Origin of the sequence: Bradyrhizobium tropiciagri (assembly GCF_018130545.1) — a bacterium.
Taxonomy (GTDB): domain Bacteria; phylum Pseudomonadota; class Alphaproteobacteria; order Rhizobiales; family Xanthobacteraceae; genus Bradyrhizobium; species Bradyrhizobium tropiciagri_A.
In genome coordinates, this window is record NZ_JAFCKF010000006.1 from 452,579 (window position 1) to 564,640 (window position 112,062).

The window sequence follows — 112,062 nt, forward strand, 5'->3', positions numbered from 1 at the left end:
CGGGAGGCGTCGGCGGATGCGGCGCGGCGGCCGGCGGTGCCGGATGTGCGGGCGCGCCCGGCGCCGGCCTTGGCTTCGGCTTTCCGTCAGGTCCGAGTTCTTCCTTCTGCTGCGCCTGTGCGACGACCAGCGGCGAAGTTTGTGCGTGCGACGCTGAGGTTGCGAATTGCATCACCGTCAGCGCAGTCGTGGCGAGCAGCACGAGACGAAGCTTTGTCATGGTATTGGAGTCCCCGGGCGGAAAGTCTGGGCAGGAGGGAGAGTGAGAGCCGAACAATTCGGCGACACGATGAATTGCCAGCCGTTAGGCCGGATTGTGGCGAGCACCGAATCATCGGCGAAGTTTATTTCGACATTATAACGGGTTGCATGTGGCTTTGTTCACTGGACATTCAGAAGAAACGCTCCGACACATTCGCAATCGATGTGGAACTGAGGCGCGCGCGTGATCGATCGCGCGACGGGTCGATCTGTCGCAGGTTGCATGCCGGGTGGTTCAGGCAGTTCCCGCGCCGCTGATTCGCCGCGCAATCCGCCCGGCCGCTATTCGGGCGTGTGGCAGACCGCCTCGATATTGTGCCCGTCGGGATCGAGCACGAACGCGCCGTAATATGTCGGGTGATAATGCGCGCGAATGCCGGGCGCGCCGTTGTCGCGGCCGCCGGCCGCAAGCGCGGCCTTGTAGAAGGCGTCGACGGTGGCGCGGTCCTTGGCGGTGATCGCGACATGCACCGGCTTGTTCATCGCGCCTTCGCCGCCGATCCAGAAATCCGGCTTGCCGTTGGCGCCGAAGCCCGCCGCCGGCGCGTGCCCGGTCACCTCGGCGGGCACTTCCATGATCAGGCCGTAGCCGAGCGGCGCCAGCGCCGCCTGGTAGAACGCCTTCGCACGTTCGTAGTCAGAGACCGAAAAGCCGATATGGTCGATCATCGCGAGCCTCCGTTGTTGTGATGCATTCGCATCCGCGCTCTGGCTTCACCTCATCTTGAAACGGGGAGGTGAGGGCCGCGGCCGCGAGCTCATCTCACTCTCGCACCAGCAGAGTGTTGCTGCGGGTCCGGCCCTGATCGACGTAGCCGCGCGTGTGCATGTCGGCGATGCAGTCGTCGGTCCATTCGTCCTTCGACAGATGCTCGATCACCACCGCGCGGGGCCACAATGCTTCCGGCGCGTCGCGGAAGAAGCCGGTCAGCACGCGGTCCTCGAAGCCCTCGACGTCGATCTTCAGCGCGTCGACCGTAGCAGTGCCGGCCTCGTCGAGAATGCGTTGCAGCCGCAGCGACGGCACCTTGTATGCCTTACCGGTGGGCGTACCGGTGACGATGTGGCTGGCGCCGAGATTGTCGCCGTCGGTCTCGATCATCAGCTCGCCGTCGGTCGGGCCAGCGGCCGCCGCAACCAGCCGCACCTGCGGGTAGTTGGAGGCCTGCGTGTTGAACTTGAGCCGCGCATGCGTCACCGGATGCGGCTCGATCGCGATCACCTTGCCATCGGGGCCGACATTGCGCGCCAGCGCCAGCGCATAGGTGCCGACATTGGCGCCGAGATCGACGAAGGTGCCGCCGGCGCCGACATGCCGACGCAGAAAGGCGAGCTCTTCGAGATTGTAATCGGGATTGAACAGCGCGCCGCGCTCGGTCGCGCTGGCCTGGTGATAGAAGCGAAACGACGCGCCCTGATAGCTCACGTCGAGCGGCCCCGAGCCGAACAGATCGACCAGCCGCGACAGCCAGGGCCGGAACGCGCCGCGCTTCAATCCCGAGCCGTGCGCCAGCCGGATGATGGCGGCCTGCGCCGCATTGGGCGCAAAGGCGCCGAACGGCGCCGGCGAAATGTCGTTGCTGGGGATCAAGCCTGGTCCTCGTCAAAAGCGCGGCATGCATAACCGGTTTTGACCGGAGCGCCAACGGCTCGTTCGGGCGTCCTTGCCACCGATTTGCCCGGCGGCGCAAGCCCTTGCGCCCTCCGTGAGAGGAGGGCGGAACGAAGAGCAAGACTCGGACAAAATCATGTCGCGAGAATACAGAAGTATGACTCACAAGCCGCAACATATTCGGTGTCGTCCCGGCGAAGGCCGGGACCCATACGCCGCAGCAGTCGTTGGGAGCGAGGCTCGTCATTCCAGCGTCGTTCAACAATCACGTTTAGTGGTTATGGGTCCCGGCCTTCGCCGGGACGACGGCGAATGTGTGGCAACTGCGCGCCACCATCTCACCCCGCTGGCGCTTGATCCCGCTTCAGGCGGCGCGAGCGCGCGGCCTTGTGCAGCACGCGGGCGAGTTGCTCGGCGGAATAGGGCTTATGCAGCAGCTCGAAGCCGCCGCTGCCCTGCTGCGACAGCACCTGGCTGTAGCCGGAGGCGAGCACGATCGGCAGATCGAGGCCCTGCCGGCGGATCTCTTCCGCGAGCTCGATGCCGCTCATGCCGGGCATCACGACATCGGTGAACACCAGGTCGAAGCGGTTGGGGTCGACCGCGAGCTCCTCCAGCGCGTGGGTGGCGTTTTCGACCAGCACGCAGGTGCAGCCGAGCTGGGTCAGCGTGTCGGCGGCGAATTTTCCGACCTCGGCATTGTCCTCGACGATCAGCACCGACGCACTGGTCGGATCGACCGAAGGCGCATCCTCCGTGAGCGGCGATTGCGCGCTGGGTCCGCCGACGACGCGCGGCAGATACAGTGTGAACGTCGAGCCCTTGCCGACTTCGCTGGTCACGGTGACCTCGCCGCCGGACTGCTTGGCGAAGCCGAACACCTGCGACAGGCCGAGGCCGGTGCCGTGGCCGACCTCCTTGGTGGTGTAGAACGGCTCGAAGATGCGGCCGAACAGCTCCTGCGGAATGCCGACGCCGGTATCGGCCACCGTGATAGCGACATGGCCGTGCGAGTTCGGTGGAGTGCTCGTCGCGGATGGCAGCTCGTCCACGACGCGGACCGCGATCGTGAGCCGGCCGACGCCGTCCATGGCGTCGCGGGCATTCACCGCCATGTTGAGGATGGCGGTCTCGAACTGGCCGGCATCGGCATTGACGAGGCAGGTCTCGTCCGGCACCTGCGCGGTGATTTCGACCCGTGAGCCGATCAGGGTGGTGATCATCTCGCTCAGGGTGCGGACGTTCTGGCAGGCGTCGAACACTTCGGGCTTGAGGGTCTGCCGGCGCGCGAATGCCAGCAGCTGGTTTGTCAGCTTGGCGGCGCGGTTCACGGTGTTGGAGATCGCATCGATGTAGCGCAGCCGCCGCGGCTCCGGCAGGTCCGGCCGCCGCAGCATGTCGACCGAGGCGCGGATCACGGTGAGCAGATTGTTGAAGTCGTGCGCGACGCCGCCGGTGAGTTGCCCGAGTGCCTCCAGCCGCTGTCCATGGCGCAGCGCCTCCTCGGCCTCGATGCGTCGGTTGGCCTCTTCCTCCAGACGCTGGGTGCGCCGATAGGCGAGCGCGAGCAGGCCGAACAGCAGGGCGGTGGCCGGGATGCCGAAGATCAGGTGCTGGGCCATGGTCGAGACCCAGCGCGAGCGGATCGCCGCAGTTTCGAGGCCGGCACTGACATAAACCGGGTATTCGGCCAGCCGCTCATAGCGCATGCGCCGCTCGATGCCGTCGGCCGGGGACAGGATCGTCATGGTCCCGGCCTGCGGGTGGGCGACGAGCTGCTGCCCGAGCGGTCCGCTGGGCTCGAACCTGACGGGGTGGTCGATGACGGGGAAGTGCGCCAGCACCGCGCCGTCGGTCCGGATCAGCGCCAGGAAGCTGCCCGGTTCGCGGCCGATCTTGGCGTAGAAATTCTCGAAATATTCCGGAAGTACGGATGCCTGGATCACGCCGCCGAAGCTGCCGTCCTCGTTGTTGCGGCGCCGGCCGACGCTGAAGAACCGCGCGCCCAGATAGGGCGGCCGCGGCGTCAGCACTTCGCCGATAAAGGTGCCGATGTCGCCTTGGACGTGGATCCGGAAATAGTCCCGATCCGAGAAATCGATGTCGGGAGCCGGCTCCACCAGGCTGTTGACGAGGGCACGGCCGTTGGCATCGAACACCCAGACCGATTTTACCTGGGGCAGCGCCTCGGCGACCGCGCGGAGCCGCTGATGCAGGGTCTTCTCGTGCGCGGTGATGTCGGCATCGCTCATGCCGCGGATCACCTCGGTGACCTCGGCGAGGCTGCGGTCGATGGTCTCGAACACCTTGAGCGCGTGCTCATGGGCGATGTCGAGCGTGCGCTGTATCTCCTGGTCGGCGGCGTCGCTGGTCGAGATCCAGGACATCGCCGAGGCAAACATGAACAGCGCCAGCGGAAGGGCCAGCGAGGCGGCCATCATCCATTGCAGCAGTCTCAGCGAATTGCGGTGTGCGGTTTGCACGGGCGCTCCGGCTCCGCAGCGACATTAACGCAAACCGTTGCGCCGGAGGAAGCGAAACCCCGTCCTGGCGCGTGGTGCAGGGGCTGCTTCGTCATGCCGCGGCCGCTCAAGGTTACCGGAGGCCAACCGGGATCGATCAAGTGGTCGCCACCTCACATCCGTGGCGGCGCCGGGCGGGCGCTGCTCGGCGCCATCACGACCTCGTTAGCCCTTTGCCGCCAGTCAAGCGCAAAATCGGCCGGGATGGCGCGTCCGGGTGCTGTTTTTAGGAGTTCTAAAACCTCTCACGGGCAAATGCTTGACCCTGTGACTACCTGCTGAAAAACAGGCCGCATGACAGGCGATCCAAACTCCTCCCAGGACAATCCAAGGGATATCCGGCTCGGACATGCGGATCGCGGCTTTGTCGGCAAGATCATCAGGCTCGATGCGCTCGTGACGGGCTCATCGCTCTCTGCGCAGGAGCTGGAGCAGCGCCTGGTCGAGATGGGATTTGTGGAAGGCGCGCGCGTGGAAATCCTGCATGAAGGCACGATCCGGCGGGATCCGATCGCGGTGCGCGTCGACAACATCACGATCGCGCTGCGCCGGAGCGAAGCCATGGCCGTGATCGTCGAATGACCACAGCATCCCTGCGCCTGGCGCTGGTCGGCGCGCCGAACACCGGCAAGACGTCGCTGTTCAACCGGTTGACCGGCAGCAGCCAGAAAGTCGCCAACTATCCCGGCGTCACGGTCGAGCGCAAATCCGGCGGCTTCGTCACGCCGGAGGGCCGCAGCGTCACCGTGCTCGACCTGCCCGGCACCTATTCGCTGCGCGGCCGCAGCCCGGACGAGGAAATCACCCGCGACATCGTGCTCGGCCGCTTCGACGGCGAGGCGGTGCCTGATCTCGTGCTCTGCGTCGCAGACGCCACCAATCTGCGGTTGACCTTGCGGCTGGTGCTCGAGCTGAAGCGCGTCGGCCGGCCGATGATGCTCGTGCTCAACATGATCGACATCGCCAAGCGCCGCGGTGTCACGATCGATCTTGATCGGATGTCGCAGGAGCTGGGGCTGCCGATCGTGACCTCGGTCGCGGTGCGCAAGGGTGGCGTCGACGAGTTGTTGAAGCGGACCGACGAATTCCTGGCGCGGTCGCATGAGGCGGCGGCCAGCGAGTGGACGACGCCGACGATCGCCGATCTCAAGGCGGCGCAGCGTGAGGCGGACCGGATCATCGCGGTAGCGGTGACGCTGCCGACCAAGCCGGACACGCTGACCAACCGGATCGATTCGGTGGTGCTGCATCCGGTCTTGGGCCTCGTGGTCCTGGCCGTGATCCTGTTCGTGATGTTCCAGGCGGTATTCACCTGGGCGCAGCCGGCGATGGAGCTGCTGTCGGACGGCTTCTCCGCGCTGGGGCAACTGATCCACGACGTCTTGCCCGAGAGCTGGACCCTGTTGCAGAGCTTCCTGCAGAACGGCCTGATCTCCGGCGTCGGCAGCGTCATCGTGTTCCTGCCGCAGATCATCATCATCTTCCTGTTCATCCTGCTGCTGGAAGATTTCGGCTACATGGCGCGCGCCGCGTTCCTGATGGACCGCATCATGGGCGGCGCCGGGCTGCATGGCCGCGCCTTCATTCCGCTGCTGTCGAGTTTCGCCTGCGCCATTCCCGGCATCATGGCGACGCGGGTGATCGACAATCCACGCGACCGCCTGACCACGATCCTGATCGCGCCGCTGATGACCTGCTCGGCGCGCATTCCGGTCTACACGCTGATCATCTCGGCCTTCGTTCCGGCGACCACGGTGTGGGGCTTCGTCAATCTGCAAGGGCTCGTGATGTTCGGGCTCTATGCCGCAGGGATCACCAGCGCGCTGACGGTCTCGGCGATCGCAAAATTCTTCCTGTGGCGCGACCATGCGCCGGCGCCGTTCATGCTGGAATTGCCCGACTACAAGGTGCCGCGGCTGAAGAGCATCGCGATCGGCGTGTTCAACCGCGCCAAGATGTTCCTGTATCGCGCGGGCACCACGATCCTCTCGATGATGGTGCTGATCTGGTTCCTGGCTTCGTTCCCGCAGGCGCCGGCCGGCGCCGAGGGGCCGGCGATCAATTACAGCTTCGCGGCGATGATCGGCCATGCGCTGGAGCCGCTGCTGCGGCCGATCGGCTTCAACTGGCAGATCGCGGTGGCGCTGATCCCGGGCATGGCGGCGCGCGAGGTCGCGGTCGCCGCACTCGGTACCGTCTATTCGATCGAGGGCGGCAAGGAAGCGGCGGATGCGATCGGCCAGGTGCTGGCGCAGAAATGGACGCTGGCGACCGCACTGTCGATGCTGGTCTGGTACATCTTCGCCCCGCAATGCGCCTCGACGCTCGCAGTGATCCGCCGCGAGACCGGCGGCGCGAAATGGATGGTGGTGACTTTCCTCTACATGCTCGTGCTGGCCTATGCTGCGAGTTTCCTGACCTTCAATCTGGCGCAGGCGCTGGGCCTCCATTAAACGCAGTATTGCGTTCCGTCATACGGGCCAGAGGTCGCAATGGTTACAATCGGTCGAACGAGGAAGTAGAGTTCATCCGAAGCGCATCACGCGCTGCCCTGCGAGACCACGCAATGTCGACGTTCGGCCTGGAGCGGGTATTTTCGCCGCGAAGCATCGCGGTGGTCGGCGGCAGCCCACGCCCGTCGTCGCTCGGCGCGGCGGTGTTGCGGAACATCAGGGCGAGCGGCTTCGCCGGCAAGCTCGGCGTCGTCAACCGGCACTATGCCGAGGTCGACGGCGAGCCGACCGTTCGCGACCTGACGTCGCTGCCGTTCGTGCCTGACCTCGTTGTCATCAGCGCGGCTGCGGCGGCGGTCCCGGAGATCGTCGCGGAGGCAGGTCACGCCGGTGTCGCCGGTGCGGCGATCCTGTCGGCCGGGCTCGGTCACGGCGCGGGCTCGCTCGCGGAGACCGCGGGGCAGACCGCGCGGCGATACGGCATGCGCTTGATCGGTCCGAATTGCCTCGGCGTCATGGTGCCGCGCGCCAAGCTCAATGCGAGTTTCGCCTCGCATCAGCCGTCGGACGGACATGTCGCCCTGATCTCGCAGTCCGGCGCGGTCGCGTCGGCGATGATCGAATGGGCGGCGGAGCGGCGGCTCGGCTTCTCCGGCATCGCGTCGATCGGCGACCAGCTCGACGTCGACGTCGCCGACCTGCTGGATTATTTCGCGCTCGATGATCATACCAGCGCGATCCTGATCTACCTCGAAGCGGTCAAGGATGCGCGCAAGTTCATGTCGGCGGCGCGCGCCGCCGCGCGCATGAAGCCGGTCATCGTCGTCAAATCAGGGCGGATGGCGCAGGGCGCGAAGGCGGCTGCGACCCACACCGGCGCGCTGGCCGGCTCGGATGCGGTCTATGACGCGGCGTTCCGCCGCGCCGGCATATTGCGGGTCTACGATCTGCGCCAGCTGTTCGATTGCGCCGAGCTGCTCGGCCGCGGCTTCGTGCCGCGCGGCAACCGGCTGGCGATCCTGACCAATGGCGGCGGCCTCGGCATTCTCGCGACCGACCGGCTGGCTGAGCTCGGCGGCATTCCAGCGACGCTGACGACGGAGACCATTGAACGGCTCGACAAGATGTTGCCGTCGGGCTGGTCCTGCGCCAATCCGGTCGACATCGCCGGCGATGCCGATGCCGCCCGCTACGTGGTGGCGCTCAACGCGCTGCTCGATGACACTAACAGCGACGCGGTGCTGGTCGCCAACGTCGAAACCGCGGTGGCGCCAGCCGTGGGCATCGCCGAAGCGGTGGCGCAATGCGTGCGCGACCGCCGGACCAAGCGAAGCGTGGTCGCCACACTGGTGCTTGCAGCCTGGGTCGGCGCAGACGAGCGCACCGGCGCGATCTTCGAGGCGGCACGGATTCCGCATTTCCCGACCGAGGACGATGCGGTTCGTGCCTTCATGTATCTGGTGCGCTACCGCGAGGCCTCCACCGCGCTCGCCGCAACCCCGCCCGGCGTCGCCTCAGTGTTCACGCCGGAGACGGCAGCGGCGCGGCACGTGGTCGTGAAGGCGTTGTCGGAGGGACGCGCCTGGCTCGATCCGGCCGAGATCGTCGCGCTGTTCGAAGCCTATCGCATTCCGATCGTGACCACGCTCGTCGCCGACAGTGCAGAGGACGCCGCCGCGAAGGCCGCTCCGTTCCTCGCCGAGGGGCACGCGATCGTGGTCAGGGTGTTTTCGCGCGATATCAGGCACGCCTCCGATGTAGGCGGCGTCATTCGCGACCTGCGGACCAAAGACAGCGTCATCGAGGCCGTCAGGACCGTCATGGAACGCGCACGCAGCGCGCGGCCGGATGCCGCCTTACAGGGCGTGACGATCCAGCCGATGATCGTGCGGCGCGCGGCGCGCGAATTGATCCTCGGCATCGCCGACGATCCGACCTTCGGCCCGGTGATCGTGTTCGGCCGTGGCGGTCCAGCAGTCGAGGTGATCAACGACAAGGTGCTTGCGCTGCCGCCGCTCGACATGAATCTCGCCCGCGAGCTGATCGGACGCACCCGCGTCTCGCGGCTGCTCGGCGGCTATGGCGATGTGGCGGCCGTCCCGGCTGACGTGGTGCCGCTCACTTTGGTCAAGCTGGCGCAGATGGCCGCCGACATTCCCGAGGTCGCCGAGCTCGATATCAATCCGATGCTGGCCGACGAGAGCGGCGTGCTGGCGCTCGATGCGCGGGTGGCGATCCGCAAGCCGACGCGACTGTTCGCCGGCCACACAAGGCTCGCGGTCAGACCCTATCCGTCGCAATGGGAAGGCGAGCTTGCGCTGCGCGACGGCTCGCATGTCACGGTGCGTCCGATGCGCCCCGAGGACGAGCCGATGGTCGCCGATTTCTTCAAGCGCGTGACCGCAGAAGATCTCAGGCTGCGCTTCTTCCACGCGATGAAGGAGTTCTCGCATGCCTTCATCGCGCGCTTGACCCAGCTCGACTATGCGCGCGCGATGGCCTTCGTGGCGCTCGATCCGGTGACCGGCGAGATGATGGGCGCGGTCCGGCTGCACTCGGATTCGCTGTACCAGAACGCCGAATACGCGATCCTGCTGCAGTCCGATCTGAAGGGCAAAGGCCTTGGCTGGGCGCTGATGCAGCTCCTGATCCACTATGCGCGGTCGGAGGGATTGAAGCGCCTGTCGGGCCAGGTCTTGACCGAGAACACCACGATGATCGGGATGTGCCGCGATCTCGGCTTCACCGTCACGATGGATCCGGAGGATCACAGCATCGTCGACGTCGTGCTCGACCTCGATCGGCCCGGCGTCGATGCGGTCGGTGCGGATATCCTGATCCGGCCGGCGGCTGGCCGCTGATACCAGCGCCAGCCGCGGCTGTGTCAGATCAGATCTGGCGTTCGACCATCTTGAACTTGAGCTCGGCGATCGCCTCCGAGGGATTGAGACCCTTGGGGCACGCCTTGGCGCAGTTCATGATGGTGTGGCAGCGATAGAGCCGGAACGGATCCTCGAGATTGTCGAGCCGCTCGCCGGTCGCTTCATCGCGGGAGTCGGTGACCCAGCGCGTCGCCTGCAGCAGCGCAGCGGGACCGAGGAAGCGTTCGCTGTTCCACCAGTAGCTCGGGCAGGAGGTCGAGCAGCAGGCGCACAGGATGCATTCGTAGAGACCATCGAGCTTCTCGCGATCCTCGTGGCTCTGCCTCCACTCCTTCTGCGGCGTCGGCGTCGTGGTCTTCAGCCACGGCTCGATCGAGGCGTACTGGGCGTAGAAATTGGTCAGGTCGGGGACCAGGTCCTTGACCACCGGCTGGTGCGGCAGCGGATTGACCTTCACCGCGCCGCCGGCGCCGACATCGTGCATCGACTTGGTGCAGGCCAGCGTGTTCTGGCCGTCGATGTTCATCGCGCAGGAGCCGCAGACGCCTTCGCGGCAGGAGCGGCGGAAGGTCAGCGTCGGGTCGATGTGATTCTTGATCCAGATCAGACCGTCCAGCACCATCGGACCGCAATCATGGGTGTCGACATAGTAGGTGTCGACGCTCGGATTCTTGCCGTCGTCCGGGTTCCAGCGATACACCCGGAATTCGCGGGTCTCGGTGGCGCCAGCCGGCTTCGGCCAGGTCTTGCCGCCGGAAATCTTCGAATTCTTCGGAAGTGCGAATTCAACCATGCTTGCTCGCCTTCGTTCTCAGTAGACCCGCGCCTTCGGCGGGATGTACTGGACATCATTGGTCATCGTGTAATCGTGGACGGGACGATAATCGATCGTGGTCTTGCCGGCCGGATCGATCCAGGTCAGCGTGTGCTTCATCCAGTTCTTGTCGTCGCGCGCCGAGAAGTCCTCGCGCGCATGCGCGCCACGGCTTTCGGTGCGGTTCGCGGCCGAATCCATCGTCACGACCGCCTGCACGATCAGATTGTCGAATTCCAGCGTCTCGACCAGGTCGGAATTCCACACCAGCGAGCGGTCCGAGACCGAGATGTCGCCGACGCCGCCATAGACCTTGTGGATCAGGTTCTGGCCTTCCTGCAGTACATCGCCGGTGCGGAACACCGCGCAATTGTTCTGCATCACATGCTGCATGCTGTCGCGCAGCTTCGCGGTCGGCGTGCCGCCGGAAGCGTGACGGAAGTGGTCGAGCCGGCCGAGCGCGAGGTCGGACGAATCCTTCGGCAGTTCCGGCTGCTTGGCGTTCGCCGTCAGCTTGTCGGCAAGGCGCAGCGCGGCGGCGCGGCCGAACACCACGAGGTCGATCAGCGAGTTGGAGCCGAGGCGGTTGGCGCCGTGCACCGAGACGCAGGCCGCTTCGCCGATCGCCATCAGGCCCGGCACCACCGAATTGTCGTCGCCGTTGCGCTTGGTCAGCACCTCGGCGTGATAGTTCGTGGCAATGCCGCCCATGTTGTAGTGCACGGTCGGCACGATCGGGATCGGCTCGCGGGTGACGTCGACATTGGCGAAGATCCTCGCCGATTCGGAGATGCCCGGCAGCCGCTCATGCAGCACCTTCGGATCGAGGTGATCGAGGTGCAGGAAGATGTGATCCTTCTTCTTGCCGACGCCGCGGCCTTCGCGGATTTCGATCGTCATCGCGCGCGAGACGACGTCGCGCGAAGCGAGGTCCTTCGCCGACGGCGCGTAGCGCTCCATGAAGCGCTCGCCTTCGGAGTTGACGAGATAGCCGCCTTCGCCGCGGGCGCCCTCGGTGACGAGACAGCCCGAGCCGTAGATGCCGGTCGGATGGAACTGGACGAACTCCATGTCCTGCAACGGCAGGCCGGCGCGCAGCACCATGCCGCCGCCATCGCCGGTGCAGGTGTGCGCCGAGGTGCACGACGCGTAGGCCCGGCCATAGCCGCCGGTCGCCAGGATCGTGGTCTGGGCGCGGAAGCGATGCAGCGTGCCGTCATCGAGCTTGAGCGCGATCACGCCGCGGCAGACGCCCTGGTCGTCCATGATCAGGTCGATGGCGAAGAATTCGATGAAGAACTCGGCCGAGTGACGCAGCGACTGGCCATACATCGTGTGCAGCATGGCGTGGCCGGTGCGGTCGGCGGCGGCGCAGGTGCGCTGCGCCTGGCCCTTGCCGTAGTCCATGGTCATGCCGCCGAACGGACGCTGATAGATCTTGCCGTCCTCGGTGCGCGAAAACGGCACGCCCCAATGCTCGAGCTCGTAGACCGCGTCGGGCGCGTTGCGCACCATGTATTCGATCGCGTCCTGGTCGCCGAGCCAGTCCGACCCCTTCACGGTGTCGTACATGTGCCAGCGCCAGTCGTCCGGATGCATGTTGCCGAGCGAGGCCGAGATGCCGCCCTGCGCCGCAACGGTGTGCGAGCGGGTCGGGAACACCTTGGTGATGCAGGCGGTGCGCAGGCCCGCTTCCGAGCAGCCGACCACGGCGCGCAGGCCGGCGCCGCCGGCGCCGACCACGACGACGTCGTAGGTGTGGTCCTGAATCGGGTAGGCCTTGCCGTTCGTGGCCGGGCCGCCGTTGGTGGCCTTGCCGTTTCCTTCACCGGCCATGGGTCAAACTCCCGACGACAATTTGAGGATTGCGTAGATCGAGGCCAATGCGACCGCGACGCAGAAGAAGTTGTTCGCCATCACACTGGCGATCTTCAGCTTCTCGTTATGGATGTAGTCTTCGATCACGACCTGCATGCCGATCTTCATGTGCCAGACACTGGCGACGATGAAGAGCAGCAGGATGATGGCGATCGGAATCGAGCCGAGGATCTGCGCCGCGCCGGCATGATTGCGGCCGATCAGCATGATCACCACGACGATTACGGGGATGATCAGCAGCGTCATCGCCACCGCGGTGAGGCGCTGACGCCAGAAGTCCGAGGTGCCGGTATGGGCGGAGCCGAGGCCGCGAACGCGCTCCAGCGGCGTGCGCATCGAAGAGGGGCCGCTCATCGTCCACCTCCCACCGCGTAGGCAATGATCCAGACCAGCACCGTCAGCGCGATGCCGGCGACCAGCGCGCCCCAGGTCAGGGCCTCGCGCTCATTGGCCTTGAAGCCGTAGCCGAGATCCCAGAAGAAATGCCGGATGCCGCTGCACAGATGGTGCATCAGTGCCCATGTGTAGCCGAACACGATCAGCTTGCCGATCGCGCTGCCGGTGAAGGCCTGGACATTGGCGTAGGCGGTGGGGCCGGAGGCGGCGGCGATCAGCCACCAGGCCAGCAGCAGGGTGCCGAAATATAGTGCTATGCCGGTGGCGCGGTGGACGATGGACAGCGCCATCGTCAGCGTCCACCGGTAGGTCTGCATGTGGGGTGAAAGCGGTCGTTCGATCCTGGCGGTCATCGGCGGGCTTTATGATGTGAGGGACCGCGCCCGGCCCATCGGGGAACGCGGTAGAGGAGTTCTATTTACGGAGTCGCACCCCGCCGCGCAACGGCCAAATAGCCTTCGGTCGAACCGAAGTTCATTGCTAGAGTTGCCGAATTCTGGTTGATCCGCAGTGTGGTATACCAGATGCAAGGTCGAGTGAACTAAGAAGTGAATCAATGTTCGCGGATGCCTGAGGTGCCCCCTCGTGGGGTCCGGAAGGCGTCGATCTTGCCCCATTGTTCCACCAGATAATCGACGAATGCCCTGATCTTAGGCGATGCCAGGCGCGCCGGCTGAAGCATCAACTGCAGCGGCGTCGGCGCTGGTTCATGGCCGATCAGCAGGCGTTGCAGCCGGCCGCTTAAGAGATCGGACTGCACCTGCCACGACGGCGCGCGGACAATGCCGGCGCCATCCCGCGCTGCAGCAAGCAGCGCGTCGAGGCTATTCATCCAGAGCCGACCGGATATGCGGAATTTGCGACCCGTCTTTGTGCCGTCGGCAAAGCGCCACTCCGCACTGCCCGGCGAATCGGAAAACACCAGGCAGTCATGTGTCGCGAGATCGCCCGGCGTTCGCGGCTCGCCGCGCCGGGCCAGATAGTCCGGTGACGCGCACACGATCATCTGCAGATCGGTCAGCTTGCGGGTGATGAGCTGCGAGTCGCGCAGCCGGCCGATCCGAATAGCGAGATGAATGTCCTCCTCGATCATGTCGACAGCGCGATCGATCAACAGCAGGTCGACGGACAGTGCCGGATAGCGGCGCAGAAACTCGACCAGCAATGGTGCGATCACCAGCCGTCCGATCAGGCTCGGCGAGCTCAGCCGAATCCGCCCCGAAGGTTGATGCGGATCACGCGCCAGTGCGGCCTCGATCTCCCCGACCTCGCCGAGGATCGATTTCGCGCGCTCGTAGAGAATTCGGCCGTCATCGGTCAGCGCGAGCTGGCGGGTGGTGCGCAGCAAGAGGCGGGTGCCGAAATGCTCCCCGAGCGCGCTGATCTGGCGGCTCACCGAGGTCAGCGAGCTCGGCAGCGAGCGTGCCGCTGCCGACAGGCTGCCGGTCTCGACCGCCCGGACAAAGGCTGCCATCGCCGCAAGCTGGTCCAAGCCCGATCCTTCCGCATTTCGCAAGAGAGCCTGCGCAAGAGCATAGATACTCCCGAATTCCAAAAGGCGCTATTGGTCTCCGCGAACAGTCTCAAGACGGGCGCCGAGGCATTCGCTGCGGTGGCCGCGACACACTGTGCGAAGGACATGATGACCGGCCTTGATCCCAGGGAATTGCTTGAGCTTGCGCTGCTGCTGATCGCGGTCGGCGCGCTGTCCGGCTTTCTTGCCGGGTTGTTCGGCATCGGCGGCGGCGCGATCCTGGTGCCGGTGTTCTACGAATGCTTTCGCCTCGCCGGCGTGCCGCTTGAGGTCCGGATGCCGCTGTGCATCGGCACCTCGCTCGCGATCATCATCCCGACCTCGCTGAGCTCGTTTCGCGCCCATTATCGCCGCGGCGCCGTCGACATGGAGATCCTGAAGCGCTGGTGGCTGCCGATCGTGATCGGCGTCGCCGCCGGCAGTGTCACCGCGCGCTTCGCGCCGGAGCGGTTGTTCAAGATCGTGTTCGTGATGGTGGCCTGGTCGGCTGCCGCGCGGCTGTTGTTGGCGCGCGAGACCTGGAAATTCGGCGACGAGGTGCCGAAGGGATTTTTGATGCAGGTCTACGGCTTCTTCGTCGGCCTGCTGTCAACATTGATGGGCATCGGCGGCGGCCTGTTCGCCAATCTGTTGATGACCTTCTATGGCCGGCCGATCCATCAGGCGGTGGCGACCTCCTCGGCGCTCGCGGTGCTGATCTCGATCCCGGGTGCGTTGGGTTACATCTATGCCGGCTGGCCCGCGGCCGCGCGCTTTCCCGAGGTCGCCGCTCTGCAATTGCCGTTCGCGCTCGGCTACGTCTCGCTGATCGGCGCGCTGCTGGTGATGCCGACCACGCTCGTCACCGCGCCGCTCGGCGTCAAGGTCGCGCACGCGCTGTCGAAGCGCGCGCTGGAGGTGGCGTTCGGGGCCTATCTCTTCATCGTCGGCGGACGGTTCGTGATCAGCCTCGTCGGCGGACATTAGCCGGAGGGCTACGACACCTGGCCTACAAGCGAGGCCTTCAATCGGATCATGCTATTGCCCCAGTACCGCAGGTCGCCCTGGCTCTCAAAGTGGCCCGCACTTGCCAATGCCTGAATCCGGGCGGCGATCGTCTCGCTGCTGATCGCTAGCCCGATGTCCGCGCACTCCACAAATGCCCTGCCTACAATCATCATCATCTTCCGCCATTGTGGCTCCATGGCAGAGAAGATGATCTGGTCGAGTTTGGTGACCGATACGGACAGGCTTGGCGAAACCTCATCCCAAGTGAGCGTGCTGCTGATCCGTGGAGGTTTCGGTCGCGGCGCCAGATCTGGATGCTCCGCATAGATGTCAGACAGTTTCTCGTAGACGGTTTGGCAGGCCTTGGTCAGATGCTCCAACAAGGCGCCGCAATCGACCTTGTCGATTCCCTTCGTGGCGATGACTGTGCGTTCGAGTGCCCGGCCCACTTTCAGGAGATGTTTCTTTAATTCGGCCGCCCGCTCTCGATCCATGCAAAAGGCCTCGTGACTACGCCTTGTAAATGTCCTTATAGGTATCGCGTAGCCCGGATGAAGCGAAGCGCAATCCGGGATTCTTCAAAACGATCGACCGCTCCCGGATTTCGTTTCACTCCATCCGGGCTACGAAGCCGAGCTACTTCGCGTAGATATCCTTATACGTATCCCGCAAGATATTCTTCTGCACCTTGCCCATTGCGTTGCGCGGCAATTCGTCGACCACGAAGACGCGCTTGGGCATCTTGAACTTGGCGAGCCGGCCATCGAGCGCCTTCAGCACCGAGGCTTCGCTGACATCGGCGCCCTTGCTGCAGACGAGGACTGCGGTGACGCCTTCGCCGAAATCGGCATGCGGCACGCCGATCACGGCTGATTCGACCACGCCGGGCATGGCATCGATCTCGCTCTCGATCTCCTTCGGGTAGACATTGAAGCCGCCGGAAATCACGAGATCCTTGCCGCGGCCGAGGATGTGGACGTAGCCCTTGTCGTCGATCTTGCCGAGGTCGCCGGTGATGAAGAAGCCGTCGCCGCGGAATTCGGCCTTGGTCTTCTCCGGCATCCGCCAGTAGCCCTGGAACACGTTGGGGCCCTTGACCTCGATCATGCCGATCGTCTCGCGCGCGAGCTCCTTGCCGGTCTCGGGATCGGTGACCCGCACCGTCACGCCGGGCAGCGCGAAGCCGACTGCACCGGGCACCCGGTCGCCGTCATAGGGGTTCGAGGTGTTCATGTTGGTTTCGGTCATGCCGTAGCGCTCCAGCACGGCGTGGCCGGTGCGATCCGACCATTCGCGGTGGGTGTCGGCGAGCAGCGGCGCGGAGCCCGAGATGAACAGCCGCATGTGCTTGGTCGCGTCCTTGTTCAGGCCGGGGTTCTGCAACAGGCGGGTGTAGAAGGTCGGCACGCCCATCATCACGGTGGCGCGGGCCATCAGCTTGATGATCACGTCCGGATCGAACTTCGGCAGGAAGATCATCGAGGCACGCGCGAACAGCGTGACGTTGCTCGCCACGAACAGGCCGTGGGTGTGATAGATCGGCAGCGCGTGGATCAGCACGTCCTTGTCGGTGAAGCGCCAGTAGTCGACCAGCGAGTACGAGTTCGACGCCAGATTGTCGTGAGACAGCATCGCGCCCTTGGAGCGGCCGGTGGTGCCGGAGGTGTAGAGGATCGCGGCGAGATCGTTGTTTGCCCGCGGGACGGTCGTGAATTCCTTCGCAGCCTTGTCGGCGGCCTCGGTCAGCGAGCCCTTTCCGCTGGGATCGAGGGTTTCGACCTTGGCGCCCACCTTGGCGGCGATCGCCTTGATGCCCTCCAGCTTGGAGGGATCGCAGACCACCAGCGCCGGCTCGGCATCTGATATGAAGTATTCGAGCTCGTTCAGCGTATAGGCGGTGTTGAGCGGCAAATAGACACCGCCAGCGCGCACGGTGGCGAGATACAGCACCAGCGCCGAGACCGATTTCTCGGTTTGCGCCGCGACGCGGTCGCCCGGCTTGACGCCGCGCTCAACCAGCACATTCGCGATCTGGCCCGCCCGCGCGATCAAATCGCCATAGGTGATGCGGCTGCCGTCGAGCTGCTCGATCGCGAGCCGGTTGGGGTCGTCGAGGCCGTCGAACAGGCGGGAAAACAGGTTGGCGTTGGTGGTCGTGTTCATGCAACATCCCCTAAGGGGCGAAAGGGCCGGAAGGTTCTGGCTGGATTAGCAAAAACGCCCTTCGAAAAGCAACGGAGACAGTTTGCATGACAAATAATGGGAAACGCGTGGCCTGGGTCACCGGCGGCGGCACCGGAATCGGTGAATCCGGGGCGGAATTCCTGGCGGCGGACGGCTGGACGGTGGTGGTCTCCGGCCGCCGCAAGGAAGAGCTCGACCGCGTGGTGGCCAACATCGCCAAAAAGGGCGGCAAGGCCGAAGCGATCGCGCTCGACGTCAGCAGCAAGGCCGACGTCAACAAGGCCGCCGAGGCGATCGTCGCCAAACACGGCCGCATCGACCTCCTGGTCAACAGCGCCGGCATCAACGTGCCGAAGCGCAGCTGGGCCGACATGGAACTGGAAGGCTGGGACAAGCTGGTCGAGGTCAACCTCAACGGCGTGCTGTATTGCATGCGCGCGGTGCTGCCGACGATGCGCAAGCAGCAGGACGGCTGCATCATCAACGTCGCCTCCTGGGCGGGCCGCCACGTCTCCAAGATGCCCGGCCCGGCCTACACCACCACCAAGCACGCAGTGCTGGCGCTGACCCATTCCTTCAACATGGACGAATGCGTCAACGGCCTGCGCGCCTGCTGTCTGTCGCCGGGCGAGGTGGCTACCCCGATCCTGAAGCAGCGGCCGGTGGTGCCGAGCGAGGCCGAGCAGGCCAGGATGCTGCAGCCCGAGGATTGCGGCCGCACCATCGCCTTCGTCGCCAGCATGCCGGCGCGGGTCTGCATGAACGAGATCCTGATCAGCCCGACCCACAACCGCGGCTTTATTCAGACGCCGGCGAACCGGGATTAAATTTAGCCCTCTCAACGGGTCGTCCCTGCGAAAGCAGGGACCCATAACCACCGCTATTGGTTGTCAGCAAAGGCTGGAGCTACAGCCTTCGCAAAACAGCCATTTGTGGTTATGGGTCCCGGCTCGCGCTTCGCTTGGCCGGGACGACGGTGTGCCATGAATCCGCGGTCCGGATTAGCCACCACACCAGATCATTCGCTGATCTCGTTCAGCTCTTTCCCGGAATGCTCCGGCACGAACAGGAAGACGCCGATCGCCATCGCGATCATCAGCACGGGGATGCAGAGGAACGCCAGCGCGAACGAGCCGGTGTGCTGCTGGAGCGCGATCGAGACGAAGGGAAACAGCACGAAGCCGACGAAATAGGCGATCGCCCAGACCACGCCGTTGGCAGCGCCGCGGATCCGGGTCGGGAAGATTTCCGCGGTCAGTGTCGTGCTCGGACCCCAGAAGCCGAGGAAGCCGAGGCACCAGAGCAGCCCGAACGTCCACAGCAGCACGCGGTCCTCGGAATAGACCCAGAGCGTCATGAAGATCGCGCCCTCGATCAGGGTGATGATGAAGGTGCGACGGCGGCCGATCTTGTCGATCAGCCAGCCGACCAGACAGAGGCCGACGAAGCCGCACAGGCCGTAGAACACGTAGAACAGGCTGTATTCGGTGGTCGACCAATGCTTCTCGGTCGAGAGGTACAGCGGCATCCAGGCGCCGACCGTGCCGTAGATGCAGGTCGAGGCGCAGGCCACGAACAACGCGACCAATGTCGAGGGCAGCACGTCGGGCATGAACACCTGGCGGACGCCGACCGATTTGGCTTTGCCGAACCAGTTACGGTCATCGTCGTTGACCGTGCCGCCGCGCGCCAGCGTCTCCGCGATGCGCCGCTTGCGGTCCTGCGACCGCACCCAATAGGGCGATTCCGGGCAGGTGGAGCGGATATAGATCGCGAGCAGTGCGATCACGCCGGGCACCATCACGGCGATGCGCCAGCCATAGTTGGCGGCGATCAGCCCGGTGATCGCGCCTGCGGAGGTCGCGCCGAGGCACCAGGCCGAGCGGGTGATGCTGATGACGCGGCCGCGCAGCCGCGCCGGCCAGGTCTCCGCCACCAGCATCGAGCCCAGCGACCATTCGCCGTTGAGCGCGAAGAACAGCAGTGAGCGCGCGATCACGAACACTGCGAAGGTCGGCGATAACGCCGCGACCGGCATCAACAGTGAGAACAGCGCGATATTGACCGCGAGCAGCGTGCGGCGGCCGTAGCGGTCGGCGAGCCACGGCCAGAAATAGAGCCCGGCGATGCCGACGAACAATGCGATCTGCATGCCGGAGCGATATTCCGGCAGGGTCAGCGCGAATTCCTTGATCACCATCGGCGAGATCAGCGCGAAGATCACGCCGTCCATGCCGTCAAAGCCCCAGCCGAGCGCGTTAGCGGTTGCGATGTGCCAATGCGTTTTCGTGAGCTCGGTGCCGCCGGCGACGGCGCGGTAATTGGCGTATTGCAGGTGTTTCTGCTCGAGCGGACCGACGTCGCTGCCGGCATCGTTCACCGCAGGCGCGACATGGCCATCAGCCGTGATGCTGCTCATGATTGCTTTCCCCACTGCCGCCTGTTGCGAGCCCACGCCGCAATCTCAGGCTGAACCAATCGCGCTATCGCGGCAAGCAAATTGCTCGCGGCAGCGCACCCGTCCATTCCGTTCAATGGAATGCGCAATGGATTGCACGAAGCCGCGTGCATACGGAGCGCGCCCCGGCCGGTTTCAGGAATCACAAAGAATTATTTCCGGAAACCGCTCCGAAAAACTCCCGTAGCTCGGGCCAACGACGCCGCTTTCATCAACCAACCCGCGCCGTTGTTGCCCCTTCATCGCCGGCGCGGATGCGCCGGCTCGATTACCCATCGGGAGACGAACCATGTCGAAGCGTATTGCCTATCTCGCTGCCGCCGCCTTCAGCGCCCTCGCGATCACCGCCACCGTCGTGGCGCCGGTCCGCGCCGAGGAGAAGACCGTGATGGTCGGTGGCGCGGCGATGTTCCCGTCGAAGAACATCGTCCAGAATGCCGTCAATTCGAAGGACCACACCACCCTGGTCGCCGCGGTGAAGGCCGCTGGCCTGGTCAGCACGCTGGAAGGCAAGGGCCCGTTCACGGTGTTCGCGCCGACCAACGCCGCGTTCGGCAAGTTGCCGGCCGGAACCGTCGACAACCTCGTGAAGCCCGAGAACAAGGCGACGCTGACCAAGATCCTCACCTACCATGTGGTGCCCGGCAAGCTCGAGGCCTCCGACCTTACCGACGGCAAGAAGCTGAAGACCGCCGAGGGCGAGGAACTGACCGTCAAGCACCAGGACGGCAAGATCTGGATCGTCGATGCCAAGGGCGGCACCTCGATGGTGACGATCTCGAACGTCAACCAGTCGAACGGCGTCATTCATGTGGTCGACACCGTGCTGATGCCGGCGACGTAACGCCCGGCGGCCTGATTTAGTCCCTGCGGACTTTCGAAATGCGAGCCGGAGCCTCGCCCCGGCTCGCATTTTTGTGACCAGATCGGGTCGCGTATATCAAACTGATGAGGCATGCCCCCGTAACGCAACCCCGGTTCCCGGCGTATAAGCCGGTAACGCCCACGAGCAGAGAACTTCCATGACGAGCCTTGCCGTCAGCGACCACCAGGCAGAGACCGCAACGCCCGCGAAGGTGATCCAGCCGGTGTGGGTACGGATGGTGCACTGGATCAACGCCGTCGCGATGATCCTGATGATCATGTCCGGCTGGCAGATCTACAACGCCTCGCCGCTGTTCGGCTTCAGCTTCTCCTCGAACATCACGCTGGGCGGCTGGCTTGGCGGCGCGCTGCTCTGGCACTTTGCCGCGATGTGGCTGCTGATGGTCAATGGTCTGATCTATCTGGCGCTCGGTTTCGCCACCGGCCGCTTCCGCAGGAAGCTGCTGCCGATCACGCCGTCGGGCGTGATTTCCGACACCAGGGCGGCGCTGACCTTCAAGCTGTCACATGACGATCTCAGCAAATACAATTCGGTGCAGAAGCTGCTCTATACCGGCATCATCATCGTCGGCGTCGTGATCGTGCTGTCCGGCCTGTCGATGTGGAAGCCGGTGCAATTGCACTGGCTGGTGTCGCTGTTCGGCGGCTACGACATCGCCCGCTATGTCCACTTCACCTGCATGGCGCTGATCGTTGCCTTCCTGGTGATCCATGTCGCGCTCGCGCTGCTGGTGCCGAAGAGCCTGCGCGCCATGATCATCGGGCGCTGAGGGAGAATAAAATGGGTCGTCTCCGCAAGCTCCTGATCCCCGGCGTCGACAAGAAGCTGCTCGTGCGTGATGCGGTGAAGACGATGCCGGAGCTGACGCGCCGCCGCTTCATCACGGCGGGCACCAGCCTCGGCGCGCTGACGTTGTTGACCGGCTGCGACGTGGTCGATTCGTCCTCGGCTGAGGAACTGCTGAAGCATGTCTCGAAGTTCAACGACGCGGTGCAGGCCTGGATGTTCAATCCGGATGCGCTGGCGCCGACCTTTCCCGAGAGCATGATCACCAAGCCGTTTCCGTTCAACGCCTATTACGATCTCGACGATGCGCCGGAGATCGCGGGCGCGGACTGGAAGCTCGAGGTGCGCGGGCTCGTCGAGAACAAGAAGCCGTGGACGCTCGACGAATTGTACAAGCTGCCGCAGGTCAAGCAGGTGACGCGCCACATCTGCGTCGAGGGCTGGAGCGCGATCGGCAGCTGGACTGGCACGCCGTTGCGCGATTTCCTCAAGCTGGTCGGTGCCGACACCCGCGCCAAATATGTCTGGTTCCAGTGCGCCGACAAGGACGGCTACAACTCGCCGCTAGACATGCGCACCGCGCTGCATCCGCAGACCCAGATGACTTTCAAATTCGGCGACGAAATCCTGCCGCGCGCCTATGGCTTTCCGATGAAGATCCGGGTGCCCACAAAGCTCGGGTTCAAGAACCCGAAATACGTGCTCTCGATGGAAGTCACCAACGACTACAAGGGCGGTTACTGGGAAGACCAGGGGTATAATTCGTTTAGTGGAAGCTAGTCTGCTGTCGTCCCGGCGAAAGCCGGGACCCATGCTCCGCGGCCAAGGAAATAGGCAGGCGGGGAGATGCTTCCTTCTATCACAACCACCTGTGGTTATGGGTCCCGGCTTTCGCCGGGACGACAGGGCTACGGCCCGACCTTCCTCTGAAACGCCGACAGCACCGCCCCCAGCACGAGCATTGCGGCAGAGACGTTCAACGCAAACGACAGGCTGCCGACCGCGTCGGTGATGGCACCGACCACGATCGGTCCGAGCGTCTGGCCGATGCCGAAGGCGATGGTCATCGCGGCGATCGCGGTTGGCCAGGCTTCCGGCGGGTAGTTGAGGCGCACGAAGGCGGTGGTCGAGCCGACCACGGCGAAGAACGCGACGCCGAACACCAGCGCGGAGATCGCCAGCAACAGCGGCGAATGCCCGAAGATCGGCAGCGCCGCGCCGAGTGCGTTGACGCCGAGGATGATGGTGGTGGCGAGCCCGCCGCGGTCGAGCGCCAGCACCCGCCGCCAGACCCATGGTGTGACGAAGGCGCTGACGCCGATCAGGCTCCAGAACGCGCTCTGTGCCACCGCCCCGCCGCCGCCGTCGCGGACATAGGCGATCATGAAGGTCATGTAGGCGATGTAGCCGGCGCCGAACAGGAAGTAGGCGGCGAGATAGATCAGGACCGGCATCACGGCGAATTTGGTCCGCACGATGCCGCCGGCGATCGCATCGGCGTGCAATGGCGCAAGCCACAACGGCACGATCATGATCGCGGAGAGCAGCGTCATCGCCCACCACACGATCCACCATGAGCCGGCGCCAAAACCCTGCAGCACGAACGGCGCGATCAGGCCGGATGCCAGGATGCCGACGCCCGGTCCGGCATAGAACAGGCTGAGCAGGAAGTTGGCGCGTTCCGGCCGCGACTGCGCGATGGCTGCCGCCAGCGCGCCACCGCCGACGAAGCCGATCGCGGCGGCGAAGCCGACCAGCAGGCGGGCAAAGCTCAGCACGGCGAAATTGCCCGAGATGGCGCACAGCGCCAGCGACAGCGCGCAGGCCACCGTCGACCAGCGCACCGATGCGGCGAGCCCGAAGCGCTGGATCAGGCGCGAGGCGAACAGCGCGCCGACCAGATAGCCGGCGGCATTGATCGTGTTCATGAAGCCGGCGGCCGAATAGGACCACGCCAGCTGGTCACGCATATCAGGCAGCACCAGCGAATAGGCGAAACGGCCGATGCCGAGACCGACGGTCGGTGCAAGCGACAGAATCAGGATCAGCCGCGCGGGATGCGGGTACGACGGGGAGGGGGCTCTCACAATTCACTCCGGCAATGCAGCCATTGTGGCAGGCCGCGGCGGTCCTGCCCAGCGCCGGAGGCAGCAACACTGTCTTGCGTATTGGGCAATCAGGCGATCAGGACCAGCGCGACGCCGGCGACGGTCAGCAGGGTTCCGGCGATGATCCGCGCCGTGATCTCGACATGCTTGAGCATGACGGCGCTCATCGCCACCGTGACCAGCGGGTAGATCGCGGCGAGCGGCGCCACCAGCGTGATCGGGCCATTGCGGACCGCGGCGAACAGGCTGAGCGCGCTGAGCCCGTTGCTGATTCCTGTGAGCATGAACCAGAACCGGCCCTCACGCGGCGCCTGCACCAGGAAGCTGCCCTTGCGGATCCGCTGCACGGTCAACACCACCAGCGAGGACATGACATAGCCGACCAGGCAGGCCCATAGCGGGCTCGGCCAGATCGCGAGCCCGAGCTTGGCGATCGGCGGCACGATGCCGCGCACCAGGGCGCTTGTGAGCGGCAGCAGCAGAGCCCAGCTGCGCCAATGCCCGAGGTCGCGCGGCCGGGTCACCGTGATGATGGCCGCGCCCGCCACCGCGACGACGAGGCCCAAGAGCTGCTGCGGCAGCAGCGGCTCGTGCAGCAGCAGCACCGCGGCGGTGACCGCGAACAGCGGCGCCAGATTGCCGAGCGTGGAGGTGATGACCGGCCCGAGCGCCCGGTTCGAGGCGAAGGTCAGGAGCGTCAGCGAGGCCGGGAAGAACAGGCCGATCGCCATGAAGATCGGCAAAGCGCGCCAGACCACCGGCTCGCCGTGCAGGATCAGCGGCGACAGCAGCAGGAACAGCAGGGTGAAGCTGGGCACGCTGATCGCGGCGCCCGACAGCGGCTCGACGGTGCGCAGCCCAAGTTGCGCCAGCACCACCCCGGCACCGAGGAAAATGGCCGAGGCGAAGGCGTAGACGATGGCAGCGGTCATGAGGTCCGTCTTGTTGGCTTCTTGAGGCGCGGTTGGCTCGTTCCGGGCCATTTTGGCCCCGCGAAGGGTGCCTTGCCAATCGGTGCGGGGCGTTTTAGCACTCGCGCCAGACGATGACGGGCATGCCCGATTGAATGAGGTAACGACCATGGCGACCCATAAACTGCTGCTTCTCCCCGGCGACGGCATCGGCCCCGAGGTGATGGCCGAGGTGCAGCGCGTGATCGACTGGCTGAATGCGCAGGGCATCGCCAAGTTCGAGACCGAGCAGGGCCTGGTCGGCGGCTCCGCCTATGACGCGCACAAGGTGTCGATCTCCGAGGGCGACATGGCCAAGGCCAATGCGGCCGACGCCGTGATCTTCGGCGCGGTCGGCGGTCCGAAGTGGGACAGCGTGCCCTATGAGGTGCGTCCCGAGGCCGGCCTGCTGCGGCTGCGCAAGGATCTCGGCCTGTTCGCCAATCTGCGCCCGGCGGTGTGCTACCCGGCGCTGGCCGATGCTTCGAGCCTCAAGCGCGAAGTGGTCGAGGGCCTCGACATCATGATCGTGCGCGAGCTCACCGGCGGCGTCTATTTCGGCGAGCCGAAGACCATCACCGATATCGGCAACGGCCAGAAGCGCGCGGTCGACACCCAGGTCTACGACACCTTCGAGATCGAGCGCATCGGCCGCGTCGCTTTCGACCTGGCGCGCAAGCGCAAGAACAAGGTGACGTCGATGGAGAAGCGCAACGTCATGAAGTCGGGCGTGCTCTGGAATGAGGTCATGACCCAGGTCCACGCGCGCGAATACAAGGACGTCACGCTCGAACATCAGCTCGCCGATTCCGGCGGCATGAACCTGGTTAAGACGCCGAAGCAGTTCGACGTCATCGTCACCGACAATCTGTTCGGCGACATGCTGTCGGATATCGCAGCGATGCTCACAGGCTCGCTCGGCCTGCTGCCGTCGGCCTCGCTCGGCAAGGAAGACGCCAAGACCAAGGAGCGCAAGGCCTTGTATGAGCCGGTGCACGGTTCGGCGCCCGATATCGCGGGCAAGGGCCTCGCCAATCCGATCGCGATGATTGCCTCGTTCGGCATGGCGCTGCGCTATTCGTTCGGCATGGGCGATCTCGCCGACAAGGTCGATGCCGCGATCGCGGCCGTGCTCGCCAGCGGCCTGCGCACTGCCGACATCAAGTCGGCCGGCTCTACGTCCGTCAGCACGGCGCAGATGGGCGAGGCGATCGTGAAGGAATTGCAGAAGCTGCACGCGTAGTAACCGCGGCAACAGCAATGGTGTCGTCCCGGCCTTCGCTGGGACGACGCAAGATGCGGGATATCGGCAAGCAGTGTGGTGATGGTGGGCATGGTGCGAGTGCGCCTTTGCCTACCGTGCATCCGAACCAAAACAAAAATGCCCGGCCGGAGCCGGGCATTTTCGTATCGGCTGCTCGCCGAAATTCTCAGTACAGCGGGAAGCTCCGCGGATAGCCGCCGAGGTCGGACGGCGGGCTGAGCGGCTGGCGATCGATCGGGCGGTTGCCGTTCTCGCGTCCGAACGAGGGATAGCCGACGTCCGGCGGATAGGCGTAGTCGTTGAACTTGCGGTCGCCCGGCAGCACTTCGGTGCCGGCGTCCAGCCACGAGCGCGTGGTGACGTAAACGCGGGTACGCGGACCCTGCTGATAGACCCGGTTCGGACCCTGCGCGCCGTAATAGCGACGGCCGTCGCGGTCGTACTGCTCTTGCTGCTTGCGCTTGCTCGGGGTCTGCTGCGCGCTGGCTGCGGTCATGCCGAATGCGGTTGCGGTGACGGCAGCCGCGGCAAGCAACACCACGAGCTTGTTCGCGGCAGGGAATTTCAAGGTCATCGCATCCTCGTCATTACGGCCCCCATCGGGGCTGGCGCGTCCGCCAAAATCACTTGGAACACATTGTAGCCATGGTGGGGTGGCCGTCACTAGGTCAATTGCGCCACACCGGCAGAGATAATTAATGTCCGGGCGCAAAAGTTTCATGAAAACCAGTGCCTTGCCACGGTCTCGCCATCAAAGCGCACCGCGCAGCAGCGGGTTCTGGCTGCCCATGACCCAGTCGGCCGACAGGGCCGGTGCGCCAGAGGTACCGCAGTCGGTACGGCGCAGCTCCGCATGGGCGAACAGCGCGGCGAGCCGCGGGTCATTGCCTGCGGCCAAAAGGGTCAGGCGGTTCAGCATGCAGACGATCGCGGCGCGCTGGGCCGGCAGGCTGTCGCCCTGGCAGGTCCAGCCCGATATCCGCAGGTCAGGCGCGTCAGCCTGCTTGAGGAAGCCGAGGCAGGCGCGGCTGCCATCCAGCCGCGTCGGGCGCAGCAGGGTGACGCTGCCGAACTTGCTGTCGACGATCCCAGCGGCCTCGAGCTCGCGGCTGCCGCCCGGGTCGAGCCGGTCGGCAATCTCGGTCACCGCGGGTCCCAAGGCCTCGCCGCCGGGGCGATAGATTTCCAGCTCGGCCGCCGGCGCGCCGTCGGCGTCGGTCCAGCGGAAGACGTCCTTGCGGCCACCCTCGGGGTGCCGGAAGACCTGATAAGCCTCTGTTTTGTCTCGCAGATCGAGCTTGCTGATGGCGAAGCCGGGTGCCGTTCGGGCAGCCACGCTCCAGCCTGCGGCCGCAGGCGTCGCCGCCGCCGTTGCGTCCGGCAGCTGCTTCCATAGATAAACGCCGAGGACCACGAACAGCGCGAGCACGGCGGCATAGGCGAACAGCCCGGAGAGCGTGGCGTAGACCTCGTCGACGAAGCTCGTCAGCGCTGACGGAATTCTCGTATGATGGGGAGCGGCCGGATCGGCTCGAAATAGACGCATCAAAACGCTCAAAAAGCTACGCAACGTTGTCTTGACGGGGTTTCTCGCATAGAAGCGCTGCCTCTTCCCTTTCCGCCCGTAGCGGGGGAACGGGCATTTTTCGTCGGAGAGTGAACGATGGGTTACAAAGTCGCGGTGGTCGGTGCGACCGGCAATGTCGGGCGCGAAATGCTCAACATTCTCGACGAGCGCAAATTTCCCGCCGACGAGGTCGTCGTGCTGGCCTCGCGCCGCAGCGTCGGCATCGAGGTCTCCTATGGCGACCGCACCCTGAAGGTGAAGGCGCTCGAGCATTATGATTTTTCCGACATCGACATCTGCCTGATGTCGGCCGGCGGCTCGGTGTCCAAGGAATGGTCGCCCAGGATCGGCGCCGCCGGCGCGGTCGTGATCGACAATTCGTCGGCCTGGCGCATGGACCCGGACGTGCCGCTGATCGTGCCGGAAGTGAACGCGGATGCCGCCGCCGGCTTCACCAAGAAGAACATCATCGCCAACCCGAACTGCTCGACCGCGCAGCTCGTGGTCGCGCTGAAGCCGCTGCACGACAAGGCGACGATCACGCGCGTCGTGGTCTCGACCTATCAATCGGTGTCGGGCGCCGGCAAGGACGCGATGGACGAATTGTTCTCGCAGACCAAGGCCGTCTACACCAATGACGAGCTGATCAATAAGAAGTTTCCCAAGCGCATCGCTTTCAACGTCATTCCGCAGATCGACGTCTTCATGGAAGACGGCTTCACCAAGGAAGAGTGGAAGATGATGGCGGAGACCAAGAAGATCCTTGATCCCAAGATCAAGCTGACCGCGACCTGCGTGCGTGTGCCGGTCTTCGTCGGTCACTCCGAAGCCGTCAATGTCGAGTTCGCCAATCCGATCACCGCGGACGAGGCGCGCAACATCCTGCGCAATGCGCCGGGCTGCCTCGTGATCGACAAGCACGAGCCGGGCGGCTACGTCACGCCCTATGAGGCGGCCGGCGAGGACGCGACCTACATCAGTCGCATCCGCGAGGACGCGACGGTGGAGAACGGTCTGGCGTTCTGGTGCGTCTCGGACAATCTGCGCAAGGGTGCGGCGCTGAACGCGGTGCAGATCGCAGAGGTTCTGATCAACCGCAAGCTGATCACCGCGAAGCAGAAGGCGGCCTGACGCCGGGGAATCAAGGGGGCGCAACCATGTCGGAACAGTTGGCTCCCACCCCACCGAGCCCCTCGACGCCGCGCATCATGCGCGGCTTCGAATATGTGCTGTTCAACAGCCGCTGGCTGATGGCGCCGTTCTATGTCGGCCTGGTCGTGGCGCTCGCCGTGCTGCTGCTGAAATTCGCGCGCATGCTCTGGGAGTTCGTGCTGCATGCGTCCGGCTACAAATCGACCGAAGTCATCCTCGATGCGCTGGCGCTGATCGACGTCACGCTGGTCGCCAACCTCATCCTGATCGTGGTGTTTTCGGGCTACGAGAACTTCGTCTCGCGTATCGACACGTCGGGCAACCCGAACTGGCCGATCTGGATCACCAAGATCGACTTTGCCGGGCTGAAGCAGAAGCTGCTGGCCTCGATCGTCGCGATCTCCGCGATCCACGTGCTGGAAGCGTTCCTGAACATCGACGCCGCGTTCGACGCGACGCGGATGACCTGGCTCGTCGCCGTACACCTGGTGTTCGTGATCTCGGCGCTGTTGCTCGCGATCTCCGATCGCTGGGGCGCCGATCACGGCGCCGAGTAGCCGGTCGCGCGCGGCTACTCGCCGGCATTCAGCGCGTCGGCGACGCTGATGAATTCCTTCGCGACCCGGTCGAGCACGAACAGCGAGCCTTCGGCGACGCCGAAATAGGCGCCGTGCAGCTGCATGTCGCCGCTCTCGACCCGTTCGCGCACGAACGGGAAAGTCATCAAATTCTCCAGCGAGCGAAACACCGCGGCCTTCTCGATGCGGGTGACGAAATCCAGCATGCTCTCATGCTCGCGCTGCTCGACGACCTCGCCCGGCTTGATGAACATCTGCATCCATTTGCCGATGAAGTCGCCCGGCGTGAGCGGCTTGATCTTGTCGACGAAGGCGCGGATGCCGCCGCACTGGGCATGGCCCAGCACCACGATGTTCTTCACCTTCAGCACGGTCACGGCATATTCCAGCGCGGCCGAGACGCCGTGGGCGTTGCTGTCGGGCTGATAGACCGGAACCAGATTGGCGATGTTGCGCACCACGAACAATTCACCGGGACCCGCGTCGAAGATCACTTCCGGCGAGACACGGGAATCGCAGCAGCCGATCACCATGGTTTCGGGAAACTGGCCGCGTTCCGACAGATCCCGGTAGCGCGACTGCTCAGTCGGCAACCGCTGGGTCGCGAAGGTCCGGTAGCCGTCGATCAACTGCTTCGGAAAGAATTTCATGGCCTCTGGCTAACCACATGCTGGTGACGGGAACAAGACTTTCGGGGCACGGCCTGAGATGATACGGCAGCGGTGAAGGATGGTTCCCGGCCGCTGCCCAAAGATTGGACAGCGGCGGAGCCGAAGCCCTGAGGAGAATGCCGATGACCCGCCCGCGCCGCAGCCTGTTGTTCATGCCGGGATCGAATGCACGGGCGCTGGAGAAGGCCCGCACGCTGCCGGCCGACGGCATCATCCTCGATCTGGAGGATTCGGTTGCTCCGGACGCCAAGGCGGTGGCCCGCGAGCAGATCGCCAAGGCGGTCGCCGCCAAGGGCTTTGGCAAGCGCGAGGTGCTGATCCGCATCAACGCGCTCGACACGCCCTGGTGGGTCGACGACATCGGTATGGCCGGCAAGGCGCAGCCGGACGGCATCCTGGTTCCCAAGATCTCCACCGTCGACGATCTCAACGCGGTCGCCGATCGCCTCAGCGACATCAACGCGCCGGCCTCGATCCGGGTCTGGGCGATGATCGAGACCGCGCGTGCGGTGCTCGACGCCGACAAGCTTGCGGCTGCGTCGAAGGATTCCGAAATCCGGCTCGCCGGCTTCGTGTTCGGACCGAACGACATTGCGCGTGAAACCCGGATCCGGATGAAGCCGGGCCGCGCGGCGATGATCCCGATGATCACGCATTGCATCCTGGCGACCCGTGCGCATGGGCTCGAGATCCTCGATGGACCCTATGGCGACATCAGCAATGTCGACGGCTTTGCCGAGGAATGCGCACAAGGCCGCGATCTCGGCTTCGACGGCAAGACGCTGATCCATCCGAGCCACATCGATGCCTGCAACGCGATCTTCACGCCGCCGGAGGCGGAGGTCACTGAGGCGCGCAAGATCATCGCCGCCTTCCAGCAGCCGGAGAACGCCTCGCGCGGCGCGATCCAGCTCGACGGCCGCATGGTCGAGCGCCTGCACGCCGAGATGGCCAAGCGCACGATCGCAATCGCCGACGCGATCGCCGCGATGGGGCATTAGTTCAGCGAAGATTCTTCCCTTCTCCCCTTGTGGGAGAAGGTGGCGCGAAGCGCCGGATGAGGGGTTCTCTCCGCTTGCGAAATTCTCCCGTGCGGAGAGAACCCCTCACCGCACTCGCTTCGCGAGTGCTCCCTCTCCCACAAGGGGAGTGGGTAACGTCGAGTCTGTGTCAGCGTCCGAACTTCTCCGCCGCCCATGCGTAGAGGCTACCCGGGATCGGGGCCTCCTTGCCGCGGCCTTTCGGCGAGATGTGGAGGCCGATGATTGCGGGATCGTTCAGGTAGCGCGAAAAATCCGACGGCTCGAAAAACAGTTTCGGTTCGGCATGCACTGCGTAGAACGATTGCTTAGGCAGTGCGTATTGCAATTCGCCTTCGCGGCGCGCAAGCGCGGTGAGCGCGGCGGGGCCGTAGATCGCGATGCGGATGTCGGAGAGCCGATGGGATTTGCCGCGCAGCTTGCGCATCGCAAAGGTCAGGCGGTGACGCAGCGCCAGCCAGTCCGGCGTCAGCTCTTCCTGCTTCATCAACGCTTCGAAGGCGCGCACGATCGGATCATCTGGCGGCAGATACAGCACGGAGTTGCCGAGCTGCCGCGGCCGCTCCCAGGCAAAATAGGGCTTTGCCGGATCGATCTCGACGGGCTTAAGCAGCAGCACGTCGGCATCGAGCCAGACGCCCGCGCGCTGCGTCATCAGCCGCATCCGGAAGAAGTCGCTGAATTGCAGGATGGTCCAGTCGCGCCACGAACCGTCGCGCTCGGCAGGACGCAGCTTCTCGGAGAACGCATGCGGCAGCACTGCTTCGGCCTCGGCATTGCCGACGCCGTCGGGCAGGCCGGGAATCGGATCGAAGCTGTAGACGGTCACCTTGTGGCCTGCCGCCACCTGCGAGCGCAGACAGGTCTGGCGCAACGCGTCCATCGAGCCGTGCCAGAAGGTGACGATGTCAGGCAGCATGCGCGTCAGCCATCAGCAGGTTTGTGAGGAGGCAAAGAAAAGCCCCGGCGCCTGAGGGCACCGGGGCATGATGATACGCCGAGCCTCAGGCCCAGGCACGTTCCTTGAGCTTGGCTTCGTAGCTGTCGATCGACTTCTTCTTTTCCATCGTCAGGCCGATGTCGTCGAGGCCGTTGATCAGGCAGTGCTTGCGGAACGGATCGATCTCGAATTTCACCTTGCCGCCGTCGGGACCGCGGATCTCCTGGTTGGGGAGGTCGATGGTCAGCGTCGCATTGGCGCCGCGCTCGGCGTCATCGAACAGCTTGTCGAGGTCTTCCTGTGACACGCGGATCGGCAGGATGCCGTTCTTGAAGCAGTTGTTGTAGAAGATGTCGCCGAACGAGGTCGAGATCACGCAGCGGATGCCGAAGTCGAGCAGCGCCCAGGGCGCGTGCTCGCGGCTCGAGCCGCAGCCGAAATTGTCGCCGGCGACCAGCACCTTCGCGCTGCGATAGGCGGGCTGGTTGAGGACGAAATCCGGGTTCTCGCTGCCGTCATCCTTGTAGCGCTGCTCGGAGAAAAGCCCCTTGCCAAGGCCGGTGCGCTTGATGGTCTTGAGGTACTGCTTCGGAATGATCATGTCGGTGTCGACATTGATGATCTTCAGCGGTGCCGCGACGCCTTCCAGCGTGGTGAACTTGTCCATCGGTGCTCTTCCCGGGCCAAAAGTGGGGATAGGGGCCGGATATCTATCGCGAATGTGACAGCGGTAAAAGGGCGATTTCTGCAGGGCTAGCCCGCATCGGCCTCAATCGCCTCCATATCGGCGTCCGAGAGGCCGAAATGGTGCCCGATCTCATGGATCAGCACGTGCCGGACGATGTGGCCCAGGGTCTCGTCGTGCTCGGCCCAGTAGTCCAGGATCGGCCGGCGGTACAGCCAGACCAGGTTCGGCAGCCGGGCCACGTCGCCATGGCTCTGCTGAGGCAGGCCGATGCCGTGAAACAGGCCGAGCAGGTCGAACTCGCTTTCGGCCTGCATCTCGTCGAGTACCTCGTCGGTCGGGAAGTCGTCGACACGGATGATCAGGCCCTCGCAGAGGGCCCGGAACGTCTCGGGCAGGCGCTCGAAAACCTCGTGCGCCATGGCCTCCATCTCGGCGAGCGAGGGGGCTTTTTCTGTGGTCCACATGCCACTCCTTTAGCGCGAGTGCTGTCGGCGGCGCCAGCGCAGTTGACCTTGGCGGTGCGATGGGAGACCGTGCTGCTCAATAATGGGGCTCAAGATTGGGGCTTGGGTGGCGTGATGAAACGGATCGTGGCGGCAGCGCTGTTGGCAGCATCAGTCGGGCTCTCGCTCCCGGTGGGAGAGGCGCGCGCGCAGAGCGCGGCGGCTGAGGCGCGGATCGGTGAACCGGCGCCGATCGCGCGTGAGCGCGTCGCCGAGCGTCGTCGCCTGAGGCGCGTGCCAATCTACCGGTCGCGGCCCGATCATTGGGAACCGGATGTGATCCCGCGCTACAATCCCGGTCCCAACGCCGTGCGTGAATGCACCGCGACCTATGTGCAGGAGCACCGGCCGAGCGGCACCGTGATCACGCCGCGCATGAACTGCTTTTGGCGGCCGGGCTAGCGCGCTTGCGTGCGAAGCCGGTCCCGCATGTGATGCGGGATGGACGCCCGCTCGCGTGACGAAGACGCGACGAACCCGAATCTCGTTTTGCCCGAAACTAGTTTTGCAGACCTCGGCGTATCGCGGCGATCATTGCGCCAGCCGCGATCGCTCCTGCTGTTCCATAGACCGCGATCGCCATCAGCATTTGGGTGAGATGGTTCGCCGTTCCGATGCCGCCGCCCGGTCCTTGCGAGCCAAGCGCGACATCGACGATCATGATGGAACCGGCGAGCGTCGCAACGGCGGTTCGAAGCAACCGCCTGCATGTGCCTGTCTGTGTCACGGCAATCTCCTGCAACAGAGTGCGCGCAAGATACGACGGTAGTCTATGCCGGGTTTTGCGCAGCGGCGCGAAAAATCGGTCGCTGTGTCGGAACCCGATCGCGCCAGCGGCATTCATGATCGTGGCGCAGATATTCACTTCCCACTCACGTCATCCGCATCCGGCTCGCGATCTGCGTCGCGGCAACGGGGCTCGATTCGAACTTCAATCGTCGTTGCAAGACGTGACCTCAAGGGATCAAGGAGACAACTTATGAAGGTGATGAAGGTTCTGGGGCTTGCGGCCGTCGGCGCCGTGCTGGTTTTGGCGGCGCCGGCCGAGCGCGCGAACGCGATGTCGCTCGCCACGCCAGGCGCGGCCACAACGGTTCAGGACAACGCGAACCACACCACCACGCAGGTGCGCTGGGGCCACGGACATGATCGTGGCTGGCATCGTGGCTGGCACCGCGGACATCACGGTGGCTGGGGCCATCGTGGCCACTGGCGCCGCTGATCGCGCGACGTATCAGCGCAGTTGAGACACAGGCCCGTGAGCAGCGGGCCTGTTGTCGTTATCAGCCATCAAACCGGCAGATTCGCGCACGCGAAATGAGGCCAATCGCAATCTGCAGGAGGTGATCATGAAGAGATGGATCGGTGTCGCGGCTGTCGCCTGTGCATTCGCATTGACGGCGCCGGCATCGGCAACCGCCGCGGCTTCAACCAGGCCGCAGGCCGCGACCCCACAACGGCAAGCGGGCAAGGCGACCGACTTCAGCGCACAGCGTCATCATCATCACACCCATCGCCGCCACTATCACCACGGCTACCGGCCATATTACCGGCCGTACTACCAGCCCCATTCTTATTATCGGCCGTACGGCTCCTATTATTACGGGCGACCCTATTACTATCGGCCGTATCCGTATGCTGCGCCGGCGCCGTTCACCTTCGGCCTCGGGTTCGGCCCGTTCTGGTGAGGCACAGCCGCGCGGGATCACAAGACACAACACGTGCGAGCAGCTCCGGGCGACCGGAGCTGCATCGCTGGCGTCACGGCGCGAAGCCCTTCGCGAGCAGCACGATGCTCTGCGCACCGGCTTTGCGATCCCTGGAGATCTCGACATAGTCGGGCGATTGCGACCAGGCGCGGAATGCGGCTTCGTCGGGGAACGACATCAGCACCAGCTTGTCGCGATCCCAGCTGCCTTCGAGCACCGCGGGGTGTTCGTCGGCCGACAGCAGCCGCCCGTTGAACCTCCTGAACACATCGAAGAAGCGCGCCTGATAGCGATCATAGGCGGCACGATCGGTCATCTTCAGCTGCACGATCACATAGACGGTCACTGACGTTTCCTCCCGGGCTCTTCGTCGCACGGCATTGCGCGTTCATGGCGCATTCAGTTGCGAATTTTTACCGTTATGCCGGGAGCGACTGCAATCAACGCAATGAGACCGGCTGCCATGCAGCGCGGCTGTCGTTGCTGTTGTCAGGGAGATTCAGTGATGAGGGAGAGCTATCTGCGGCGCGGACTGCTGCGTCGGCTTGGTGTTGCGGCTGCTGCTGTCCTCGCATTGTCGATCGCTTCGCAGCAGCGCGCCGAAGCGCTGTCGCTGGCGAGCCCGGGCATCGTGCCCGCGGCAAGATCTGCGGCCGATGCCATGACGACCCAGGTTCGACATGGCGGTGGCGGCAGCCACGGCGGCGGAGGCTTCCACGGCGGCGGTTTCCACGGCTTCCACGGTGGCGGTTTCCGCGCCGCGCCAGCATTCCACGGCGGTTACCGCCATGGCGGCTTCCATCGCCACTATGGTGGTTATCATCGCTTCTACGGTGGCGGTTATGGCTACGGCTACCGCCGGCACTTCCATCACCGGCGCTACTTCTACGGATCGTCCTATTACTATCCGGCCTATTATCACCACCGCAATTGCCGGGTGGTCTGGACCTATTATGGGCCGCGCCGGATCTGCCGGCCGTATTGGCACCACCGTCACCACTGGCGGCCGTATGGCTATTGGTGAGGGCTGACATGACAGCGGGCGCCAAGCGGCGCCCGTTTCGTCAGGTCAATCTGGCTTGTGGGCGAGCTAGTCCCAATCCTTCAGCTTCCAGGGCTTGATCTTCCACGGCGTCAGGTTTTCCATCCGCCATTGCGTCCAGCGATCCGGCGGCCAATGGCTGAGGCGCGAGGTTTCCTTCACCTCGGCGGGCAGATCGATCACGCGCGATACTGCGCGACGGCGACGCCTCTGCTGCGTCGCCTCGCTGATCATGTCGACGAATTCGGGTTTATCGGCCACGTCCAGCTCCCCACGAAGCTTGTCTTCGCGAGGAGCCAGTGTGCGTGCGCCCCGTTAACGAGCCGTTTCCACAACGGCTCGAGCTTGAGGCGAAAACGTCGCTTACCGCCAGTCGCGGACGTCGACGAAGTGGCCGGCGATCGCGGCGGCCGCGGCCATCGCGGGCGACACCAGATGGGTGCGGCCCTTGAAGCCCTGGCGGCCCTCGAAGTTGCGGTTCGAGGTCGAGGCGCAGCGCTCTTCCGGCTTCAGCTTGTCCGGATTCATCGCCAGGCACATCGAGCAGCCCGGCTCGCGCCATTCGAAGCCGGCCTTGACGAAGATCTTGTCGAGGCCTTCGGCTTCCGCCTGCTCCTTCACGATGCCCGAGCCCGGCACGATCATCGCGTTGACGTTGGCGTTGACGGTCTTGCCTTCGGCGATCTTCGCAGCGGCGCGCAGGTCCTCGATGCGACCGTTGGTGCAGGAGCCGATGAAGACGCGGTCGAGCTTGATGTCGGTGATCTTGGTGCCGGCGGTCAGGCCCATATATTTCAGCGCGCGGTGCTTGGAGAGCCGCTTGGCCTCGTCCGCGATCTTGTCGGGATCGGGCACGAAGCCGGTGATCGAGATCACGTCCTCAGGGCTCGTGCCCCAGGTGACGATCGGCGGCAGCTTGGCAGCGTCCAGGCGCAGTTCGTGGTCGAAATGCGCGCCCTCGTCGGAGCGCAGCGTTTCCCAGTAGCGCATCGCGGCATCCCAGGCGGCGCCCTTCGGGGACTTCGGGCGGTCGCGCAGGAAGTCGAACGCCTTCTGGTCGGGCGCAACCAGGCCGGCGCGCGCACCGCCTTCGATCGACATGTTGCAGACCGTCATGCGGCCTTCCATCGACAACGCACGGATCGCCTCGCCGGCATATTCCAGCACGTAGCCGGTGCCGCCCGCGGTGCCGATCTCACCGATGATCGCCAGGATGATGTCCTTGCCGGTCACGCCATCAGGCAATTTGCCGTCGACGATCGCGCGCATGTTCTTGGCCTTTTTCTGGATCAGCGTCTGCGTCGCCAGCACGTGCTCGACCTCGGAGGTGCCGATGCCGTGCGCGAGCGCGCCGAACGCGCCATGCGTCGAGGTGTGGCTGTCACCGCAGACGATGGTGGTGCCGGGCAGCGTAAAGCCCTGCTCGGGGCCGATGACGTGGACGATGCCCTGACGCTTGTCGAACTCGTTGTAATACTCGATGCCGAATTCCTTGGCGTTCTCCGCCATCACCCGCATCTGCTCGATGCTCTCGGGATCGGGATTGGGCTTGGAGCGATCCGTGGTCGGGATGTTGTGGTCGACGACCGCGAGCGTCTTCTCGGGCGCGTGCACCTTGCGGCCTGAAGCGCGTAGGCCTTCGAATGCCTGTGGCGAAGTCACCTCGTGCACCAGGTGGCGGTCGATATAGAGCAGGCAGGTGCCGTCCTCGGCCTCGTGGACCAGATGGTCGTTCCAGATCTTGTCGTACAGCGTGGTCGGTTTGGACATGAGCTTCAGCTCCAGAAGAAATTCAGTGGTTGATGGCTACGAGCGCACCTCGGCGCGCGAGCAGGCGAAAGTGTCCAGGCAGCGTTACGCTGCGGGCCTAAGCTCTGACGTTGCCGATGTCGCGAAGCGTCCGAAGAAGCGGCCGGGCAGCCGCGAGCGATCGTCGATCACGACGCGCTGGCAGACCTGACTTAGGCAGCACTGGCTTGCTTGATCCGGAACCATTCTAAATTTCTAACACAGGGCTCGCGCCCGCGACAATCGATCGATGCGCGGGCCTGCACGTCAGATAGGTATGCCGCAACAAAAAAGCGCGGGGCCAGCCCCGCGCTTTTGGTCACAACCCTTTCGGGGTGAATTACTCGCCGACGGCAGTCTGGCGGTCCTGCTTCTCGACGATGCGGGCCGACTTGCCGCGCAGGTTGCGCAGGTAATAGAGCTTGGCGCGACGCACCTTGCCGCGACGCACGACCTTGATCGAGTCGATCATCGGCGACATCACCGGGAAGACGCGCTCGACGCCTTCGCCGTAGGAGATCTTGCGCACGGTGAAGCTCTCGTTGAGGCCCTGGCCGGAACGGCCGATGCAAACGCCTTCATAGGCCTGCACGCGGGTACGATCGCCTTCGACCACCTTCACGTTGACGATGACGGTGTCGCCGGGACCGAATTCCGGAATGGTCTTGGTGGCGGCGAGCTTGTCGAACTGCTCTTTTTCGAGCTGCTGAATAAGGTTCATCGAAATCTCCATCGGCGGCGCGCCCAGCCTGTATGGGGGCTGCGCAAACGTCCATCTATCCTGCGCGTGTGCGGATTAGGCCGTGCCTATAAGGCAAAGCGCAGGGTTTGTCACCCGTCTGTCGTGTTTTTTGTCCCTCGCGGAGCGGCTTTTTGGCCGGTCTTCCGGGCCCAGAGATCGGGCCGCCGGGCCGCCGTCAGGGCCTCGGATTGGGCCAGTCGCCAGGCCGCGACCTTGGCGTGATCGCCGGAAATCAGGATTTCCGGGATCTGGCGGCCCTCGAACTCCTGCGGACGGGTGTATTGGGGGTATTCCAGTAGTCCTTCGGAGAAGCTCTCCTCGGTTCCCGAGGCCAGTTTGCCCATCACCCCCGGCAGCAGGCGGACGCAGGCGTCGATCAAAGCCATTGCGGCGATTTCGCCGCCGGACAGCACATAATCGCCGATCGAGACCTCCTCGAGCTCGCGGCCCTCGATCACCCGCTGGTCGATACCCTCGAACCGGCCGCAGACGATCAGGGGGCCGGGCCCGGCTGCAAGCTCCGCGACCTGGGTCTGGCTCAATGGCCGACCCCGCGGGCTCATCAGGAGGCGCGGACGGTCAGGCGCGATATCAGCGGCGTCGATCGCGGCCGCCAGCACATCGGCCCGCAGCACCATGCCCGGGCCGCCGCCGGCCGGAGTGTCATCGACGCTGCGGTGCTTGTCGGTGGCGGATGCCCTGATGTCGCGTGCGTCCAGCGCCCAAAGGCCCGTGGCCAGCGCCTTGCCGGCCAGGCTCACGCCAAGCGGCCCCGGAAACATGTCCGGGAACAGGGTCAGCACGGTGGCGCGCCACGGTGGCGCTTGGGCTTGCGTCTCTTGCGATGTCATGGCCTCTGGTTACGGCACCACGGCCGTGAGGTCGAGGCTCTGCATCATTGCGGCGGCGTCCACGGCGCGGCGGAAGTCGGCGAGCGCAAAGGCCGCGACGTTGATCCGGCGCAGATCCAGCAGGCCTTCTGCCGCGAGGCCGGCGAGCTGGCCCGGCGCCGTGCGGTCATACATGAACTGGCCGACCACCTCCCAGTCATTGGCCAGCATCTCGCGGAACGAGAGCTCGAGTGGCACCTCGGCGCTGCCCATCAGCACCATCCGGCCGCCGCGCCGGAGCGCGCGCAGCGACGACAGCGTGGTCGACGTGCTCCTGGCGGCGCCGAGCAGATCAAGCGCGACATCGGCGCTGCCGCCGGCGGCGCGGCGGATGATCTGAAGGTCGGCTGCGGCATCGCCGGTGACGACAGCAGGAATGACGCGTGGGCCGAATGCATCACGCAATTGCGCGAGCGCGGCCTCCTTGCGTCCGACGGCGACGACGCGGCCGGCCCCCATCGCGACCGCGAGCATCACGCCGCCCGAGCCGAAATAGCCGGTCGCGCCGTTGACGATGATGGTTTGGCCGCCGCGCAGGCCGGTGCGCTGCAAGCCGCCGAACGGCACGATCAGTTTGGCGAGCCCGATCAGCTCGGTTGCCGGTCTGTCGTCGAGATTGGCAAGCGGCGTGACGCAGGCCGCCGGCCAATGCGCGATCTCCGCGAACACGCCGTCGCGCCAGCGCGCCTGCAACGCCAGCGCCTCGGGCGTCGTCACCGTGGCGGTGAGGCCGATCAGGATCTGCGGCGGATCGCGATCCGGCACATCGCCGCGCAGATGCGGGCTGAGGAATACGCGGTCGCCGCTTTGCACATGCATGACGTTGTCACCGGTGGCGACGACGCGCGCGATCGCGTTGGTGCCCGGCACGAACGGCATCGGCGGCAGGCTGTAGGGCAGCGCGCCCGAGAGCAGCTTGTTGGTATAGGACAGCACCATGCCGGCCTCGATCCGCACCACGACGCCATCAGGCGCGGGCTTGGGCGTTGCGATTTCCTCGAAGCGAAGATCATTGTGGGCGTGCAGCCGCCAGGCCTTGTGCGTGCTTGTCATTGTTGTGCTTTCCGTTGGCCGTCCTCATCGACGCAACGGATTATGTATTGCGCGGTCGTCGCCGCACCAGAGCGCTGATGAAACTTGCGGCAACGGCGTCAGGCGTTGCCGCGGCTCTGGTCGGCGAGATGCCGCGCGAGGACCATCGCAAGCGGACAGATCGCCAGCGCCGTGAGTGCGGTCGCCGTGGTAGCAAGCGTCGGGCCGAGCGCATCGCCGAGCAGGCCGTAGATGACAGGCGCGATCGCGCCCGATCCGATGGTGCCGGTATAGAACAGCGCGAACGCGCGCTCGGTCTGATGCGCGGGCGTCAGCTCGGGCACCGTGCCATAGAGCACCGAGGAGGTGCCGTTGAGCATCACGCCGAGCAGCGGCAGCAGCACGATCGCCGGCGCCAGCGGCAACACCAGCACTGCAACGATCAGCGCGGCCGTTCCGCCTTCGGTGATCAGCACCGTGCGCAGCGTGCCGACGCGCGCGCCGAGCCAGCCACAGGTGAATTTCCCCGCGGCGCCGCCGATGAAGACCAGCGCCAGCGCGAGGCCGTTGGTCGGCAGTGCGGCACCCTTGTCGCGCAACAGGAACGGCAGGAAGGTGAGAAAGCCCATCCTGACCGCGGTGTCGAGAACGCCGATTGCGAGCAGCCAGGGAAAGCCGCTGCCGGTGCCGTCGTGGCGCGATGCGGCGGCCTTGTGCTCTGCGTGTTCTGCGCCCTTGCCGACCGAGGGCATCCAGAGCGCGATGCAGATCGCGACCAGCAGGCCGGCCAAGGCGATCACCAGCAGCGTGTGACGCCATGACATGATCACGAGCAGGATCGAGGTCGCTGCCGGGATCGCCGCCTTGCCGAGATCGCCGGTGAAATTGTAGATGCCGAGCGGCCCGCGTGCGCCTGCGCCATAGGCGCGCGACACTGCCGATGATGCGATCGGATGCTGCGTGCTCGACCCTGCGCCGGACATCGCGAGCGCCAGGCCAAGTCCAATGACGCCGCCGGAGAATCCGGCGAACACATAGCCGAGCGCCGACAGCGCCGTGCCGGCGATCAGGATGATCTTGCCGTCGATCCGCTCCGCGACGCGCCCGACCGGAATCTGCAAGCCGGCCATGGCGCCGGCATAGAGCCCGCGCAGCAGCGCCAGCATTCCGTAGCTCAGCGCGAATTCGGCCTGCCAGATCGGCAGCAGCACGTAGATCAGGTCGGTGTAGCCGTCGTGCAGGGCGTGGTTGAGCCCGGTCACCGTCAGGGTGCGGGTCGCCCGGGCACGATCGGGGCGGGGCATACCAGCGTCCGCCGATACGCTCATCGCTGCCATCCAAATCGAGAAAATCTAAAGATGGGACGGCAGTTCATCAGAGCGGTCTTTCGAAAAATGGAGATATGTGAGTGTGTTGTTGCGCAACATGCACCCAATCAGCCGCTGTCACAAATCAGTAATAATCGAATGATGCGTTAGAAAATCTGGTATCGAGGGGATCATGTTCGTCCCACGCCGCAGCCTGCCGCCGCTCAACGCGGTCCGCGCCTTCGAAGCCGCCGCGCGGCTCGGCAGCTTCAAGGAAGCCGCGGCCGAGCTCAGCGTCACCCATGGCGCGGTCAGTCAGCAGATCCGCCTGCTCGAGGAATGGCTGGGCGCGCCGGCGCTGTTCCGGCGATCGGTGCGGCGTGTTGTGCTGACGCCGGCGGGCGCCGCTCTGCTTGCGGAATTCGCGCCGGCGCTCGACCGGATATCTGCCGCCGTACAGCAGCATCGCGCGCGGCGCAGCGATGCGGCGGTGGCGGTGCTGCGCGTCAATGCGCTCGCGACCTTCAGCCTGCGCTGGCTGCTGCCGCGGATGAGCCGGTTTCGCGCCGAGCATCCCGATATCGAGGTGCGCCTGAGCACGTCGAACGATCCGGTGGATGCGTTGCCCGAATCGTTCGACGTCGTGATCCGCGGCGGGCCCGACACCTTCCACGGCTTCTCGTCACGCTTCCTGGTGTCGGAACGGAGACTGCCGGTGTGCAGTCCACAACTGGCAGCGCAACTGCCGCTGCATGAGATCACAGACCTGTCGCTGCACACGCTGCTGCACGTCACGTCGATGCCGCGGCTGTGGCGGGACTGGCTCACCGAGGCCGGGCACTCCGCGCTGGAGCCGAAGGCTTCGCTGACCTTCGATCATTTCTATCTGACCATCCAGGCTGCACTCGATGGTCTCGGCGTGGCGATGGGGCCGACGGCGCTGATCGCGGATGATCTCGCGGCGGGGCGTCTGGTGACGCCGTTTCCGGACGTCAGCCTACCGGCGCGGAGTTACTTCGCGTATTTTCCGGCTGGGCGCAGCAACGATCCGCACAGCGCGGTGTTCTGCGACTGGCTGGAGCAACAGGGCCGGATGACAGGCTGACGAATACTTCGGATCAGGCGGCCGACGGATCGTCGCCGTCGATTTCTTGCGGCAGCTCGATCACGACGCGGCCGGCGTCGAGATCGACGGTCGGCACCACCGCGTTGGTGAAGGGCAGCAGCATCGTCGCGCCCTGCGGCGGGGCGATCTCGATGATGTCGCCGGCCCCGAAATTGTGGATCGCGATCACCTTGCCGAGCAGCTGCTCCGATGTCGTCACTGCGGCAAGCCCGATCAGGTCAGTGTGGTAATATTCGCCGTCGTCGGTGTCCGGCAGTCGGTCGCGCGGAATGTAGAGCTCGAGACCGTTGAGACGCTCGGCATCATCACGCGTGGCGACGCCCTTCAGCGTCACCACGAGATGATCCTTGGCCTCACGCGCATGCGTGACCTCGAACTGGCGCGTGCCGTCCTTGGTCAGCAGCGGGCCGTAGTCCTTCACGGCCAGCGGGTCTTCGGTGAAGGTCCATAGCCGGACGGCGCCGCGCACTCCATGCGCAGCGCCGATACGGGCGACACAGACCGGTGCAGCCACCGCCGCAGCCGTTCAGCTTACGCCTTGGCGGCGGCTTCGGCCTGCGCCTTGCGCTCCTTGCGCGGCACGGCCTTTTCCGGGTTGTTGCGCGGCGCGCGCTTCTTGACGCCGGCGGCGTCGAGGAAGCGGGTCACGCGATCCGACGGCTGCGCGCCCTTGGCGAGCCAGGCCTTCACCTTGTCCATGTCGAGCTTGAGGCGGGCCTCGTTGTCCTTCGGCAGCAGCGGGTTGAAGTGGCCGAGGCGCTCGATGAAACGGCCATCGCGCGGGAAGCGCGAGTCGGCGACGACGACGTGATAGACCGGACGCTTCTTGGTGCCTGCGCGAGCGAGGCGGATAACAACGGACATTTAGTTCTCCTTCAAAGGTCGATGTGTTCGATTGATTGGCATTCCGCGTCGCGCCGGCCGCATCTGAGCCGTCGCGACGAATTCCTCATTTCTTCTTGCCCGGGAAGCCGCCGAGGCCCGGCAGCATCGGCTTGCCGGAAAGCCCGGTCAGGCCCGGCACGTTCGGCAGGCCGCCGCGGAGCCCTGCGGGCAAATCCTTCGGCAGGTTCGGCAGGCCACCGGCGCCGCCCTGCATCTTCTCGGCGAGCGCCTTCATCTCTTCGGCCGAGGGCGGCTTCATGCCGCCGCCAAAGCCCATCGCCTGCGCGATGCCGGCGAGTGGGCCGCGCTTGCCGCTTCCCATGGCCTTCATCATGTCGGCCATGTTCCGGTGCATCTTCAGCAGCTTGTTGACCTGCTCGACGCTCTGGCCGGCGCCCGCCGCGATGCGCTTCTTGCGGCTCGCCTTCAGGATGTCCGGATTTTTGCGCTCGGCCCGCGTCATCGAATCGATCACCGCGACCTGGCGCTTGATGATCTTGTCGTCGATCCCCGCTGCCGCGATCTGGTTCTTCATCTTGGAGATGCCGGGCATCATGCCCATCAGGCCGCCGATGCCGCCCATATTGGCCATCTGCTGCAGCTGCTCGCGCATGTCGTTGAGATCGAACTGACCCTTGCGCATGCGCTCGGCGGTGCGCGCGGCCTTCTCGGCGTCGATGTTGGCGGCGGCCTTCTCGACCAGCGAGACCACGTCGCCCATGCCGAGGATGCGGCCGGCGATCCGGTTCGGATGGAAATCTTCCAGCGCGTCGGTTTTTTCGCCGGTGCCGAGCAGCTTGATCGGCTTGCCGGTGACCGCACGCATCGACAGCGCGGCGCCACCACGGCCATCGCCGTCGACGCGCGTCAGCACGATGCCGGTGAGGCCGACGCGCTCGTCGAACGAGCGCGCGAGGTTGACCGCGTCCTGGCCGGTGAGGCTGTCCGCGACCAGCAGCACTTCATGCGGGTTGGCGGCGGCTTTGATCTCGGCCGCCTCCTTCATCATGTCTTCGTCAAGCGTGGTGCGGCCGGCGGTGTCGAGGAGCACGACGTCGTAGCCGCCGAGCTTGCCGGCCTCGAGCGCGCGCCGCGCGATCTGCGGCGGCATCTGGCCGGCGACGATCGGCAGCGTCGGAATGTCGAGGTCACGGCCGAGCACCGCGAGCTGCTCCATCGCCGCCGGGCGGTAGACGTCGAGCGAGGCCATCAGCACCTTGCGCTTGTCGCGCTGGACCATGCGGCGCGCGAGCTTGGCGGTGGTGGTGGTCTTACCGGAGCCTTGCAGACCGACCATCATGATCGGCACCGGCGGCACGGAATTGATGTCGATGGTCTGGCCGTCGGAGCCGAGCGTGGCGACCAGCTCGTCATGGACGATCTTCACCACCATCTGGCCGGGGGTCACCGACTTGACGACGGTGGCGCCGATCGCCTGCTCGCGGACCCGGTCGATGAAGCTGCGGACCACTTCGAGCGCGACGTCGGCCTCGAGCAGCGCGCGGCGCACCTCGCGCATCGCGGCATCGACGTCCTTTTCGGTCAGCGCACCGCGCCCCGTCAGACGATCGAGAATGCCACCAAGCCGTTCCGACAGATTGTCGAACAATGCCGTTGTCCTTCGTTGCGCCCGTGAGCGCGCGTCACTCGTTTCTGGTCATGACCCGCTTACGCGGGTGATGACCACATAATCCGCCTTGGCATCGGGCCAAGACGATGGTCCAAACACTTTCGCGCCCGAGGGCGCATCGCGCTGTCGGGCGTTGGCCTCTGGCCTCCAGGACCAGTGGGCGGGTCGAAAAGACGAAGCTTTCCGAGAAAGTCGCGGCGTTAAACGCTGCCGGGGCGGCAAAGTCAAGGAAAGTTTCGCCGCCGGCCGCCTGGTCCAATTACTAAGATATTGAAATTACGTCGATTTGCCGCGCTGGTTCCGAATTCGCCGCGGTCACCCATATAACCGGAGCCTGCCTCCTGTTTGGGAACCCGCTTGCCCATCACCCGCCGCCGCGTTCTTGCAACCCTGACCGGAGCCGCCGCGGCGCTCGGGGTGCCCTCGATCTGGATGACTTACATGAAAACTTACGACGGCCCCGTCTCCGATCATTTCGACGGCCTGCACTTCTTCGATCCGGACGGATCGCCGCCGAAATCGCTCGGCGAGGTGCTGCGCTGGCAGTTCGGTGGTGGCCGCAAGCGTGCCGAGTGGCCGGAATGGGCGCCGAGCCCCTATGCCGATACGCCGCCGCCTCGGGTCGATGGCGACAAGGTCCGGTTCTGTTTCGTCGGTCATGCCAGCTGGCTGATCCAGACCGCAGGCCTCAACATCTTGTTCGATCCGGTGTGGTCGCTGCGCGCCTCGCCGTTCAGCTTCGCAGGTCCGAAGCGGCACAATGATCCCGGCATCGCATTCGACAAGCTGCCGAAGATTGACGTCGTGCTGGTGTCGCACGGCCATTACGATCATCTCGACGTCGCGACGCTGTCAAAGCTCACCGCGACGTTTGCGCCGCGCGTGATCACGCCGCTCGGCAACGACGTCACGATGCGCGCGGCCGATACCGCGATCAAAGCCGAGGCGTTCGACTGGCATCAGCGCGTCGAGCTCGGAGGCGGTCTTGCGGTGACGCTGGTGCCGACGCGGCACTGGTCTGCGCGCGGCCTGTTCGATCGCAACAAGGCGCTGTGGGCGAGTTTCGTGTTGGAGACGCCGGCCGGCAAGCTCTACATCGTCGGCGATTCCGGCTATGGCGACGGGGGGCATTTCCGCCGGGTAGCCGAGGCGCACGGCCCGTTGCGGCTCGCGATCCTGCCGATCGGCGCCTATGAGCCGCGCTGGTTCATGCGCGACCAGCACATGAACCCGGAGGACGCGGTGAAGGCGCTGGCCGATTGCGGCGCCGCGCAAGCGCTGGCGCATCACCACGGCACGTTCCAACTAACCGACGAGGCGATCGACGCCCCCGCGATCGCGCTCGGCGAGGCGCTCGACGCGGCAAAAGTGCCGCGCGAGAAGTTCGTGGCGTTGAAGCCGGGACAGGTCTTCGAGATTTAGCAGGTGTCGTCCCGGCGAAGGCCGGGACCCATAACCACAGGATTGCGTTGCGAAGACTCGCTGTGGCTCCATCTCCTCAAGGCAACTGATTTCGGTGGTAATGGGTCCCGGCCTTCGCCGGGACGACGTTACGAAATCTAAAAGCTGTCGTCCCGGGCAAGCGAAGCGCGACCCGGGACCCATAACCACCGTCATCGTTTGTCTTGATCAGCCGTAGCCACAGCGAGTCCGAATTACGGAATCCTGTGGTTATGGGTCCCTGCTTTCGCAGGGACGACGGAGATTACTTCTCCTTGATTGCCCAGGAGACGCTGACATTGACCGTCAGCGTTTCCTCGCCCTGCGCAACTGGCGTCGGCGCAGCGAAGCCTGCGGTGGCCATCTTGGCGCGGAACACCGGCACCGGCGCTGAGCCGACTTCCGCGATGTTCAAGGGCGCGCCGAGCGTGACACCGGCGGCCTTGGCGTAGATCTCGGCCTTGCGGCGGGCGTCGGCGACAGCCTTTTCGCGGGCGTCGTCGAGCAGCTTCGAGGCTTGCGTCACCGAGAAATTGATCCCGCCGATGTCGTTGGCGCCCGCCCCGACCAGCACGTCGATCACGCTGGCGACCTTGCTGACATCGTTCAGCCGGATCGTGACGCGATTGCTGGCGTGATAGCCGACGATGCTGGGCGGGGCATTCGGCGACGACGGCGTGCGGTTGGCGAACTGCGGCGAAAGCGACAGCCGCGATGTCTGATAATCCTTCTCCGCGATGCCGGCGCCCTTCAGCGCCGCCAGCACCTTGCCCATCGTCACATTGTTGGCTTCGGCGGCTTCGCGCGCCGTCTTGGCGTCGGTGGTGACGCCCGCGTCGAGCTGTGCCTGGTCGGGCGCCGCCGACACGGTCGCCTCACCGGTGACCGAAATCGCCGGCGGAAAGTCGTTGTCGGCGAACGCGGGCGCAGCCAGCAGCGTGGTTGCGATCAGGGTGGCAGCGAAAGGAAAGCCGAGGGGAAGGCGATAGGTCATTTGGGTCACTTCAGGGGTACGTAGACGTTGATCACAAGCTTGTCTTCGGCGGTCTTCAAGGGATCGGTGATGTATTCCTCGATGAAGGTGTCCTTGGCTTCGAGCTTCTTGTCGTCGAGGTGATTGGTGATCGCCTCATAGGTGTTGTCCATGTTGTCGTAGGACCCGCGATGGACGAACTTCAGCGCCTTGCCGTCCGGCGAGTTGCCCATGCTCATGTTCTTGCCGAGATTCTTCAGGTCCTGGTCGACCGGGACTTCAGCGATGAAGGTGAAGCCGGTGTCGTCGGTCGAAGTGTAGACGATCATCGGATTGCCTGACGCCTTGACGCCGTCCTTGTCGAGCAGCGCGGTGAGCTGCTTGAACGCTTCGATCAGCGCGTCGAAGGCCGAATCCCAGTTCGCGGTGCCCTTCAGCATCACGACCTTCTTCGGCTCGAGGGTGAACGGCTCGCCGAAGGGGTCGGCGGTCTGCACCGGGGCGGCCGGCGGCGGCGTTGGGGACTGCGACGCGGCCGGGCTGTCGGCCGGCGACTTGGTCTCGGCCGGCGGGGGCACCGGCGTCGCCGATGGCGCAGGGGTGGGCGTTGGGCTCGGGCTTGCCGCCGGAGCGGGCGAAGCGGATGGCGACTGGGCCGGTGCCGGGCTAGCCAGTGCGATCGCGGCCAAAGGGAGCAGCGCGACCAGGGCGGCGCGAAGCGTGTTGATGCGGTTCATTCGGTATTCTCCATCCCCTTCCCCAGACGGCCGCTCGATCTGTCCCGGCGCGCGGTCCGCGAGGTGCGATAGTCCTAACACGCGAGTTCTGCATTCGTCCCATGACAGATGTGTCATAGGGCCATACAGACTGGCCAACGGGCCTTCACTCGCCATATAACCGGGCAGAATTTGGGAAAATCGATGAGCGCGCTCGCCAATCACGCATTCGCCAAGATGAACGGCATCGGCAACGAGATCGTCGTCGTCGACCTGCGCGATTCAGAGGCACAAGGTCGGGCACAGGTGTCGGCCGAGGAGGCGCGCGCGGTGGCGTCGCCGGCCGGAGCGCCCTATGACCAGCTGATGGTGCTGCAGCCGCCGCGGCTCGACGGCACCGAAGCGTATATCACGATCTACAACAATGACGGCTCGGAGGCCGGGGCCTGCGGCAACGGCATGCGCTGCGTGGTGCGGCGGATCTTCGAGAAGACCGGCCAGACCACGGCGACGTTCCAGACCCGCGCCGGCCTGCTCAATTGCTGGCAGGGGCCGGCGCCCGATCTTTACACCGTCGACATGGGCGCGCCGAAGTTCGGCTGGCAGGACATTCCGCTGGCTGAGGAATTTCGCGACACCCGCTACATCGAGCTGCAGGTCGGGCCGATCGACAATCCGGTGCTGCATTCGCCCTCGGTGGTCTCGATGGGCAATCCGCATGCGGTGTTCTGGGTTGATGACGTCAATGCCTACGACCTCGAACGTTTCGGGCCATTGCTGGAAAACCATCCGATCTTCCCGGAACGCGCCAATATCACGCTTGCCCATATCGTCGATCGCGACCACATCACGATCCGCACCTGGGAGCGCGGCGCCGGCCTCACCAGGGCGTGCGGCTCGGCGGCCTGCGCGACGGCGGTTGCGGCGGCGCGGCTGAAGCGCGCCAACCGCATCGTCGAGATCACGCTACCCGGCGGCAAGCTCGGCATCGAGTGGCGCGAGCGCGACGATCACGTGCTGATGACCGGCACCGCCGATTTCGAATATGAGGGCCGCTTCGATCCGGCGCTGTTCGCCAGCGTCGCCTGATCGGGCGTGAGATCGGTATGGGCGTCGACGTCGTCACCTTTGGCTGCCGCCTCAACGCATTCGAATCCGAGGTGATCCGCCGCGAGGCGGAACAGGCGGGACTTTCCGATACCATCGTCATCAACAGCTGCGCCGTCACCAACGAGGCGGTGGCGCAGGCCCGGCAGTCGATCCGCAAGCTGAAGCGCGAACGCCCTGAGGCGCGCATCGTCGTCACCGGGTGCGCGGCGCAGACGCAAAGCCAGGTGTTCGCCGACATGGCCGAGGTCGATCGCGTCGTCGGCAATGACGAGAAGATGCGCGGTGACGCCTGGCGTGCGACGCGTGCGGCATTCGCGGCGCCGTTTGGCGTCGACGCGAGCGAGAAGGTCGCGGTCGCCGACATCATGGCAGTGACGGAGATGGCGCCGCATCTGCTCGACGGCTACGCGCGCGGCCTGCCGCGGGTGTTCGTGCAGGTACAGAACGGCTGCGATCATCGCTGCACCTTCTGCATCATCCCCTATGGCCGCGGCAATTCGCGCTCGGTGCCGATGGGCGCGGTGGTCGATCAGGTCCGCGCGCTGGTCGAGCGCGGCCACGCCGAGATCGTGCTGACCGGCGTCGACCTGACGAGCTATGGCGCCGATCTGCCCGGCGCGCCCAAGCTCGGTCAATTGACCCGGCAGATCCTGCGTCACGTGCCCGAGCTGAAGCGGCTGCGCATCTCCTCGATCGATTCGATCGAGGCCGATCGTGATCTGCTCGATGTCATCGCCGACGACGCACGGCTGATGCCGCATCTGCATCTGTCGTTGCAATCAGGCGACGACATGATCCTGAAGCGGATGAAGCGCCGGCACTCGCGGCAGGATGCGATCGATTTCTGCGCGCAGGTCCGCCGGCTGCGACCGGACATCGCGCTCGGCGCCGACATCATCGCGGGCTTCCCGACCGAGACCGAGGAGATGTTTGCGCGCTCGCTCGATCTGGTCGACGAATGCGATCTGACCTTCCTGCATGTGTTCCCCTATTCGCCTCGTCCGGGCACACCCGCTGCACGGATGCCGCAGGTCGCAGGCGGCGCGATCCGGGAGCGTGCCAAGCGGCTGCGCGCGGCCGGCGAAGCCGCACTGACGCGGCGGCTTACTGCGGAGATCGGCGCAACGCGCGAGGTGCTGATCGAAAGCGACAGGCAGGGCCGCACCGAACATTTCCTGCCGGTCGCGATCGATGGTGATGTACCGGGCACGGTGCGGCGGCTCGCCGTGATGAGCCATGACGGTGCGCGCCTCGCTGGGGTGCGCGTCAACGCTGACTAGAACTGCTTTTGTAAAATCACCAGGTTTGCCTTGCCGTCGAAAGGACGTGGGGCCGACGTCAACGCATGTCGGCTTTGAACCATCAGCCGGGCCATGAGAACTCCGGCGCCAGGGCCCTTACTCAGCCTTGATGTTCGCTGCCCGGACGACCTTGGCCCATTTTTCAAGTTCGATTGCGACTTGCTTGCTGAACTCTGCCGGCGTGCTCCCGATCGGCTCGAAACCAAGCGTCAGCAAGTGCGCCTTCACGTCCGGATATGACATGCTTTGGACGATCTCGCGGTTGAGGAGCGCGATGATATCCTGATGCGTGCCGGCCGGGACAAAGACACCGAACCAATTATCAAACTCGATGTCCGGATAGCCTGCTTCTGCCGTCGTCGGCACCTCGGCGAGGGCCTGCAACCGTCTCCTGTACGCCACCGCCAGCGCGCGCAGCTTGCCGTCCTCGAGCTGCGGCACAATTGGCGCCGGCGCGGCAAGGCACATCGTCGTATGGCCCGCAACCGTCGAGCCGATTGCCAAAGCAGCGCTGTTGTAAGGAATATGCACAAGGTCGACGCCAAGCGACTGGCGCAGCATCTCGCCGACGATATGTCCAGGCGATCCGACCCCGGCTGTTGCGTAGTTGAATTTGCCGGGATTGCTTTTGATGAGGGCAGTCAGCTCCGTGAGCGTCCGCGCCGGCACAGAGGGATTGACCGCGAGCACGACACTCGTGCTGACCGCGAGCGTTACCGCATCAAAGGACGTGCGGGCATCATAGGGGACCTTGTCGTGCAATGCGGGATTGATCGTGAAGCTGGGTGGCGTGACAAGAACGGTATATCCGTCGGGCGCCGCCATGGCCGCTCGGCCAACACCAATGTTGCCGCCGGCGCCGTTCACGTTCTCGACGTAGAACTGCTCCCCGAGCTGCTCCGATAATTTTTGGGCGATGATGCGGCCGAATACATCGGCATTTCCGCCTGGCCCGAACGGAACGATCATGCGCACCGGTCGTGCCGGATAAGCCTGCGCCCACGCGATGCCCGGTGTGGCCAGCAGCGCGACTGAGTTTGCGATGAAGGTCCGTCGCTTCATGCGAATACGCTGCCCGATCATCCGCCGCAGCTTCATTTAACCACAGTGCGGCTGCCCCAGCCAGCAACAACGAATCACAGGTCTGGCCTGGATCGAGAGCTTTCGATGACAGCACAGTCCGGACGCGCTGTTTGGGAGGCCGAATCTCTACCAGTCGCGCATCGCTCACGACGCGCTCAGTGCGCGCGTCCGCCGGGCTTGGGAGGGTGTGCGCCGCGAACCTGCCAGAACCGCAGCAGGCGATCGGCGTTTTCGCGGGTCAGTTTCATGAACTGGCTCTTCGCTTGAGCGAGCTCGACCGGTCCCATGGAGCCGGTCGTGTAGCGGCATTCCATCACCGCGGCGGTGGTCTCCCAACTCAGGCCTGCGGCGCGGCACGGCACCAGCAGGCCTTCACTGCGCAGGCTCTGCATCAGGGAGCGGATCACCTCGATGCTCGATGGCGCAAGCTCCGCCAGCGCAACGATGGTCTCTTCGTACTTCCGCTGCCTGGCGAAGCCGAGCAGGGCGGCCTCGTTGAGATCGCCGCTATCCCTGAGCTTTGCAACGAGGCGCCTCGCCGTTGTGAAATCGCGGACATGAGACATGTCGCGCTCGACACCGGCGGCGACCGCGGCGATCGCGCTCCTGATCTCCTCGAACAGATAGGGCGGGGCGCGTTCCAGCAAACGGCCGCGAACCTCTTCGGTTGCATCGCGCAGCAGCTGAAGACGGAGCTCGGAGGGCAGGTCGGCACGAATGCCGGTCTGCACCGCGAGCACCGGGTCGTGCTCGGCCTGCGCGAGAATGACGGCAAATCCGCCCGGCGACAGCTTGGCGCCGGGATTGCTGACCAGCCGGTGACTGACGCTGGCGAAACGACGGGCCAGCAGCGCGTCGGTGACGACTTCCTTCAGCCACCAGCGGCCGGCGACGGCAAGCAGGTGCTGCTCGCTCCTGGTTTGCGCGATCTCGACGAGATCGTCGGCGCTGAGCCGCGACGATTCCTGCAGGATCGGCCGCGCGATCCTGATCTCGTCATTGCTGGCAAGACGGCGAATGATCGCGGGCGGTGCCTGGGCGACCGGTGCGAGCTGCTCGCTGATGTCGCTGAGCGCCATCCGGGCGCTGATGTCGGCCAACGCGCGCAACTCGATGGTCTTCACCAGGCGCTCGAGCACGTTGTCGAACAGCTCGACCTGCTCGCTATTGAAGCTGCCGGCGGATGCGAGGAAAAGGCTGGTGACGCGCTTTGCCGTGGTGATGCATTTCTCGGCGGAGCCGGCGCGTATCGCAGCCTCGACCTCGTCGACAATTGCTAGCCCATCATTCAGCATTGCTCGTCCTGAGCCCGTCGCGGCGCGCTTTTTCTAAGCCGCCTGCAGGACTACCGGATCGGGCTGAATGTTCCGTAAAGGATAATGGTCCGTAAAATCACGGAGGTTCACTCACCATTCCAGCCGCAGGCCTTGAGCCGCGCCTGCATATGCTCGGGCGCCGGCGCGATGACATGCACCGGGTCCTTGTTGCGGGAAATCGGGATGCCGATCTCGCGGGAATGCAGATGCAGGGTCGGCTCGCCGAAGCGCGGACCGTTGCCATAGATATTGTCGCCGACGATCGGCCAGCCCATCGCCGAGGAATGCACCCGCAGCTGATGGGTGCGGCCGGTGACCGGCTCCATCGCGAGCCAGGCGAGGCCATCGCCGCGGCCCAGCACTTTCCAGTTGGTGATCGCCTTCTGGCCATCCGGGTCGGGCTTCTGCCACCAGCCGCGTTCGGCGTTGAGCCGGCCGAGCGCCATGTCGATGGTGCCTTCGTCCTCGGTGGGGCCGCCCTCGACCACGGTCCAGTAGGTCTTTGCAATCTTGCTGTGCTTGAACAACAGCCCGAGCGAGGCGGTCGCCTTGCGGTGGCGTCCCAGGACGAGGCAGCCGGAAGTGTCCTTGTCCAGCCGATGCGCCAGCACCGGCGGCCGCGGCAGGCCGAACCGCAGCGCGTCGAACGAGGCCTCCAGATTGGGGCCGCCCTTGGGGCCGCGATGCACCGGCAGGCCGGCCGGCTTGTCGATCACCAGCATCAGCCCGTCGCGATGGAGCACCCGCGCAAGGATTTCTTCCGCGGTCAATTGGTGAACATCGATCAATTCGCCGAGACTTTCGTTTGTGAGCCGAAACGGCTAACACACCCGCGCCATGAACGATACCACTGCGGGAACTCCCAAACAGAGCTGGTGGCAGCGGCTGAAAGGCGGCCTGAAGCGGACCTCGAGTTCGATCGGGACCGCGGTCGCCGACCTCGTCACCAAGCGCAAGCTCGATTCGGCCATGCTCGATGACATCGAGGATGTGCTGCTGCGCGCCGACCTCGGCACCGATGTCGCGGTCCGCATCGCGGAGGCGGTCGGCAAGGGCCGCTACGACAAGGCGATCTCGGCCGACGAGGTCAAGGACGTGGTCGCGACCGAGGTCGAGAAGGTGCTGGCGCCGGTGGCGAAGCCGCTCGAGATCGATGGTTCGAAGCAGCCGTTCGTCGTCCTGGTCGTCGGCGTCAACGGCTCCGGCAAGACCACGACGATCGGCAAGCTCTCGGCGAAATTCGCCGCCGAGGGCCGCAAGGTCATGCTGGCCGCCGGCGACACCTTCCGCGCCGCGGCGATCGAGCAGCTCAAGGTCTGGGGCGAGCGCACCAAGTCGCCGGTCATCGCAGGTGCCCAGGGCTCGGATTCAGCGAGCCTCGCCTTCAGCGCGCTGACCGCGGCCAAGGAGCAGCAGCGCGACGTGCTGCTGATCGACACCGCCGGCCGGCTGCAGAACAAGTCCGAGCTGATGAACGAGCTCGAGAAGGTCGTGCGCGTCATCAAGAAGGTCGATGCGACGGCGCCGCACGCCGTGCTGCTCGTGCTCGATGCCACGGTGGGACAAAATGCGTTGTCGCAGGTCGAGGCGTTTCATCGTACCGCTGGAGTCACCGGCCTCGTGATGACCAAGCTTGACGGCACGGCGCGCGGCGGCATCCTCGTTGCGCTGTCGGAGAAGCACAAGCTGCCGGTGCATTTCATCGGCGTCGGCGAAGGCGTCGAGGACCTCGCGCCGTTCACGGCGAAGGATTTTGCCAAGGCGATTGCCGGGATCGAGAACTAGATTGATGGACAAGACCCAGCCGCATCCACTGTTCAAGCTTGCGACTGAACTCGGGCCGTTGCTCGTGTTCTTCGTGGCGAATGCAAAATACCATCTGTTCGTCGCAACCGGCGCGTTCATGGTGGCAATCGTCGCGGCGATGATCGCGTCCTATGTGGTGACGAAGCACGTGCCGATCATGGCGATTGTGACCGGTGCGATCGTGCTGGTGTTCGGCACCCTGACGCTGGTGCTGCACGACGAGACCTTCATCAAGGTCAAGCCGACCATCATCTACGGCCTGTTCGCGGCCGTGCTCGGCGGCGGGCTGCTGTTCGGCCGCTCCTTCATCGCCGTGATGTTCGACCAGATGTTCAATCTGACGCCACAGGGCTGGCGCATCCTCACCATGCGCTGGGCGCTGTTCTTCGCCGGCATGGCGGTGCTCAACGAGATCGTCTGGCGGACCCAGACCACCGACTTCTGGGTGAATTTCAAGGTGTTCGGCGTGACGCCGCTGACCATGATCTTCGCCATCGCGCAGATGCCGCTGACCAAGCGCTATCACCTCGATCCGGTCTCACTGGAAGCCAGCGAAGCTGACGCCGGCGACCTGCGGAAGTAGATCGAACGCAGCGCGGGCGATTGCGCCGCGCTGCGTTCGAGGCTCTGCTTGTTGTTTTGACGCGTTTTCTTCACGCGAACCGGTGGCCACTTCGCTCGAAAACGCTCTCGTGTTCAGCTTTTCTGCTTGGCGATGATCTTGTCCTTGATCTTGTCGTAGGTCGCCTGCGGCAGGATGTTCTTCTGCACCAGCTCATCCTTACCCTTGTAGGGGCGGCCCTTGATGATCGCGGCCGAATACGCCTTGCCGACGCCGGGCAGCGCGTCGAGCTGGTCGGCGGTGGCGCTGTTGACGTCGAGCAGGTCGTCCTTTGCCATCCCGGTCGTCTTCGCGTCGGGCGTCACAGCCTTCGGCGCGGGAGCCATCTTGTTGACTTCCGATTTGGTGGCGGGCGCGGCCGGCTGAACGCTCTGGGCTATCGACGGCGTGGCCGTCAGCATGCCGAGCGTGAGCGTGGTGGCGAGAAGTGAAGCGAGCGTGGTCTTGCGCATATGTCCCCTCCAGAGGAACGTTGATGTCAACGCTGCTGAGTTGGGGTTGCGTTCGTGGCGTTGCCGTGGCCGCGAAATGAACCGCGGATAAATGCGACGAAGTATTTTGCCGCAGGCATCTTCTCTCGTCATTCACCAGCGGTTCACAGCACCGCTGAATGACGACGCGCTTACTGTGCGGCGTGCAGCGCTTTCTCGATCTCGGCCTTGAGCACGCTGTTGACGTTGTCAGGCGTCACCGGGCCGACCAGCTTGTAGACGATCGTGCCTTCGCGCCCGACCAGGAAGGTTTCGGGTACGCCGTAGACGCCCCATTCGATCGAGGCACGGCCGTTGCCGTCGACGCCGACGATGCCGAACGGGTTGCCGTAACGGCCGAGAAAGCGCCGCGCGTTCTCGGGCGAGTCCTTGTAGTTGATGCCGATGATCTGGAAGCGCTTGTCCTTGCCGAGCTCGGTCAGCAGCGGCGCCTCGTCATGGCAGGGCACGCACCAGGACGCCCAGACATTGACGACCGAGACCTTGCCCTTGAACGCCGCGGGATCGAGACCGGGCACAGGCGCGCCGTCCTTCACCAGGCCGTCGAGCGCGGGCAGGGCGGTCTGCGGTGCCGGCCGGCCGATCAGCGCCGACGGGATTTTGGAGGGGTCGCCGCCATAGAGCCGCAGCAGGAACAGCCCGGCGAGCCCGAGGAAAACGAGCAGCGGCAGCACCACCAGCAGGCGGCGGGCTTGCGGAGGGCTGTTGGTCGCCTGGTCGCTCATCTGATGTCCGCCGCGCTGCGGCCGGAGCGGCGGGTGATGCCGCTGGCCTCGATCTCCTTGAGGCGCGTCTGCTGCCGGCGATAGTCGGCGATGATCCAGACGATCAACAGCAGCACGACGGCTGCGACCAGCACGTAGGACGTCACGATGAAGGACGCGTAGGGACCAAGCGACATCGTGTCACGCTGCTCCCTTGGGCGCGCTTCCGTCACGCGAGCCGGCGCCTGCTTCGCTCGCAAACGTGACGCGGCTCGCCTGCATCATCTGCAGGCTGCGCACGCGCCGGCGCAGGATCTCGTTGCGCATCGCCGCCAGGTGGAGCGTGACGAACAGCAGCGAAAACGCGATCGCCATCACCAGCAGTGGCCACAGGAACGCCTTGTCGAGCGTCGATCCGCCCATCCGCATCACCGATGCCGGCTGATGCAGCGTGTTCCACCAGTCGACCGAGAACTTGATGATCGGGATGTTGATCGCACCGACCAGAGTCAGGACCGCAGCCGCCCGTGCCGCGCGCGACGGGTCCTCCACCGCGCGCCACAGCGCGATCAGGCCGAGATACATCAGGAACAGGATCAAGACCGAGGTCAGCCGCGCATCCCACTCCCAATAGGTGCCCCACATCGGCCGGCCCCACAGCGAGCCGGTGACGAGCGCCAGGAAGGTGAAGGCCGCGCCGATCGGGGCCGCGGCCTTTGCGGCGACATCGGCGAGCGGATGCCGCCACACCAGTGTGCCGAGCGCGGCCACACTCATGACGCTCCAGACGAACATCGACAGCCACGCATTCGGCACGTGGATGAACATGATTTTGACCGTGGCGCCCTGCTGGTAGTCGTCGGGCGCCATCGCCGACTGGTAGAGCCCGATCGCGAGCAGGATCGCGGTCACGCCCGCGAGCCAGGGCAGGATGCGCGCGGTCAGCGCCAGAAACCTGGTCGGATTGGCGAGGTCGGTCAGCGTCTCGGTCAGCTTCATGGCACTCTGATAGTCGTCCGCTGTGAGCGAGGCAATTGGCCGAATTCCCCTCGGCGAGATTTGATCAGTCCAGCCCGTGCCGCAGGCTCGCGGCGGCGGCAAACGGGCCGATCACGAGGCTCGCCAGCGACAGCGCGCAGAGGATCGAGAACGGTGTTCCAAAGGGCAAGGGACCTGAGATCGCCGCCTGTGAGGCTGCAACGCCGAAAATCAGCACCGGGATCGACAGCGGCAGCACCAGCACCGCGAGCAGCAGCCCGCCGCGATGCAGCGTCACCGCCAGGGCGGCGCCGATCATGCCGGTAAAGGTCAGAGCCGGTGTTCCCGCCAATAGGGTCGCCGCGACCGCCAATGTCGCCGTGCCGTCGAGATTGAGCAGCAGGCCGAGCACCGGGGTTGCGATGATCAGCGGCAGGCCGGCGGCGATCCAGTGAGCCAGCGCCTTGGCCGCGCAGGCGAGTTCCAGCGGCGTCCGACTCATCACGATGAGGTCGAGCGAGCCGTCCTCATGGTCAGCCGTGAACAGGCGGTCGAGGGTGAGCAGGCTCGCCAGCAGCGCGCCAAGCCAGAGAATGGCGGGGCCGAGCCGCGACAGCAGCGCCAGATCCGGCCCGACCGCGAACGGCATCAGCACCGTAACGGTGAGGAAGAACAGCACCCCGATCAGCGCGCCACCGCCAACGCGCAGCGCGATCCGGATGTCGCGGCGGATCAATGCGCCCAGCGCGCTCATGCCGCACCTCCGATCCGCAGGTCACGCGCATCGATGCCGAGCGGCAGATGCGTCGCGGCGACGATCAGGCCGCCGCTGGCGAGATGGTCGCGCATCAGGCCGACGAACAGCGCCTGTCCGGCCGCATCGAGCGCCGAGGTCGGCTCGTCCAAGAGCCAGACCGGCCGCCGCACCGAGAGCAGGCGGGCGATCGACAGGCGACGGCGCTGGCCGGCGGAAAGATACGCCGCCGGCAGATGCGCGGCGTGATCGAGCGCCACGGCGGTAAGGCAGCGGCCGGCGTCCTCGGTCTTGCCGCCGAGAAATTCCCGCCAGAAGGAAAGATTTTCCGCAACGCTCAGCGCCGGCTTCAGGGCATCGCGGTGGCCGAGATAGTGGGCCTGCTCGGGCAGGCTGAGCTCGGCGTCGCCGCCTTCGAGCGCGACCGTCCCCTCGGCTGGAACCAGCAGCCCGGCGAGGACGCGCAGCAGCGAGGTCTTGCCCGCGCCGTTGGGGCCGGTGACCGCGAGCGCCTCGCCGGCGGCAGCCGACAGATCGAGGCCGGAAAACACCTCGCGCCCGCCGCGCACGCATTTCAGATTTCGTCCCGAGAGCCGCATGGTTCGTCTTGTCACAGCCCTCTGAAATCTTTCGCTACCGCGTGAGAATTTTTGGGTCGCGCAACGCTGTCGCACGCTTGTCGGTGTGGCGGTGCTTCTAGAAAGGTTCTATAAGCCCGGAACTTGATGCAGCACACACAATCGGCGGCCGCAAGCCATCCAGGCCATCCCTTGGCCCGCATCGGTCGCCGGTGTTTAGTTACCCTCGTAGTTACCCCTGCCGGGTATAACTGAAAATTGGGATTCCTCGCATGACCTCGCTCGACAGCTTCAAATGCCGCAAGACCATGAAGGTCGGCGCCAAGTCCTACGTCTATTACAGCCTGCCCCTGGCAGAGAAGAACGGACTGAAGGGTATTTCGAAGCTGCCGTATTCGATGAAGGTCCTGCTCGAGAACCTGCTGCGCAACGAGGACGGCCGCACCGTCAAGAAGGAAGACATCGTTGCGGTGTCGAAGTGGCTGAAGAAGCGCCAGCTCGAGCACGAAATCGCATTCCGCCCGGCGCGCGTTCTGATGCAGGATTTCACCGGCGTTCCGGCCGTGGTCGATCTCGCGGCGATGCGCAACGCGATGCAGAACCTCGGCGGCGATGCCGAGAAGATCAACCCGCTGGTGCCGGTCGATCTCGTCATCGACCACTCGGTCATCGTCAACTTCTTCGGTGACAACAAGGCGTTCGCGAAGAACGTCACCGAGGAATACAAGCAGAACCAGGAGCGCTACGAGTTCCTGAAGTGGGGCCAGAAGGCGTTCTCGAACTTCTCGGTGGTGCCGCCCGGCACTGGCATCTGCCATCAGGTCAATCTCGAATACCTCGCGCAGACGGTGTGGACGAGGAAGGAGAAGATGACGGTCGGCAAGAAGACCGGCACCTTCGAGGTCGCCTATCCGGACTCGCTGGTCGGCACCGACTCGCACACCACGATGGTCAACGGCCTCGCCGTGCTCGGCTGGGGCGTCGGCGGCATCGAGGCGGAAGCCTGCATGCTCGGCCAGCCGCTGTCGATGCTGCTGCCTGAAGTCGTCGGCTTCAAGCTCAAGGGCGCGCTCAAGGAAGGCGTCACCGCGACCGACCTGGTGCTGACCGTCACCCAGATGCTGCGCAAGCTCGGCGTGGTCGGCAAGTTCGTCGAGTTCTTCGGCCCCGGCCTCGATTTCCTGTCGGTCGCGGACAAGGCGACGATCGGCAACATGGCGCCCGAATATGGCGCGACCTGCGGTTTCTTCCCGGTCGATGCCGCGACCATCGATTACCTGAAGACCTCGGGCCGCAAGGCCGATCGCGTCAAGCTGGTGCAGGCCTATGCCAAGGCGCAGGGCCTGTTCCGTACCGCCAAGTCGACCGACCCGGTGTTCACCACCACGCTGACGCTCGACCTTGGCGATGTCGTGCCGTCGATGGCCGGACCGAAGCGCCCCGAAGGCCGCATCGCGCTGCCGGCGGTGTCGACCGGTTTCGCGACCGCGCTGGTCGGCGAGTACAAGAAGCCCGAGGGTGAGACGAAGCGCTTCGCGGTCGAAGGCCGCAACTTCGATCTCGGCCATGGCGACGTCGTGATCGCGGCGATCACCTCCTGCACCAACACCTCGAACCCGAGCGTGCTGATCGGCGCCGGCCTGCTGGCGCGCAAGGCGGCCGCCAAGGGCCTGAAGGCCAAGCCGTGGGTGAAGACCTCGCTCGCGCCGGGCAGCCAGGTGGTGGCGGAGTATCTCGCCAATTCCGGCCTGCAGGCCGATCTCGACAAGGTTGGCTTCAACCTGGTCGGCTTCGGCTGCACCACTTGCATCGGCAATTCCGGCCCGCTGCCGGAAGACATCTCGAAGTCGATCAACGACAACGGCATCGTCGCCGCCGCCGTGCTCTCCGGCAACCGCAACTTCGAAGGCCGCGTCTCGCCGGACGTGCAGGCGAACTACCTCGCCTCGCCGCCGCTGGTGGTCGCGCATGCGCTTGCCGGCACCGTGACCAAGGATCTCGCGGTCGAGCCGATCGGCATCGGCAAGGACGGCAAGCCGGTGTTCCTCAAGGACATCTGGCCGACCACCAAGGAGATCAACGCCTTCATGAAGAAGTACGTCACCGCGACGATCTTCAAGAAGAAGTACGCCGACGTGTTCAAGGGCGACACCAACTGGCGCAAGATCAAGACCACGGAGAGTGAGACCTATCGCTGGAACATGGGCTCGACCTATGTGCAGAACCCGCCCTATTTCGAAGGCATGAAGAAGCAGCCGGATCCGGTCACCGACGTGGTCGACGCGCGCATCCTCGCGATGTTCGGCGACAAGATCACCACCGACCACATCTCGCCGGCCGGTTCGATCAAGCTGACCTCGCCGGCCGGCAAGTTCCTCAGCGAGCACCAGGTGCGCCCCGCCGACTTCAACCAGTACGGCACGCGGCGCGGCAACCATGAAGTGATGATGCGCGGCACCTTCGCCAACATCCGCATCAAGAACTTCATGCTGAAGGGCGCCGACGGCAATATTCCGGAAGGCGGTCTGACCAAGCACTGGCCCGACGGCGAGCAGATGCCGATCTACGACGCCGCGATGAAGTATCAGGCCGAAGGCGTGCCGCTGGTGGTGTTCGCCGGCGCCGAATACGGCAACGGCTCCTCGCGCGACTGGGCCGCGAAGGGCACCCGCCTGCTCGGCGTGCGCGCGGTGATCTGCCAGAGCTTCGAGCGCATCCATCGCTCCAACCTGGTCGGCATGGGTGTGCTTCCACTCACCTTCCAGGACGGCACGTCGTGGTCCTCGCTCGGCCTCAAGGGCGACGAGAAGGTCACGATCCGCGGCCTGCAGGGCGATCTGAAGCCGCGCCAGACGCTGAACGCCGAGATCACCTCCGCCGACGGCGGCAAGCGGGATGTCCCGCTGCTCTGCCGCATCGATACGCTGGACGAGCTCGACTACTATCGCAACGGCGGCATCCTGCACTACGTGCTGCGCAAACTCGCGGCCTGAGGGCCCATTGTTTGAGCATGGTCTCCGCGCAAACGCCTCGCGTTTGTCGCGAGGGACCATGCTCCAACGCGGATTTGTGATCGGTGCCTCACCGCTTAGTGAGTAGCGGCTAAAAAGAAGGCGGCCTATGAAAAGGCCGCTTTATCGCGTTTTGGGGCACGCAAGTTCAGGGACAGACTTCATGCTCCGTACAATTACGGATAGAAATCATCACGACTGGTTCGCAGTATGACAGCGATGATGGCCTATAATTCTATCTCGCGATGGTCCAGTGCGCTCGGTATCTGCGCGATCGTCGCAATCATCCGCCCCGCCCACGCCGATCCGCGGGCCGTCGTCGAACTCTTCACCTCGCAGGGATGCTCGTCCTGTCCGCCCGCGGACAAGATCATCGGTGACCTCGCGAAGGACCCCAACGTCATCGCGCTCAGCATGCCGATCGACTATTGGGACTATCTCGGCTGGAAGGATACGCTGGCCGACTCCCGCTTCAGCGCGCGCCAGAAGGCCTATTCGCATATGCGCGGCGATCGCGACGTCTACACGCCGCAGGCCGTGATCAACGGCTCCGCGCATGTGATCGGCAGCGACCGCGCCGGCATCGAAAGCGCGATCAAGGACACCGAGAAGAGCGGCACCGTGATGTCGGTGCCGGTGACGATGACGCTGACCGGCAAGCAGATCAACGTGTCGGTCGCGGCATCCAAATCGCCCGCCGTGTCGCGCGGCGAAGTCTGGATCTGCTCGATCTCGAAGTCGGTGCCGATCTCGATCGCGCGCGGCGAGAACCGTGGCCACGAGATCACCTACCACAATGTGGTGCGCAATCTGCTCAAGGTCGGTGACTGGAACGGGTCGTCCGGGAACTGGACCGTGCCGCTGGAGAACATCACCCGCGAGGGCGTCGATGCCGCGGCGGTGTACGTCCAGGACGGCAATCGCGACAAGCCGGGCCCGATGCTCGGCGCCGCATTCACTTCGCTTCACTAAGCTTCACGGCACGCGCTTGCGTCGCTGGGCTGCGCGCAGCCAGAGGCCGACAGCGAACTTGCATCCAGTCGTGGGCTGACGGGAAAGCGCCGAAGCTCGGCGTGCGCGTCTCGGTCGCGCGTGGATTAAGCAGGTCCCCAAAAACAAAAAGGACCAACTTTCGTTGGCCCAGTGTTGGGATTTAACTCCCCTGCGAACAGGCCCGATCCCGACGGCCCCGGGGGGCTGGGGGCTGAGGAATCCGGAACCGAAAGGACCGGGCCAACGCAGGATTTTCTTTTCGCAAGGCAGCGGGGCGGGCGCTTGGCGGAAGTGGGGCAGCAATATGATTCCGCTAACGTTCCCGTGAGTCTGAGATTTTCCGGACAATCCGTCGCGGCCAGGGCCGTCAGGTGTGGTTAAGGGCCGGTTGCGTTGCGAATGGCCCCTTGCAGGGGCCGCGGCTTAGCGCAATCATGTCACTCTCGTGACGATCCCGAAGTGGGGGCACCGGCCTTCGGGTTCCGATCGTCACCGAGATGACAGGAGGCGCTCGATGAGTTTGATCTCGGAGGACACCGATCCGAGCGGGAGTCGCGCCGCGGCGCGTCCCGTCGCCGCGACCCCCCAGCCCAACCGGGTGACATTCAATCGACTTGAGCTCAACCGCATTCTCAATCTCTATGGCCGCATGGTCGCCGACGGCGAGTGGCGCGATTATGCGATCGACTTCCTGAAGGACCGCGCCGTGTTCTCGGTGTTCCGGCGCGCGTCCGAAATGCCGATCTACCGGATCGAGAAGGATCCCCGGCTGGCGCGCAAGCAGGGCATGTACAGCGTGATTTCGGCGACCGGCCTGATCCTGCGTCGCGGCCATGAACTCGAACGTGTGCTGCTCGTAATCGACCGCAAGCTCTCGGTGGTGTAGGCGCGTTCGCGCGACCCGTTGGCTCCATCCCGGCCACGCCGCATTCTGCTCCGCCAAAAGAAAAAGCCCCGGCCGTGTGGCCGGGGCTCGGGTCGATCTGCTCTCGCTCGAGGCGCTTAGTCGCGCTGGCCGAGCAGCTGCAGCAGCAGCGTGAACAGGTTGATGAAGTTCAGGTAGAGCGAGAGGGCACCGGTGATGGCCGCACGCTCCGCCGCGACGCCACCCTGCGAGGCGTAGCCGTAGATGTAGTCGTTCTTCAGCCGCTGGGTGTCCCAGGCGGTGAGGCCCGCGAACACCAGCACGCCGACCACCGAGACGATGAACTGCAGCGCCGAGCTCGCCAGGAACAAATTGACCAGGCTCGCGATGATGATGCCGATCAGGCCCATGAACAGGAACGAGCCCATGCCGCTCATGTCACGCTTGGTGGTGTAGCCGTAGAGGCTCAGCGCACCGAACGTCGCCGCCGTGATGAAGAACACGCGCACGATCGAGGTGTGCGTGTACACCAGGAAGATCGACGACAGCGACAGGCCCATCAGCGCCGAGAACACCCAGAACAGGAGCTGGGCGGTCGCGGGCTGCAAGCGGTTGATGCCGGCCGAGATGACGAACACCATCGCCAGCGGGGCGAGGATGAACAGCCACTTCAGCGGGCTCACGAACATCGCGTAGCCGAACTGCGTCAGATAGGCGTTGCCGAACTTGGCGACGGCGGCCGACTGGTCGGTGGTCACCGCGCCCATGTAGACGCCGAGCGCGGCCAGGCCGGTGATGGCGAGGCCGATGCTCATGTAGTTGTAGATGCGCAGCATGTAGGCGCGCAGACCGGCGTCGACGGCCGCAGCGTCAATGCGCCCGGCGGCCCGGCCGAAAGGAGAAGCGTAATTGCGGTCTAGGTCCGACATGGTCGAATTCCCGTGGTTGGTCCCGGTGGAGCGCAAGGGATTTGCGGCGCCGGTCGTAAATCTATCTCAGATGGCTCGGTTTGCGGAACATTAATTCCGTGTCATTCAGCCGGCCATCCGACCCGATTGGTATGTGGGAAATTAACACATCCGACGCAAGCTTCCACGCGCGGCCGAATGTCGCTCTGGCCTAGCATGGCAGGCAAAAACGGCGCTTCCGCCGCTACAAATTGTCACAAATTCCGCAGCACCGAGGCCGGTTTCTGGTTCAGCGCGAGCAGCGTTCCGGCCAGCCCCAATCCGACCGTGACGACCAGCGCGGCGACCACGACCAGCGCGGCGCTGCCGGCCTGCCAGATGAAGCTCAGCGTCATCAGCCGCGTCACGATCAGCCAGGCCGCGACCGAGCCGGCGATGACGCCGAAGATCGCGGTTGCAAAACCGATCATCAGGTACTCCAGCGCGTAAGCGCCGAGCAATCGCGCCCGCGTGGCGCCGAGCGTCTTGAGGATCACGGCGTCATAGACGCGATGGCGGTGCCCGGCGGCGAGCGCGCCGCCCAGCACTAGGATCGCCGAGATCAGCGTCACGGCGCTGGCGCCGCGGATCGCCAGCACGAGATTGCTCACGACGCTGCCGATGGTCTCCAGCGCCTCGCGGACCCGCACGCTGGTCACCATCGGAAACGCGTCGGCGACCTGCTTGATGATGCGCGCGTCGTCGTTGGCGCCCGCTTGGGTCGAGCTCGCATGCGGTTCCGTCAGGGTCGCGACATGGCTGTGCGGCGCGCCCTTGAAGGCGTTCGGTGAGAACACCAGCACGAAGTTGATGCCGAGACCCTGCCAGTCGATGTTGCGCAGATTGGCGATCTTCGCCGGCACGTCGCGGCCGAGCACGTTGACCACGATCTCGTCGCCGATCTTCAAGCCCAGGCCGTCGGCTATCTTCTTCTCCATCGAGACCAGCGGAGGTCCGCTGTAGTCCGGCCCCCACCATTCGCCCTCGACGATCTTCGAGCCCTTGGGAATTTCGCCGGTGTAGGTGAGGCCGCGGTCGCTCTGCAGCACCCATTCGGAATCGACCGACGGCTTGAGCTGGTCGGCCTTGACACCGCGCGCCGCGACGATGCGTCCGCGCAGCATCGGCACGTCCTCGACGGTCGAGCCGGCGGCGATCTGGCCCAGGAAGGCGGCAAAGCGGTCGGCCTCGGTGGAGGGGATGTCGATGAAGAAGAACGACGGCGCCCGCTCCGGCAGCGCGGCCAGGAATTGTCGGCGCAGATTGCCGTCGATCTGGGTGATGGTGACGAGCACCGCGAGGCCGAGCCCCAGCGACAGCACGACCGACGGCGTCAGCGCGCCCGGCCGGTGGATGTTGGCAATGGCGAGCCGCAGCATGGTGATGCGGCTGCGCGGCAGCCGGCGCGCCACCGCCATCAGGATCTCGGCGATCCCGCGCAGCAGCAGGAACACCGCGATCGATGAGGCGACGAACACGGTGGCGACCCGCTTGTCATAGGCGAGCCCGATCGCAACCCCGATCAGGAGGGCGATCACCACGGCCATCAGCGCGAGATAGCTCCAGCGCGGGCGGTGCCACTCGCTGGCGACGGTCTCGCGGAACAGCGCGGCGACCGGCACGTCATGGACCCGGCCGAGCGGCCACAGCCCGAACGCCAGCGCGGTAAGCTGGCCATAGATGAAGGAGAGCGCGAGCTCGTCCGGATGCAGGGCAGGCACCACCGGCAGCGGCAGCAGCTTGCCGAACAGGCCGACAATGACGAAGGGCAGCGTGGCGCCGAGCACGAGCCCGATCACCGAACCGATTCCGGCCAGCACCACCACTTGCGTGCAGTAGATCGTGAAGACATCGCGACCGGTGGCGCCGAGCGCCTTGAACGAGGCGATGACGTCGCGGCGGCGGTCGATATGGCTCTTCACCGCGTTGGCGACGCCGACCCCGCCGACCAGCAGGGCGGCAAGACCGACCAGGGTCAGGAACTGGGTGAAACGGTTGATGGTGCGCTCGAGCTGCGGCGAGGCGTTGCTGCGACTGCGGACCTCCCAGCCGGCCTCCGGCGCCGCGGCCCGGGCGCCGTCGATCAGTGCAGTGGTGGCACGATCGTCGTTGGCGCCGTCGGGCAGCTTCACCCGGTAGATCCAGCGCACCAGGCTGCCGGGCTGCAACAGGTCAGTGGCGCGCAGGCTGGCTTCGCTGATCAGGAAACGCGGGCCGAGGCCGACGCCGCCGGCGAGCTTGTCGGGTTCGGCCGTTACCACGCTGCGGATCTGGTAGGTCGCGCTGCCGATGGTGACGCGGTCGCCGAGCTTGAGGTCGAGCCGCGCCAGCAAGGTCGAGTCGGCTGCCGCGCCAAAAGCGCCGTCGCGTTCGGCGAGCAGGTCGCCGATCGGCATGTTGGGTTCGAGCGTCAGCTCGCCGAGCATGGGATATTTGCCGTCGACAGCCTTGAGCTCGACCAGCGCCAGCTTGCCGTCGCCGCTACGCGCCATCGCGCGCAGCGTGGCAGCGACCGAAACCTCGCCGCGGGTGCGCAGATAGGCGACCTCGTCGGGCTTGGCCTCGCGCGAGATCAGCGAGAACGCGACGTCGCCGCCGAGCAGTGTGCGTCCCTCGCGCGACAGGCCGTCGCCGAGGCTCGCGGCGACCGAGCCGACACCGGCGATCGCCATCACGCCGAGCGCGATGCAGGCGATGAACACGTAGAATCCGCGCAGGCCGCCGCGCAGTTCGCGCAGCGCATAACGGAAGGCAAGCGACGACGCGCGGCCCTGCACCGCGACTTCGGACGCAATGCTCATGTGGTCGATTGTCCGTCGATGCGGCCGGAGCGCAGCCGCACCACGCGATCGCAGCGCTGGGCGAGCGCGAGATCATGCGTCACCAGCACCAAGGTCATGCCGCGTTCGGCGTGCTTGGTGAAGAGCAGGTCGACGATCTGCTTGCCCGTCGTCTCGTCGAGATTTCCGGTCGGCTCGTCGGCGACCAGGATCGCGGGATCGGGCGCCAGCGCGCGCGCGATCGCGACGCGCTGCTGCTCGCCACCGGACAGCTGCGTCGGATAGTGATGCAGCCGTTCGCCGAGACCGACCGATTGCAGCTCCTGCGCGGCGCGCGCGGCCGCATCGGGATTGCCGGCGAGTTCGAGCGGCACGGCGACATTCTCCAGCGCTGTCATGGTCGGGATCAGATGGAACGACTGGAACACGATGCCGACCTGGCGGCCGCGGAAGCGCGCCAACGCATCTTCATCGAGGGCATTGAACGAGGTGCCATCGACGACCACTTCTCCGCTGTCAGGACGTTCAAGCCCCGCCATCACCATCAGCAAGGTCGACTTGCCCGAGCCCGATGGGCCGATCAGCCCGATGGCCTCACCCGCTGCCACACGAAGGCTGATATCTTTCAGGATATGAACCCGTGCCGCGCCGGCGCCGAGCGAGAGATTGACGTTCCTGACGGCAATGGTGTCCGGCTCGACGTCGGTCAGTGAAGAGGATGCGATGAGACTGTCCATGGTTCGGTCATATGGCACTTCCGCGGTTGCGGTCGAGGGCCGGTTGAGAATCTTCGTGCACATACTCGTGTTGCTTATGGGCTTGATGACGGCGGCAAGTGCGCAGACGCCAGATCAGGGGAAAGCTTCCGCGAAACCGATCAAGATGGTGGTCCTGGGCGATTCCCTGAGCGCCGGTTACGGCCTTCCAGGCCCGGCGGCGTTTCCGGTCCGGCTACAAAAAGCCTTGGAAGCCAAGGGGATAAAGGTCGAGATGACCAATGCCGGAGTGTCCGGCGACACCGCCTCGGGCGGCCGCGAGCGGCTCGACTGGTCGGTGGCCGATGGAACTGATGCCGTGATCGTCGAACTCGGCGCCAACGATGCGCTGCGCGGCATCGATCCCGCGGTGACGCGCGCCGCGCTCTCCGACATCATCACAAAGTTGCAGGCGCGTAAGATCGCCGTGCTGTTGTGCGGCATGCTCGCGCCGCCGAACTATGGCAGCGAGTACGCAGCGAAGTTCAACGCGATCTATCCGGATCTGTCGAAATCGCTTGGCGTGCCGCTCTATCCGTTCTTCCTCGATGGCGTTGCTGGTAATCCGAAGATCAATCAAGCCGACGGCATGCATCCGACAGCAGAGGGTGTGGACATCGTTGTGCAGAATATCCTGCCCACGGTGCAGGCATTTCTCGGTGCATTATCAGGGCAACGCAGTTGAAACGCAGGCAGTGCGCCGTATCGTGTCCGTAGGTTTACGAGCTGTTAACGCCTCATGCTTCGCAGAGTCACATATCTCGGGTACAAATAAGCATCGGTGATTCGTCGCCGGGCTGTTACAGGGGTGCGGGCTCCCAAAACCCGCGCCAAGCATCGAGGATTATAGCGATGCCGCGTCTGTTCACTGGACTGGAAATTCCGGCCGAAATTGGCCAGACACTTTCCAATTTGCGTGGCGGCCTCCCAGGCGCACGCTGGATCGATCCCGAAAATTATCACGTCACCTTGCGCTTCATCGGCGATATCGACGGCCTCTGGGCCAACGAGATCGCGACGATGTTGTTTCGGGTCAACCGCAAACCGTTCGAGGTCAAATTGCAGGGCCTGTCGAGCTTCGGCGGACGAAAGCCGCGCGCGGTAGTTGCCGCCGTCGAGCCCAGCCGGCCGTTGATCGAACTGCAAGCCGAGCTCGAGCGGATGATGCAGCGGATGGGGCTCAATCCAGAGGGCAGAAAATTCACGCCACATGTCACGCTCGCGCGTCTTCATGATGCATCGAGCCAGGACGTTGCGGATTATCTGTCCGTGCGCGGCTACTTCCCGAGCCGTACCTTCATGGCGGACCGCTTCGTGCTGTTCTCGTCGCGCGCGTCGACAGGCGGCGGCCCTTACGTGGTCGAGGATTCCTACGACCTCTGCGCGTAAGGGATCGCAGATGTGGTGCTAGGCATCCGGCACGCCGTGCGGTCGGCCGTGGCATGCAAGAGCTCGCGCTTGCATACCCCATTGGCACAATTCACGGCTTGCAATTTGCCGCGCACTAGGGCCGTAAGGTGGGCTCATGTTGTCCACCTCGCCCAATTCTTCGTTCCTCGATCACTACAGGTCCCTGGTCGCCTCCGGCGCGATCGAGGCCGATCCTGCGCAGGCGCTCGCCGCTGAAGCCTTTGGCGCGCTGGAGGAGCGGCTTGCGAGCTACAAGCCGCAGCGCAAGCAGGGCCTGTTCGGACGACTGTTCGGCGGCGACAGGGACGACAAGCCGCCGCGCGGGCTTTACGTCCATGGCGAAGTCGGCCGCGGCAAGACCATGCTGATGGATCTGTTCTTCCAGCAGAGCCCGGTCGAGCACAAGCGGCGCGCGCATTTCCACGAATTCATGGCCGAGGCGCATGAGCGCATCTACGGCTACCGCCAGCAGATCGCGCGCGGCGAGATCGCAGACGGCGACGTGATCGCACTCACCGCGCAGGCGATCTTCGACGAAGCCTGGCTGCTGTGCTTCGACGAATTCCACGTCACCGACATCGCGGACGCGATGATCCTCGGGCGGCTGTTCGCAAAGCTGTTCGATCTCGGCACCGTCGTGGTCGCCACCTCGAACGTCGCGCCTGAGGATCTCTATAAGGGCGGGCTCAATCGCGCGCTGTTCCTGCCGTTCATCGCGCAGATCTCCAATCATATGGACGTGCTGCGTCTCGATGCGCGCACCGACTTCCGGCTCGAGAAGCTGTTCGGCGTCAAGATGTGGCTGGTGCCGGCGGATCAAGCCGCTGATGCCGAGCTCGATGCGGCCTGGCGCAAGATGACCGGCAACGCGCCGTGCAAGTCGCGCGACATCACGATCAAGGGCCGTGTGCTGCATGTGCCGTGCTCCGCGCACGGCGTCGCGCGCTTCAGCTTTGCCGAGATCTGCGAGAAGCCGCTCGCGGCGTCCGATTATCTCCGGCTCGCGCACGACTACCATACGATCCTGATCGACCGCGTTCCGGTGATGGACTACGCCGAGCGCAACGCTGCCAAGCGCTTCATCTCGCTGATCGACACGCTCTATGACAATGCCGTGAAGCTGATGGCCTCGGCCGAAGCCGATCCGGTGTCGCTGTACCTTGCCGAGGACGGCATCGAGGCGATGGAGTTCAAGCGCACGGCCTCGCGCCTGATCGAAATGAGCTCGGAATCCTATTTGGCGCTGCCGCACGGCCGGAAGGACTCGTCCGCAAGCGGCGCGACGACCGGCCTGGTCGAGACCTGAAATCCAGCCTGAAATTCCGTCTTGCGCACGGTCCGGTTCGGAGCAACTTTTCGTGTCTCCGGGACGGATGTTGCTGGCATGCCTGATCGAATTGCAGGCAGGGCCCGCAATCGGGCAGGCCGCGACTTGAATGGATCATTCGAAAGGGATAACCACCCTTGCAACCGACTTCCCTCCCTCCTGTACCCAGTTCAAAGGACTGATTTCCCATGGCACGCGACAAGATTGCACTGATTGGCTCCGGACAGATCGGCGGAACGCTGGCGCACCTCGTCGGCCTCAAGGAGCTCGGAGACGTCGTGCTGTTCGATATCGCCGAGGGCGTGCCGCAGGGCAAGGCGCTCGACATCGCGCAGTCGTCGCCGGTCGACGGCTTCGACTCCAACCTGGTGGGCGCCAATTCCTATGAAGCGCTCGACGGCGCCAAGGTCTGCATCGTCACCGCCGGCGTGCCGCGCAAGCCCGGCATGAGCCGCGACGATCTCCTCTCGATCAACCTCAAGGTCATGGAGCAGGTCGGCGCCGGCATCAAGAAGTACGCGCCGGACGCCTTCGTCATCTGCATCACCAACCCGCTGGACGCGATGGTCTGGGCGCTGCAGAAGGCGTCGGGCCTGCCGCACAAGAAGGTGGTCGGCATGGCCGGCGTGCTCGACTCCGCGCGCTTCCGCTATTTCCTGGCCGATGAATTCAATGTCTCGGTCGAAGACGTCACCGCCTTCGTGCTCGGCGGCCACGGCGACACCATGGTGCCGCTGACCCGCTACTCGACCGTTGCCGGCATTCCGCTGCCCGACCTCGTCAAGATGGGCTGGACCTCGCAGGCCCGCATCGACGAGATCGTCGACCGCACCCGCAATGGCGGCGCCGAGATCGTCAATCTGCTCAAGACCGGTTCGGCCTTCTACGCGCCGGCGGCTTCGGCGATCCAGATGGCCGAGAGCTATCTGAAGGACAAGAAGCGCGTGCTGCCCTGCGCCGCCTATCTCAACGGCGAGTACGGCGTGAAGGACATGTATGTCGGCGTGCCGACCGTGATCGGCTCCAAGGGTGTCGAGCGCGTCGTCGAGATCGAGCTCGCCGGCAAGGATCGCGAAGCGTTCGACAAGTCGGTCGGCGCGGTGCAGGGCCTGGTTGACGCCTGCAAGAAGATCGCGCCCGATCTGCTCGGCAAGTAATCTCGTTCGGTAATGACCCGATAGGCGATTTCGATCGCCTGTCGGGTGCAAGATGATGAAATTCTGGCGGATTTTGTAGTTGCGCGAGCCTTGGTATATGGTATGCCAGCTGTAAGGCTGACGTAAAAGGTCGCCGCACGAGGGTTTGGGAGCGTCTTTCCATGAATATCCACGAATACCAGGCCAAGGCTTTGCTGCACGAATTCGGCGTGCCGATCTCGCGCGGCGTCGCGGTGCTGAAGCCGGAAGAGGCTGACGCGGCGGCCAAGCAGCTGCCCGGCCCGATCTGGGTGGTGAAGAGCCAGATCCACGCCGGCGGCCGCGGCAAGGGCAAGTTCAAGGAAGCATCCGCCGGCGACAAGGGCGGCGTCCGCATCGCCAAGTCGGTCGCCGAGGTCGACGAGTTCGCCAAGCAGATGCTCGGCGCGACGCTGGTCACGGTGCAGACCGGCCCGCACGGCAAGCAGGTCAACCGCCTCTACATCGAGGAAGGCTCCGACATCGACAAGGAGTTCTACCTCTCGATCCTGGTCAATCGCGAGACCTCGGAAATTTCCTTCGTGGTGTCGACCGAAGGTGGCGTCAACATCGAGGACGTCGCGCATTCGACCCCGGAAAAGATCATCTCCTTCTCGGTCGATCCCGCCACCGGCATCATGCCGCACCACGGCCGTACCGTTGCCGAGGCGCTGAAGCTGAAGGGCGATCTCGCCAAGCAGGCCGAGAAGCTGACCGGCCAGCTCTACACCGCGTTCGCCGCCAAGGACATGGCGATGCTCGAGATCAATCCGCTGGTCGTCACCAAGCAGGGCCAGCTCCGCGTGCTCGACGCCAAGGTGTCGTTCGACACCAACGCGCTCTACCGTCATCCGGACGTGGTCGCGCTGCGCGACGAGACCGAGGAAGACGCCAAGGAAATCGAGGCGTCGAAATACGATCTCAACTACGTCGCGCTCGACGGCACGATCGGCTGCATGGTCAACGGCGCCGGCCTCGCGATGGCGACCATGGACATCATCAAGCTGTACGGCATGGAGCCGGCGAACTTCCTCGACGTCGGCGGCGGCGCCAGTGTCGAGAAGGTCGCGGCTGCATTCAAGATCATCACCGCCGATCCGAACGTGAAGGGCATCCTCGTCAACATCTTCGGCGGCATCATGAAGTGCGACGTGATCGCCGAGGGCGTGGTCGCCGCGGTGAAGCAGGTCGGCCTCAAGGTGCCGCTGGTGGTGCGCCTCGAGGGTACCAATGTCGAGCAGGGCAAGAAGATCATCCGCGAGAGCGGCCTCAACGTTCTGCCCGCAGACAATCTCGATGACGCCGCACAGAAGATCGTGAAGGCCGTCAAGGGAGGCTAACGATGGCCGATCATCTCGACGCCCCGACACCGCTGGACGAACACCGCAAGCTCGCGGTCTTCGCCGGCGAGTGGAACGGCGAAGAGATGGTCTATCCGTCGCGCTGGACCGCTGGCGGTCCGGCCACCTCGCATGTCGTTGCGCGCATCGCGCTCAACGGCTTCTATCTGATCCAGGACAGCGTGCAGACTCGCGACGGCAAGGAAAGCTTCGCCACCCACGGCGTCTTCACCTACGACCGCGAGGATCGCGCCTACCGCTTGTTCTGGCACGATTCGCTAGGCTACTACCCGCCGTCGCCGGCGTCCGGCGGCTGGGCGGGCAAGTCGCTGATCCTGGTGCGCGGCTCGCTGCGCGGCAATGCCCGTCACGTCTACGAGGTCGTCGACGACAACACCTACAACATGAAGATCCAGTTCTCGCCTGACGCGGAAGGGTGGGCCGATGTGCTCACCGGCGTGTACCGGCGTATCCACTAAACCCTTCACCGCTGTCTCGCGAAAGCATCTCGAACCATGTCCATTCTGATCGACAAGAACACCAAGGTCATCTGCCAGGGCTTCACCGGCAAGAACGGCACGTTCCATTCGGAAGCGGCGATCGCTTACGGCACCAAGATGGTCGGCGGCGTGGCGCCGGGTAAAGGTGGCCAGACGCATCTCAATTTGCCGGTGTTTGACACCGTTGCCGAAGCGCGCGCCAAGACCGGCGCGGACGCCAGCGTGGTCTACGTCCCGCCGCCGGGCGCGGCGGACGCGATCTGCGAGGCGATCGACGCGGAGATCCCGCTGATCGTCTGCATCACCGAAGGCATCCCGGTGCTCGACATGGTGCGCGTGAAGCGCTCGCTGTCGGGCTCGAAGTCGCGGCTGATCGGGCCGAACTGCCCCGGCGTGATGACCGCCGGCGAGTGCAAGATCGGCATCATGCCGGCCAACATCTTCAAGCCCGGCTCGGTTGGCATCGTCTCCCGCTCCGGCACGTTGACCTATGAGGCGGTGTTCCAGACCACCCAGGAAGGCCTCGGCCAGACCACCGCGGTCGGCATCGGCGGCGACCCGGTCAAGGGCACCGAATTCATCGATGTGCTCGAGATGTTCCTGGCGGACGAGAAGACCAAATCCATCGTCATGATCGGCGAGATCGGCGGTTCCGCCGAGGAGGACGCCGCCCAGTTCCTCAAGGACGAGGCCAAGCGCGGCCGCAAGAAGCCGATGGTCGGCTTCATCGCCGGTGTCACCGCACCTCCCGGCCGCCGCATGGGCCATGCCGGCGCGATCATCTCGGGCGGCAAGGGCGACGCCGGTTCCAAGACCGCAGCGATGGAAGCCGCCGGCATCAAGGTGTCCCCGTCGCCGGCACGGCTCGGGCACACGCTTGCCGAGATGCTGAAGTAAGCGCCAGCGGGCGAAGTTCCCTTTCGAGGGTTTGGCGTATTTTGGGCGGGTTCTCCTTGTGGGAACCCGCCTTTTTATTGCGTTTTGCCGTCAGAACGCCGATTAATAAAATATGAAAATAAGTTCATTTCTTAGTTCTTTTAGGCGGGAATATCTGGCCTAGATAGGGTAAAGGGTATCTATCCAGCCGGCGCACTTCCAGACCGGCATCAGCGCCGTCTCCTACGCGCGAACCGAAAAAATCACCAGGACTGCCCCATGTCTCGCCAAGACGCGAACGCCGCTTTTGCACTCTCCTCATTCCTGCAGGGCACCAACGCCGCCTATATCGACGACCTCTACGCCCGCTACGAGCAGGACCCATCCTCGGTCGACGCCGAGTGGCAGGATTTCTTCAAGAGCCTGAAGGACGCCCCGGCCGACGTGCAGAAGAACGCCGAGGGCGCCTCGTGGGGCCGCGCCAACTGGCCGGTGACGCCGCGCGATGAGCTGACCTCGGCACTCGACGGCAACTGGGCCCAGGTCGAGAAGGCGGTCGGCACCAAGCTCGCCGCCAAGGCGCAGGCCAAGGGCGCTGAGCTGTCCGACGCCGACGTGCATCAGGCCACCCGCGATTCGGTTCGCGCGCTGATGCTGATCCGCGCCTATCGCATGCGCGGCCATTTCCACGCCAAGCTCGATCCGCTCGGCATCGAGGCGCCGCGCGATCGGGAAGAGCTCGATCCGCGCTCGTACGGCTTCACCGAGGCCGACTTCGACCGCAAGATCTTCCTCGATCACGTGCTCGGCCTCGAATACGGCACGCTGCGCGAGATCGTGCAGATCTGCGAACGCACTTACTGCCAGACGCTCGGCGTCGAATTCATGCACATCTCCAACGCCGCGCAGAAGGCGTGGATCCAGGAGCGCATCGAAGGGCCGGACAAGGAGATCAGCTTCACGCCCGAGGGACGCCGCGCGATCCTCAACAAGCTGATCGAGGCCGACGGCTTCGAGAAGTTCTGCGACACCAAGTTCACCGGCACCAAGCGCTTCGGCCTCGACGGCGGCGAATCGCTGATCCCGGCGCTGGAGCAGATCATCAAGCGCGGCGGCAATCTCGGCGTGAAGGAGATCGTGGTCGGCATGCCGCATCGCGGCCGCCTCAACGTGCTGACCCAGGTGATGGGCAAGCCGCACCGCGCGCTGTTCCATGAATTCAAGGGCGGTTCGGCCAATCCGGACTCGGTCGAAGGCTCAGGCGACGTCAAGTATCACCTCGGCGCCTCCTCGGACCGCGAGTTCGACGGCAACAACATCCATCTGTCGCTGACCGCAAACCCGTCGCATCTCGAGATCGTCGATCCCGTCGTGATGGGCAAGGTGCGCGCCAAGCAGGATCAGCACGGCGATCCGCCGGACATGCGCATCTCGGTGCTGCCGCTCCTGATGCATGGCGACGCGGCGTTCGCGGGCCAGGGCGTGGTGGCGGAGTGCTTCAGCCTGTCCGATCTGAAGGGTTATCGCACCGGCGGTTCGCTGCACTTCATCGTCAACAACCAGATCGGCTTCACCACCTATCCGCGCTACTCGCGCTCGTCGCCCTATCCGTCCGACGTCGCGAAGATGATCGATGCCCCGATCTTCCACGTGAATGGCGACGATCCGGAGGCCGTGGTGTTCGCGGCCAAGGTCGCGATCGAGTTCCGGCAGAAATTCCACAAGCCGGTCGTCATCGACATGTTCTGCTACCGCCGCCACGGCCACAACGAGGGCGACGAGCCGGCGTTCACCCAGCCGGTGATGTACAAGAAGATCGCCGCGCACCCGACCACGCTGGAGATCTATGCCAAGCGGCTGGTCGCTGACGGCGTGTTGACCGACGGTGAGGTCGAGAAGGCGAAGGCTGACTGGCGCGCGCGGCTCGATGCCGAGCTCGAAGCCGGCTCCGGCTACAAGCCGAACAAGGCCGACTGGCTCGATGGCAAATGGGCCGGGTTCAAGTCCGCCGATCAGGAAGAAGATGCCCGTCGCGGCGTCACCGGTGTCGATGTTGCCGTGCTCAAGGACATCGGCCGCAAGATCACCAAGGTGCCGGACGGCTTCCGCGCCCACCGCACCATCCAGCGCTTCCTCGACAACCGCGCCAAGGCGATCGACAGCGGGATCGGCATCGACTGGGCGACCGGCGAGGCGCTGGCGTTCTGCACCCTGCTGCAGGAAGGCCATCATGTCCGGCTGTCCGGCCAGGACTCCGAGCGCGGCACCTTCTCGCAGCGCCATTCGGTGCTGATCGACCAGGAGGACGAGAGCCGCTACACGCCGTTCAACCATCTCGGTGGTGAAGACACCGGCCATTACGAAGTCATCAACTCGCTGCTGTCGGAAGAGGCCGTGCTCGGCTTCGAATACGGCTACTCGCTGGCCGAGCCGAACGCGCTGGCGCTCTGGGAAGCGCAGTTCGGCGACTTCGCCAACGGCGCGCAGGTGGTGTTCGACCAGTTCATCTCCTCGGGCGAACGCAAATGGCTGCGCATGTCGGGCCTCGTCTGCCTGCTGCCGCACGGCTATGAAGGGCAGGGACCGGAGCATTCCTCCGCGCGCCTCGAGCGTTATCTGCAGATGTGCGCCGAAGACAACATGCAGGTGGTCAATCCGACCACCCCGGCGAACTACTTCCACGTGCTGCGGCGCCAGCTGCATCGCGAAATCCGCAAGCCGCTGATCCTGATGACGCCGAAGTCGCTGCTGCGCCACAAGCGCGCGGTGTCGCGGCTCGACGAGCTCGGCAAGAACGCCACGTTCCACCGCATCCTGTACGATGACGCGCAGATGCTGCCGGACGAGAAGATCAAGCTGGTGCCAGACGACAAGATCCGTCGTGTCGTGCTGTGCTCCGGCAAGGTCTATTACGACCTGTACGAGGAGCGCGAGAAGCGCGGCATCGACGACATCTATCTGATGCGCATCGAGCAGCTCTACCCGGTGCCGCTGAAGGCGCTGGTGCAGGAGTTCGGCCGCTTCAAGAATGCGGAGATGGTCTGGTGCCAGGAAGAGCCCCGCAACATGGGCTCCTGGCACTTCATCGAGCCCTATCTGGAATGGGTGCTGAACCAGGTCAACGCAGCCAACAAGCGTCCGCGCTACGCCGGCCGTCCGGCATCGGCGGCGACCGCCACCGGTCTGATGTCGAAACATCTCGCGCAGCTCAAGGCGCTGCTCGACGACGCACTGAACTAACGATCTTCACTGAAGCCATGCCCCGCCTTGTGCGGGGCATCCGGTATCCCGCGTCACTCAGCGAAATGGCTGTCGTCACGGAATACCGGGTCGTCCGCTTTGGCGGGTGGTGGCCGGATAATTTTTCGACCGCAAGGTTATCGAGGAAAAGACCATGACTGAAATTCGCGTTCCAACGCTCGGCGAATCCGTGACCGAGGCCACCATCGGCCGCTGGTTCAAGAAGGCCGGTGAGGCCGTCGCGGTGGACGAGCCGTTGGTGGAGCTGGAGACCGACAAGGTCACCATCGAGGTGCCCGCGCCGGTCGCCGGCACGCTCGGCGAGATCATCGCCAAGGATGGCGAAACCGTCGCCGTCGGCGCGCTGCTCGGCCAGATCAATGACGGCGCTGTTGCAGCCAAGCCGGCTGCTGCCGCGGCCGCCGCTCCGGCCAAGGCCGCCGCGCCGGCGCCCGCTGCGGCGCCTGCCGCGCCCAAGGTGCCGCCGGCAGACGCGCCGCTGGCGCCGTCGGTGCGCAAGCTGTCGGCCGAAAGCGGCGTCGACGCCTCCACCGTTCCGGGCTCCGGCAAGGACGGCCGCGTCACCAAGGGTGACATGCTCGCCGCGATCGAGAAGGCTGCCTCGGCGCCGACCCCGGTCAACCAGCCCGCCGCAGCCGTGCAGGTCCGTGCGCCGTCGCCGGCCGACGACGCCGCGCGCGAGGAGCGCGTGAAGATGACCCGGCTGCGCCAGACCATCGCGCGCCGCCTCAAGGACGTTCAGAACACCGCCGCGATGCTGACCACCTTCAACGAGGTCGACATGACCGAGGTGATGAAGCTGCGCGCGCTCTACAAGGACACGTTCGAGAAGAAGCACGGCTCGAAGCTCGGCTTCATGGGCTTCTTCACCAAGGCGGTCGTGCAGGGGCTGAAGGACATTCCGGCCGTCAACGCCGAGATCGACGGCTCCGACCTGATCTACAAGAACTACTATCACATCGGCGTTGCGGTCGGCACCGACCGCGGCCTGGTGGTGCCCGTGGTGCGCGACTGCGATCACAAGTCGATCGCCGAGATCGAGAAGGGAATCGCCGATTTCGGCCGCCGCGCCCGCGACGGCCAGCTCAAGATCGACGAGATGCAGGGCGGCACCTTCACCATCACCAATGGCGGCATCTACGGCTCGCTGATGTCGACGCCGATCCTCAACGCGCCGCAGTCCGGCATCCTCGGCATGCACAAGATCCAGGAGCGGCCGATGGTGGTCGGTGGCAAGATCGAGGTGCGGCCGATGATGTATCTGGCGCTGTCCTACGATCACCGTGTGATCGACGGCAAGGAAGCGGTCACCTTCCTGGTGCGCGTCAAGGAGAGCCTCGAGGATCCGGCCCGCCTGGTGCTGGACCTCTAAGGTCGAATCGCGCGTGACGCCCGATCGGCTCGGGCGTCGCGATCTATTGGATGTTCACGCTTGGGGATCAATGTGACGGATAAGGTTGTTGTCATCACCGGCGGCAGCCGCGGCATCGGCCGCGCTGCCGCGCTCGCCGCCGCCGCGCGCGGCTACCGCGTCGTGGTCGGTTACGCCACCAACCAGGCTGCGGCCAACGAGGTCGTCGCCGCGATCGAAGCGAAGAACGGCAAGGCGATCGCGGTGAAGTGCGACGTCGGCAGCGAGCAGGATATCCTGGCGCTGTTCAAGGCGGCCGATGGTTTCGGCACGCTCGGCGCGCTGGTCAACAATGCCGGCATCGTCGGCAAGAGCGGCGTGCGCGTCGACGAGATGTCGGCGGAGCGCATCCAGCAGATGATGGCGGTCAACGTCACCGGCAGCATCCTGTGCGCGCGCGAGGCGGTGAAGCGGATGTCGACCAAACACGGCGGCAAGGGCGGCGTCATCGTCAACCTGTCCTCGGTCGCCGCAAAGCTCGGCGCGCCCAACACCTATGTCGACTATGCCGCCTCCAAGGGCGCGATCGATTCCTTCACGGTCGGCCTCGGCTACGAGGTCGCCAATGAAGGCATCCGCGTTGCCGGCATCCGGCCCGGGTTGATCGACACCGACATCCACGCCGCGGGCGGCGAGCCCGATCGAGCCCATCGGCTGGCCCATATGGTGCCGATGAAGCGCGTCGGCACCGCGGATGAAATCGCCAACGCCATCGTCTGGCTGATCTCGGACGAGGCGTCCTATGTCACCAGCGCGATCCTCGACGTGTCGGGCGGTCGCTAGGCCACATTCAAGAGCGGGCGCCGGTCTGCCAACAAGATCGCGCCCGCGTAATTGTCACAGAACTTAGCTACAGGACCTTCCATCATGGCTTCTTACGATCTCGTCGTCATCGGCACTGGACCCGGCGGTTATGTCTGCGCGATCCGCGCGGCACAGCTCGGCATGAAGGTCGCTGTCGTCGAGAAGAACGCGACGCTGGGCGGCACCTGCCTCAATGTCGGCTGCATGCCGTCGAAGGCGCTGCTGCACGCCTCCGAGATGTTCGAGGAAGCCGGGCACTCCTTTGCCAAGATGGGCGTCAGCGTCCCGGCGCCGAAGCTCGATCTGCCGGCAATGATGAACTTCAAGCAGCAGGGCATCGACGGCAACGTCAAGGGCGTCGAGTTCCTGATGAAGAAGAACAAAATCGACGTGCTCAAGGGCACCGGCAAGATCCTCGGTGCCGGTAAGGTCGAAGTCTCCGGCGACGGCAAGTCCGAGACCGTCGAGACCAAGAACATCGTGATCGCCACCGGCTCCGACATCGCGCGGCTGAAGGGCATCGACATCGACGAGAAGCGCATCGTGTCGTCGACCGGCGCGCTGTCGCTCGAGAAGGTGCCCGGCAGCCTCTTGATCGTCGGCGCCGGCGTGATCGGGCTCGAGCTCGGCTCGGTCTGGCATCGTCTCGGTGCCAAGATCACCGTGGTGGAATTCCTCGACCGCATCCTGCCCGGCATGGACGGCGAAGTGGCGAAGCAATTCCAGCGCATCCTCGAAAAGCAGGGTTTTGCTTTCAAGCTCGGCGCCAAGGTCACTTCGGTCGATACTTCGGGCAAGACGCTGCAGGCCAAGGTCGAGCCGGCCGCCGGCGGCGCCGCGGAGACCATCGAAGCCGACGTCGTGCTGGTCTGCATCGGTCGCGTGCCGTACACCGAGGGTCTTGGGCTGAAGGAAGCCGGCGTTGCGCTCGACAATCGCGGCCGCGTCGAGATCGATTCGCACTTCTCGACCAACGTGAAGGGCATCTACGCGATCGGCGACGTCGTCGCCGGGCCGATGCTCGCGCACAAGGCGGAAGACGAGGGCGTTGCCTGCGCCGAGATCATTGCGGGCCAGGCCGGCCACGTGAACTACGACGTCATTCCAGGTGTTGTGTATACCACGCCGGAAGTGTCGTCGGTCGGCAAGACCGAGGAAGACCTCAAGCAGGCCGGTGTCGCCTATACCGTCGGCAAATTCCCGTTCACCGCGAACGGCCGCTCCAAGGTCAACCAGACCACCGATGGCTTCGTGAAGGTTCTCGCAGATGCGAAGACCGATCGGGTGCTCGGCGTGCACATTGTCGGCATCGAGGCCGGCGAAATGATCCATGAAGCCTGCGTTCTGATGGAATTCGGTGGTTCGGCCGAGGATCTGGCGCGCACCTGTCACGCCCATCCGACCCGCTCCGAGGCCATCAAGGAAGCCGCGCTTGCGGTGGGCAAGCGCGCCATCCATATGTGATCGAGCGTCCGGCGCGAGCCGGGGTGAGATCAAAGCGATGTTGCGCCGCCTGCTTCAGCCGATCTGGGTCCTGCTTGCGATCATCTTCCTGATCGAAGCCTGGCTATGGGATCACCTCGAGCCGATCGTGGCCCGGGTGGTGGCGTGGATTCCGCTCCGCGCGCTCAAGCAATGGCTCGCCGACCGGGTCGACTCGCTGTCGCCGGCGATGACGCTGATCGTCTTCGTCGTGCCGCTGATCCCGTTGTTTCCGCTCAAGCTGATCGGGCTCTGGCTGCTCGCGAACCAATACTGGTTCAGCGCGGTTTCGCTGATCCTGTTCGCAAAATTCCTCGGTGTCGGCGTTACGGCCTTCCTGTTCGACGTGACGCGATCGAAACTGCTGGAGATGCCCTGGTTCGAGGCGCTCTATAATTTCGTGATGTCGCTGCGGGCCAAGGCCACCGCGGTGGTCGAGCCCGTCAAGCGGCGCATTCGCGAGATGATCACTGGCGACGGCGAGGGTTGGACCGCGCGCACGCTGCGCCTGATCGCACGCTTCCGCAAAAGCGTGCACCAGACCAGCAAGGTTCTCTAGGCAGCACTGTCGCTTCCGGCATCCTAAGAGGATGCGAAGCTTTGTCCTCATCCACTGTTGTCGTCGCCCGGCTTGACCGGGCGACCCAGTACGCCGCGGCCTATCGGCTCAAGCACGACCGCCTCTGGAATAGTGGATCACCCGCATGCGCGGGTGATGACACTGAGCAAGCCAATTTCGTCAGCCTGCCAGGGTCAAGATGCGGGGTCCCGCCGTTTCAATGCAAAGGCAGCAGATGCGGCTGTAACAGGCCGAGCACGGTCATCAGGATGCCGGCAAGCGTCACCAAACCGGATATCCAGGCCAGCGCGGCGATGCCGGTGATGATGGTCGCGGATGCCAGCACGATGGCGATCTGGAAGGCGGCGGAGGCAAGCTCGAAGTGATGATATTTCGCGGTCGCTTCGTCGCGCTCATGCTCGGCGTGCTTGGCGCGCTCGGAGAGTTGCTCCGAACCCTCGCCGGTCTCCGGCTCCGAGCGGTAGCGCGCCGCGGTCTTCTGCCAGTCGTCGATCTGCTTCTGCAGCGCGGCCTTGGCTGCCTCGTCGGTGGTGGTGGCGAGGTTCAGTTTGCCTTGCTCGGCGGCGGTCTGCACCGCGGTGCGGCGGATGCTCTTGGCCTGGAAGAAGGCCCAGAGGTTTGACGCCTCGACATTCTTGCTGATCGATTCGGTTTGGGCACCCTTGCCGAGCGTTTCCGACAGCGCCAGGCACAGCGCGATCACGGCGATCAGGAGCGCGATCTTCCTGTTCTCGGTCGACGCATGCTCGGCATGCTCCGCGTGCTCCATACTTTCATGTGCGCTCATGATTCCCCTCCGGATGAGACCGCGCCACGATTGCCGAATGCGGCGCACAAGGCAAGTGCCGAGCGGTTTGTGGCAGCCGTATGAATGAAGATGAACGGCGGATCGGCAAGCGACGCCTGCGCCTGACGTTGAGCTGACAGCGAAGCGCTCAGCCCCGCGGGTGCGCGGAGCGATAGACTTCGAGCAGGCGCTCGCTGTCGATGCCGGTGTAGATCTGCGTGGTCGACAGCGACGCGTGGCCGAGCAATTCCTGGATCGCGCGCAAATCGCCGCCGCGGCTCAGCAGATGGGTGGCGAAGGAATGCCGGAGCGCATGCGGCGTTGCGCTGTCGGGCAGGCCGAGCGCTCCGCGCAGCCGCTCCATGGTGAGCTGGATGATGCGTGGACTGAGCGGACCGCCGCGCGCACCGACGAACATCGGCCCGGTCGGGCTGAGCTGGTGCGGGCAGATCGCGGCGTAGTCCGCGATGAGCTGCAGCACGTTGTGCAGCACCGGCACCATGCGGGTCTTGTTGCCTTTGCCGGTCACGACCAGCACGTCGCCTTCGCCCGGCTTCGGTACGTCGCGGCGCTTCAGCCCCAACGCCTCGGAGATGCGCAGGCCCGAACCATAGAGCAGCGCCATCACGGCGGCGTCGCGCATCAGGATCCAGGTCTCGCGCTCCTCGCCGGCGCGCTCGTCGGCGTCGGCAAAGCGCTTCGCGGCTTCCATGTGGATCGGTTTCGGCAGGCTCTTCGCCACCTTCGGTGCGCGGATCGCCGAGAGTGCCCCGACCTTGCCCTTGCCCTCGCGCTCCAGGAAGCGCCCGAACGAGCGCAGGCCGGCCAGCGCCCGCATCAGCGATCGGCCGCCGATCTCGTCCGCGCGGCGCATCGCCATGAAGGCGCGGACATCGCTCGCCTCGAGCGCGGAAAATGTCGCAAGCGTCACGCGCGCGCCCCAGTGCTCGGCGAGGAAGGCCAGGCATTGCCGCACGTCGCGGGCATAGGCCTCGAGCGTCTTCGGCGACAGCCGCCGCTCGGCGCGCAGATGCGACAGCCAGCGCGTCATCTCCTGCGTGACCGATGTGTCGGCGCAGTCGAGCTCAAGCGGTGGGGCGGGTTGATCGGTCCGGGCCATCTGTAAGGGCTATTGGCGCTACGAATCTCCTGATTATATCGCACTGCCTTCGTTTACCGATCGCTAAGACCGCGAGGCGGTGCTAGCCCGAAGCAAAGTTCGGATTCAAAAGCTCTGATTCAATGGATCACACGACGCGCCCCAGCCCAGCCTCCGCATCGACAGGTGTCGTCGACGTGCTGGTGCCTGTCGCGCTGAACCAGACCTATTCCTACCGCGTGCCGCGCGGCATGGAGCTTGCGCCCGGCGACGTGATCTCTGTTCCGCTCGGACCGCGCGAGGTCATAGCGGTGGTGTGGGCCGAGAATGCCAGGCCCGATCCGCGGCTGCACAACCGGCTCAAGGACGTCAGCGAGAAGCTCGATGTTCCGCCGCTGAGGGCGGAGCTGCGCCAGCTCGTCGACTGGGTTTCCACCTACACACTGTCGGCGCGCGGCATGGTGCTGCGGATGACGCTGCGGATGGGCGAGAATCTCGGCCCCGAGCGCGCCCGTCTCGGCGTCCGTCTGGTCGGCGAGCCGCCGCGGCGCCTGACGCCCGCACGGCGGCGGGTGATCGATGTGCTGTCGGACCGATTGCTGCACGGCAAGTCGGACGCGGCAAGGGAAGCCGGCGTCAGTTCGGGCGTGATCGACGGCCTGGTCGATGAGGGCACGCTGACGGTCGAGGCGATGCCGCCGCCGGCCGCGCCGCCGGTTCCGGATCCCGCTTATGCGCAGCCGGATTTCTCGCGCGAGCAACGCAGCGCGGTCGACGTGCTGCGGACGCTGGCGGCGAGCGGCAGCTTTCATGTCGCGCTGCTCGACGGCGTTACCGGCTCGGGCAAGACCGAGGTCTATTTCGAGGCGATCGCCGAGAACATCCGCCGCGGCAAGCAGACCCTGATTCTGATGCCGGAGATCGCGCTGACCGGGCAGTTCCTCGACCGCTTTGCACAGCGCTTCGGCGTGCGGCCGCTGGAATGGCATTCGGAGCTGACGCCGCGCACCCGCGCGCGCAACTGGGCGGCGATCTCCGAAGGCAAGGCGCCAGTCGTGGTCGGCGCCCGCTCGGCGCTGTTCCTGCCCTATGCCGATCTCGGCCTCATCATCGTCGATGAGGAGCACGACCAGGCCTACAAGCAGGATGACGGCGCCCATTATCACGCCCGCGACATGGCGGTGGTCCGCGCCCATATTGCAAAGATCCCGATCGTGCTGGCGTCGGCCACGCCGTCGGTCGAGAGCGAGGTCAATGCGCGCAAGGGGCGCTACCAGCGCGTGGCGCTGCCGTCGCGGTTCGGCGGCCAGCACATGCCGCATATCGAGGCGATCGACATGCGGCGCGCGCCGCCGCCGCGCGGCCGCTTCATCTCGCCGGTTCTGGCCGAGCAGATTCGCCATGCGATCGGTCGCCGCGAGCAGGCGCTATTGTTCCTCAACCGCCGCGGCTATGCACCGCTGACGCTGTGTCGCGGCTGCGGTCACCGCTTCGCCTGCACGATCTGCGACGCGTGGCTGGTCGATCATCGGTTTCGCCAGCGGCTGGTCTGCCATCACTGCGGCTTCTCGATGCCGCGCCCGAACATCTGCCCGCATTGCGCGGCCGAGGAATCGCTGGTCGCGGTCGGCCCCGGCGTCGAGCGCCTGCAGGAGGAGGCCGCGAGCATCTTTCCCGAAGCCCGCACCATGGTGCTGTCGAGCGACCTGATCACCTCGATCGAGACCATGCGCAGCGAGCTCAACGAGATCGCCGAGGGCCGCGTCGACATCATCATCGGTACCCAGCTGGTGGCGAAGGGACATAACTTCCCGCGGCTCAATCTGGTCGGCGTCATCGATGCCGATCTCGGCCTGAGCAATGGCGATCCGCGCGCCGCCGAGCGCACGTTCCAGCTCTTGAATCAGGTGGTCGGCCGCGCAGGCCGCGAGCAGGGCCGCGGCGTCGGCTATCTGCAGACCCACCAGCCGGAGCATCCGGTCATCAAGGCGCTGATCGCCAATGACCGCGAGGCATTCTACGCCAGCGAGATCGAGATCCGCGAGCGCACCGGCTACCCGCCGTTCGGCCGGCTGGCCAGCCTGATCATCTCCGCCGGCGACCGCCCGACGGCGGAAGGCTTTGCCCGCAAGCTCGCCGCGGTGGCGCCGCTCGACGAACGGATCCAGGTGCTCGGTCCCGCCGAGGCGCCGCTGGCCGTCATCAAGGGTCGCTATCGGTTCCGCCTGCTGGTGAAGTCGCTGCGCAATGTCGATTTGTCGCAATATCTGCGCGAATGGCTCGAGGCCGGTCCCAAGACCAAGGGCAATCTGAAGCTCGAGGTCGACGTCGATCCGCAGAGCTTTCTGTAAGCGAACTCGCAAAGAAAAAGCCTGCCGTCATTCGCGACGGCAGGCCCTTTGGCGCGAGGCAGGCCTCGCAGCCGGTACGCAACGCAACGCTTACTGAAAGCGTTAGGAGACCACCTCAGCGGTGACGCGGCCGACGCCGGCACCGGTCAGGCCGATGGCGCGGGCTGCGCCGGTCGAGAGGTCGAGCACGCGGCCGCGCACGAACGGGCCACGATCGTTGATGGTGACGACGACGCTACGGCCGCCATGGGTGACGCGGAGCTTGGTGCCGAACGGCAGCGAACGGTGGGCCGCGGTCATGGCGTTCTGGTTGAAGCGCTGGCCGGAAGCGGTGCGGCTGCCCGATTCATTGCCGTAGAAGGAGGCCATCCCCGAGAACGTGTGGCCGCCGGACGGCTGGATCGATGCATTGGCGTCGCGCCAGGACGAGCCTTCGGCGCGGGCTTGGTGATGATGGTGGTGGCGATGATGATGGTGCCTGGACTTCGCGGACGCCTCGGTCACGCTGCCCCCGACCAGGATAGTTGCGGCTACAAACGCAAGCGCCGTACGCGAGCGGGTGACGTTGCCCGCCGCCTTCTTGATATTCAGCATTGATAAGACCCTCAGACAGTATTGCCGCTAACGCGACAAGTGGAACCCCCGTCCCTTCGTTGACCTAGGCCGTTTGGTTTCGCATTGAGGCACGAATTAGGCAGTAAATCCCGAATGTCTCGGGCTGAAATATCTTGTTACCGCTTTGGGGTATTCGATCGAGGTTCCGTAATCTTGCGCTTTAACCAATTTTTAACCAGAATTAGACTTGCGAATACTGAATATCGGTCTAGCGGTAAGTTTTCGGTAAGTATTCGTCAAATGAAAGCGACGGCCGGTCTGGGTTCCTTGCGCGCTCGGCCATAGGCCCATGCAAAATTCGATGGAACAAATCTGCGGGATCCGAATCGTGCGTCGCCGCGTCGATTTTTCGCGCGCGGAATTCGTCCCGATTTGCCGTCGGCTGCGATCGCCAAAAACCGCATGCGACAAGGCGGCTCTCACGATGCCGTCATGTTGCACCTGCGCGATTGCTATGTTAGCAAAGCCGCGATTTTAACGGTCCCGGCATGTCCTGTGCCGGTCGAAAATCGAAGTCCCGCTTGAATTCCAAGGGCTTGGATCGCTAGGCGCTGCTTTGGTGGCGACGGTTTTTCCCTTGCGAATTTGACAGCAAAAAAGAGCGAGCTCGTGGCTGCTGAAGATCCGTCCGTTTCGGGAGTGTCCGGTCGTTACGCAACGGCCCTGTTCGAGTTGGCGCGCGACGAGCAATCCGTCGATCAAGTCCGGGCCGACCTCGATAAATTCGAGGCGATGCTGAACGAGAGCGCCGATCTCAAGCGCCTCGTCCGCAGCCCGGTGTTCTCCGCGGACGCCCAGCTGAAGGCGCTGACCGTGGTGCTCGACAAGGCCGGTATCACCGGCACGTCGGCCAAATTCCTCAAGGTGCTCACCGCCAATCGCCGGCTGTTCGCCGTCGCTGATGTGATCCGCGCCTATCGCGCGCTGGTGGCGAAGTTCAAGGGCGAGGCGACTGCGGAAGTCACCGTCGCCGAGCAGCTCAGTGACAAGAATCTCGACGCCCTGAAGACCGCACTGAAATCAGTGACGGGCAAGGACGTCGCGCTCAACGTGAAGGTCGATCCCTCCATTATTGGTGGCCTGGTGGTCAAGCTCGGCAGCCGCATGGTGGATAGTTCGCTTCGCACCAAACTCAATTCGATCAAGAATGCGATGAAAGAGGCAGGCTGATGGACATCCGCGCCGCAGAAATTTCTGCGATCCTCAAGGACCAGATCAAGAATTTCGGCCAGGAAGCCGAGGTCACCGAAGTTGGCCAGGTGCTGTCGGTCGGTGACGGTATCGCCCGCGTCTACGGTCTCGACAACGTCCAGGCCGGTGAGATGGTCGAGTTCGAGAACGGCACGCGCGGCATGGCGCTCAACCTCGAAACCGACAACGTCGGTATCGTGATCTTCGGCGCCGACCGCGAAATCAAGGAAGGCCAGACCGTCAAGCGCACCCGCGCCATCGTGGACGCGCCGGTCGGCAAGGGCCTGCTCGGTCGCGTCGTCGACGCGCTGGGCAACCCGATCGACGGCAAGGGCCCGATCCAGGCCACCGAACGCAAGCGCGTCGACGTCAAGGCGCCCGGCATCATTCCGCGCAAGTCGGTGAACGAGCCGATGGCCACCGGCCTGAAGGCGATCGATGCGCTGATCCCGATCGGCCGCGGCCAGCGCGAGCTGATCATCGGTGACCGTCAGACCGGCAAGACCGCGATCGCGCTCGACACCATCCTGAACCAGAAGCCGCTCAACGCCCAGCCGGACGAGAGCCAGAAGCTGTACTGCGTCTACGTCGCGGTCGGTCAGAAGCGCTCCACCGTTGCGCAGTTCGTCAAGGTGCTCGAAGAGCAGGGCGCGCTGGAATACTCGATCGTCGTCGCGGCAACCGCGTCCGATCCGGCTCCGATGCAGTACATCGCGCCGTTCACCGGCTGCACGATGGGCGAATACTTCCGCGACAACGGCATGCACGCCGTGATCATCTATGACGATCTGTCCAAGCAGGCCGTCGCCTACCGCCAGATGTCGCTGCTGCTGCGCCGCCCGCCGGGCCGCGAAGCCTATCCGGGTGACGTGTTCTATCTGCACTCCCGCCTGCTCGAGCGCGCTGCCAAGCTCGGCAAGGACCATGGGTTGGGCTCGCTGACCGCGCTGCCGGTCATCGAAACCCAGGCCAACGACGTGTCGGCCTACATCCCGACCAACGTGATTTCGATCACCGACGGTCAGATCTTCCTTGAAACCGACCTGTTCTTCCAGGGCATCCGTCCCGCGGTGAACGTCGGTCTGTCGGTGTCGCGCGTCGGTTCGTCGGCGCAGACCAAGGCCACCAAGAAGGTCGCCGGCAAGATCAAGGGCGAGCTCGCGCAGTACCGCGAAATGGCGGCGTTCGCGCAGTTCGGCTCCGACCTCGACGCGTCGACGCAGCGCCTGCTCAACCGCGGTTCGCGCCTGACCGAGCTCTTGAAGCAGCCGCAGTTCTCGCCGCTGAAGATGGAAGAGCAGGTTTGCGTGATCTGGGCCGGCACCAACGGCTATCTCGATGCGCTTCCGCTCAACAAGGTGAAGGCGTTCGAGGATGGCCTGCTGTCGCTGCTGCGCGGCAAGCATGTCGACATCCTCAATGCGATCCGCGACAGCCGCGACCTGTCCGACGACAGTGCCGCCAAGCTGAAGGCGGCGGTCGACGGCTTCGCCAAGACGTTTGCATAACGAATGGGGCGTCGCCCGGCTCGCCGCCGGGCGTGACGAACGGAGGCTTGCGATCTGACCATTGTGGTCGGATCGCCGGGGTGAACGAAGAATGGCGTCACTAAAAGACATGCGGGTCCGCATCGCCTCGACCAAGGCGACGCAGAAGATCACCAAGGCCATGCAGATGGTCGCAGCCTCCAAGCTGCGCCGCGCGCAGAACGCCGCGGAAGCGGCGCGGCCCTATGCCACCAAGATGGATGCGGTGATTTCCAACATCGCCGCCGCGGCAAATGGCTCGCCCGGCGCACCGGCGCTGCTCGCCGGCACCGGCAACGACCAGGTTCACCTGCTGCTGGTCTGCACCGGTGAGCGCGGCCTGTCCGGCGCTTTCAACTCCGCCATCGTGCGCCTGGCGCGCGAGCGGGCGAACTCGCTGCTCGCGCAGGGCAAGGACGTCAAATTCTTCTGCGTCGGCCGCAAGGGCTACGAGCAGCTGCGTCGAACGTTCGAGAAGCGGATCGTCGAGCATCTCGACCTGCGTTCGGTGCGGCAGATCGGCTTCGTCAATGCCGAGGACATCGCCAACAAGGTGCTGGCGCGGTTCGAAGCCGGCGAGTTCGATGTCTGCACGCTGTTCTATTCACGCTTCCAGTCGGTGATCGCGCAGATTCCGACCGCACAGCAGATCATCCCGCTTGAGGTCGCAGCGCCCGCCGCGGGCGCGGCTCCCTCGACGTCTTATGAATATGAGCCGGAAGAGGATGAAATCCTCGGCAGCCTGTTGCCGCGCAACCTCGCAGTGCAGGTGTTCCGCGCGCTGCTGGAAAACAACGCCTCGTTCTATGGCGCGCAGATGAGCGCGATGGACAGCGCGACCCGTAATGCCGGCGAGATGATTCGCAAGCAAACCCTGATTTACAACCGAACCCGTCAGGCCCAGATCACGAAGGAGCTGATCGAAATCATCTCCGGCGCTGAGGCGGTCTAAGACAGATTTTCGAAGGAGAGCAGTCAATGGCTACAGCAGCCACCCAGATCGGTCGCGTTACCCAGGTCACGGGCGCCGTGGTCGACGTGCAGTTCGAAGGCCACCTTCCGGCGATTCTGAACGCGCTCGAGACCAAGAACGGCGGCAACCGCCTGGTGCTCGAAGTCGCCCAGCATCTCGGTGAATCGACCGTCCGTACCATCGCGATGGACATCACCGAAGGTCTGGTGCGCGGCCAGGAAGTGACCGACACCGGCGAACCGATCCGGGTGCCGGTCGGCGAAGGCACGCTCGGCCGCATCATCAACGTCATCGGCGAGCCGATCGACGAAGCCGGCCCGATCAAGTCGGAAGGCGTGCGCGCGATCCACCAGGAAGCGCCGACCTACACCGATCAGTCCACCGAAGCCGAAATTCTCGTCACCGGCATCAAGGTCGTCGACCTGCTTGCTCCGTACGCGAAGGGCGGCAAGATCGGCCTGTTCGGCGGCGCCGGCGTCGGCAAGACCGTGCTGATTCAGGAGCTGATCAACAACGTCGCGAAGGCGCACGGCGGTTACTCCGTGTTCGCCGGCGTCGGCGAGCGTACCCGCGAGGGTAACGACCTCTATCACGAGTTCATCGAATCGAAGGTCAACGCCGATCCGCACAATCCGGATCCGAGCGTGAAGTCGAAGTGCGCGCTGGTGTTCGGCCAGATGAACGAACCGCCCGGCGCCCGTGCCCGCGTCGGCCTGACCGGTCTGACCGTCGCCGAGCACTTCCGCGACCAGGGCCAGGACGTGCTGTTCTTCGTCGACAACATCTTCCGCTTCACCCAGGCGGGTTCGGAAGTGTCGGCGCTGCTCGGTCGTATTCCGAGCGCCGTGGGTTATCAGCCGACGCTCGCGACCGACATGGGCGCGCTGCAGGAGCGCATCACCACCACCCAGAAGGGTTCGATTACTTCGGTGCAGGCGATCTACGTGCCGGCCGACGACTTGACCGACCCGGCGCCCGCCACCTCGTTCGCGCACTTGGACGCCACCACGGTGCTGTCGCGCGCGATCTCGGAAAAGGGCATCTATCCGGCGGTGGACCCGCTCGACTCGACCTCGCGCATGCTGTCGGCGCTGGTGGTCGGCGAGGAGCACTACAACACCGCGCGTATGGTTCAGCAGATTCTCCAGCGCTACAAGTCGCTGCAGGACATCATCGCCATTCTCGGCATGGACGAACTGTCGGAAGAGGACAAGCTGACGGTCGCCCGCGCCCGCAAGGTCGAGAAGTTCCTGTCGCAGCCGTTCCACGTCGCCGAAATCTTCACCGGCTCGCCCGGCAAGTTCGTCGATCTCGCCGACACCGTGAAGGGCTTCCGCGATCTCTGCCAGGGCAAGTACGACCATCTGCCGGAAGCGGCGTTCTACATGGTCGGCACCATCGAAGAAGCCGTCGAGAAGGGCAAGAAGCTCGCCGCCGAGGCGGCCTAAGCTTTGGGATGTCGTCATCGCCGGATCTGATCCGGCGATCCATCGCACCAGAAGTATTTTGACTGATGGACCCGCGGGTCGAGCCCGCGGGTGACAGCGCAAAGAACGGAAAGACAATGGCCACCTTCCACTTCGATCTCGTCTCTCCCGAAAAGCTCGCCTTCTCCGGCGAGGTCGATCAGGTTGACGTCCCCGGCGTGGAGGGTGATTTCGGTGTGCTCGCCGGCCATGCGCCGGTCGTCGCCACGGTTCGCCCGGGGATCCTGACGATCACGACCGCCGGCAAGCGCGAGAAGGTGATCGTGCTCGGCGGTCTCGCCGAGGTGTCGGACAAGGGCCTCACCGTGCTCGCCGACGTCGCGACCACGATTGCCGAGCTCGACCGCGCGAAGTTCGCCGAGACCATCAAGGAGATGGAAGAGAAGCTCGCCGAGCACGAGGGCTCCGAGCTCGATCACGCGATCGAGCGGCTCGACCACTTCAAGAGCATCCAGAACGAGCTCAACACCACGGCTATGCACTAAGGCGCGGTTGCTGACCTGCGATCGCGCCATTGCGTCGAGTGAGCCGGCTCTCCTTGTGAAATCGCTCACAGTTTTCCAGTCATTGCCTGTCAGGCCTTGAACGATTCAACGCTCGCCGTACCTCGGCGGGCGTTGAATGTTTATTGCACCCGCGAGCGTCTGGCGGCATTCTGCCCGGCATATTTGGGTTCCGGGGCTGGTGCTCATGAAGCGCAAGATCGCAGCGATCTTCGCCGCCGATATTGCAGGCTATAGTCGACTGGTTGCCGAGGATGAGGAAGAGACGCTGCGGCGGCTCGCTTCCTACCGGCAGGTCACCGACGATTTCATTGCCAAGGGCGGTGGCCGCATCTTCAACACAGCAGGCGACGCGGTGCTGGCGGAATTTCCCAGCGCCGTCGAAGCCGTGCGTTGCGCGATCGACATCCAGGAGAGCCTGCGCACGCGCAACATGGCCTATCCGCCGAGCCGGCAGATGTCGTTCCGGATCGGCATCACGATCGGCGACGTGGTCGAGCGCGACGGCGATCTGCTTGGCGACGGTGTCAATATCGCAGCAAGGCTCGAGGGCCTCGCCGAGGTCGGCGGCATCTGCGTCTCGCGCGCGGTGCATGAGCAGGTCGCCAACAAGCTGTCGGTGCAATTCGCCGACATCGGCGCGCAGGAAGTGAAGAACATCCCGACCCCCGTGCACGCCTACATGGTGGCGATGCGGCGCGAGGACGGCAGCTACGCGACGCCTCAGGTCAAGAAGCCGGTCAAGGCCGCGTCTGCGGCCGCGCCAGCCTGGATGTGGCCCGCCGCCATCACGCTGGTGCTGCTGGCCGCAATCGGCGTCGGCGGATTTCTCTATTATACCGAGCTGGAAACGTCGGTGTCGAAGCCGGCGGCCGTGGCGAGCTCCACGCCGGCCGCCGCGCCGCTGGTATCGGCATCGCCGGCACCGCTGGTCGCACCGTCGCCGCCGTCTGCCAAGCCCGCGCCGACATCTACATCGGCCGCGCCGGTGTCCGAGCCATCGCAATCGATCGCACCGGGCGACAAGCTCGTCGCCGGCATCGTCCCCTTTGTCAGTGACCGCACCCGCAATCTGCTTGCGACCGAATATCTGCCCGCGGGCGATTCAAAGGCGCTTGCCCTCAACATCAACGGCTTCGTCGGCTGGAGCCTGGCGCAGCCGAGCGAGGACGCGGCGAAGACGGCCGCGCTCGACCTGTGTCAGAAGCGCGCCGACAATGCGGGCTCACCGCGCAAATGCGAGCTGTACGCCGTCGGCAATGCCGTCGTGTATGCCCATGGCCTGCCTCCAGTGCCGCCTTTGCCGTGGGTCAAGCGCGATGCGCTGGTTGAGAAGCCGTACGCGACCAAGGACGTTCCGCTGCTGCGCGAACCGGCCAGAGCAAGACTTGAAAGCCTGTTCGTGCCGGGACGCAAGACGCGCACCATCGCGCTCGGCCCGGGCGGTCACTACTTCTTCAATTCGGGCATCGATTCGCTGGAAGAATCCGCACGCCGCAACCTGCAGGCCTGCGGCGCGGTCGCGGGCGTGCCGTGCACGATCGTCGCGGTCGACGATGTCTTCGTGGTGCCGATCCCGGCCACGTTGCGGGTCACCGGTTTCTTCAAGCCGGCCAACAGCTCGGTCATTACGCCGAACGAGCGCGGCGACGTCGCGCGCAAATTCGCCGATGCCGCAGCAGGCTGGAATGCGGTTGCGGTCGGCACGCAGGGACGGCCCGGACTGGGATTGAAAGCGGAGAACGAGCAGGGTGCGGTCAACACTGCGCTCGGTGAGTGCGCCAAGCGCGACAGCGATTGCCATGTCATCGCGATCGGCCCGTTCACGGTCGGCCCGAACTAGAGCATGATCCGGAAAATGTGAAGCAGCTTACAGCAGGGATCGTGGACTAATGACAAGCTGCAACACGATGACGCGTTCGATCCGCCGCATCGCGATTTCTCCCCCGACGTAACGGATAATTTTGAAGTGCTGACTTTCTCCACCGATGCGCTCCGCCCGCAAGACCGCTTCGAGCATTGGTGCGACGTGCGCGGCAAAAGCCTGTTCGGGGTCACGATCGAGCTCGAGCGCGACAAGCGATCCGACTTCCGCGGACGTTTTTCTGCGACGCCGATTGGTGATGCGGTGCTGGCGGAAATGTCGGCGTCCTCCTATCGCGTCAGCCGGACCTCGTCCGATATCGCACGCGTCCCGAGCAGCAGCCTTCAACTCGCCTGGCAGGTGCGCGGCCCCGGTCACCTGAATATCGGTCGCGATCGCATTCAGTGGGTGGGCAACGGGGATCTGGTGTTCGGCCATTCCAATCTTCCGTTTGCGTCAACGCCCGACCGGACCGATGGCTTCCACTTCTTCAGCCTCAAGATTCCCGTCACCAACGAGCTCGTGCTTGGTGCGCGGATCGAGGACGTCCCGCCGGTGATGCTGGCGCGTGATGCGGGGCTGACCCGGCTTGTCGGCGCCATGTTCCGAGCCATGACGCAGCATCCGGCGCAAGCCGGGCAGTTCGCCGCCGAGGTCACGCATATGGTGCGCCTGGCGCTGCTCGCGCGCGGACGCGTGCGGCCGCGCCAGGATGAGATCCGGGCCGCGCTGCATGCGGGCTACCTCCACGCCGCGCGCGAGATCCTGCTGCGCGATCTGCATCGCGCCTCGCTCACGCCGGCTGCGGTCGCCACCGAGCTCGGCATTTCGCTGCGGCAATTGCATGCGCTGTTCGAGCCGACCGGACTGTCGTTCGCGCGGACGCTGACGGCAACGAGGTTGAAGGAGGCGAGGCGGCTGCTCTACGCCACGCGAGAGCGCGGCATCGACGAGATCGCGTTCTCGTGCGGCTTCGACAGCATCGCGACCTTCTATCGCGTGTTCCGCGCGACCTACGGAATGACGCCGGGCGATGCGCGGCGCAGTCCGCCGCCAGACCGGGATGACGTTTCTTCGAATCGTCATCCCGCCCTGGCGCTCTAATTTGAGCGTGCTCTCCGCGCAAACGCATTCGCGTTTGTCGCGAGGGAAAACCGCTACACACTTTTCCGGATCATGCTCCAGATCAGCCGACGAATTCCGCAAACCGGGTCGCGACCGCACGATAGACGTCGCGGCGGAACGGCACCACCAGATCGGCGACGCGGTCGAGCCGCTCCCAACGCCATTGATCGAACTCGGCAGGCTGGCCGTTGCGTGGCGTCAACGGATCGATCTCGGCGTCGCTACCGGTGAAGCGCAGCGCAAACCATTTCTGCCGCTGGCCGCGGAATCTCGCCAGCCGGTGCGAGGCCGGTCCGTCATAGGCCGGGAATTCGTAGGTCATCCAGTCGGTCTCGCCGAGATAATCGGCGCTGACCGCTCCGGTCTCTTCCCACAATTCGCGCATCACGGCCTGGCGCGGATCCTCGCCGTCGTCGATGCCGCCTTGCGGCATCTGCCATTCGAGGCCGGGCAGCACGATCTCCGGGCCGTCGTCCTTGATCCGGTGGCCGATCAGCACGCGCCCGGCCGCGTTGAACAGCGCAATACCCACATTGGGCCGATAGGGCTTATCTGATGACATCTCGATATGTGCGTCGTGGATCTATTTGGCCGCCAGAGCGGCGAATTCCTTCACGACGCGCTCATAGACCGGCCGCTTGAACGGCACAATCAGCTCCGGCAGATTCTTCATCGGCTCCCAGCGCCAGGTGATGAATTCGGCCTTGTGGCCGCCGCCGGGGTTGGCGACGTTGATCTCGTTCTCATTGCCGGTGAAGCGCAACGCGAACCATTTCTGCCGCTGGCCGCGGTAGCGGCCCTTCCAGGCGCGGCCCGCGACGGTGCGCGGAATATCATAGATCAGCCAGTCCGAGACCTCGCCGAGCTTCTCCACCGACTTGATGCTGGTCTCTTCATAGAGCTCGCGCCGTGCGGCCTGAAAGGTGTCCTCGCCGGGATCGACGCCGCCTTGCGGCATCTGCCAGACATGGGCGTCGTCGACATGCTCGATGCCACCGGCGCGGCGTCCGATGAAGACCAGCCCGGCCGTATTCAGCAGCATGATGCCGACGCAGGTTCGATAGGGCAGGTCTTCATAACGTGCCATGCTGCCGCTACCTCGCAGTTTCCGGCGCCATCAGACCCGGCCCCCCGGCATGGTCTCACGCAGCACCAACAGATTGATCTCTAGCCCGATTTTGATTTCAGCATCGCCGTTGTCAATGGCACAAGCATGATGCCCTTGGAGTCCAGTGTCTTGAGCCAGGCGCCGAGCCGCTCGATCGAGACCGGCAGCGCCGAGGCGACGCCCACGGCCGTGCCGCGTTCCTTGGCGATGGTTTCCAGCTTGACCAGCGCACGGTCGATTTCCGCCGACGTCGGCACCGCGTCGATGGAGAAATCGGCCTTGGCGAACGGCAGCGACTGGCCCGCGGAGAGGGTCTGGGCCACGCTGCGTGGGGTGGAACCGTCGTCGAACCAGCTCAGGCCGCGCTTGGCGGCTTCGCGCACGATCGGCTGCATCACCGGATCGGTCGCGACGAACCGGGCCCCCATGAAATTGGCGATCCCGGCATAGCCCTGCAGGCGGCTCAGGTGCCAATAGAGCCGGTCGAGGTTCTGCTCGCTGCCGAGCGTGGTGAGCAGGGTCTGCGGGCCTGGATCGTTGTCGGGATAGTCGAACGGCTCCATCGGGATCTGCAGCAGTATCTCGTGGCGTTGCGCGCGGGCGCGTTCTGCAAGCTTGGCGGGGTCGGCGCCATAGGGCGTGAACGCCAGCGTCACGGCCGGCGGCAGCTTCATGATGGCGTCGGCAGTCTTGGCGGCGCCGACGCCGAGGCCGCCGACCACGATGGCGACCACCGGCATCCGGGCCGCCTTGGCGCGGTCGGCCTCGGCCGCATAGACCGTGAATGGCTTCAGGCCGTCGGCGACCACGGGGATCATGCCGTAGCGCGACTTTTCCAGCAGGCGCGGGTCGACACCGGCCATCGCAACCGGGGCCACATCGCCTTCCGTCGTCTTGTCAGCCGGATCGCCCGCGCCGATCACGACGTCCTGGCGCTTGCCGCTGGAGCCGTCGATGATGGTGACTGTCCGGGCGTCGCCCGATGCGGGCGGCGCTTTGACGGCGGATTTGACCGCCGGCTCGGCCGGCTGGGCGGCCGGGGCGTGCTTGTCATCGCTGGCTGCGGGCGGGGCATTGCGGAGCGCGATACGGGCCATCGGCTCGCCGCCGAGCGGATTGTCGTTGAACAGCGCGACGCCGACGAAGCCGACCAGCACGAGGCCCAGCAGCACGGCGAGCGCCTGCATCGCCGTGAATGGCAGGCGGATACGGCGCGTCCTGCCCGCGGTCTTCTGCCCAAGCGGCGTGCTCAGTTCGTCGGCCGCTTCTGCCATGACCCTCCCCGAATCAACAGCGCGAACGATACCACGATGCGGTGCATTCCCGCGCACCTGCCACCCCGTCAAAGCACGGTTACGGGTGGACATCCGAAAGCAGAAAGGGCGGCCCGAGGGCCGCCCTTTCGCCTGGACGATTCGATTGAATTAGTTCGCAGACTTGTTGGCCGGCTTGTCGGCGGCGGCCTTGTCGCCGGGCGCCTTGTCACCGGACGGGGCGGCCGGTGCCGGCGTGGCGTTCGAGGTCGACTTGATGCCGTGCAGCAGGTCGTCGGCCATCTTCAGCGCCTTGTCGTCCTTGGCATCCGGCGGGACGTAGGACTGCGAACCGGTCTTCTCGTCACCATCGTTCTTCAGATGGCCGCGCAGCGAGGCTTCGCCCTTGGTGTCGGTGCGCGCCTTCAGCTCTTCCGGCACGTCCTGCAGCACCTCGATATCGGGCACGATGCCTTTGGCTTGGATCGACTTGCCCGACGGCGTGTAATAGCGCGCGGTGGTCAGGCGCAGCGCGCCGTTGCCCGAGCCGAGCGGGATGATGGTCTGCACCGAGCCCTTGCCGAACGAGCGGGTGCCGACCAGCGTCGCCCGCTTGTGGTCCTGCAGCGCGCCGGCGACGATTTCGGAGGCCGAGGCCGAACCGCCGTTGATCAGCACGATGACCGGCTTGCCCTTGGTCAGGTCGCCCGGATGGGCGGCGCGGCGCTGGGTTTCCTCGGCATTGCGGCCGCGGGTCGAGACGATCTCGCCGCGCTCCAGGAAGGAGTCGGACACCGTGACCGCCTCTTCCAGCAGGCCGCCGGGATTGTTGCGGAGGTCGATGATGTAGCCCTTCAGCTTGTCGCCGATCTGGCCCTGCAGATTGGCGACTTCCTTCTTCAGGCCTTCGGTGGTCTGCTCGTTGAAGGTGGTGATGCGGATATAGGCGATGTCGTCGGCCTCGACGCGCGCGCGCACCGAGCGGACGCGGATGTTGTCGCGCACCAGCGTGACGTCGATCGGATTGTCCTGGCCCTTGCGGATGATCTTGAGCTTGATCTTGGTGTTGACCGGACCGCGCATCTTCTCGACGGCCTGGTTCAGGGTCAGGCCCTGCACGGCTTCGTCGTCGAGGTTGGTGATGATGTCGTTGGCCATGATGCCGGCCTTCGAGGCCGGGGTGTCGTCGATCGGCGAGACCACCTTGATCAGGCCGTCTTCCATCGTGACCTCGATGCCGAGGCCGCCGAACTCGCCGCGGGTCTGCACCTGCATGTCGCGGAAGCTCTTGGCGTCCATGTAGCTCGAATGCGGGTCGAGGCCGGACAGCATGCCCGAGATCGCGGATTCGACCAGCTTCGAATCATCCGGCTTCTCGACATAGTCGCTGCGCACCCGCTCGAACACGTCGCCGAACAGATTGAGCTGGCGGTAGGTGTCCGACGTCGCGGCGCGCGCGCTCGATCCCATCAGCACAGCGCGGGGCTGCGTGACGAAAAGCGTCAGGGCCGCGCCGGTGGCGGCGCTAAGGAGAATTACCGAAGTCTTGCGCATCATCCGCGAACCTTTTCGCCTTCATTTGCGGCCCACCATGGACCTGGATCGATTGGAGTGCCGTCTTTCCGGAACTCGACATAGAGCACTGGCTGGCTCGCATTGGTCGCGAGAATGGATGCAACTTGGGACGTCGACCCCATGGTCGCAACCGGCTCCCCCGTAAGTACAAACTGGCCGATGTTTACCGAAATACGCTCCATCCCGGCGATCAGGACATGATACCCGCCCCCGGCATTGAGGATCAAGAGTTGTCCATAGCTGCGGAAAGGACCAGCGTAAACAACCCAGCCGTCACACGGGGTTGTGACCTGCGCCCCCGGCTTGGCTGCCAAAGAAATGCCCTTTTGTACGCCCCCCGCACCGTCGGAACCGCCAAATTCGCGAATCTTGGTGCCATTCACGGGATAGGAGAACAGGCCCTTGGCCGAGGCGAAGGCGACCGCCGGGCTCATGCGGGCGGGGTCCTTGAGCGCCCCCAGATTCGGCTTGCCGTTAACCGTCGCCGGCGCCCCTTGGAGGCTCGCCGTGGCGGCCGCCTTGGCCGCGCTCTTGAGGTCCTGCTCCATCTTGGCAATCAGGCTCTGCAGATTGTCGGCCTGCTTGGCCAGTGCGACGGCGCGGGCGCCTTCCGCCTCCATGTCCTTTTCCGCCGCGCTCTGCTGCCGCTGCCGTTCGTCGACCAGCGCCGCAAGCCGGGTCTGGTCTTCCCTGAGCTTGTCGCGGTCGGCCGCCAGCGCATCGCGCTCGGTCGAGATGGTCTTGCGCAGCGCGACCAGTTCGCCGAGGTCGGCGGCAAGCTTCTCGGCGCGGACCCGCAACTCCGGCACCACGGCGCCGAGCAGCATCGCGGTGCGCAGCGATTGCAGCGCGTCCTCCGGCCGCACCAGGAGTGCCGGCGGCGTGCGCCGTCCGGCGCGTTGCAGCGCAGCCAGCACCTCGATCACGTCGGAACGGCGTGAATCGAGCGAGCTGCGGATCTCGCGCTCGCGGCCGTCGAGCGGCTGCAGGCGGGCCTCGGCATCCGCGATCCGGGTCTCGACGCTGCGCACCTGGCCGGCAATGTCGATCAGCTGCTGATTGAGCTTGCTGCGGTCCTGGCCCATCGCGGCGATGTCGGCCTTCAGCTTCTCCTGCTGCTCGGCCGCCTTGCGCTGCTGTTCGCGCGCGGCCTCGAGCTCCTGCTCGCGCTGCTTGATGGCGTCGGGCGATGTCTCCGCCGTTGCGGCCTGCTGCGCCGGCGGCGCGGATTGTTGCGTGGAAGGCGTCGTTTGCGCATGCGCTGCGGACAGCGGCGTGGCGGCGCAGATCGCGATCGCCAGCGGCAATGACGGCTGCAGCCAGCCGCGGCGCGCGGTGCCGAGATACGAAATCATGTCCCGCTTGTGCTGCATTCGCGTGCGTTCAGCGCTTTCGACTGTCCGTCACCACGCCTTACGCGCGATGATAGGGGTGGCCGGCCAAAATGGTTGCGGCCCGATAAATCTGTTCCAGAAGCATGACGCGGACCATTTGGTGCGGCCAGGTCGCGGAGCCGAATGCAATACGCAACGAAGCCTTGCGCTGCAATTCAGGCGAAAGTCCGTCCGCGCCGCCGATAACGAAGGCCGTATGCGCCTGTCCCTCGTCGCGCCAGCGGCCGAGCTGCTGCGCGAAGCTTGCGCTGTCGATGCTCTTGCCGCGTTCGTCGAGTGCGACCAGCATGTGCTTGTCAGGCAGCAACGCCGCGATCGCCGCGGCTTCTTCCGCGATGCGCGCGGCCGTGTCGCGCGCGCGGCTCTCTGCAATCTCATGAATCTCGAGGCCGCGAAAGCCGAGCTTGCGGCCGATATCCTCGAAGCGCTCGCGGTAACGCTCCGCGAGCTCCCGTTCAGGGCCCTGTTTCAGGCGGCCGATGCAGATGACGACGAGGCGCATACACGCGTTTTCCGGCAAAGTGGAATCCGGTTTGCCGTAGAAAACGCGTCAAGTCCACGACTCGCGCGCCTCCGGGCGCGCGCACAAGCTATATGCGCTGCAGCCGATTCGCATCGGCTTCGATACCCTTTAGACCGCCGCGGCCGCCGGGTTCTGAGTCCACAACCGTTCGAGATTGTAGAACTCGCGCACCTCAGGCCTGAACACGTGCACGATCACCTCGCCGGAGTCGATCAGCACCCAGTCGCAATTGGGCAAGCCCTCGACATGGATGTTCTTGACCCCGTTTTCCTTGAGGCTCTTCGTCACATTCTCCGCGATCGCGCCAACGTGCCGGTTCACCCGGCCGGTGGTGACGATCATGTAGTCGGAGTATGCGGATTTGCCGCGGAGGTCGATGGTGACCGTCTCTTCCGCCTTCATGTCCTCGAGGCGGGAGAGGATCAGGCTCAGCGTCTTGTTGGCATCCGGTTTGTCGGCGTCCGGTTGCGCCTGCAAGGCCGCGGTTTTCGTCGATGTTTTACGCGAAGTCTTGGGAACCTTGGGTAAAACAGACTTTGACAATACAGATGTGGCCAGGGACCATTCCTTTCACTGTATCGCGGGGGCCGAATCCTCGGCACCCACGCACCATACTACGCATGTGGGGTTAATGGTTTCAATATTCCAGTAACCCTTTTGCGCTTCACGCCGTTCTCCAGCTCCCGTCCGGGTTCCGGAGTCCGGTCGAAGACAGATTGGATTTCATTCCTGTCAGGAAGACCCAGGCCGGCGCCTGCTGGTCGGCCAGCCGTGTCGCCTGATTTTCGGGCATGCGATAGCGCGAGAGCGCCTGCGCCGCCGGTGCGGCAAGGGCGCGAAAACTCTGGGGCGGTCGGTCGATCACGGCAATCGGCACATCGGACGCGATGCGCCGCCAATCTTTCCAGCGATGGAATTGCGCGAGATTGTCAGCGCCCATGATCCATACGAAGTGCACGCCGGAGACACGACGGCGCAAGTGGATGATCGTGTCGACAGTGTAGCTGACGCCAATGACAGCTTCGAGACAGCTGATGTCGATGCGCGGATCGTCGGCGACGCGGCGCGCTGCCTCGGCGCGTTCGGCAAGCGCATGCAGGCCGTCATGGTTCTTCAGCGGATTGCCCGGCGTCAGCAGCCACCACACGCGGTCGAGCTGCAATCGCTTGAGCGCGAACAGGCTGATGGCGCGATGCGCGGCGTGCGGCGGATTGAACGAGCCGCCAAGCAATCCGATGCGCATGCCGTTGGTGTAGAACGGAAGCGCCTGCGCTGCGGATAACGGCACGGTGGAAGCTTGCTGCAAGGATCTACCGTGTGCGTGCGACAATGATCACGGTCGTGTCTGCCCGGTGCCGTGGACGCGATATTTGAAGCTCGTCAGCTGCTCGGCGCCAACAGGGCCGCGGGCGTGGAATTTGCCGGTGGCAATCCCGATCTCCGCGCCGAAGCCGAACTCGCCACCGTCGGCGAATTGCGTCGAGGCGTTGTGCAGCACGATCGCCGAATCGACCTCATTGAGAAATCGTTGCGCAGCGGCCGCATCCTCCGTCACGATCGCATCGGTGTGATGCGAGCCGTGATTTTGAATATGCGCAATCGCGGCATCGAGACCGTCGACGATCTTCGCCGAGATGATCGCGTCCTCGTATTCGGTGTTCCAGTCCTCGTCGGACGCGGGCTTCACCCTGGCATCGGCGCCTTGCACAAGGTCGTCGCCGCGCACCTCGCAACCGGCATCGATCAACAACTCGACCAGCGGTTTCAGTTTCGTCGCGGCGGCGTTGCGATCGATCAGCAGGGTCTCGACGGCGCCGCACACACCGGGACGGCGCATCTTGGCGTTCAGCACGACCGATTTGGCCATGTCGAGCTTCGCGCTGGCATCGACGTAGATGTGGTTGACCCCCTCGAGATGCGCGAACACCGGCACGCGTGCTTCGGCCTCGACGCGCGCGACCAGGCTCTTGCCGCCGCGCGGCACGATCACGTCGATGCCACCGTTCAATCCGGTCAGCATCAGGCCGACGGCCGTGCGGTCGCGGGTCGGCACCAGGGTGATCGCGGCCTCGGGCAGGCCGGCTTCGCGCAGGCCCTGCACCAGGCATTCATGGATCGCGCGGCACGAGCGGAAGCTGTCGGAGCCGCCGCGCAGGATCACGGCGTTGCCGGACTTCAGGCACAGCACGCCGGCGTCGGCGGCGACGTTGGGACGGCTCTCGAAGATCACGCCGATCACGCCGAGTGGCACGCGGACGCGCTCGATGGTCATGCCGTTCGGACGCTGCCAGCTCTCGGTGACGGCGCCGACCGGATCGATGATCTCGCGCACGGTCGCAACGCCGTCGGCCATGCCGTCGACGCGCGCCTGCGTCAGGGTCAGGCGGTCGACGAAGGCTGAGGTCATGCCGCCGGCGCGCGCCTCGGCAACGTCCTCGGCATTGGCGGCGAGGATCGCCGGCGCATGGCTGCGGATCGCGCGTTCGATCGCGGTGAGCGCCCGGTTCTTCTGCTCCGCCGGCGCCAGCGCCAGCACGCGCGCGGCGGCGCGCGCCTTGGCGGCGAGGTCGGTCATCAGGGCGGTGAGATCGGCGTTGCCGTCGATCGCCTTCAGGGGGGCACTCATGGAAGTCCCAGCTTTGGATTAAGGCCATGTTCTAGCATGGCAATTGCGGGGTGGCGAGGCGCGGAACCGGCATGGCAGGTGGGCGGCTGGCCGCCCCGCTCGGCCAATGGCCTACACAAGGCCTATTTGGCCGGGATGGCGCCGGCCGGGCCAATCACGAGGTCATCGCGATGGATCATCTCGGACCGGCCACTGATGCCCAGAATGGCCATCACGTCCGGCGAGGAGCGGCCCATGATCTTCTCGGCATTCTCGGCGTCGTAGGCGACCAGGCCGCGGCCGATCTCGTGGGTGTCGGGGCCGCGCACCACCACGGCATCGCCACGGGCGAACTGGCCGTCGACCCGGATCACGCCGGCCGGCAGCAGGCTCTTGCCGGCGCGCAGCGCCGCCACCGCGCCGGCGTCGATGGTCAGCGTGCCCTTCGGCTCCAGCGAGCCTGCGATCCAGCGCTTGCGTGCGGTGACGGGATTGGCCGGAGTGAGGAACCAGGTGCAGCGGCCGCCATCGGCGATCGCCTGCAAGGGGTGCTCGATCTTGCCGGAGGCGATCAGCATGTGGGTGCCGGCGGTGGTCGCGATCTTGGCGGCCTCGATCTTGGTGGTCATGCCGCCGCGCGACAGTTCGGATCCTGCCGAGCCCGCCATCCCTTCGATCTCAGCAGTGATGCTTTCGACCACCGGGATCAGCTTGGCGTCGGGATCGACCGCGGGCGGGGCGGTGTAGAGGCCGTCGATATCGGACAGCAGGATCAGAAGGTCCGCGCTCGCCATGGTGGCGACGCGGGCGGCGAGGCGATCATTGTCGCCGTAACGGATTTCAGTGGTGGCGACGGTGTCGTTCTCGTTGATCACGGGCACCGCGCCCCAATCCAGCAGCTTGGCGATCGTCGAGCGCGCATTGAGATAGCGGCGGCGCTCCTCGGTGTCCTGCAGCGTGACCAGGATCTGCCCGGCGCCGATGCCGTGATCGCCGAGCACTTCCGACCAGATCCGCGCCAGCGCGATCTGGCCGACCGCTGCGGCAGCCTGGCTCTCCTCGAGCTTCAGCTGCCCGCGCGGCAGCTTCAGCCGGCTGCGGCCGAGCGCGATCGAGCCGGACGACACCACCATGACCTCGCAGCCGCGTTTGTGGAGCTTTGCGATGTCTTCGACCAGAGCGGCCAGCCACGATGCACGCAACTCGCCGGCCTGCGAGTCGACCAGCAGCGACGAGCCGACCTTGACGACGATGCGGCGAAAGTTCTTGAGCGCGGGGCGTTTCATGGGTTCGGTCTGGCAGGAAGGTGGAAGCAAGAGGCGCCACGAGGTGGCATGAGAAGTCTGGTGCCGCTCAACCCTGCGGCGGCAGCGTCGCCCACGGCTCCGCCTGGCCGCCCTTGGCCTTGTTGGACACCGGCGCCTCGCCGATCACCTCGACCAGCGCACGCAGCGCGTCCTGCACGCCTTCGCCGGTCACGCCTGACAGCAGCAGCGGCGTCTTCTTCGCGGCCCGCTTGAGGCGGTCCTTCTGCTTCTTCAGCTCGTCCGGCTCGACCGCGTCGATCTTGTTGAGCGCGACGATCTCGATCTTGTCCGCGAGCTGGCCCGCATAGGCTTCGAGCTCGGTGCGCACGGTCTTGTAGGCCTTGCCGGCATGCTCGCAGGTCGCATCGACCAGGTGCAGCAGCACGCGGCAGCGCTCGACATGGCCGAGGAAGCGGTCGCCGAGGCCGGCGCCTTCATGCGCGCCTTCGATCAGGCCGGGGATGTCGGCGAGCACGAATTCGCGGCCGCCGTAGTTCACGACGCCAAGCTGCGGATGCAGCGTGGTGAAGGGATAGTCGGCGATCTTCGGCCGTGCCGCGCTGACCACCGAGAGGAAGGTCGATTTGCCGGCATTGGGCAGGCCGACGAGACCGGCGTCGGCGATCAGCTTCAGCCGCAGCCAGATCCAGCGCTCTTCGCCGGGCGCGCCGGGATTGGCGTTGCGCGGCGCGCGGTTGGTGGAGGATTTGAAATGCGCGTTGCCGAAGCCGCCATTGCCGCCTTCAGCCAGCACGAATTTCTCGCCGAGTTCGGTGAAGTCGTGCAGCAGGGTCTCGCGGTCCTCGTCGAACACCTGGGTGCCGACGGGCACCTTCAGCACGATCGGCTTTCCGTTGGCGCCATGGCGGTCCTTGCCCATGCCATTGGTGCCCTTCTGCGCCTTGAAGTGCTGCTGGTAACGGTAGTCGATCAGCGTGTTCAGTCCGTCGACGGATTCGATGATGACGTCGCCGCCGCGGCCGCCATTGCCGCCGGAGGGACCGCCGAACTCGATGAACTTCTCGCGCCGGAACGCGACGCAGCCATTGCCGCCGTCGCCCGAGCGAATATAGACCTTGGCTTCATCGAGGAATTTCATGATCCGCTCTAGTTAGGACAAGGCGGCCTTTGCGGCAACCCGGAAGCGCCCTGACTTCGGCGAAAAGCCTTAATTTTCGGGCCTTTTTGCGGCCCTGGCTCCTTGTTTGAGCATGATCCGATCGGAAAACCGCTTCACACTTTTCCGGATCATGCTCCTAAGTAGGCCGCCTCCGGACCAGGAATTTCTGCGTCCCCTCCAGCACCAGCTCGCGGCGCTGGTTGTGCACGGTGGAGCGCAAGGTCACGACCCCCGTGCTCTTGCCCGGCGACAGCTCGATCACCTCCAGCGCCGGGTAGATGGTATCGCCGGCATAGACCGGCTTGAGGAACTTGCTCGACTGTTCCAGGAAGCCGACCAGCGACTCCTCGACGACATAGGGAAACAGCCCGGCGCCGGGCGCGGTGTGCACCAGGGTCTGGAAGCCGTGGGCGAGCAAATCAGGCATGCCGCGCGCGCGGCAATATTCCACGTCGTAATGGATCGGGTGGGTGTCGCCGCTCGCGGTCTGGAACGCGGCGAACACCGCCGAGGTCTGGGTCCGGCTTGGGATCACGAAGCGCTCGCCGGGCACGAAATCCTCGAACCAGCGCTGCGCGGGGACCATGCGATGCTGGGTGGGGTCGAACTCGCTCATGCGGCGTTTCCTGCTCTGTTTTTTGAAGGGCCGGCCTATCGGTAGCGCAGCCGCCCGACTGCGACAATTGGCTCGATCCGCTTCTATCGGGGTTGTCCTGCACCGCCACGTCGGTAAAACCGGCGATACGACCGGCCCTGTTCAGAGGCGGCGACAACAAGACAACGATGAGCCTGTTCGCAAAACTGTCCTCCTACGACGATCGATCGGCGCGGCTCGCCGGCATCGGCTTGATGCTGCTGTCGATCTTCATGTTCTCGTTCGGCGACGCGATGGGCAAATTCATCGTCGCCACCTATTCGGTCGGGCAATTGCTCTGGCTGCGCGCCTGCGCGGCGCTGCTCGTGCTGCTGCCGATCGTGTGGAAGCGACGTGCGGATTTCCGGCATCTGGAGCGGCCGTGGCTGCAATTGCTGCGCGTCACGCTGTCGACGCTGGAGGTTGCGGCGTTCTTCCTCGCGACCGTCTATCTGCCGCTCGCCGACGTCATCACCTACTATCTGGCCGGACCGATCTTCGTCACCGCGATGTCGGGCCTCGTGCTCGGCGAGCATATCGGTTGGCGACGCTGGACCGCGATCATGGTCGGCTTCTGCGGGGTGCTGATTGCGCTCAGGCCATCCGCGCAGACCATCAGCTGGCCGGCGATGATCGCGCTCGGCGGCAGCCTGTCGTTTGCGGTGCTGATGCTGATTACCCGCTCGCTGCGCGCGACGCCGGATATCGTGCTGGCGACATCGCAATTCGTCGGCACCTTCATCCTGGGCCTGGTGCTGTCGCCGATCGGCTGGGTGACGCCATCAGCCGGCAGCCTGGTGCTGTTCTTCACCGCCGGCATCATCTCGGTCGCGGCGCTGCTCTGCGTGAACCGCTCGCTGAAGCTCGCGCCGGCGAGCGTGGTGGTGCCGTACCAGTATTCGATGATCGTCTGGGCGGTGATCTTCGGCTTCGTGGTGTTCGGCGACGTGCCGTCCTGGGCCACCATCGTCGGCGCCGCCATCATCATCGCGGCCGGCCTCTACATCTTCGTGCGCGAGCAGCAGTTGGGGCGTACAGACTCCGCGGTCAATCCGCCGGCGTAATGGTGCGCGGCGGGCAAAAGCGTCCCCGCATAATAGCTGTCGTCCCTGCGAAAGCAGGGACCCATAACCACCGTTGCTTGTCGTCACCTACGCTGGAGCCACAGCTCGGCCGAGCAACGACCATTTGTGGTTATGGGTCCCCGCGTTCGCGGGGACGACGACCTTTGTTGTGGTGCGATCGAGTCAGGCGTTGCGCCGGATCGAGTTGTTCCAGCTCTTCAGCGAGGTCCAGACGCCGCGCGACAGGCGGAAGGCGTCGACCGGGCTCGACGAGCCCAGCGCCTCGAAGCGGTGCAGCTCGACGCCGCTCCACTGGAAGCCGCACTTCTCGAGGATGTTGCGCGACGACGGATTGACGACGCGGGCGCCGGCGATCAGCTGGTCGAGATCGAACTCCTCGAAGAAGTAGTCGATCACCGCGCGCGCGGCCTCGGTGCCGAAGCCCTGGCCCCAATAATCGACGCCGAGCCAGTAGCCGAGTTCAGCCGTCTCCTCGCGCCAGTCGATGCCGACCATGCCGACCGGCGTGTGATTGTTCTCGATCAGGAAAACGGTCTCGCGTCCGCCGGCGCCGAGCGCGCGCACGAAGTCGATGGCGTCGTCCTGGGTATAGGGATGCGGCAGGCGGCGGGTGTTCTCCGCGATGCGGCGGTCATTGGCGAGGCGTGCGATGGCTTTTACGTCCGCGAGCGTCGGCTTGCGCAATGTCAGCCGTTCGGTCTCGAGGACGCAAGCTCTTGCCTCGCGCAAGGTCGGCGTCGGGATGTCCTGCAACATGTCGAGCTCCTGTGATGCGAAAAATCGATACGCAACGCTTGGAACGTCACGCGCGGTCGAACCGGATCGCGCGCAACAAAAAGGGGAGGCCGGTCATCCCGCCTCCCCTTGGAGCCCTTTGCGACTCCGCCGGTTCAACAGGACCCGGCGGACTCATGTATGTCCACCGTCTATTCGGCCGCTTCCGCCATCGGGACAACCGATACGAAGGTGCGGCCGTTGGCTTTGGCACGGAACTCGACATGACCCTCGACCTTGGCGAAGAGAGTATGATCGGTGCCCATGCCGACATTAAGGCCAGGATGCCAGGTGGTGCCGCGCTGACGCGCGATGATGTTTCCGGGGATCACGCGCTCGCCACCGAACGCCTTGATGCCAAGGCGCTTGCCCTTGGAATCACGTCCGTTGCGCGATGAACCGCCTGCTTTTTTATGAGCCATAGCTCGTCTCCGACTTCGCTTTGATCTCTAGATCAATTCCTTGACGGAATCATTTCACGTTTTGTCACGCTTCAAATCTGAAAGCGCGACGATCACTTCTTCTCGCTCTTGGCGGCGGCCTTCTTGGCCGGAGCCTTCTTCGCGGCCGGTGCCTTCGCGGGCGCCTTCTTCTTGGCCGCCTTCGGCGCTGCGTCCTCGCCATCAACGTCGGCGGGTGCTGCGACCTTTTCCTTCTTCGGCCGCGGGCCGATGGTCGGCTTGGCGTTATCGGCGAGGATCTCGGTGATGCGAAGCACCGTGAGCTCGTCGCGATAACCGCGCTTGCGGCGTGAATTCTTGCGGCGACGCTTCTTGAACGCGATCACCTTGGCGCCGCGCTTGTGCTGCAGCACTTCGGCCGCAACGGTGGCGCCTGCCACGGTGGGCGTTCCCAGCACCGGCGTGTCACCGCCGAGCACCAGAACTTCGCCTAGCTGCACGATCGTGCCGACATCGCCGGCGATCTTGCCAATCTCGAGTACATCATTCGGAACGACGCGGTATTGCCGGCCGCCGGTTTTGATGACTGCGAACATCGTTTGATTCCTTCGTGTTCGGTTCCGGCCTCGGACCGCTGGTCCGGGTCGGCTTTTTGTTCAGTCGCTATGGGTTATGTGTTTCGCGCGAAGGGAATGAATTCCCAAATGGTCCGCACAAAAACAATCGGCGCGAGAAATCCCCGCGCCGGATGGGCGGACTTATAGCCGCAAACCACGGGGAGTCAAGGTAAAGCAGGGCAAAAACCGGCCAAACATGAAGGGTTTGGCGCGATTTTGGCCCTGATTGGCGGTTCACGCCTGCACCGGGCTGCGGACTCGGCGGGGCGGCGGATGGTCTGGCCGGTTGGCCTGTCGTCGGCAAAGTCCGTTTCGCCGGCAATTTCGTCCATCGAATGGCGCCTCGGGCGGCGCGGCGCCGGACGCAACCAATTGGGTTCCCCGCTGTTAGTGGAGGGAATCCGAAAGTGGGCAGGGCACGCGCGAATGGCCGAAGACGCTGGACTGACGACGGGCATCGCGCACCACGGTGCCGCGCGGCTGCCGTCTGTCGATATCGACAGCTTCAACATCGAGCTGAAGGACGACGAGGGCTTTCTCGGCGATCGCGCCTCCAAGGGCGCGTTCCGCAAGATCTTCGACCGCTGGCGCAAGCCGCTGCGCAAGTCCGGCGAGGACCCGTTCGGCGACGAACCGTCGGACAAGATCAGCAAGAAGAAGCTCGATGAGATGCTGGTCGGCGACGACACCGAGGCCTCCGCGGTCGTGCACAGCGCGATCGAGGAGTTTGCCCAGGAGCTCGCTTATGTGACGCGGCGCTTTCTCAGCACCAAGGCCTGGGCAAAGACCGAGCGTATCGTGGTCGGCGGCGGCTTCCGCGACTCCAGGCTCGGCGAGCTCGCCATCGCGCGCACCGACATCATCCTGAAGTCGGAAGACTTCAAGGTCGACCTGGTGCCGATCCGGTTTCATCCCGATGACGCCGGGCTGATCGGCACGCTGCATCTGGCTCCCTCATGGATCTTCGAAGCCCATGACGGCGTGCTCGCCGTCGATATCGGCGGCACCAACATCCGCTGCGGCGTCGTCGAGACGCGCTGGAAGAAGGCCCCCGATCTCTCCAAGGCCGCGGTCTGGAAGTCGGAGTTGTGGCGCCATGCCGATGACGAGCCGACGCGCGAGGGCGCGGTGAAGCGGCTGGTGAAGATGCTGAAGGATCTGATCGCCGCCGCCGAGAAGGAAAATCTCAAGCTCGCGCCGTTCATCGGCATCGCCTGTCCTGGCGTCATCAAGGAGGACGGCGGAATCGAGAAGGGTGCGCAGAACCTGCCCGGCAATTGGGAGAGCAGCAAATTCAACCTGCCGGCGAGCCTGGTCGAGGCGATCCCGCAGATCGGCGATCATGACACCGCGATCGTGATGCATAATGACGGCGTGGCGCAGGGGCTGTCCGAGGTCCCGTTCATGCAGGATGTCACGCGCTGGGGCGTGCTGACGATCGGAACCGGGCTTGGCAATGCCCGCTTCACCAACCGCAGGAAGGACAACGGC

General features: G+C 64.9%; 112 protein-coding genes (2 of these 112 only partly in view). 48 read left to right on the plus strand and 64 right to left on the minus strand.

What is annotated here, in order from left to right:
• The 4 genes from JQ616_RS27310 to JQ616_RS27325 all read right to left on the minus strand — a co-directional run.
• Positions 1-220: the beginning of an OmpA family protein gene (locus tag JQ616_RS27310; RefSeq protein WP_212019916.1), read on the minus strand. 1,991 nt of this gene lie to the left of the window's left edge; the window shows 220 of its 2,211 coding nt (coding positions 1-220); the start codon lies at positions 218-220; its stop codon lies off the left edge, out of view.
• Between the two features lie 323 nt (positions 221-543).
• Positions 544-930, minus strand: a complete 387-nt coding sequence (locus JQ616_RS27315) for a VOC family protein (protein WP_212019918.1) — start codon at positions 928-930, stop codon at positions 544-546.
• 94 nt (positions 931-1,024) lie between these two features.
• Positions 1,025-1,852, minus strand: coding sequence for an FkbM family methyltransferase (locus JQ616_RS27320; RefSeq protein ID WP_212019920.1), 828 nt, complete (start codon positions 1,850-1,852; stop codon positions 1,025-1,027).
• A 359-nt stretch (positions 1,853-2,211) separates the two neighbouring features.
• Positions 2,212-4,356, minus strand: a complete 2,145-nt coding sequence (locus JQ616_RS27325; RefSeq protein ID WP_212019922.1) for a hybrid sensor histidine kinase/response regulator — start codon at positions 4,354-4,356, stop codon at positions 2,212-2,214.
• 333 nt (positions 4,357-4,689) lie between these two features.
• On the opposite strand from JQ616_RS27325, the gene JQ616_RS27330 reads away from it, so the two are divergent.
• The 3 genes from JQ616_RS27330 to JQ616_RS27340 all read left to right on the plus strand — a co-directional run bounded on the left by JQ616_RS27330 (position 4,690) and on the right by JQ616_RS27340 (position 9,709).
• Positions 4,690-4,977 (plus strand): FeoA family protein, encoded by a 288-nt coding sequence (locus JQ616_RS27330; RefSeq protein ID WP_212019925.1) that lies wholly within the window; start codon positions 4,690-4,692, stop codon positions 4,975-4,977.
• The gene (feoB, locus tag JQ616_RS27335) at positions 4,974-6,848 is read left to right on the plus strand and encodes a ferrous iron transporter B (RefSeq protein ID WP_212019927.1); all 1,875 of its coding nucleotides are present in this window, start codon (positions 4,974-4,976) and stop codon (positions 6,846-6,848) included. The genes JQ616_RS27330 and feoB overlap by 4 nt, the downstream gene beginning before the upstream one ends.
• Before the next feature lie 113 nt (positions 6,849-6,961).
• Positions 6,962-9,709, plus strand: a complete 2,748-nt coding sequence (locus JQ616_RS27340; RefSeq protein WP_212019929.1) for a bifunctional acetate--CoA ligase family protein/GNAT family N-acetyltransferase — start codon at positions 6,962-6,964, stop codon at positions 9,707-9,709.
• A 28-nt stretch (positions 9,710-9,737) separates the two neighbouring features.
• Here JQ616_RS27340 and JQ616_RS27345 read toward each other — a convergent pair whose 3' ends face one another.
• From JQ616_RS27345 to JQ616_RS27365, 5 genes are all read right to left on the minus strand, one after another.
• Positions 9,738-10,523, minus strand: coding sequence for a succinate dehydrogenase iron-sulfur subunit (locus tag JQ616_RS27345; protein WP_050402509.1), 786 nt, complete (start codon positions 10,521-10,523; stop codon positions 9,738-9,740).
• Positions 10,524-10,541: 18 nt separating this feature from the next.
• Entirely contained in the window at positions 10,542-12,380 is a 1,839-nt protein-coding gene (gene sdhA / locus JQ616_RS27350; protein WP_212019931.1) for a succinate dehydrogenase flavoprotein subunit, read from the minus strand.
• Between the two features lie 3 nt (positions 12,381-12,383).
• On the minus strand, positions 12,384-12,758 hold the full coding sequence (sdhD, locus tag JQ616_RS27355; protein WP_212020190.1) for a succinate dehydrogenase, hydrophobic membrane anchor protein: 375 nt from the start codon (positions 12,756-12,758) through the stop codon (positions 12,384-12,386).
• Positions 12,759-12,772: 14 nt separating this feature from the next.
• A complete protein-coding gene (gene sdhC / locus JQ616_RS27360) occupies positions 12,773-13,171 on the minus strand; it encodes a succinate dehydrogenase, cytochrome b556 subunit (RefSeq protein ID WP_212019933.1) in 399 nt (132 codons plus the stop codon).
• Between the two features lie 200 nt (positions 13,172-13,371).
• A complete protein-coding gene (locus tag JQ616_RS27365) occupies positions 13,372-14,292 on the minus strand; it encodes a LysR family transcriptional regulator (protein ID WP_249137343.1) in 921 nt (306 codons plus the stop codon).
• A gap of 165 nt (positions 14,293-14,457) precedes the next feature.
• Between JQ616_RS27365 and JQ616_RS27370 the strand changes: the two genes are divergently transcribed.
• Complete coding sequence (locus JQ616_RS27370) at positions 14,458-15,318, plus strand: sulfite exporter TauE/SafE family protein (protein WP_212019937.1); 861 nt, start codon at positions 14,458-14,460, stop codon at positions 15,316-15,318.
• A gap of 8 nt (positions 15,319-15,326) precedes the next feature.
• On the opposite strand, the gene JQ616_RS27375 is transcribed toward JQ616_RS27370, so the two are convergent.
• Positions 15,327-15,833: a DUF3658 domain-containing protein gene (locus tag JQ616_RS27375; protein WP_212019939.1), complete on the minus strand. Its 507-nt coding sequence runs from the start codon at positions 15,831-15,833 to the stop codon at positions 15,327-15,329.
• 142 nt (positions 15,834-15,975) lie between these two features.
• Positions 15,976-17,502, minus strand: coding sequence for a malonate--CoA ligase (locus JQ616_RS27380; protein ID WP_212019941.1), 1,527 nt, complete (start codon positions 17,500-17,502; stop codon positions 15,976-15,978).
• Positions 17,503-17,588: 86 nt separating this feature from the next.
• Here JQ616_RS27380 and JQ616_RS27385 point away from each other — a divergent pair, with 86 nt between their 5' ends.
• On the plus strand, positions 17,589-18,350 hold the full coding sequence (locus JQ616_RS27385; protein ID WP_212019943.1) for an SDR family oxidoreductase: 762 nt from the start codon (positions 17,589-17,591) through the stop codon (positions 18,348-18,350).
• A gap of 191 nt (positions 18,351-18,541) precedes the next feature.
• Here the strand turns inward: JQ616_RS27385 and JQ616_RS27390 are convergent, their stop codons facing one another.
• A complete protein-coding gene (locus JQ616_RS27390) occupies positions 18,542-19,942 on the minus strand; it encodes an MFS transporter (RefSeq protein WP_212019944.1) in 1,401 nt (466 codons plus the stop codon).
• A 328-nt stretch (positions 19,943-20,270) separates the two neighbouring features.
• On the opposite strand from JQ616_RS27390, the gene JQ616_RS27395 reads away from it, so the two are divergent.
• The 3 genes from JQ616_RS27395 to JQ616_RS27405 all read left to right on the plus strand — a co-directional run bounded on the left by JQ616_RS27395 (position 20,271) and on the right by JQ616_RS27405 (position 22,433).
• Positions 20,271-20,825, plus strand: a complete 555-nt coding sequence (locus JQ616_RS27395; RefSeq protein ID WP_212019946.1) for a fasciclin domain-containing protein — start codon at positions 20,271-20,273, stop codon at positions 20,823-20,825.
• Positions 20,826-21,003: 178 nt separating this feature from the next.
• The gene (locus JQ616_RS27400; RefSeq protein WP_212019947.1) at positions 21,004-21,636 is read left to right on the plus strand and encodes a cytochrome b/b6 domain-containing protein; all 633 of its coding nucleotides are present in this window, start codon (positions 21,004-21,006) and stop codon (positions 21,634-21,636) included.
• 11 nt (positions 21,637-21,647) lie between these two features.
• Positions 21,648-22,433, plus strand: a complete 786-nt coding sequence (locus JQ616_RS27405; protein WP_212019949.1) for a molybdopterin-binding protein — start codon at positions 21,648-21,650, stop codon at positions 22,431-22,433.
• 128 nt (positions 22,434-22,561) lie between these two features.
• Here the strand turns inward: JQ616_RS27405 and JQ616_RS27410 are convergent, their stop codons facing one another.
• Both JQ616_RS27410 and JQ616_RS27415 read right to left on the minus strand, forming a co-directional pair.
• The gene (locus JQ616_RS27410; RefSeq protein WP_212019950.1) at positions 22,562-23,740 is read right to left on the minus strand and encodes a YbfB/YjiJ family MFS transporter; all 1,179 of its coding nucleotides are present in this window, start codon (positions 23,738-23,740) and stop codon (positions 22,562-22,564) included.
• Positions 23,741-23,829: 89 nt separating this feature from the next.
• On the minus strand, positions 23,830-24,693 hold the full coding sequence (locus tag JQ616_RS27415) for a DMT family transporter (protein WP_212019951.1): 864 nt from the start codon (positions 24,691-24,693) through the stop codon (positions 23,830-23,832).
• Between the two features lie 148 nt (positions 24,694-24,841).
• On the opposite strand from JQ616_RS27415, the gene leuB reads away from it, so the two are divergent.
• Positions 24,842-25,954, plus strand: a complete 1,113-nt coding sequence (gene leuB, locus JQ616_RS27420) for a 3-isopropylmalate dehydrogenase (RefSeq protein WP_212019953.1) — start codon at positions 24,842-24,844, stop codon at positions 25,952-25,954.
• Between the two features lie 187 nt (positions 25,955-26,141).
• Here leuB and JQ616_RS27425 read toward each other — a convergent pair whose 3' ends face one another.
• Both JQ616_RS27425 and JQ616_RS27430 read right to left on the minus strand, forming a co-directional pair.
• Positions 26,142-26,549: a hypothetical protein gene (locus JQ616_RS27425; protein WP_212019955.1), complete on the minus strand. Its 408-nt coding sequence runs from the start codon at positions 26,547-26,549 to the stop codon at positions 26,142-26,144.
• Between the two features lie 177 nt (positions 26,550-26,726).
• On the minus strand, positions 26,727-27,521 hold the full coding sequence (locus JQ616_RS27430; RefSeq protein ID WP_212019956.1) for a hypothetical protein: 795 nt from the start codon (positions 27,519-27,521) through the stop codon (positions 26,727-26,729).
• 117 nt (positions 27,522-27,638) lie between these two features.
• Here JQ616_RS27430 and JQ616_RS27435 point away from each other — a divergent pair, with 117 nt between their 5' ends.
• Together JQ616_RS27435 and JQ616_RS27440 are read left to right on the plus strand one after the other, a co-directional pair.
• Positions 27,639-28,673 (plus strand): aspartate-semialdehyde dehydrogenase, encoded by a 1,035-nt coding sequence (locus JQ616_RS27435; protein ID WP_024583208.1) that lies wholly within the window; start codon positions 27,639-27,641, stop codon positions 28,671-28,673.
• A 26-nt stretch (positions 28,674-28,699) separates the two neighbouring features.
• On the plus strand, positions 28,700-29,251 hold the full coding sequence (locus tag JQ616_RS27440; RefSeq protein WP_212019957.1) for a TIGR00645 family protein: 552 nt from the start codon (positions 28,700-28,702) through the stop codon (positions 29,249-29,251).
• A gap of 14 nt (positions 29,252-29,265) precedes the next feature.
• Here JQ616_RS27440 and JQ616_RS27445 read toward each other — a convergent pair whose 3' ends face one another.
• Positions 29,266-29,922 carry a carbonic anhydrase gene (locus tag JQ616_RS27445; RefSeq protein ID WP_212019959.1) on the minus strand — a complete coding sequence of 219 codons (657 nt, stop codon included), beginning with the start codon at positions 29,920-29,922 and terminating at the stop codon, positions 29,266-29,268.
• Positions 29,923-30,065: 143 nt separating this feature from the next.
• Between JQ616_RS27445 and JQ616_RS27450 the strand changes: the two genes are divergently transcribed.
• Positions 30,066-30,944 carry an HpcH/HpaI aldolase/citrate lyase family protein gene (locus JQ616_RS27450; protein WP_212019961.1) on the plus strand — a complete coding sequence of 293 codons (879 nt, stop codon included), beginning with the start codon at positions 30,066-30,068 and terminating at the stop codon, positions 30,942-30,944.
• Positions 30,945-31,113: 169 nt separating this feature from the next.
• Here the strand turns inward: JQ616_RS27450 and JQ616_RS27455 are convergent, their stop codons facing one another.
• The 3 genes from JQ616_RS27455 to JQ616_RS27465 form a co-directional block, all read right to left on the minus strand.
• On the minus strand, positions 31,114-31,902 hold the full coding sequence (locus JQ616_RS27455; protein WP_212019964.1) for a hypothetical protein: 789 nt from the start codon (positions 31,900-31,902) through the stop codon (positions 31,114-31,116).
• Positions 31,903-31,987: 85 nt separating this feature from the next.
• Positions 31,988-32,590, minus strand: coding sequence for a 3-isopropylmalate dehydratase small subunit (gene leuD, locus JQ616_RS27460; protein WP_212019965.1), 603 nt, complete (start codon positions 32,588-32,590; stop codon positions 31,988-31,990).
• 86 nt (positions 32,591-32,676) lie between these two features.
• Positions 32,677-33,075 carry a metallopeptidase family protein gene (locus JQ616_RS27465; RefSeq protein WP_212019967.1) on the minus strand — a complete coding sequence of 133 codons (399 nt, stop codon included), beginning with the start codon at positions 33,073-33,075 and terminating at the stop codon, positions 32,677-32,679.
• A 114-nt stretch (positions 33,076-33,189) separates the two neighbouring features.
• Between JQ616_RS27465 and JQ616_RS27470 the strand changes: the two genes are divergently transcribed.
• Positions 33,190-33,516, plus strand: a complete 327-nt coding sequence (locus tag JQ616_RS27470) for a hypothetical protein (RefSeq protein WP_212019968.1) — start codon at positions 33,190-33,192, stop codon at positions 33,514-33,516.
• 97 nt (positions 33,517-33,613) lie between these two features.
• Here JQ616_RS27470 and JQ616_RS27475 read toward each other — a convergent pair whose 3' ends face one another.
• Entirely contained in the window at positions 33,614-33,979 is a 366-nt protein-coding gene (locus JQ616_RS27475; protein ID WP_212020202.1) for a hypothetical protein, read from the minus strand.
• A gap of 114 nt (positions 33,980-34,093) precedes the next feature.
• On the opposite strand from JQ616_RS27475, the gene JQ616_RS27480 reads away from it, so the two are divergent.
• Both JQ616_RS27480 and JQ616_RS27485 read left to right on the plus strand, forming a co-directional pair.
• Entirely contained in the window at positions 34,094-34,336 is a 243-nt protein-coding gene (locus tag JQ616_RS27480) for a hypothetical protein (RefSeq protein ID WP_212019969.1), read from the plus strand.
• 127 nt (positions 34,337-34,463) lie between these two features.
• Positions 34,464-34,802, plus strand: coding sequence for a hypothetical protein (locus JQ616_RS27485; RefSeq protein WP_212020203.1), 339 nt, complete (start codon positions 34,464-34,466; stop codon positions 34,800-34,802).
• Positions 34,803-34,875: 73 nt separating this feature from the next.
• On the opposite strand, the gene JQ616_RS27490 is transcribed toward JQ616_RS27485, so the two are convergent.
• Positions 34,876-35,169: a DUF1330 domain-containing protein gene (locus JQ616_RS27490; RefSeq protein WP_212019970.1), complete on the minus strand. Its 294-nt coding sequence runs from the start codon at positions 35,167-35,169 to the stop codon at positions 34,876-34,878.
• 159 nt (positions 35,170-35,328) lie between these two features.
• Between JQ616_RS27490 and JQ616_RS27495 the strand changes: the two genes are divergently transcribed.
• On the plus strand, positions 35,329-35,847 hold the full coding sequence (locus JQ616_RS27495) for a hypothetical protein (RefSeq protein WP_212019971.1): 519 nt from the start codon (positions 35,329-35,331) through the stop codon (positions 35,845-35,847).
• 66 nt (positions 35,848-35,913) lie between these two features.
• Here the strand turns inward: JQ616_RS27495 and JQ616_RS27500 are convergent, their stop codons facing one another.
• Both JQ616_RS27500 and leuC read right to left on the minus strand, forming a co-directional pair.
• Positions 35,914-36,126 carry a hypothetical protein gene (locus tag JQ616_RS27500; protein ID WP_212019972.1) on the minus strand — a complete coding sequence of 71 codons (213 nt, stop codon included), beginning with the start codon at positions 36,124-36,126 and terminating at the stop codon, positions 35,914-35,916.
• Positions 36,127-36,228: 102 nt separating this feature from the next.
• Positions 36,229-37,635 carry a 3-isopropylmalate dehydratase large subunit gene (leuC, locus tag JQ616_RS27505; RefSeq protein WP_212019973.1) on the minus strand — a complete coding sequence of 469 codons (1,407 nt, stop codon included), beginning with the start codon at positions 37,633-37,635 and terminating at the stop codon, positions 36,229-36,231.
• A gap of 25 nt (positions 37,636-37,660) precedes the next feature.
• Here leuC and JQ616_RS27510 point away from each other — a divergent pair, with 25 nt between their 5' ends.
• Positions 37,661-37,825, plus strand: a complete 165-nt coding sequence (locus JQ616_RS27510) for a hypothetical protein (RefSeq protein WP_212019974.1) — start codon at positions 37,661-37,663, stop codon at positions 37,823-37,825.
• A 168-nt stretch (positions 37,826-37,993) separates the two neighbouring features.
• Here JQ616_RS27510 and rplS read toward each other — a convergent pair whose 3' ends face one another.
• The 4 genes from rplS to JQ616_RS27530 form a co-directional block, all read right to left on the minus strand.
• Positions 37,994-38,374: a 50S ribosomal protein L19 gene (gene rplS / locus JQ616_RS27515; RefSeq protein WP_163156833.1), complete on the minus strand. Its 381-nt coding sequence runs from the start codon at positions 38,372-38,374 to the stop codon at positions 37,994-37,996.
• Between the two features lie 110 nt (positions 38,375-38,484).
• On the minus strand, positions 38,485-39,246 hold the full coding sequence (gene trmD, locus JQ616_RS27520) for a tRNA (guanosine(37)-N1)-methyltransferase TrmD (RefSeq protein ID WP_212019975.1): 762 nt from the start codon (positions 39,244-39,246) through the stop codon (positions 38,485-38,487).
• Positions 39,247-39,255: 9 nt separating this feature from the next.
• The gene (locus JQ616_RS27525) at positions 39,256-40,338 is read right to left on the minus strand and encodes a quinone oxidoreductase family protein (RefSeq protein ID WP_212019978.1); all 1,083 of its coding nucleotides are present in this window, start codon (positions 40,336-40,338) and stop codon (positions 39,256-39,258) included.
• Positions 40,339-40,436: 98 nt separating this feature from the next.
• Positions 40,437-41,645, minus strand: coding sequence for an MFS transporter (locus tag JQ616_RS27530; RefSeq protein WP_212019979.1), 1,209 nt, complete (start codon positions 41,643-41,645; stop codon positions 40,437-40,439).
• Positions 41,646-41,817: 172 nt separating this feature from the next.
• Between JQ616_RS27530 and gcvA the strand changes: the two genes are divergently transcribed.
• Positions 41,818-42,729 (plus strand): transcriptional regulator GcvA, encoded by a 912-nt coding sequence (gene gcvA / locus JQ616_RS27535; protein WP_212019981.1) that lies wholly within the window; start codon positions 41,818-41,820, stop codon positions 42,727-42,729.
• Between the two features lie 13 nt (positions 42,730-42,742).
• On the opposite strand, the gene rimM is transcribed toward gcvA, so the two are convergent.
• The 3 genes from rimM to ffh form a co-directional block, all read right to left on the minus strand.
• Positions 42,743-43,264 (minus strand): ribosome maturation factor RimM, encoded by a 522-nt coding sequence (gene rimM, locus JQ616_RS27540; protein ID WP_212019984.1) that lies wholly within the window; start codon positions 43,262-43,264, stop codon positions 42,743-42,745.
• 17 nt (positions 43,265-43,281) lie between these two features.
• Entirely contained in the window at positions 43,282-43,614 is a 333-nt protein-coding gene (rpsP, locus tag JQ616_RS27545; protein ID WP_050424979.1) for a 30S ribosomal protein S16, read from the minus strand.
• A gap of 85 nt (positions 43,615-43,699) precedes the next feature.
• Positions 43,700-45,244, minus strand: a complete 1,545-nt coding sequence (ffh, locus tag JQ616_RS27550) for a signal recognition particle protein (RefSeq protein WP_212019985.1) — start codon at positions 45,242-45,244, stop codon at positions 43,700-43,702.
• A 378-nt stretch (positions 45,245-45,622) separates the two neighbouring features.
• Here ffh and JQ616_RS27555 point away from each other — a divergent pair, with 378 nt between their 5' ends.
• On the plus strand, positions 45,623-46,687 hold the full coding sequence (locus JQ616_RS27555) for an MBL fold metallo-hydrolase (protein ID WP_212019987.1): 1,065 nt from the start codon (positions 45,623-45,625) through the stop codon (positions 46,685-46,687).
• A 283-nt stretch (positions 46,688-46,970) separates the two neighbouring features.
• On the opposite strand, the gene JQ616_RS27560 is transcribed toward JQ616_RS27555, so the two are convergent.
• The gene (locus JQ616_RS27560; RefSeq protein ID WP_212019989.1) at positions 46,971-47,699 is read right to left on the minus strand and encodes an SIMPL domain-containing protein; all 729 of its coding nucleotides are present in this window, start codon (positions 47,697-47,699) and stop codon (positions 46,971-46,973) included.
• 5 nt (positions 47,700-47,704) lie between these two features.
• Positions 47,705-48,415 (minus strand): GyrI-like domain-containing protein, encoded by a 711-nt coding sequence (locus JQ616_RS27565; protein WP_212019991.1) that lies wholly within the window; start codon positions 48,413-48,415, stop codon positions 47,705-47,707.
• A 183-nt stretch (positions 48,416-48,598) separates the two neighbouring features.
• Here JQ616_RS27565 and dapF point away from each other — a divergent pair, with 183 nt between their 5' ends.
• Positions 48,599-49,483: a diaminopimelate epimerase gene (gene dapF, locus JQ616_RS27570; RefSeq protein ID WP_212019993.1), complete on the plus strand. Its 885-nt coding sequence runs from the start codon at positions 48,599-48,601 to the stop codon at positions 49,481-49,483.
• Between the two features lie 17 nt (positions 49,484-49,500).
• Entirely contained in the window at positions 49,501-50,784 is a 1,284-nt protein-coding gene (gene mtaB / locus JQ616_RS27575) for a tRNA (N(6)-L-threonylcarbamoyladenosine(37)-C(2))-methylthiotransferase MtaB (protein ID WP_212019995.1), read from the plus strand.
• 117 nt (positions 50,785-50,901) lie between these two features.
• On the opposite strand, the gene JQ616_RS27580 is transcribed toward mtaB, so the two are convergent.
• The 3 genes from JQ616_RS27580 to JQ616_RS27590 all read right to left on the minus strand — a co-directional run bounded on the left by JQ616_RS27580 (position 50,902) and on the right by JQ616_RS27590 (position 53,992).
• Entirely contained in the window at positions 50,902-51,903 is a 1,002-nt protein-coding gene (locus JQ616_RS27580; protein WP_212019998.1) for a Bug family tripartite tricarboxylate transporter substrate binding protein, read from the minus strand.
• 140 nt (positions 51,904-52,043) lie between these two features.
• Entirely contained in the window at positions 52,044-53,183 is a 1,140-nt protein-coding gene (locus JQ616_RS27585; protein ID WP_212020000.1) for a DUF2336 domain-containing protein, read from the minus strand.
• A 107-nt stretch (positions 53,184-53,290) separates the two neighbouring features.
• Positions 53,291-53,992, minus strand: coding sequence for an RluA family pseudouridine synthase (locus JQ616_RS27590; protein ID WP_212020001.1), 702 nt, complete (start codon positions 53,990-53,992; stop codon positions 53,291-53,293).
• 49 nt (positions 53,993-54,041) lie between these two features.
• Here JQ616_RS27590 and ftsY point away from each other — a divergent pair, with 49 nt between their 5' ends.
• Together ftsY and JQ616_RS27600 are read left to right on the plus strand one after the other, a co-directional pair.
• On the plus strand, positions 54,042-54,989 hold the full coding sequence (ftsY, locus tag JQ616_RS27595) for a signal recognition particle-docking protein FtsY (protein WP_212020002.1): 948 nt from the start codon (positions 54,042-54,044) through the stop codon (positions 54,987-54,989).
• A gap of 4 nt (positions 54,990-54,993) precedes the next feature.
• Positions 54,994-55,593, plus strand: a complete 600-nt coding sequence (locus tag JQ616_RS27600; protein WP_212020003.1) for a septation protein A — start codon at positions 54,994-54,996, stop codon at positions 55,591-55,593.
• A gap of 113 nt (positions 55,594-55,706) precedes the next feature.
• Here JQ616_RS27600 and JQ616_RS27605 read toward each other — a convergent pair whose 3' ends face one another.
• The 6 genes from JQ616_RS27605 to ccmA form a co-directional block, all read right to left on the minus strand.
• Complete coding sequence (locus tag JQ616_RS27605) at positions 55,707-56,084, minus strand: ComEA family DNA-binding protein (protein ID WP_212020004.1); 378 nt, start codon at positions 56,082-56,084, stop codon at positions 55,707-55,709.
• Positions 56,085-56,254: 170 nt separating this feature from the next.
• The gene (locus JQ616_RS27610; RefSeq protein WP_212020005.1) at positions 56,255-56,848 is read right to left on the minus strand and encodes a DsbE family thiol:disulfide interchange protein; all 594 of its coding nucleotides are present in this window, start codon (positions 56,846-56,848) and stop codon (positions 56,255-56,257) included.
• Positions 56,845-57,024, minus strand: a complete 180-nt coding sequence (ccmD, locus tag JQ616_RS27615; RefSeq protein ID WP_212020006.1) for a heme exporter protein CcmD — start codon at positions 57,022-57,024, stop codon at positions 56,845-56,847. Before ccmD ends, JQ616_RS27610 begins: the two co-directional genes overlap by 4 nt.
• Before the next feature lie 4 nt (positions 57,025-57,028).
• Complete coding sequence (locus tag JQ616_RS27620; protein WP_212020008.1) at positions 57,029-57,826, minus strand: heme ABC transporter permease; 798 nt, start codon at positions 57,824-57,826, stop codon at positions 57,029-57,031.
• Between the two features lie 64 nt (positions 57,827-57,890).
• The gene (gene ccmB, locus JQ616_RS27625) at positions 57,891-58,559 is read right to left on the minus strand and encodes a heme exporter protein CcmB (protein ID WP_057020933.1); all 669 of its coding nucleotides are present in this window, start codon (positions 58,557-58,559) and stop codon (positions 57,891-57,893) included.
• On the minus strand, positions 58,556-59,158 hold the full coding sequence (ccmA, locus tag JQ616_RS27630) for a heme ABC exporter ATP-binding protein CcmA (protein ID WP_212020010.1): 603 nt from the start codon (positions 59,156-59,158) through the stop codon (positions 58,556-58,558). Before ccmA ends, ccmB begins: the two co-directional genes overlap by 4 nt.
• 251 nt (positions 59,159-59,409) lie before the next feature.
• Between ccmA and acnA the strand changes: the two genes are divergently transcribed.
• The 3 genes from acnA to JQ616_RS27645 all read left to right on the plus strand — a co-directional run bounded on the left by acnA (position 59,410) and on the right by JQ616_RS27645 (position 64,027).
• Complete coding sequence (acnA, locus tag JQ616_RS27635; RefSeq protein ID WP_212020012.1) at positions 59,410-62,130, plus strand: aconitate hydratase AcnA; 2,721 nt, start codon at positions 59,410-59,412, stop codon at positions 62,128-62,130.
• A gap of 228 nt (positions 62,131-62,358) precedes the next feature.
• Positions 62,359-63,120 (plus strand): DUF1223 domain-containing protein, encoded by a 762-nt coding sequence (locus JQ616_RS27640; RefSeq protein WP_212020015.1) that lies wholly within the window; start codon positions 62,359-62,361, stop codon positions 63,118-63,120.
• 535 nt (positions 63,121-63,655) lie between these two features.
• Positions 63,656-64,027 (plus strand): DUF2794 domain-containing protein, encoded by a 372-nt coding sequence (locus JQ616_RS27645; protein ID WP_212020016.1) that lies wholly within the window; start codon positions 63,656-63,658, stop codon positions 64,025-64,027.
• 116 nt (positions 64,028-64,143) lie between these two features.
• On the opposite strand, the gene JQ616_RS27650 is transcribed toward JQ616_RS27645, so the two are convergent.
• The 3 genes from JQ616_RS27650 to JQ616_RS27660 form a co-directional block, all read right to left on the minus strand.
• Positions 64,144-64,935 (minus strand): Bax inhibitor-1/YccA family protein, encoded by a 792-nt coding sequence (locus JQ616_RS27650; protein ID WP_097675972.1) that lies wholly within the window; start codon positions 64,933-64,935, stop codon positions 64,144-64,146.
• Between the two features lie 233 nt (positions 64,936-65,168).
• Entirely contained in the window at positions 65,169-67,754 is a 2,586-nt protein-coding gene (locus JQ616_RS27655) for an ABC transporter permease (protein WP_212020017.1), read from the minus strand.
• On the minus strand, positions 67,751-68,470 hold the full coding sequence (locus tag JQ616_RS27660) for an ABC transporter ATP-binding protein (RefSeq protein ID WP_212020018.1): 720 nt from the start codon (positions 68,468-68,470) through the stop codon (positions 67,751-67,753). Before JQ616_RS27660 ends, JQ616_RS27655 begins: the two co-directional genes overlap by 4 nt.
• Before the next feature lie 55 nt (positions 68,471-68,525).
• Here JQ616_RS27660 and JQ616_RS27665 point away from each other — a divergent pair, with 55 nt between their 5' ends.
• The 12 genes from JQ616_RS27665 to JQ616_RS27720 all read left to right on the plus strand — a co-directional run bounded on the left by JQ616_RS27665 (position 68,526) and on the right by JQ616_RS27720 (position 82,633).
• Complete coding sequence (locus tag JQ616_RS27665) at positions 68,526-69,173, plus strand: arylesterase (RefSeq protein WP_212020192.1); 648 nt, start codon at positions 68,526-68,528, stop codon at positions 69,171-69,173.
• A 167-nt stretch (positions 69,174-69,340) separates the two neighbouring features.
• Entirely contained in the window at positions 69,341-69,877 is a 537-nt protein-coding gene (gene thpR / locus JQ616_RS27670) for an RNA 2',3'-cyclic phosphodiesterase (RefSeq protein WP_212020019.1), read from the plus strand.
• 136 nt (positions 69,878-70,013) lie between these two features.
• Complete coding sequence (gene zapE, locus JQ616_RS27675) at positions 70,014-71,204, plus strand: cell division protein ZapE (RefSeq protein ID WP_212020020.1); 1,191 nt, start codon at positions 70,014-70,016, stop codon at positions 71,202-71,204.
• Between the two features lie 209 nt (positions 71,205-71,413).
• On the plus strand, positions 71,414-72,382 hold the full coding sequence (gene mdh, locus JQ616_RS27680) for a malate dehydrogenase (RefSeq protein WP_212020021.1): 969 nt from the start codon (positions 71,414-71,416) through the stop codon (positions 72,380-72,382).
• Positions 72,383-72,543: 161 nt separating this feature from the next.
• On the plus strand, positions 72,544-73,740 hold the full coding sequence (sucC, locus tag JQ616_RS27685) for an ADP-forming succinate--CoA ligase subunit beta (RefSeq protein WP_212020022.1): 1,197 nt from the start codon (positions 72,544-72,546) through the stop codon (positions 73,738-73,740).
• A gap of 2 nt (positions 73,741-73,742) precedes the next feature.
• On the plus strand, positions 73,743-74,219 hold the full coding sequence (locus JQ616_RS27690; RefSeq protein WP_212020024.1) for a DUF1579 family protein: 477 nt from the start codon (positions 73,743-73,745) through the stop codon (positions 74,217-74,219).
• 36 nt (positions 74,220-74,255) lie between these two features.
• The gene (sucD, locus tag JQ616_RS27695; protein ID WP_097675920.1) at positions 74,256-75,137 is read left to right on the plus strand and encodes a succinate--CoA ligase subunit alpha; all 882 of its coding nucleotides are present in this window, start codon (positions 74,256-74,258) and stop codon (positions 75,135-75,137) included.
• A 258-nt stretch (positions 75,138-75,395) separates the two neighbouring features.
• Positions 75,396-78,356 carry a 2-oxoglutarate dehydrogenase E1 component gene (locus tag JQ616_RS27700; protein ID WP_212020026.1) on the plus strand — a complete coding sequence of 987 codons (2,961 nt, stop codon included), beginning with the start codon at positions 75,396-75,398 and terminating at the stop codon, positions 78,354-78,356.
• A gap of 154 nt (positions 78,357-78,510) precedes the next feature.
• Positions 78,511-79,749: a 2-oxoglutarate dehydrogenase complex dihydrolipoyllysine-residue succinyltransferase gene (gene odhB / locus JQ616_RS27705; RefSeq protein ID WP_212020028.1), complete on the plus strand. Its 1,239-nt coding sequence runs from the start codon at positions 78,511-78,513 to the stop codon at positions 79,747-79,749.
• Between the two features lie 72 nt (positions 79,750-79,821).
• Positions 79,822-80,571 (plus strand): SDR family oxidoreductase, encoded by a 750-nt coding sequence (locus JQ616_RS27710; protein WP_212020030.1) that lies wholly within the window; start codon positions 79,822-79,824, stop codon positions 80,569-80,571.
• Between the two features lie 84 nt (positions 80,572-80,655).
• On the plus strand, positions 80,656-82,056 hold the full coding sequence (gene lpdA / locus JQ616_RS27715; protein ID WP_212020032.1) for a dihydrolipoyl dehydrogenase: 1,401 nt from the start codon (positions 80,656-80,658) through the stop codon (positions 82,054-82,056).
• A 37-nt stretch (positions 82,057-82,093) separates the two neighbouring features.
• Entirely contained in the window at positions 82,094-82,633 is a 540-nt protein-coding gene (locus JQ616_RS27720; protein ID WP_212020033.1) for a hypothetical protein, read from the plus strand.
• A gap of 217 nt (positions 82,634-82,850) precedes the next feature.
• Here the strand turns inward: JQ616_RS27720 and JQ616_RS27725 are convergent, their stop codons facing one another.
• Both JQ616_RS27725 and JQ616_RS27730 read right to left on the minus strand, forming a co-directional pair.
• Positions 82,851-83,441, minus strand: a complete 591-nt coding sequence (locus JQ616_RS27725; RefSeq protein ID WP_212020035.1) for a DUF4337 domain-containing protein — start codon at positions 83,439-83,441, stop codon at positions 82,851-82,853.
• A gap of 148 nt (positions 83,442-83,589) precedes the next feature.
• Positions 83,590-84,561 carry a tyrosine recombinase XerC gene (locus JQ616_RS27730; RefSeq protein WP_212020037.1) on the minus strand — a complete coding sequence of 324 codons (972 nt, stop codon included), beginning with the start codon at positions 84,559-84,561 and terminating at the stop codon, positions 83,590-83,592.
• A 122-nt stretch (positions 84,562-84,683) separates the two neighbouring features.
• Here JQ616_RS27730 and JQ616_RS27735 point away from each other — a divergent pair, with 122 nt between their 5' ends.
• A complete protein-coding gene (locus JQ616_RS27735; RefSeq protein WP_212020039.1) occupies positions 84,684-86,891 on the plus strand; it encodes a primosomal protein N' in 2,208 nt (735 codons plus the stop codon).
• Positions 86,892-86,993: 102 nt separating this feature from the next.
• On the opposite strand, the gene JQ616_RS27740 is transcribed toward JQ616_RS27735, so the two are convergent.
• Positions 86,994-87,485, minus strand: a complete 492-nt coding sequence (locus tag JQ616_RS27740; RefSeq protein WP_212020040.1) for a septal ring lytic transglycosylase RlpA family protein — start codon at positions 87,483-87,485, stop codon at positions 86,994-86,996.
• 630 nt (positions 87,486-88,115) lie between these two features.
• On the opposite strand from JQ616_RS27740, the gene JQ616_RS27745 reads away from it, so the two are divergent.
• From JQ616_RS27745 to JQ616_RS27770, 6 genes are all read left to right on the plus strand, one after another.
• Positions 88,116-88,676: a F0F1 ATP synthase subunit delta gene (locus tag JQ616_RS27745; RefSeq protein ID WP_212020041.1), complete on the plus strand. Its 561-nt coding sequence runs from the start codon at positions 88,116-88,118 to the stop codon at positions 88,674-88,676.
• Positions 88,676-90,205 carry a F0F1 ATP synthase subunit alpha gene (gene atpA, locus JQ616_RS27750; RefSeq protein WP_212020042.1) on the plus strand — a complete coding sequence of 510 codons (1,530 nt, stop codon included), beginning with the start codon at positions 88,676-88,678 and terminating at the stop codon, positions 90,203-90,205. The genes JQ616_RS27745 and atpA overlap by 1 nt, the downstream gene beginning before the upstream one ends.
• A 91-nt stretch (positions 90,206-90,296) precedes the next feature.
• Complete coding sequence (locus JQ616_RS27755) at positions 90,297-91,175, plus strand: F0F1 ATP synthase subunit gamma (protein ID WP_212020043.1); 879 nt, start codon at positions 90,297-90,299, stop codon at positions 91,173-91,175.
• A gap of 26 nt (positions 91,176-91,201) precedes the next feature.
• Positions 91,202-92,644, plus strand: coding sequence for a F0F1 ATP synthase subunit beta (atpD, locus tag JQ616_RS27760; RefSeq protein WP_212020044.1), 1,443 nt, complete (start codon positions 91,202-91,204; stop codon positions 92,642-92,644).
• A 116-nt stretch (positions 92,645-92,760) separates the two neighbouring features.
• The gene (locus JQ616_RS27765) at positions 92,761-93,168 is read left to right on the plus strand and encodes a F0F1 ATP synthase subunit epsilon (RefSeq protein ID WP_212020045.1); all 408 of its coding nucleotides are present in this window, start codon (positions 92,761-92,763) and stop codon (positions 93,166-93,168) included.
• Between the two features lie 205 nt (positions 93,169-93,373).
• Positions 93,374-95,029 (plus strand): adenylate/guanylate cyclase domain-containing protein, encoded by a 1,656-nt coding sequence (locus tag JQ616_RS27770; RefSeq protein WP_212020046.1) that lies wholly within the window; start codon positions 93,374-93,376, stop codon positions 95,027-95,029.
• A 27-nt stretch (positions 95,030-95,056) separates the two neighbouring features.
• Here JQ616_RS27770 and JQ616_RS39905 read toward each other — a convergent pair whose 3' ends face one another.
• The gene (locus JQ616_RS39905) at positions 95,057-95,488 is read right to left on the minus strand and encodes a hypothetical protein (protein WP_433996007.1); all 432 of its coding nucleotides are present in this window, start codon (positions 95,486-95,488) and stop codon (positions 95,057-95,059) included.
• On the opposite strand from JQ616_RS39905, the gene JQ616_RS27775 reads away from it, so the two are divergent.
• Positions 95,477-96,154 carry a helix-turn-helix transcriptional regulator gene (locus JQ616_RS27775; RefSeq protein ID WP_433996008.1) on the plus strand — a complete coding sequence of 226 codons (678 nt, stop codon included), beginning with the start codon at positions 95,477-95,479 and terminating at the stop codon, positions 96,152-96,154. The genes JQ616_RS39905 and JQ616_RS27775 overlap by 12 nt on opposite strands.
• A gap of 82 nt (positions 96,155-96,236) precedes the next feature.
• Here JQ616_RS27775 and JQ616_RS27780 read toward each other — a convergent pair whose 3' ends face one another.
• From JQ616_RS27780 to JQ616_RS27835, 12 genes are all read right to left on the minus strand, one after another.
• On the minus strand, positions 96,237-96,737 hold the full coding sequence (locus JQ616_RS27780; protein ID WP_212020049.1) for an RNA pyrophosphohydrolase: 501 nt from the start codon (positions 96,735-96,737) through the stop codon (positions 96,237-96,239).
• A gap of 21 nt (positions 96,738-96,758) precedes the next feature.
• The gene (locus tag JQ616_RS27785) at positions 96,759-97,262 is read right to left on the minus strand and encodes an RNA pyrophosphohydrolase (protein WP_212020051.1); all 504 of its coding nucleotides are present in this window, start codon (positions 97,260-97,262) and stop codon (positions 96,759-96,761) included.
• A gap of 80 nt (positions 97,263-97,342) precedes the next feature.
• A complete protein-coding gene (locus JQ616_RS27790; protein WP_212020053.1) occupies positions 97,343-98,557 on the minus strand; it encodes a divergent polysaccharide deacetylase family protein in 1,215 nt (404 codons plus the stop codon).
• A gap of 150 nt (positions 98,558-98,707) precedes the next feature.
• On the minus strand, positions 98,708-100,093 hold the full coding sequence (locus JQ616_RS27795) for a S41 family peptidase (RefSeq protein ID WP_212020055.1): 1,386 nt from the start codon (positions 100,091-100,093) through the stop codon (positions 98,708-98,710).
• Positions 100,090-101,466: a murein hydrolase activator EnvC family protein gene (locus JQ616_RS27800; RefSeq protein WP_249137304.1), complete on the minus strand. Its 1,377-nt coding sequence runs from the start codon at positions 101,464-101,466 to the stop codon at positions 100,090-100,092. Before JQ616_RS27800 ends, JQ616_RS27795 begins: the two co-directional genes overlap by 4 nt.
• A gap of 58 nt (positions 101,467-101,524) precedes the next feature.
• Positions 101,525-102,007 (minus strand): 23S rRNA (pseudouridine(1915)-N(3))-methyltransferase RlmH, encoded by a 483-nt coding sequence (gene rlmH, locus JQ616_RS27805; protein ID WP_212020059.1) that lies wholly within the window; start codon positions 102,005-102,007, stop codon positions 101,525-101,527.
• A gap of 129 nt (positions 102,008-102,136) precedes the next feature.
• Positions 102,137-102,505 carry a ribosome silencing factor gene (gene rsfS, locus JQ616_RS27810; RefSeq protein WP_212020061.1) on the minus strand — a complete coding sequence of 123 codons (369 nt, stop codon included), beginning with the start codon at positions 102,503-102,505 and terminating at the stop codon, positions 102,137-102,139.
• A 187-nt stretch (positions 102,506-102,692) separates the two neighbouring features.
• Positions 102,693-103,316, minus strand: coding sequence for a nicotinate-nucleotide adenylyltransferase (locus JQ616_RS27815; protein WP_212020194.1), 624 nt, complete (start codon positions 103,314-103,316; stop codon positions 102,693-102,695).
• Positions 103,317-103,361: 45 nt separating this feature from the next.
• Complete coding sequence (locus JQ616_RS27820) at positions 103,362-104,654, minus strand: glutamate-5-semialdehyde dehydrogenase (RefSeq protein WP_212020063.1); 1,293 nt, start codon at positions 104,652-104,654, stop codon at positions 103,362-103,364.
• Between the two features lie 122 nt (positions 104,655-104,776).
• Entirely contained in the window at positions 104,777-105,919 is a 1,143-nt protein-coding gene (gene proB / locus JQ616_RS27825) for a glutamate 5-kinase (protein WP_212020065.1), read from the minus strand.
• Positions 105,920-105,986: 67 nt separating this feature from the next.
• Positions 105,987-107,039 (minus strand): GTPase ObgE, encoded by a 1,053-nt coding sequence (gene obgE, locus JQ616_RS27830; RefSeq protein ID WP_212020067.1) that lies wholly within the window; start codon positions 107,037-107,039, stop codon positions 105,987-105,989.
• 157 nt (positions 107,040-107,196) lie between these two features.
• Positions 107,197-107,676, minus strand: coding sequence for a MaoC family dehydratase (locus tag JQ616_RS27835; RefSeq protein ID WP_212020069.1), 480 nt, complete (start codon positions 107,674-107,676; stop codon positions 107,197-107,199).
• 167 nt (positions 107,677-107,843) lie between these two features.
• On the opposite strand from JQ616_RS27835, the gene JQ616_RS27840 reads away from it, so the two are divergent.
• Positions 107,844-108,758 (plus strand): DMT family transporter, encoded by a 915-nt coding sequence (locus JQ616_RS27840; protein WP_212020071.1) that lies wholly within the window; start codon positions 107,844-107,846, stop codon positions 108,756-108,758.
• A 183-nt stretch (positions 108,759-108,941) separates the two neighbouring features.
• On the opposite strand, the gene JQ616_RS27845 is transcribed toward JQ616_RS27840, so the two are convergent.
• The 3 genes from JQ616_RS27845 to rplU form a co-directional block, all read right to left on the minus strand.
• Positions 108,942-109,535 carry a GNAT family N-acetyltransferase gene (locus JQ616_RS27845; RefSeq protein WP_212020074.1) on the minus strand — a complete coding sequence of 198 codons (594 nt, stop codon included), beginning with the start codon at positions 109,533-109,535 and terminating at the stop codon, positions 108,942-108,944.
• Positions 109,536-109,705: 170 nt separating this feature from the next.
• Complete coding sequence (gene rpmA, locus JQ616_RS27850) at positions 109,706-109,975, minus strand: 50S ribosomal protein L27 (RefSeq protein WP_212020076.1); 270 nt, start codon at positions 109,973-109,975, stop codon at positions 109,706-109,708.
• 92 nt (positions 109,976-110,067) lie between these two features.
• Positions 110,068-110,550, minus strand: coding sequence for a 50S ribosomal protein L21 (rplU, locus tag JQ616_RS27855; RefSeq protein WP_212020078.1), 483 nt, complete (start codon positions 110,548-110,550; stop codon positions 110,068-110,070).
• Positions 110,551-110,997: 447 nt separating this feature from the next.
• Between rplU and JQ616_RS27860 the strand changes: the two genes are divergently transcribed.
• Positions 110,998-112,062, plus strand: the 5' portion of a protein-coding gene (locus tag JQ616_RS27860; RefSeq protein WP_212020080.1) for an ROK family protein. Its footprint extends 78 nt past the window's final position; 1,065 of the gene's 1,143 nt are visible here — the first part of the coding sequence; it begins with the start codon at positions 110,998-111,000; its stop codon lies off the right edge, out of view.

Bases quoted from the DNA above. Each gene is read 5' to 3' on its own strand.
- JQ616_RS27430 (WP_212019956.1), bottom strand. From the start codon at position 27,521: ATGCGTCTATTTCGAGCCGATCCGGCCGCTCCCCATCATACGAGAATT.
- JQ616_RS27480 (WP_212019969.1), top strand. From the start codon at position 34,094: ATGAAGGTGATGAAGGTTCTGGGGCTTGCGGCCGTCGGCGCCGTGCTG.
- JQ616_RS27755 (WP_212020043.1), top strand. From the start codon at position 90,297: ATGGCGTCACTAAAAGACATGCGGGTCCGCATCGCCTCGACCAAGGCG.
- JQ616_RS27790 (WP_212020053.1), bottom strand. From the start codon at position 98,557: ATGGCAGAAGCGGCCGACGAACTGAGCACGCCGCTTGGGCAGAAGACC.
- JQ616_RS27375 (WP_212019939.1), bottom strand. From the start codon at position 15,833: ATGGATCGAGAGCGGGCGGCCGAATTAAAGAAACATCTCCTGAAAGTG.
- JQ616_RS27700 (WP_212020026.1), top strand. From the start codon at position 75,396: ATGTCTCGCCAAGACGCGAACGCCGCTTTTGCACTCTCCTCATTCCTG.
- JQ616_RS27455 (WP_212019964.1), bottom strand. From the start codon at position 31,902: ATGCTGCCTGACATCGTCACCTTCTGGCACGGCTCGATGGACGCGTTG.
- JQ616_RS27450 (WP_212019961.1), top strand. From the start codon at position 30,066: ATGACCCGCCCGCGCCGCAGCCTGTTGTTCATGCCGGGATCGAATGCA.
- JQ616_RS27330 (WP_212019925.1), top strand. From the start codon at position 4,690: ATGACAGGCGATCCAAACTCCTCCCAGGACAATCCAAGGGATATCCGG.
- JQ616_RS39905 (WP_433996007.1), bottom strand. From the start codon at position 95,488: ATGGCCGAACACCAGATCCCCGTTGCCCACCCACTGAATGCGATCGCG.
- JQ616_RS27780 (WP_212020049.1), bottom strand. From the start codon at position 96,737: ATGTCATCAGATAAGCCCTATCGGCCCAATGTGGGTATTGCGCTGTTC.
- JQ616_RS27380 (WP_212019941.1), bottom strand. From the start codon at position 17,502: ATGAACACGACCACCAACGCCAACCTGTTTTCCCGCCTGTTCGACGGC.
- JQ616_RS27530 (WP_212019979.1), bottom strand. From the start codon at position 41,645: ATGAGCGTATCGGCGGACGCTGGTATGCCCCGCCCCGATCGTGCCCGG.
- JQ616_RS27730 (WP_212020037.1), bottom strand. From the start codon at position 84,561: ATGGCCCGGACCGATCAACCCGCCCCACCGCTTGAGCTCGACTGCGCC.
- JQ616_RS27395 (WP_212019946.1), top strand. From the start codon at position 20,271: ATGTCGAAGCGTATTGCCTATCTCGCTGCCGCCGCCTTCAGCGCCCTC.
- leuB (WP_212019953.1), top strand. From the start codon at position 24,842: ATGGCGACCCATAAACTGCTGCTTCTCCCCGGCGACGGCATCGGCCCC.
- JQ616_RS27565 (WP_212019991.1), bottom strand. From the start codon at position 48,415: ATGAACCGCATCAACACGCTTCGCGCCGCCCTGGTCGCGCTGCTCCCT.
- rlmH (WP_212020059.1), bottom strand. From the start codon at position 102,007: ATGCGCCTCGTCGTCATCTGCATCGGCCGCCTGAAACAGGGCCCTGAA.
- ccmB (WP_057020933.1), bottom strand. From the start codon at position 58,559: ATGAGCGCGCTGGGCGCATTGATCCGCCGCGACATCCGGATCGCGCTG.
- JQ616_RS27650 (WP_097675972.1), bottom strand. From the start codon at position 64,935: ATGTCGGACCTAGACCGCAATTACGCTTCTCCTTTCGGCCGGGCCGCC.
- JQ616_RS27655 (WP_212020017.1), bottom strand. From the start codon at position 67,754: ATGAGCATTGCGTCCGAAGTCGCGGTGCAGGGCCGCGCGTCGTCGCTT.
- sdhA (WP_212019931.1), bottom strand. From the start codon at position 12,380: ATGGCCGGTGAAGGAAACGGCAAGGCCACCAACGGCGGCCCGGCCACG.
- atpA (WP_212020042.1), top strand. From the start codon at position 88,676: ATGGACATCCGCGCCGCAGAAATTTCTGCGATCCTCAAGGACCAGATC.
- JQ616_RS27740 (WP_212020040.1), bottom strand. From the start codon at position 87,485: ATGCTGAATATCAAGAAGGCGGCGGGCAACGTCACCCGCTCGCGTACG.
- JQ616_RS27525 (WP_212019978.1), bottom strand. From the start codon at position 40,338: ATGACAAGCACGCACAAGGCCTGGCGGCTGCACGCCCACAATGATCTT.
- JQ616_RS27735 (WP_212020039.1), top strand. From the start codon at position 84,684: ATGGATCACACGACGCGCCCCAGCCCAGCCTCCGCATCGACAGGTGTC.
- JQ616_RS27600 (WP_212020003.1), top strand. From the start codon at position 54,994: ATGGACAAGACCCAGCCGCATCCACTGTTCAAGCTTGCGACTGAACTC.
- JQ616_RS27385 (WP_212019943.1), top strand. From the start codon at position 17,589: ATGACAAATAATGGGAAACGCGTGGCCTGGGTCACCGGCGGCGGCACC.
- odhB (WP_212020028.1), top strand. From the start codon at position 78,511: ATGACTGAAATTCGCGTTCCAACGCTCGGCGAATCCGTGACCGAGGCC.
- JQ616_RS27340 (WP_212019929.1), top strand. From the start codon at position 6,962: ATGTCGACGTTCGGCCTGGAGCGGGTATTTTCGCCGCGAAGCATCGCG.
- JQ616_RS27835 (WP_212020069.1), bottom strand. From the start codon at position 107,676: ATGAGCGAGTTCGACCCCACCCAGCATCGCATGGTCCCCGCGCAGCGC.
- JQ616_RS27465 (WP_212019967.1), bottom strand. From the start codon at position 33,075: ATGTGGACCACAGAAAAAGCCCCCTCGCTCGCCGAGATGGAGGCCATG.
- JQ616_RS27785 (WP_212020051.1), bottom strand. From the start codon at position 97,262: ATGGCACGTTATGAAGACCTGCCCTATCGAACCTGCGTCGGCATCATG.
- JQ616_RS27345 (WP_050402509.1), bottom strand. From the start codon at position 10,523: ATGGTTGAATTCGCACTTCCGAAGAATTCGAAGATTTCCGGCGGCAAG.
- zapE (WP_212020020.1), top strand. From the start codon at position 70,014: ATGTTGTCCACCTCGCCCAATTCTTCGTTCCTCGATCACTACAGGTCC.
- ccmD (WP_212020006.1), bottom strand. From the start codon at position 57,024: ATGTCGCTTGGTCCCTACGCGTCCTTCATCGTGACGTCCTACGTGCTG.
- sdhD (WP_212020190.1), bottom strand. From the start codon at position 12,758: ATGCGCACGCCGCTGGAGCGCGTTCGCGGCCTCGGCTCCGCCCATACC.
- leuC (WP_212019973.1), bottom strand. From the start codon at position 37,635: ATGTCCAAACCGACCACGCTGTACGACAAGATCTGGAACGACCATCTG.
- JQ616_RS27365 (WP_249137343.1), bottom strand. From the start codon at position 14,292: ATGGCAGCCTTTGTCCGGGCGGTCGAGACCGGCAGCCTGTCGGCAGCG.
- JQ616_RS27370 (WP_212019937.1), top strand. From the start codon at position 14,458: ATGATGACCGGCCTTGATCCCAGGGAATTGCTTGAGCTTGCGCTGCTG.
- JQ616_RS27400 (WP_212019947.1), top strand. From the start codon at position 21,004: ATGACGAGCCTTGCCGTCAGCGACCACCAGGCAGAGACCGCAACGCCC.
- rpsP (WP_050424979.1), bottom strand. From the start codon at position 43,614: ATGTCCGTTGTTATCCGCCTCGCTCGCGCAGGCACCAAGAAGCGTCCG.
- leuD (WP_212019965.1), bottom strand. From the start codon at position 32,590: ATGGACAAGTTCACCACGCTGGAAGGCGTCGCGGCACCGCTGAAGATC.
- gcvA (WP_212019981.1), top strand. From the start codon at position 41,818: ATGTTCGTCCCACGCCGCAGCCTGCCGCCGCTCAACGCGGTCCGCGCC.
- atpD (WP_212020044.1), top strand. From the start codon at position 91,202: ATGGCTACAGCAGCCACCCAGATCGGTCGCGTTACCCAGGTCACGGGC.
- rpmA (WP_212020076.1), bottom strand. From the start codon at position 109,975: ATGGCTCATAAAAAAGCAGGCGGTTCATCGCGCAACGGACGTGATTCC.
- JQ616_RS27725 (WP_212020035.1), bottom strand. From the start codon at position 83,441: ATGAGCGCACATGAAAGTATGGAGCACGCGGAGCATGCCGAGCATGCG.
- JQ616_RS27405 (WP_212019949.1), top strand. From the start codon at position 21,648: ATGGGTCGTCTCCGCAAGCTCCTGATCCCCGGCGTCGACAAGAAGCTG.
- JQ616_RS27470 (WP_212019968.1), top strand. From the start codon at position 33,190: ATGAAACGGATCGTGGCGGCAGCGCTGTTGGCAGCATCAGTCGGGCTC.
- rplS (WP_163156833.1), bottom strand. From the start codon at position 38,374: ATGAACCTTATTCAGCAGCTCGAAAAAGAGCAGTTCGACAAGCTCGCC.
- rplU (WP_212020078.1), bottom strand. From the start codon at position 110,550: ATGTTCGCAGTCATCAAAACCGGCGGCCGGCAATACCGCGTCGTTCCG.
- JQ616_RS27495 (WP_212019971.1), top strand. From the start codon at position 35,329: ATGAGGGAGAGCTATCTGCGGCGCGGACTGCTGCGTCGGCTTGGTGTT.
- JQ616_RS27425 (WP_212019955.1), bottom strand. From the start codon at position 26,549: ATGACCTTGAAATTCCCTGCCGCGAACAAGCTCGTGGTGTTGCTTGCC.
- ftsY (WP_212020002.1), top strand. From the start codon at position 54,042: ATGAACGATACCACTGCGGGAACTCCCAAACAGAGCTGGTGGCAGCGG.
- JQ616_RS27605 (WP_212020004.1), bottom strand. From the start codon at position 56,084: ATGCGCAAGACCACGCTCGCTTCACTTCTCGCCACCACGCTCACGCTC.
- JQ616_RS27720 (WP_212020033.1), top strand. From the start codon at position 82,094: ATGTTGCGCCGCCTGCTTCAGCCGATCTGGGTCCTGCTTGCGATCATC.
- sucD (WP_097675920.1), top strand. From the start codon at position 74,256: ATGTCCATTCTGATCGACAAGAACACCAAGGTCATCTGCCAGGGCTTC.
- JQ616_RS27620 (WP_212020008.1), bottom strand. From the start codon at position 57,826: ATGAAGCTGACCGAGACGCTGACCGACCTCGCCAATCCGACCAGGTTT.
- JQ616_RS27820 (WP_212020063.1), bottom strand. From the start codon at position 104,654: ATGAGTGCCCCCCTGAAGGCGATCGACGGCAACGCCGATCTCACCGCC.
- JQ616_RS27765 (WP_212020045.1), top strand. From the start codon at position 92,761: ATGGCCACCTTCCACTTCGATCTCGTCTCTCCCGAAAAGCTCGCCTTC.
- JQ616_RS27795 (WP_212020055.1), bottom strand. From the start codon at position 100,093: ATGATGCGCAAGACTTCGGTAATTCTCCTTAGCGCCGCCACCGGCGCG.
- feoB (WP_212019927.1), top strand. From the start codon at position 4,974: ATGACCACAGCATCCCTGCGCCTGGCGCTGGTCGGCGCGCCGAACACC.
- JQ616_RS27415 (WP_212019951.1), bottom strand. From the start codon at position 24,693: ATGACCGCTGCCATCGTCTACGCCTTCGCCTCGGCCATTTTCCTCGGT.
- proB (WP_212020065.1), bottom strand. From the start codon at position 105,919: ATGAAACGCCCCGCGCTCAAGAACTTTCGCCGCATCGTCGTCAAGGTC.
- mtaB (WP_212019995.1), top strand. From the start codon at position 49,501: ATGGGCGTCGACGTCGTCACCTTTGGCTGCCGCCTCAACGCATTCGAA.
- JQ616_RS27770 (WP_212020046.1), top strand. From the start codon at position 93,374: ATGAAGCGCAAGATCGCAGCGATCTTCGCCGCCGATATTGCAGGCTAT.
- lpdA (WP_212020032.1), top strand. From the start codon at position 80,656: ATGGCTTCTTACGATCTCGTCGTCATCGGCACTGGACCCGGCGGTTAT.
- sdhC (WP_212019933.1), bottom strand. From the start codon at position 13,171: ATGACCGCCAGGATCGAACGACCGCTTTCACCCCACATGCAGACCTAC.
- JQ616_RS27660 (WP_212020018.1), bottom strand. From the start codon at position 68,470: ATGGACAGTCTCATCGCATCCTCTTCACTGACCGACGTCGAGCCGGAC.
- JQ616_RS27640 (WP_212020015.1), top strand. From the start codon at position 62,359: ATGACAGCGATGATGGCCTATAATTCTATCTCGCGATGGTCCAGTGCG.
- JQ616_RS27840 (WP_212020071.1), top strand. From the start codon at position 107,844: ATGAGCCTGTTCGCAAAACTGTCCTCCTACGACGATCGATCGGCGCGG.
- JQ616_RS27845 (WP_212020074.1), bottom strand. From the start codon at position 109,535: ATGTTGCAGGACATCCCGACGCCGACCTTGCGCGAGGCAAGAGCTTGC.
- obgE (WP_212020067.1), bottom strand. From the start codon at position 107,039: ATGAAATTCCTCGATGAAGCCAAGGTCTATATTCGCTCGGGCGACGGC.
- JQ616_RS27585 (WP_212020000.1), bottom strand. From the start codon at position 53,183: ATGCTGAATGATGGGCTAGCAATTGTCGACGAGGTCGAGGCTGCGATA.
- mdh (WP_212020021.1), top strand. From the start codon at position 71,414: ATGGCACGCGACAAGATTGCACTGATTGGCTCCGGACAGATCGGCGGA.
- sucC (WP_212020022.1), top strand. From the start codon at position 72,544: ATGAATATCCACGAATACCAGGCCAAGGCTTTGCTGCACGAATTCGGC.
- trmD (WP_212019975.1), bottom strand. From the start codon at position 39,246: ATGACATCGCAAGAGACGCAAGCCCAAGCGCCACCGTGGCGCGCCACC.
- JQ616_RS27440 (WP_212019957.1), top strand. From the start codon at position 28,700: ATGTCGGAACAGTTGGCTCCCACCCCACCGAGCCCCTCGACGCCGCGC.
- JQ616_RS27800 (WP_249137304.1), bottom strand. From the start codon at position 101,466: ATGATTTCGTATCTCGGCACCGCGCGCCGCGGCTGGCTGCAGCCGTCA.
- JQ616_RS27390 (WP_212019944.1), bottom strand. From the start codon at position 19,942: ATGAGCAGCATCACGGCTGATGGCCATGTCGCGCCTGCGGTGAACGAT.
- JQ616_RS27690 (WP_212020024.1), top strand. From the start codon at position 73,743: ATGGCCGATCATCTCGACGCCCCGACACCGCTGGACGAACACCGCAAG.
- JQ616_RS27610 (WP_212020005.1), bottom strand. From the start codon at position 56,848: ATGAGCGACCAGGCGACCAACAGCCCTCCGCAAGCCCGCCGCCTGCTG.
- JQ616_RS27560 (WP_212019989.1), bottom strand. From the start codon at position 47,699: ATGACCTATCGCCTTCCCCTCGGCTTTCCTTTCGCTGCCACCCTGATC.
- thpR (WP_212020019.1), top strand. From the start codon at position 69,341: ATGCCGCGTCTGTTCACTGGACTGGAAATTCCGGCCGAAATTGGCCAG.
- dapF (WP_212019993.1), top strand. From the start codon at position 48,599: ATGAGCGCGCTCGCCAATCACGCATTCGCCAAGATGAACGGCATCGGC.
- JQ616_RS27645 (WP_212020016.1), top strand. From the start codon at position 63,656: ATGAGTTTGATCTCGGAGGACACCGATCCGAGCGGGAGTCGCGCCGCG.
- JQ616_RS27315 (WP_212019918.1), bottom strand. From the start codon at position 930: ATGATCGACCATATCGGCTTTTCGGTCTCTGACTACGAACGTGCGAAG.
- JQ616_RS27445 (WP_212019959.1), bottom strand. From the start codon at position 29,922: ATGAAATTCTTTCCGAAGCAGTTGATCGACGGCTACCGGACCTTCGCG.
- ccmA (WP_212020010.1), bottom strand. From the start codon at position 59,158: ATGCGGCTCTCGGGACGAAATCTGAAATGCGTGCGCGGCGGGCGCGAG.
- JQ616_RS27435 (WP_024583208.1), top strand. From the start codon at position 27,639: ATGGGTTACAAAGTCGCGGTGGTCGGTGCGACCGGCAATGTCGGGCGC.
- JQ616_RS27580 (WP_212019998.1), bottom strand. From the start codon at position 51,903: ATGAAGCTGCGGCGGATGATCGGGCAGCGTATTCGCATGAAGCGACGG.
- acnA (WP_212020012.1), top strand. From the start codon at position 59,410: ATGACCTCGCTCGACAGCTTCAAATGCCGCAAGACCATGAAGGTCGGC.
- JQ616_RS27485 (WP_212020203.1), top strand. From the start codon at position 34,464: ATGAAGAGATGGATCGGTGTCGCGGCTGTCGCCTGTGCATTCGCATTG.